Source organism: Actinoalloteichus hoggarensis, assembly GCF_002234535.1.
Lineage (GTDB): Bacteria > Actinomycetota > Actinomycetes > Mycobacteriales > Pseudonocardiaceae > Actinoalloteichus_A > Actinoalloteichus_A hoggarensis.
The window spans coordinates 1,783,481-1,898,823 of record NZ_CP022521.1 but is presented as its reverse complement, the minus strand read 5'-3'; the positions used below and the strand labels follow the sequence as shown (position 1 = coordinate 1,898,823).

Genomic DNA, 115,343 nt, shown 5'->3' with positions numbered 1-115,343 from the left:
CATCGTCATGATGATCAGGCATGCGTCGGCACTGTGAAGTCGGCCGCGAGACAAACTGGCCGCACCCAGCAGTATACGTCCCTCTCGACGCGACCCCGAGGGCGGCTGAACACGTGGTCGAGGTTGTCCACAACGCCGAGTTGTCCACAGGCCGGCGAGATCGCACTGGCCCCGCGCCAGGCATGGCGGCAGCGTGTGCGGCATGCGCACATCCGCTGCCCGAGGCGTTCGACCCGACCGATGGAGAACCCCGAGGCATGAGGGCGCCCCAGGTCCGGATGGTCCCGGTCCGGGCGGCCTCGTTCCACCAGGCGGTCCCGGTTCGAACAGCCGTGAACCCAGCGGTCCCGGTCCGGACGGACCCGCCCCCAGCGGACCCGACCCGAAGAACGGGCCTGGTCCCAGCGGTCCCGACCCGTGCACCCCGAGCAGTCTCGGCGGGGACGATCGCCGGTCCGGCCGTGCCGGCGGCGACGGCTTCGCCTGCGACGTCGGACCCGACGGCTCCTCCGCCCGCGCCTGCCCCACTCCCGGGCTTCCGCACCGCGGCGGCGACGGCCCACACCGGGACGGCGTCGTCGGCCGTGGTGCGCCGCCCGTCCGTACGGCCCTTCCCCGCCGCGCCTGCCGGGCCTGCTTCGACCGGGCCGGCCCCCGCGGCGACGCCCCACGCCCGACCGACTCCGTCGAACCCGGCACGGCCGACCTCGGTAGGGGCGACACGCGCGGACACGCGGTCTTCGGACCGACCGGCGACCGTGGCGGAGCCGGGGTGTGCCGACACTTCGACGGCATCTCGAGCCTCCGACAGCACTCAGGCCTCGGCAGTCTCCTTCGCCGCAGAAGAATCGGCGAGGCGAGTGGAACCGTGGGCACGAAACGACGCGGACGACGCGGTGCGGGTGAAAGGCGAGGTGGGCGAGATCGACGCGACCGCCTCCAGGGAACTGTCGGCGGCCTTCAACGAGGCCGGCCCGCTCCCGTCAGCTCCGCCCGCGGGGCCACGCCGACAGGGCGCAGGCCGACAAGTCACAGGTCAGCGGGCCACAGGTCGGCAGAGCACAGGTCGACTCGACCCGCAGCACTGGTCCGGCGGGCCGGGCTCACCGGACTCCGGACCGCGGCCGGACTCGCCCGGCCAGCGGGGCTCACCCGATCAGCGGGAATCGGCAGACGTGCCGACCCGGTCGGCTTCGCCAGGCAGGCAGAGTTCGTCGGACCGGTGAGACGTCGGGTGCTCATGGGATTCATGCGGCTCCGAGGTCTCGTGAAGCACGTCGCGTGCGAGTCTCGGCACTCGTGGCGCCCCGGCGGCTCACCCGCCCTGACACCGACCGGGTGCGAGGTCGGCGGCGACGGGCCGCGACACGGCGACGACGACTACGCGGTCGAGTCGAGCACCCACCAGAACTGCGACCGGCGCCGGCATCGACCGGTGGGGCTGATCGGCCTCGCTCGTGTCCTGCTCTCGACCCACCCGGGTGCGTCCCGCACATCGTCGTCGGCCGGCTCGGCGGGACACCGGCGCGCCGACCCAGGCCGGGCGGACCCGGACGCCCGTCGGGCCGCACTCCCTGGTGGCCCGCAGAACGGCTGCGACCCGGATATCACGGCACGGGCCGGACGAACGCAGGTCGCCGACGCAGGTCCACGACGATCACGCAGGCCGACAGGCCGGCCGTCGCGCCGTCGACTCGACACCGGGCAGCCCGGAGTCCCCTCCCGGCGTCACCGGGCGCCGCGACCAGGAATCGGCGGCGCGGTGGTGCTGTCGGTGTTCCTGCTGACCTCCGCGATGGAGGCACCGCCGGCGGCGCCGATGGTGACCGGGCCGACCGGGAGCCAGGACTCTCCAAGGGCGATGTCGGTGCACTTCGTCTCGCCCTTGTCGACCACTCTCACCGTGGTACGCGCATTCGATCCGCCGCCGCACCACTACGGCCCCGGCCACCGAGGCGTCGACCTGGCCGCCGCACCGGGTGAGCCCGTGCGGGCCGCGGGCTCGGGAAGGGTACGGCACGCGGGACCGGTGGCGGGCAGGCCCGTCGTGTCGATCCAGCATGCGGCCGGACTGATCACCTCCTACGAACCCGTCGAGCCGATACTCACGACCGGTGATCCGGTGTCCGCCGGGCAACCGATCGGCACGGTCACGAGCGGGCACCCCGGCTGCACCTCGGAGACATGTCTGCACTGGGGCGCTCGCCGCGACGGCGTCTACATCGATCCGCTGACTCTGCTCGGTCTGCTGCGACTGCGATTGCTGCCGTGGTGAACACCGCCGCGGCGGCGGTCGCGCGTCGCGTGACCGCCACGATGGGAACGCCCAGCGAAGATCAGGAGCTTGATCTCTACGGACGGCCTGTGGTCCCGCGACGCGCGGGATCATCGGCCGGCTGGCTCGGGGGCCTCGGCTTCCGCGTTTCGAGCCTCGGCCCTCCGCTCCCGACTCCGAGTCTCAGCCCCCGGTACTCGCTCCCGGCTCCCAGGTCTCGCGGCCGTCGATCTCGGATCGAGTTCACACTCCCAGGTCTCAGCCCTCGGCTCACCGCTGTCGAGTCCCGGGGCTCGGGCGTCAAGTCCTGGTTCTCGGGGCTCCGGCCTCGGCTCGGGGCTGCGGACTTGGGCTTCCGGCTTCGGGCTCCGGGCTCCGGTTCCGACTTCGGTCCCGGCTTCGGGCTTCGGGCTTCGGGCTTCCGGCTCCGGTTCCAACTTCGGTCCCGGCTTCCGGCTTCGGGCTTCCGACTTCCGGCTTCCGGCTTCCGGCTTCCGGCTTCGAGCTCCGGGCTTCCGGCTCCGAGCTCCGGCCTTCCAGCTCCGAGCTCCGGCCTTCCAGCTCCGAGCTCCGGGCGTCCGGCTTCCGGCTTCCGGCTTCAGCCCTCGCTTTCGGCTCTCCGGCTCTCGGCGCCCGAATTCCCGGCTCCGGGTCGACGCTCAGTGCCGGCTCTCGACCTCAATCCGCAGCGCGTGGGCTCATCGCGGCACCGGAGGCGTCGGCTCGGCAGCACCGTGGCACTCGTTGATCGCCTAGGCCGCCGACGGACACCGCCGGCATGAAGACGACACCGCACGACGCGCCGCACGGTGGCCCGAACAGCCTCACAGTCGCATCGCCCCGGTCGCACGGTGCCACACCGTCCATAGACCCAGGTCGGCGCTCAGGGCCCTTCCCGGCGTTCTGACGCCGAGGTCGACGAGAAACGCCCGTTTCACCAGCGGACGACGGCACCTGCGAACACGTCTCCCAGGACGCAGCATCGTGTCGGGTGATGGGCCCGGTCCGACGGATCGTCCCGGCCGGCGACAGCGGCTCCCATGTCCCGAGGAACCGTCGCCAACGGACGGGGACCCGCGGGCCGCGCCGCAGCGACCCCACCGGCGGGCCCAGGCGAACAGGAGCCGCCCTACGAGGGATTCACCGGTACGACCCGCGCCCCGAAGCCGGCGTCCAGACTCGGGTGGACGATGTTCGCCGAGCCGCCGACGACCACTAGCACCAGCACCGTCGGAGATGCGTGCGGAACGAGGTAGACCGATGGCCTGCTTCGACGGCTCGCCGCAGCCTGGCGCCGTGCCGTCGCGACGATCATCGCGGCTCCAACCCTCTCTCCGGCGCACGATGGCACGGTGATCGTGCCTCGAACGCCGTCGCCGGCCGTCCTCGGCCTCCCGACCGCCGACTCGCCGAAGTCGGACGGGCGGGCGCCCTCACCCCTGTTCGGCGAGTTTGGTCCGCAGACGCAGCACCGCACGGGTGTGCAGCTGGCAGACCCGAGATTCGGTCACGCCCAAGACCCGGCCGATCTCGGCCAACGTGAGGTTCTCGAAGTAGTAGAGGGTCACGACGACGCGATCCCGTTCAGCGAGCTGAGCGATCGCCTCGGCCAGCTGCCGTCTGCTGTCTCGATCAACGAGGTTGGCCACCGGGTCCTCAGCCCGCTCGTCCGGCAGTGTCTCCGCGAGGGAGGCCGTGCCGCGACCTGCCGCGATCAGCTCGTCCAACGCGACGACGCTGGTCAACTGGAGCTGGCCGAACAGATCCCGCAACTCCCCGACGTCGATACCCAGCTCGGTGGCCAGCTCGGGATCGCTGGCGGTGCGCTGCAACCGGCCTTCCAACCGCTCGATCGCCCGCTCCACATCCCGGGCACGGCTGCGGACCGATCGAGGTACCCAGTCCTGGGCCCGTAGATCGTCCAAGATCGCGCCCCGGATGCGTTGCATCGCATAGGTCTCGAACTTCAGCCCGCGTTCCGGCTCGAACTTCTCGATGGCGTCGACGAGACCGAAGATGCCGGACTGGATCAAGTCGGCCACGTCGACGTGGGAGGGAAGCCCCGTACCGACACGACCCGCCACGTATTTGACCAGCGGCGCGTAGTGCAGCACCAGACGATCGCGGGTCGCGCGCAGGCGTTGTCCGCCGTAATCCCGCCACAGGGCGACGATGCCCGCCTCGACATCCGCGCTGCGTTCCGCCGGGTCCGCTCTGGCAGCCGACGGCACGCGCTGTCGTGTACCTGCGGCATCGCGTGTCCGCGGGCCGCCCACCGGAGCTGTCCCTGGTCTACCCGAACCGTTGCCTCTCACGACATCGGTTCCGCTCGCGCGTCGCTCATCCTGGCGCACGGTGGCAGTACGGGAACCTCCCCCGGCATCGTCAGGAACGGGGGTGGGTTCGGTCATGGATCGCCTTCAGCCGTTCGACGGTGACATGGGTGTAGAACTGGGTCGTTGAGAGCGTAGCGTGACCAAGCAACTCCTGAACGCTGCGGAGGTCGGCTCCGCCTTCCAACAGATGCGTCGCCGCTGAGTGCCGGAGCCCGTGCGGACCCGTGTCCGGCACGCCCGGCGCCGCCCGCAACACCTCGTGCACCACACGCCGAACCGATCTCTGGTTGATCCGCCCGCCACGGACACCCAGGAACAACGCCGCAGATGACGCCGAGGTGAGGAGGTGTTCACGGCCGCCGGCCAACCAGGCCTCCAGTGCCCGAGCGGCGGGCAGGCCGAAGGGCACGGCGCGTTCCCGGCCACCCTTGCCCATCACCCGCAACAGGCGTGCCCGTCGATCGACGTCCCCGAGATCCAGGGCACACAGCTCCGCCACCCTTACCCCGGTTGCGTACAGCATCTCCACCACCGCGTGATCACGCAGCGCGACGGGATCGGCTTGTTCGGCCCCGGAAGCCGCAGCGCTGAGGGCGACCTCGGCATCGGCAGGCCGCAGCACCACGGGCAGCCGTCGTCGCGGTGACGGCGCGGACAGCCGGGGACCCGGGTCCTGTGTGATCAACCCCGTCGCCTGTGCCCAGGCCGTCAGGGCCCGCGCCGACGCCGCACGTCTCGCGAGCGTGGCACGACCGGCGCCTGCCCCGTGCTGCACCGCCAGCCATGATCGGAGCGTTCGAACGGTCAGCGCCGTCACATCGGTGCCGCCGCCCGCGGCGACATGGGCGAGCAGACTCGTGACGTCACCGCGATAGGCCCGCACGGTGTGCTCCGACAGGTTTCTCTCCAACCGCAGATGTCTGCTGAAGTCGACACACAATCGTTCGAGATCGACAGGCAACTCGGTCACCATCGATCGTGAGTCCTCACCGGCAGAGTTCCGCGCGGTCGGCTCCGTCATGCCACAACGCTGCGCGGCCAGCGCGGCTACGTCAAGATTCATCTGGCCTCGGGCGTGTCATCTTTCGGGTGGCGGTGCGGGGAGCGACACGGCGCGAGGCCGCCTCGCTCCCCGCCGCACTCCCGTCCCGGCAGGTCGCGGGATCAGGAACGTTCGGATCGCCTCCTTCGTCTCACCCAGCCGTACTCGCCGCGTGCGACGAGGCCGGCAAATTCGAGGGCAGGCAGAATCGCCCTGACCCCGGCTAGCGGGACTCCGGACCGTACGGACACCTCATCCGCCGAGGCGCCCTTACGAGGGTCCAGCGCCTCGAAGACGCGCAGTTCCTCCTCCCCGAGTCCGTCGGTGTCCCGGCTGGGCCGGGCACCGGGCGGAATCAGGTTGGCTCCGATCGGCCCTGCCGCCTCCGCGATCTCCGCGGTGCTGGTCACCAGCACCGCCTCGCCGTCACGCAGCAGTTCGTGGCATCCCGCGGAGAGCGCCGAGGTCACCGGTCCGGGCACCGCCATCACCACTCGTCCTAGATCGGCCGCGATGCCCGCCGTGTTCCTGGCGCCGCTGCGTCGCCCGGCTTCCACGACGACGGTTCCCATGGACAGCGCTGCGATGAGCCGATTCCGGATGAGGAATCGATGGCGAGCAGGCGGCGTGCCCGGCGGGTACTCGCTGAGCACCGCCCCCTCACCCGCCTCCACCGCTCGGAGGAGGCCGATGTGCCCGGCCGGGTACCCGACGTCAAGCCCGCAGGCCAGTACGGCGAGGGTGGCACCGCCGCCCGCGAGCGCTCCGCGATGCGCCGCGCCGTCGATCCCGTACGCGGCGCCGGAGACGACCGTGAACCCCCGGCCGACGAGGCCGTGGCCGAATTCGGCGGCGAGCTGTTCTCCGTAGCCGGAGGCGGCGCGAGAGCCCACCACGGAGACCGCCGAGGCCGTCGATTCGGCCAGTCGCGGTGAGCCTCGAATCCACAACGCCAGCGGGGCCGCCGTGTTTCGGGCTCCGTTCTGCGCCGCGTGCTCGAACGCGGCGAAACGCTCCCTCGGCCACTGCTCGTGTTCCGGGACGAGCAGTCGAGCACCCATCGCATGGCCGGCCTGAAGATCCGCTTCGGCCAATCGCAGTTCACTTCTCGCACCGACCTCCTTCTGAACGTCCGCCGGAACCCGTCCTTCCCGTACCGCGTCGGCCGCGCGCTCCGCCCCGTGCTCCACGACGAATCCCGCCAACGCGGGCGCGGGCGGCTCCGCGACCCGGGACAGGTACGCCCTCGCCAGCAACAGGGACAGTTCACCGGGCGTCATGACGCGAGCCGATCGCGAAACTGCAATGCCGCGGCCACGTGCGCGGAATCGGGCTGCTCCGCGCCCGCGAGATCGCTCAGCGTCCAGGCGACCCGCAGGCATCGGTCTGCGCCTCTGGCCGTCATCGCCCCGATGGTGAGCCCTCGATCGAGGATCTTCAGTGCATCACGGGGCAGCGGGAAGTCACGACGCAGCGCGGGCCCGGGGACCTCGGCGTTGCACCGCCAGCCGTGTTCGGCCCACCGCCTGGCGGCCCGCAGTCGAGCCAGGCGCACCCGCTCCCTGACCATCTCGGTCGGCTCCGGCTCGTGTCCGGAGCGGATGGTCAGCCCGGTGACCGGGCGCATCCGGACTCGCAGATCGACCCGGTCGAGCAACGGGCCGGAGAGTCTGCCGAAGTATCGACGTCTGGTGACCGCGGAGCAGACGCAGTCGAGGTCTCTCGGCGGTGCGCAGGGACATGGATTCGTCGCCAGCACGAGCTGGCAACGGGCCGGGAACCTCGCCACCCCAAGGCTACGGGCGATGCGCACCTCGCCGTCCTCCAAGGCGGTGCGCAGGGCGTCGAGGTGCTTCGCACCGAACTCGCAGGCCTCGTCGGCGAGGAGGACACCCCGGTGCGCCGAGCTGACGGCGCCCGGCCTGGCCATGCCCGCGCCGCCGCCGACCAACGCGGCCAGCGAGATCGAGTGGTGTGGCGCGACGAACGGCGGATAGCGCGCCAGAGGGGCGTCGGGAGCGAGCAGTCCGGCCACCGACCGGATCATGGTGACCTCGATCGCCTCCTCCCTGGACAGTTCGGGCAGCAGCCCCGCGAGTCGCTGGGCGAGCATCGTCTTGCCGGTGCCCGGCGGCCCGACCATGAGAAGGTGATGACCCCCTGCGGCCGCCACCTCCAACGCCCACCGTGCCTCCGGCTGTCCCACGACATCCGCGAGATCACCACCCTCCCGACGGGCAGGCGGGTCGGCTCTCGTCGCGCCGATCAGCTCGTCCGTCTCCCCGCGCAGCCAGCGAATCACGTCGATCAGTCGCCGGGCGCCCCGCGAGACCACCCCCTCCACCAGTGCCGCCTCCGGCAGTGCCGACTCGGGAACCACCGCCTCCCGGAGTCCGGCCTTGCGGGCTGCGAGCAGGGCGGGCAGCACACCGCGGACCGCGCGGAGCCGGCCGTCCAACGCCAGTTCACCGAGCAGAAGCATGCCCGGCAGCCGGACGGCAGGCACCATCCCTGCCGCCGCGAGGACCACGCAGGCCAGTGCCAGGTCGTAGCCCGCGCCGCACTTCTGCAGCCCGGCGGGTGACATGCCGAGCGTGACCCTGGAACGAGGCCAGCTCTCACCGCTGTTGCGCAGGGCAGCCTTGATGCGGTCCTTCGACTCGTTGACCACAGCATCGGGGCGGCCGAGAAGCTTCACGTCGGGCACTCCGGCCCCGACGTCGGCCTCGATCTCGACGGGGACGCCGTCGACGCCGATCAAGGCGACCCCCCAGCCGGTCGCGATGCCCATCACAACACCTCGCGAAGGTGATGGAGACGGACCGGACCGCTCTTCGGCCAGAGCACCGAGACGAGATCGAAGCGGACGGGCACCCAGCCGATGTGATGGACGCTCAGCCATGCGTTCGCGAGCCTGCGCAGCCTGCGTGCCTTGGCGTCGGTGATCGCCTCGGCGGGGGTGCCGAACTCCTCTCCCGACCGGGCCTTGACTTCGCACACGACCACGCCGCCGTCCTGGTAGCCGACGAAGTCGAGTTCGCCGAACTCGCATCGCCAGTTGCGGGAGAGCATCACGATCCCCTGCTTCTGGAGATGCTCCGCGGCGAGGTCCTCCGCGAGTCTGCCCAGTTCGGCAGGCGTCGACGGCACGGTGTCCTGGTGTGTCTGCGTGTTCATGACATCCCCTCGGTCGGCTCACTGACTCTGGGGCACACCATGACGCGAGAAGTGGTGCGAAGACGAAGACGAAGAGCCTTCGCTGTGGACAACTCACAGCATGTGGACGACTCGACCACCGACAGCGGCGTGTCGCGACCGTCCACGACGACCTGTGCTACGTGCGGGCATCTCCGCAGTTCGGCAGCAGTGCCGTGACGGGATCGGCAGGCGAGTCCTCGGCGAAGGCGCCTCGACGACACCGTCGAGTGCCGAAAGTCGTCCTTCCTCGAACGCCCGTCACCCCCGCCCCGTCACTCGCCCGCACCGCCATTCGGTCACACTGCCTCCGCCGCCCGGTCGAAGGCCACGGCGGCCGCACCGACCACGCCCGCCTTCTCGCCGAGTCGCGCGGGCCTGACGTCGACGCCGCAGGCCGCCGGGCGCATGGCCAGGGCACGCGCCCGGTCCCGCACCGGGGTCAGCAGCTGCTCGCCGCTGCGGGAGACACCGCCACCGAGCACCACGAGCCTCGGTTCGAACAGGTTGACGTATCCCGCCAGTGCCCCGCCGAGCAGATCCGTCGTCTCGCGCCATACCGCCGAGGCCAGCGGGTCGCCTGAGCGCGCGGCCCGCGCGACGTCGGCCGCCCCGATGTCGGTCAACGCGGCGAGTGTGGACGAGGCGCCGTCCTCGATGCGCTCTCGCGCCCTGGCGGCGATGGCGGTGCCGGAGACGTAGGCCTCCAGACAGCCTCTGGCGCCGCAGCCGCACAGTCGACCGTCCGCGACCAGCAGGGTATGGCCGAGTTCGCCGCCGTTTCCACTGCCACCCCGCAGCACCCGCCCGTCGCTGATCACGCCGCCGCCGACTCCGGTGGAGATCGTCAGGTAGACCATGTCGCGGACGCCCTGGCCTGCGCCGTGCCGCCACTCGCCCACGGTGGCCGCCGTCGCGTCGTTCTCCACCCAGGTCCGCGTTCCGAGATCCGCGGCCACCAGCTCGGCGAGCGGGACGTCACCCCAGCCCGGCAGGTTCGGCGGATCGTGGACGATGCCGGTGCGGGCGTCCAACGGGCCGCAGCAGCCGATCCCCGCCCCGGCCAGGTCGCCCGGCTCGAGACCCGCGGCGGCCAGTACGTCGCCTGCCAGGGCGCAGAGCCGGTCGATCACCTTCGCCGGCCCGTCGGCCGCCTCGGTGGGCACCGTGGTGAACGCGCTGACCTCGCCGCCGCGGGAGACCACACCGGCCGCCAGCTTCGTACCGCCGACGTCGAGGCCGAGGACGACGTCCGCCGCCGGCCGTGCCTTGCTCATGATCCGCACTCCGTCCTTGATGTCCGGCGCCCTGGAGCAGGGCGCCGACGAGTCACCCGGAGTCGCCGTCCGAGAGGTCTCGACACCACGCGGCCAGGCCGGAGACGCCTCGACACGGTGGTTCCGTCGATCATCGGGCCACGAGTTCGTTCGCCGTGCGCAGCACGTCCGACGCCACGAGGCGATCGGGCGCGACCTCGGCGGCGGTCCGCACCACGAACGTCGCCGTCTCGCCGGGTAGCAGCGTGACCAGCATGTCATCGACCTCGGCATCCGGGGCGACCCGGTCGGCGAGGAGGGACACGTCTCGAACCAGGGAGTCGGCATGCACGCGGACGCGATAGCCCTGTTCGACGCGCTCGACCTCGGTCCGCAGATTCGCCGGGGGGAGGGCCAGGTCCTTGTCCGCCCGGTGGAACCACGTGGTGCGCTGGCCGCTGTCGGCGTCGACGACGAGCAGTTCCCGCTCGGGCCGCTCCGGCGCGACGTCTCCGGGCGCCAACGGCAGCGTCACCGTCGTGCGTGGCGCCGCCGTGAACGGAACGTCGAGCTCTCGCAGGACGGTCCCGTCGACGGCCAGCCGCCGGACGGCGAGTCGGGCGGACCACGCCGCGTCACTGTCGTTCACCGCGACCACGGCCAGCCCGCCGTCCCTGGGCTCCACGGTGAGGAGGCGGTCGGCGTAGGCATCGCGCAACGCGTACCAGAGCGGCTTGCGTCTGCCGTCGCCGTCGATCGCCGCCCAGGAGGTCACCGGCCAGCAGTCGTTCAGCTGCCAGACCACGGTGCCCGCGCACAACGGGCTCAGCGAGCGGAAGTGCTCGATGCCCAGCGCCACCGCCCTGGCCTGATTGAGCTGGGCGGCCCAGAACCACGAGTCGAAGTCCTCGGGCACTCCGAAGTGGGCGGCGAGCCCGCGCCGCAGCTTGCCGTCGCCGTCGGCGGCCTTCTGGTGCACGAGCATTCCCGGACTGGTCGGAGTGAGCGGATCGTCGTGGACCGCCCGGGACAGGGTCCGCGTCGTGGGCGGCCCCTGATAACCGAACTCGGCGACGAACCTGGGCCGATACTCACGGTAGGCCGTGTAGTCACGCGAGTTCCACACGTCCCACACGTGCATGCTGCCGTGCGCGGGTTCGTTGGGGTGGATCTCGACCGAGTTCGACCACGGGCTGCTCGCCGTGTACGGCCGGGTCGGGTCCAGCTCGGCGACGATCTCGGGCAGCAGTTCCGTGTAGTAGCCCAGCCCCCACGTCCGGTCGGCGAGCTGCTCCTGCCAGCCCCAGTCGTGCCAGCCCCAGTTGTTCTCGTTGTTGCCGTTCCACAGCACCAGGCTCGGGTGCGGGCACAGCCGCGCCACGGCCTCCCGCGCCTCGGCGACGACCTCGCCCCGCAGGGGCTCCTCCTCCGGATACGCCGCGCAGGCGAAGAGGAAGTCCTGCCAGGTGAGGATGCCCTCGCGGTCGCAGTGGCGGTAGAAGTCCTCGCTCTCGAAGATGCCGCCGCCCCACACGCGGAGGAGGTTGACGCCCGCGGCCTTGGCCTGGTCGATCCTCCTCGCGTACCGCGCCGCGTCGACGCGGTGGGGGAAGGCGTCGTCGGGAATCCAGTTCGCTCCCCGTACGAAGACGGTCCTGCCGTTGACGATGAAGGTGAAACGAGTGCCGTCGGCGTCGGCGCCGGTGTCCAGGGTGACGGTGCGGAAGCCGATCTCGCCGTCCCAGGCATCGAGTTCGAGCCCGGACTCGACAGAGCGCAGCCGCACCGCGACCGGGTAGAGCGGTTGAGCGCCGTACCCGTGCGGCCACCACAGTTCCGGGTCGTCGACCAGGACGCTCACCACCGCGGTGTCCTCGTCCTCGTCGACGGTCGTCTCCACCCGGTGGCCCGCCACCTCAACGGAGAGCACCAGCGGTTCGTCCCGATCGCCTGCCCGCGCCAGTTCGACGTGGGCGGTCACCCGGCCGTGCTCCTCACCGACCTCGACGAGCGGCCGTACCTCGGCGAGACGCGCACCGCGCACCGTCTCCAACGTGATGGGACGCCAGATCCCCGCGGTCACCAGGTCGGGGCCCCAGTCCCAGCCGAAGTTGCAGGCCGTCTTGCGGATGAGGTTGTAGGGATGGTGATTGGTGTGCGGCAGCGCCCCGTTCTCCTCGCGGAGGCGTTCCACGTGTTCCACCGCGGAGGCGAAGGTCACCGACAATCGGTTCTCGCCCGCGCGGAGGACGTCGCCCACGTCGAGCCGATGGGTGCGGTGCATGTTGCGCGTCTCGCCGATCACCACGTCGTTCAGCACCACCGTGGCCACTGTGTCCAGGCCTGCGCACACGAGTTCGACGGCGTCGTGGGCCTCGGCGGGTTCCCAGGCGAAGGTCGTCTCGTAGCACCAGTCGGTGCGCCCGATCCAGGCCAGCGCCGACTCGTTGTCGTCGAGGTAGGGGTCCGGAATCAGGCCTGCGGCCAGCAGATCGGTGTGCACGCAGCCGGGCACGGTCGCGGGCACCACCGTCTCGGCGATCGCGTCCGGGACGGCGCCGCCGACGGCTCGCAGCGTCCAACCCTCGTGCAACGGTGTCCGCATCGACTCTCCCTCATCGCTTCATCGTTCGTGGTGTTCGTTCGCCTGCACGGGACCCGCTGGTACGGAGTCCGCGGCGGCGGGTTCAGGAGTCCGTCCCGTCGCGGTAGAGCCAGCACCGGACGTCGTGTCCGTCGGCGACGGGAAGCAGCGGGGGCCGCGCCGCGCAGGCGGCCATCGCGGCGGGACAGCGTGCTCGAAACCGACAGCCGGAGGCCTGATCGGCCACGGCGGCGACCTGCGGCTCGACGGGTCCCGGTCGCGGGACGGTGGGCGGTGCGACCGTGGCACCGTCGACCCCGAGCCGCCGATTCGGATCGGGCGCGGCGGCGGCCAGCAGACGGGTGTAGGGATGACGTGGGCGCAGGATCACGTCGTCCGCGTCCCCGCTCTCCACCAGTTCACCCCGGTACATCACCATGATCCGCCGCGAGAAGTGGCGAGCGGTCGCGAGATCATGGGTGATGTAGAGGACGGCCAGCGCGTCCTCCTGTTTCAGCCGGTCGATGAGATTCAGGATCTCCAGCCTGATCGACACGTCGAGCATGGACACCGGCTCGTCGGCCAGCAGGACGCGGGGTGCGGGCGCCAGGGCGCGTGCGATGGCGACGCGCTGCCGCTGCCCGCCCGACAGCTCGTGTGGCCGTTTCGCCGCGACCACGGCGGCCGGGGTGAGGTTGACGCGCTCGAGAAGACGTTCGATCTGGCGGTCCTCGTCCGCCCGATTCTCGGCACGGCGGTGCACGCGAAGCGGCCTGCGCAGGTGGTGGTCGACGGTGTGGAACGGATTCAGCGAGCCGAAGGGGTCTTGGAAGACCATCTGCACGTCCTCCCGGTAACGACGCAGGCCTCGCCCTCGGGTCCGGATCGGTTCCCCGTCGAGACTGATCGTGCCTGCGCTGGGACGGACGAGCTGGGCCAGCATCCTGGCCACGGTGGACTTCCCGCTGCCGCTCTCTCCGACCAGTGCCACGGTCGTGCCTGCCGTCAGCTCGAAGGACAACTCGTCCACCGCCCGCAGCAGCCTCCGGCGGCCGCCGGTTCGCAGCGCGAAGTCCTTCACCAGGCCCTTGACCTGAAGAACACTCATGTCTCGATCTCCTCCGCCGTCTCGACCGGCCGGAACTCACCGCGCGACAACGCGGCCGGGACGGGAGCGCCGTAGTCCGCCTCGGCATAGGCATGGCAGGCGGTCAGGCCGGTGGACGTCTGGCCGTGCCGACTCAGCTCCGGGCGGTGCTCGTCACAGGGCGCTCGTCGGTAGGGGCAGCGGGGCGCGAAGGCACACCCCGGGATCGACACGGCCAGGTCCGGCGGCTGCCCCGGCACGCCGCGCATCTCGCGGCGCGGCCCCGTCAGGCTCGGAAAGGAGTTGAGCAGTCCCACCGTGTACGGGTGTCTCGGAGCGGTGAGCAGCCGCCGCGCCGAGGCCTGCTCGACGATCCGCCCCGCGTACATGATCGCGATGCGGTCACTGATCTCCAGCAGCAGCGACAGATCATGGGTGATGAAGACGACCGCGAAGCCGAAGTGCTCCCGCAGTCTGCTCAGTTCGCGCAGGATGTCTCGCTGGACCACGACGTCCAGGGCGGTCGTCGGCTCGTCCATGACCATCACGTCCGGCCGCAGGGCCAGTGCCATCGCGATCATCACCCGTTGCCGCATGCCGCCGGACAACTCGTGCGGATAACTGCCGAGCCTCGCCGGATCCACTCCGACGAGGTCCAGCAGCTCGGCGCACCGCGCAGTCCGGGCCGGGACGGCCATGTCCGGCTCGTGGGCCGCCAGGACGTCGAGAAGCTGATCGCGCACGGTCAACACCGGGTTGAGCGCGTTCATCGCGCCCTGGAAGACCATGGCGATCTTCTTCCAACGGAATAGACGCAGCTCCTCGCCGGAGAGGCCGAGGAGGTCGATGTCGCCGTCCCGCTCATGGAACGTCACCGACCCCGACACGACGCGGGCGGGCGGGCGCAGCAGCCGGTTCAGCGCATAGGCCAGGGTCGACTTTCCGCATCCGCTCTCGCCCGCCAGCCCGAGGACCTCGCCCCGATGCAGGGTGAGATCGACGTCCTCGACCGCACGGACCCGTTGATCGGTCTCGTAGTGCACGCTCAACCCCCGGACGGTGAGCACCGGAGTGCCGCGCTCCGCCTCCGGCAGCACCGGGTCCGCGCCGTCAAGCTCCGCCGACTCCGCCCGTGCCCGCTCGGCCTCGGCGGGCCCTCGCATCGGCGGTGGCGTCGAACGGCTCGATTCGGGATCGTCGGTGATCACGCCTGCCTCCTCCTCGTCCGGGGCCGTCGGGGCACGCCGGGAGCCCGCAGTCTCGGGTTGATCAGCTCGTCGAAACTGAAATTGATCAAGGAGAGTCCCACGCCGACCAGCGCGATCGACAGGCCCGGCGGAACGAACCACCACCAGGCGCCCACCGTGAGGGCCTGGGCGTTCTGCGCGAAGTAGAGCATCGTCCCCCAGGTCAGGTAGTCGATGCCGCCGAGTCCGAGAAAGGACAGGCCCGCCTCGGTCAAGATGGCGAAGATGATCGCGAAGACGAACTGGGACGCGATCACCGGCAGCAGATTGGGCAGGATCTCGACGAACACGACTCGCCAGGTCCGCTCCCCCATGGCCCGAGCAGCCGCCACGTAGTCACGGGTTCGCACCGAGAGCGTCTGGGCGCGCAGCACCCGTGCCGAGGCCGCCCAACTGGTGATGGAGATGATCAGTGCGATCGTCAGGATGCCCGCGCCGTCGAGATAGTTGGTGATCAGGATGACCAGCGGCAGGCTCGGAATGACCAGTACGACGTTGCTGACCAGCGAGAGCCCCTCGTCCACCCTCCCGCCGAGATATCCGCCGACGACGCCGACGAGCACCGAGAGGACAGTCGCGAGCAGGCCGACCACCAGTCCGACGATCAACGAACCCCGCGTGGCGGTCACGAGCTGACCGAAGACGTCCTGACCCGTCTGGGTCGTTCCCAGCCAGTGTTCGGCCGACGGCGGCCGGAGCACGGCGTTGCCGATCGCGCCGACGTCGGTGACGAGGAAGGGACCGACGAGGCCGATGAGCGCGAAACATCCGACGATGCCCAGCCCCGTCCGCAGCTTGACGTCCCGCAGCAGCCCGCCGCCGCGGGGCCGTCGCGCACGCCCCGGTCCGCGCGGTACCGGCACGGCTGCCGTGTCGACCGACGAGGCTGTTCGCCGCTTCTCCACCCCTGCCATCACCCCGCCTGCCTCGTCCGAGGGTCGATCACCGCGTACAGGAGATCGACCAGCAGGTTCGCCCCCAGCACGGTGAGCGTGATGACCAGGAAGACGGCCTGCATCAAGGGATAGTCGTTGTTCTGCACCGCCTGGAGCAGCGTGAAGCCGATCCCGGGATAGGAGAAGACCACCTCGGTGACGATCGAACCGCTCACCACGAAACCGAGAGAGATCGCGAAACCCGCGATGCTGGGGATCACCGCGTTGCGAGCCGCGTAGGTGATCATGATCCGGCGCGGGCGGAGACCCTTCGCCTCCGCCGTGAGGACGTAGTCCTCACCCATCGTGGACACCATCATGTTGCGCATCCCCAGCAGCCAGCCGCCGACGGAGCTGAGGACGATCGTGATGGCCGGGAGCAGCGCGTGGTACAGCGCGGAGCCGATGAAGGCCCAGTTGAAGCCGACCGTCGTGCCGTACTCGTATCCGCCGGTCAGCGGCAGCAGTCGCAATGTCGATCCGAACAGGAAGACCAGCACGAGGGCCAGCCAGAAGTAGGGCACGGCAGCGAGGAACGTGGCGATCGGGACCAGGTGGTCGAGCCTGCTGCCACGCCGCCACCCGACCACCATCCCCAGCGTGACGCCCAGGGCGAAGGACAGGCAGGTGCACAGGCCGACCAGGACCAGCGTCCACGGCAGCGCCGCACCGAGGATCGTCGATACCTCGGTCGGAAAATAGGTGGAGGAGATGCCGAAGTCACCGCGCAGCAGATTGCCCAGGTAGCCGACGTACTGCTCCCAGAGGCCACCCTGACCGCCGTGACCGAGCATGACCTCCAGCGAGGCCCGCGCCTCCGCCGACACCGCGCCGCCCGCCTGCTGGAGCCTGCCCAGCAGCGCGTCGACGGGTGAGCCCGGCATCAGTCGCGGGATCAGGAAGTTGATCGTGATCGCCGCCCACACCGCGATCAGGTAGAAGAGCAGCTTGCGACGGAGATAGTTCATGCCCGGGTCTCCCGAGGCTCCTGCCCGGCACCCACGCTCACCCCGCCGGGCGCAGATTCGCGGCCACGATGCCCAGATCGGGCGAGGAGTGCGTCATCGGCAGCGCATAGGGATCATCCGCCGTGGGGAAGCCGGTGACCTTCGCACCCGCGAACTGGGTGAGCGCCATCGACTGGAGGATCGGGATGTACGGCAGCTGTTCGGCGATCTCCGATTGGATGCGTGCGTAGGCCTCGGCGTGAGCCTCCTCGTCCTCGGTGGCCGCGACCTCCTCCAGCGCCTCGTCGACGACATCGCTGCGGAACCGCGCGAAGTTCTTGGCCGCGGGCTGACCGATGGGCGGCGCGGCGGCGCTGGAGTAGAAGTCCTCGTACAGGGTGAACGGGGTGACGCCCCCGTACAGGTTGTCGATGACCAGCTCGAAGTCACCGTTATCCCGATCGGCGACGAACGACGCGAAGGAGACCTCTCTCGGCTGGAGGTCGATACCCACCTCGGCGAGCTGCTGACGCATGACGTCCAGCGCGGCGATCTGGTCGGTGTATCCCGTGACGACCTTCACCTCGATGCTCAGCGGCTCGCCGTCGGGGCTGACGAAGACTCCGTCGGCCCCCTCGGTGTAGCCGGCGTCCTGGAGGATCCGCCGTGCCTCGTCCGGCTCGTGGGTGGGGACCACGCCCTCCAGCTCCTCGGCGAGGAATCGCTCCTCGCGCGGCAGCATCAGCATGCCGGGTGTGGCGGGCGTGCTCAGGCCGTCGTAGTTCAACTCGTTGACCTGGTCACGGTCGATGCCCCGGTAGATGGCCTGCCGAACGGCGAGATCGCTGGTCGGTCCCTCGTCGAGGTTCGCGCCCAACGTCGAGATGTAGACCGGGGTGACCTCGTAATGATTGCCCTCCGCCCGGGAGCCGTAGGTGTTCTCGATGTCCGGGATGAAGATGCTCGCCCAGTCGATCTGTCCTGCGGTCAAGGCGGAGAGCGCGGACTGGTTACCGCTGTGCGAGACGAAGCGGATCGAGTCCAGGTGCGGTTTGCCCTCGTCCCAGTATTCCTCGTTGGCGGTCAGCTCGTAGCTCTGGGCGGAGAAGGACTCGAGTGCGAAGGCGCCGGTGCCGACCGGTTCGGCGTTGCCGAAGGTCACCGGATCCTCGACGTCGGACCAGATGTGCTCGGGCACGATGAAGGTATCGCTTGCGATCGTCCACAGGTCGGTGTAAGCGGGCCGGGAGAAGGTGATCGTCACCTCGGCATCCCCGGCCGCCTCGACGGACTCGATAGGAAGTGACGACGTGTTCAGCGCCTCGTGTTCCTGCATCAGCTCGAAGGTGAAGACGACGTCCGCACTGGTGAAGGGCTCGCCGTCTGTCCACTGGACGCCTTCGCGCAGCCGGAAGGTGATCGCGGTGCCGTCGTCGTTCCAGTCGTATTCCTCAGCCAGTCTGGGGAGCGGCTCGTCCGCCCTGGCCCGATTGAGGAACATCAACGTCTCGTAGATGATCCCCCGACCCGGCTGGTTCGACGACAGGATGTAAGGGTTGAAGTTGGCCGTGAGCTGACCCGTGGCTCCGGTATAGGCGGTGATCGACCTCGCCGGGCTGCCGGGCTCGGGTGCTCCGGCGCAGCCTGCGACCAACGCCAGGGCTAAGGCGCCCGCGAGCGCGGCCAGGCTTCTCCGTCGTCTGGTCAGGACCGTCATCGGGGTGTTCCTCCTGTCGGGGCAAGCTCGCTCCACCTGCTCGGGTGAGGCCGCACGGCCGACAGAAGGAGCGTGAATGTGTCCTGCGTTACACCTCTAGCACTTTCTTAGTCATTTTCAGCAAGTTAGTCAAGGGTGCGATACTTTCGCTGGCCGGTGACGCCATGATGTGAGGAGTGACCATGCGGGGAGGCGCCAACCTGCCGCTGATCGGCACCTACAACCGCGGGGTGGTGCTGGAGAGCATCCGCTCGAACGGGCCGATCAGCCGCGTGGAACTGACGACTCTGACCGGCCTGACCGCCCCGACGGTGTCGAACATCGTGCGCAGGCTCATCGACGACGGGCTCGTGGTCGAAGCGGGGCAGGGCCGCTCGACCGGCGGCAAGCGACGCACCCTGCTGACCCTCAACCCGACCGCCCGCTACGCCCTCGGAGTCCGGATCGACCTCCAGGGCACCACCCTCGTCGTCATCGACCTCGCGGGCCGCGTCGTGGTCAGGGCACGACACCGCGAGGCGAGCACCGATCCTGGAGAGATCATCGCGAACATCGCCGGTCACGCGAGCGGAATTCTCGACTCCGCCCGCATCGACAAGGCCGCGGTCGTCGGCGTCGGCGTCGCCGCGCCCGGGCCGATCGACCACGAGCGGGGGGTGATCCTCGACCCGCCGAACATGACCCACTGGCACGACGTGGCCCTTCGCGGCGAGCTGGCGGCGGCGCTGAACCTGCCCGTCATGATCGACAATGACGCGACCGCCGCCGCAGTCGGGGAGCACTGGATCGGCTGTGCCACGACGGCACGCGACTTCGCGAGCATCTACATGGAGACCGGCATCGGTGCGGGCGTCTTCCTCGACGGGCGCGTCTACCGGGGCGCGACATCCAACGTCGGCGAACTCGGACACATCTCGCTGAACGTGAACGGCGACTGGTGCTTCTGCGGCAACCGGGGCTGCGTCGAGCTGTACAGTGCCCCGCCCGCCGTCGTCGCGGCGGCGCTGGCGGCACGCCCGAAGGTCCTCGGCTCCGCGCTGTCCGGTGACGCGGCCGACGTCCACACCGACTTCGCCGCCATCCGAACGGCTGCCGCAGCCGGCGAGCCCGGGGCCGTCCGACTGATCGAGGGCTCCGCCCGGCACCTGGCGGCAGGTGTGCTGACCATGGTGAACCTGCTGGACGTCGAGTTGATCGTGCTCTGCGGGCCTGCCTTCGCCGGCGTCGGCCATCTCTACACGGCCGCCATCGAGGACATCCTGACCACTCGCGCGTTCGCCAGGCGCGGAAGGCCGCTGTCAGCCGTCATGTCGCCGATCGGAGAGCATGTCAGCGCGATCGGCGCGGCCGCGCTGGTGCTCCACAGCGAGTTCGCCCCCCAGATGCTCGGCAGTCGCCTGGCCGCCGAGGTCTGAGGCACGTTCTGGGGCGTGCCGGCTCGCGGGATGTCTCGACTCTCGGACCGAGCCCGAGGTCATCCGGGGCCCGGTGGTCATGCCCGGGTGTCATGCCGGCCGGTCCGCGGTTCCAACGGATGTCGTCGCCGGCGGTGGTCCAGCGAGCCCGACGACACTCGCCGCCCCCGCACCTCCTCGGTCGACTCCACCGCGCTGCCGCCGTCGCCCGACCCCCACGACCGACCGCGGCAGGCGTGGCACCGGCGCCGAGTCTCGACGCGGCGCACGGGCCGAGGCGCCGCATCCGCGTCCACGCAGGCCCACCCACCTGCGCTGACGCCTCACGTCTCGTTGAACGGCCCGCTCTCCGGCAGCCGAAGCTCCGGTTTGTCCAGCTCCTCCACGTTGACGTCCTTGAACGTGATCACCCGGACGTTCTTCACGAATCGGGCAGGCCGATACATGTCCCACACCCAGGCGTCGGACATCCGCACCTCGAAGTAGACCTCGCCCTCGGAGTTGCGAACCTGGACGTCAACCGCGTTGGCCAGGTAGAACCGACGCTCCGTCTCCACCACGTAGGAGAACTGCCCGACGATGTCGCGATACTCGCGGTAGAGCTGCAGCTCCATCTCGGTCTCGTACTTCTCGAGATCCTCCGAACTCATCGAGTTCGAGCCCTCCCTGTCGCCGGACTGTGCACACCCTCATACGGGCGCTTCATTGTCCATCACATCATCTCTCACCACGAGAGACGACCCCGAATCCCATCCGCCCAACCGCCTCCTGGGCGACACCATGCCGTGCAGACGGCCGGCGGCGACGACGTTGGCATAAGACCATCTGTGCACGACGGACGGCCCGTGCCTGGCCAACGCCGCGGAATGGTCCGGCGTGCTGTAGCCCTTGTGCACGGCGAACCCGTACTGGGCGTACTCCGCGTCTAAATCGGTCATGATGCGATCTCTGGTCACCTTCGCGAGCACCGAGGCGCCCGCGACGCACGCCGCCACCTGATCGCCCTTGACCACCGGCAGACCGGGCGCGGTGAGGCCGGGGACACGAAACCCGTCGGTCAGGACGTAGCCGGGTTGCAGGCTGAGGCGGGCGACCGCCCGACGCATCCCCTCGATGTTGGCGACATGCACCCCGAGGTCGTCGACCTCCTCGGCGGGGATCACGATCACGGCGTAGTCGAGTGCACGGGCCGTGACCAGGTCGAACATCTCGTCACGGGCGGCCGGGGTCATCAGTTTCGAGTCGGTGAGCCCGGTCAGTCGCGCGGAGTCGCGCGGTCGCAGGACGCACGAGGCCACGACCAGCGGCCCCGCGCAGGAGCCCCGGCCTGCCTCGTCCACCCCGGCCACGGGGCCGAGACCTCGGCGGTCCAGGGCCGACTGCAGGGCCCAGTTCCCGGCGTCGCGACGAACCACGACGCGCGGTGGGCGAAACAGATCGGACATGGCCCGCCGCGTCTCTTCTCGTGTCAGTCCCGGTCTCGGCGGCCGAGGAGCCTGCGACCCAGCCAGAGCGTCGGGAAGGCGCCCAGCAGACCGAGCCCGGCGGGCACCGCCGCCTGCCAGGCGGGCGCGCTCAGCACCGACTGCTGCGGGTCGTGATCGCTGATGCCCTGCCATCGCTGCGGGGGCAGCACGACGATCCTCGCCTTGCCGATCACGTTGTCCAGCGGCACCGCACCCAGCTCGCCGCCGCCGCCCTGCACCCGGGAGTCGAGCGAGTTGTTGCGGTTGTCGCCCATCATCCAGATGTGGTCGTCGGGCACCGTGACAGGGCCGAACGGCTCCTGCGTGTTGCCACGGCCCGGCTGCCAGAAGATGTACGGCTCGTCCAGCGGGTCGCCGTCGACGAGGACTCGATTCTCCTCGTCACAGCACTCGACGGTCTGGCCGCCGGTGGCGATCACCCGCTTGACGAAGTCCTTCTCGTCCGGCTGGGCGAACCCGAACATCGCCCCGACGTTCTGCACGAAGCGAGCCACCGGGTTGGCGGGTTCGGCAGTCATGAAGTCGTTCTGTCCCCAGGCCTCCGGGCCTCGGAAGACGACCACGTCGCCGGGCTCCGGGTCCGTGAACCGATAGGTGATCTTGTCGACCAGCACCCGGTCGTTGGTACAGCCCGCACAGCCGTGCAGGGTCTCCTCCATCGACTGGGAGGGGATCACGTAGACCCTCGCCAGGAAGGTCTGAATCACGATGGTCAACACCACCGCGATCCCTACCAGGACGAACAGCTCGCGCCAGAAGGAACCCTTCTTCGCGGGCTTGGACGGCTTCTCCCGGCCGTCGTCGGCATCGTCCGCCGACGACGGCCCCGAATGCCCGGCACCCCCCGCATGGTCTCTGTGCTGCCATTCGGAAGGTCGATCCGAGGGATTCGGCTGGTCTGATTCGCCCTGTGGTGAGGTGGAGGGCACGAGGTCTGCCACGCTCCCAGGCTACGTTACGTGATCTCGAACGCGGTCAGGACGCGGTCGGCGTTTCGCGCTTTTCCTTGATCTTCGCGGCCTTGCCGCGGAGCTCGCGCAGGTAGTACAGCTTCGCCCGGCGCACGTCACCTCGGGTCGCCACCTCGATCTGGGCGATGTTCGGCGAGTGCACCGGGAAGGTGCGCTCCACGCCGACGCCGAAGGAGACCTTACGGACGGTGAAGGTCTCGCGGATTCCGCCGCCGTGGCGGCGGATCACCACGCCCTGGAACACCTGGATCCGCTGGCGGGAGCCCTCGATGACGCGGACGTGAACCTTCAACGTGTCTCCGGGCCGGAAGGCCGGGATGTCGGAACGCAGCGACTGAGCGTCCAGAGCGTCCAGGGTGTTCATCGGTGGTCCGTCCTCGTCAATCAATCGGGCATCTCGTGCCCGCGCGGGCACGGCTGTCTACACAGCGCGACCCTGCATGGGAATGGGCATCTGGCGCGCGTCGGTCTGTCCGACGACAGCAGCCTCTCCAGTGTGCCACGGCCGCGACCTGGTCATGAAATCGGGCCGCCTGAACCACCGGACTCGCCTTCGCCGTGCACCGACTCGTGAAGCTCGGCCAGCAGCCGACGGTCATGCTTGTCGAGCGCGGCCTCGTCCAGCGCCGCCAGTAGGTCCGGCCTGCGGTGATAGGTGCGGACGATGGACTGGTCGCGACGCCACCTCCGGATGGCCGCGTGGTTGCCTGAGCGCAGCACCTCCGGCACCGGCCGGTCTCGCCACACCTCCGGCCGAGTGTAGGAGGGGCCCTCCAACAGCCCGTCGGAGAACGAGTCCTCCTGTGCCGAGGCGGGGTTGCCGAGCACGCCGGGCAGCAGCCTGCTGACCGCCTCGACCATGGTGAGCACCGCCACCTCCCCGCCGACCAGCACATAGTCGCCGATGGAGAGCTCACGGACCGGCATTCGCTCCGCGGCGTCCTGAACCACCCGCTCGTCGATGCCCTCGTACCGGCCGCAGGCGAAGACGAGCCACGAACACCCGGCGAGCTCCTCGGCGGTGCGCTGATCGAAGCGCCGGCCCGCCGGAGTGGGGACGATCAGCGTCGGCGGGCCTTCGCGATCCGGACGGGGAGCACAGACATCCGACAACGCGGGTCCCCAGACCTGGGGCTTCATCACCATGCCGGGACCGCCGCCGTACGGGCTGTCGTCCACGGCTCGATGCACGTCGTGCGTCCAGTCTCGCAGGTCGTGCACCCCGACCTCGATCAGACCGCGATCGATCGCCTTGCCGAGCAGCGCGGCCCGCAGCGGGTCGAGATACTCCGGGAAGATGGTGATGACGTCGATCCGCACTGTTCCCCTTCACCTGCCGCCGCCGGGCCTGGACGCACGGCCCACAGGACGTCGAACCACTGCCGCCGGACGGCGCACGCGACCGGGCCCCGTGTCGGAACCACTGACAGCACCGAGAACGGCCGCCGACGAACGGGATGACCACCGACACACGTGCGCCGCGAGCTCATTCCTCGAACTGATCGTCCACCAGGCCGGGCGGCGGATCGACGACGAGCACGCCCGTGTCGACGTCCACCGTCGGCACGATCTCCCGGACGAAGGGGATCAACGCCTCGTCACCGCCGGTGAGACGCACGGCGAGCAGATCGCCGCCGGCCCCGTGCAACACCTCGCGGACCACGCCGAGCGGCGAGCCGTCCGGCAGCACGGCGGCGAGTCCCTCGAGCTGGTGATCGTAGTACTCGTCCGGGTCCTGCGTGGGAGGCAGCGACGACTTCGGCACGGTCAGCAGAGCGCCGCGCAGGCGCTCCGCGCCGTCTCGGTCCGAGACACCGGCCACGCTCAGCAGCAGTCGCTCACCGTGCGACCTCGCGGCCGTCACGGTGAGCGACTGAGAACCGCCGTCTCGCAGCCGGGCCTCGACGATGCCGTCGACGACGAACCGCTCCGCCGGAGAGTCCGTCCGCACGTCGACGACGAGTTCACCTCGGACGCCGTGCGGCCTGCTCACCCGCCCCACGAGCAGGGAGTCGGCAGAGTCGTCGTCTCGACTTCGGTTCCTGGTCACCTCTGGCGTCAACGGTCGGTGTCGACCACGTCCACCCGCACACCGCGACCGCCGATGCCGGCCATCACGGTGCGCAGCGCAGTGGCCGTACGCCCACTGCGGCCGATGACCTTGCCCAGGTCGTCAGGGTGCACGTGCACCTCGAGGGTGCGTCCCCGCCGGGAGGTGATCAGCTGAACTCGGACGTCGTCCGGGTTGGTCACGATCCCTCGGACCAGGTGTTCCAGGGCGTCCGCGAGGACGCTCACGCCTGGCCGTCCGCGGTCTTCTCGCCGCCCTCGGCCTCGGCCTTGGGCTCGTCGGCCTTCTTGGCGGCCTTCTTCTTCGGCGTCGTCGCGTCGGCCATGGGCTCCTCGCCCGCCGCCGCGAGCGCCGCCGCGAACAGCGCCTGCTTGTCGGGCTTCGGCTCCTTGACCTTCAGCACGCCCTCGGGCACGGGCAGGCCCTTGAAGCGCTGCCAGTCGCCGGTCAGCTCCAGCAGCCGCTGCACGGGCTCGGTCGGCTGCGCGCCGACACCCAGCCAGTACTGAGCGCGCTCACCGTCGACCTCGATGAAGCTGGGCTCCTCGGTCGGGTGGTATTTGCCGATGGTCTCGATCGCCTTGCCGTTACGGCGGGTGCGCGAGTCGGCGACGACGATCCGGTAGTACGGCGCACGGATCTTGCCAAGCCGCATCAGCTTGATCTTGACGGCCACGGGTACAGGTGCTCCTCAAGCTCTCGTTGCTCATGGGTGAACGCCCGCAGGCCCGAGTGGGGCGACGGGTCCGAGCGTTCGGACATCATCTAGCTGGCCACGAGTCAGTGAGAGGGACCGACGCCATGGCGGACAAGGAGACATTCTGCCAGACCGCGACCGCGGCGGAGGAACCCCGTCCCTCGCCACGCACGCCGCAGGCACGGTGGCCGAGCCGGGTGACATCGGTCGGCGCCCCCGGACGCCCGTCCCGTCCCGTCAGGTCGGGATGACGCCGAGGGCCAGCAACAGGACGCCCAGCGCGGGCAGCAGATTGTTCACCTGATGCGCGATGACGGCCGCGATCAGCCGTCCGGTGAAGAGCCTGGCAAGCCCGATCGGGATGCCGATGATCAGCAGCAGCGGAGTGCGGGCCGGTTCCAGGTGTGCGACGGCGAAGAGCGCCGTGGTCACCGCGAAGGCGCTCCACCGGCTCCAGCGCAGCCGATCCATCGCGCCCCACAACGCGCCCCGGAACACCAGCTCCTCACACAGCGGCGCCAGCACCAGCAGATGCAGGAAGATCAGCACCGCCAGCACGGGGGGCAACCGGAGATCGTCCAGCAGCGAGCCGACGGCGGAGGTCGCCTGGTCCTCCCCCACCCAGTTCGTCCAGAGCCGGGACGCGCCCAGCGTGAGCACGATCCCGACCGCGCCCAGGCCCAGCCCCGTCCGGACGTCGGCCCACGACCAGCGCAGTCCCAGATCCGCCCGGGGGCCGTTGCCCCGGACCAGGGTGGCGACCACGACCACCGTGGCCGAGAGGACCGTCGGGACGATCAGTCCGATCAGCAGCACGGCGGGTCGCAGCCCGGGATCCTCGGTCGTGTCGCCGAACGGCGCGACCACGAAGACCGAGGAGAGGAGAAAGACCAGTTGCGAGAGAAAGAAGACGCCGAATCCCCAACGGTGCGGCGGCGCGGCTTTCGGCGGCGCGGCGACCACGGACCCCGCTCGCGTCGCCCTGACGCCATTCCCGCCTGCCTTCGGAGGTACGGTGCCGGTGAAGTCGGTATCGTCGATTTCCGCGTGTCCGCCGCTTCGCTTCCGCGACTTCTCGGGCTCGCTCACCCACACCCCGCTTCGTCAAGGCCAGGCAGCCATCTCTGCGGGTCCCGACGAGCGCTCCGCCTCCCACACGCGGGTGCTCGGTCTGAATCGGTGCCCTTCGTCGAGGCTAGTCCGTATCGACGGGCCCGCGGCAGTCCACGGAGGCATGAGAACCGCCCGTACCGCCGATTCCGACCGGGAGGAGGCGGCGGCGTCACCACCGTGATTCGCCGTCGGGCCGGCCGGCCGGCGGCGGTTCAGGAGAACTGGGTGTAGAAGATCAACGCCGGCAGGAAGTTGTAGGCGGCATGGGCGATGATCGCGGCGGAGACCCGGCCGGTGATCATTCGGGCGATTCCCATGGCCAGGCCGCCGACCAACAGGATGGGCGTCCGCATCGGCTCCTCGTGAATCAACGCGAAGACGAAGGTGGTCAGCAGGAGGACGGCGTAACGCGGCACCTTGAAATGCTCAAGGGCACCCCAGAGCGCGCCTCGGACCAGCAGCTCCTCGGTGAGCGGTGCGCCGATGAACATGAACAGGGCGAGACAGAAGACCCAGATCGCCTGGCCTTCGAACAACGCGCCCATCCCGCTGATGGCGCTCTCATCGCCGTTCTCGACCGCGTCGCCCATCACCATCAGAGCGACGATGAAGGCGCCGAGCAGACCCGCGCCCCCACAGGACAGCCCGACCCACACGTCACGCCATTTCGGCACGATGCCGAAGTCCCGGCGCGTCCCGCTGCCCTTCCACCACGACAGCACGGCAGGACCGAGCCCGAGGAACAGGTTGGGCAGCAGGGAGAGCAGCAGCAACGGACCGAGTGGCGGGGGGTCGAGCTGATCGAAGTTCTCGAACCGACCCGACATGACGACCGAGAGCAGCATGCCGGTGAGGTAGTAGCCGCCCCAGCCGAGGAAGAAGGCCAGGAATCCCCAGTGCAGGCTGCTCCGGGCCCCCGCCTCCAGCTGGGCCTCCCAGTAACGGGAGTGAAGCCTGGGATCGTAGCCGTCCTGAACGCCGCCCATCGGCCTTCCGTAACTCGCCCAGGACGGCGCCGAGGGATACGGGACGGGCGCGGCCCCTGGATGCTGCCCGACACCGGGCCCGGCCGCCCCCGGAGGGAGCCCGCCCGGCGGCGGAGCGGCGGGGGAAGACGCACCCGGCGTCATACCGGGGACCACCGCCACCGGACTGCCGGGGGCCCGACCGGGGGAACCGCCGCCTGCGGTGCCGGGCATCGGCGTCGTCCCCGGCCGATGCTGCTCGGCGGCGGAGGACGCGTCGAGCGTTCGGTCGGGACGGTGTTCGGCTGTGAGAGCGGCCTGGGGGGTGCCCGCCTGCCCGCTCGCCGGGGTGGCGGGGTCCGTGTCGGCGGGCTCGTCGATCGGTGCGGCGGGTCCGGCCGCCGTGCCGGCACGGCCTGCCGCGGCGCCGCCGGGCTCCGGCGCCTCGGATCGTGCCTGAGCCTGCGGAGTTCCGTCACCCTCGATCTGGCCCTGTGGCCCGGCCGCCGCGTCGGAAACGCGCTCGGCCTTCGGCGTGCCGTCGGGGTCGTCACTGTTCAGGGGAGGTTCGTTGCCCACAACCTGTCCTTCCGACCGCGCCTCGACGGTCAGCCCCGGCCGACCTGCGGCCGGTCCGTGATCAGCCCGGGTCTCATCGCCGGGTCCGTGTGCTCAGCGTCCGCTGCCCGGATGTACCACGCCGCGTAACACGACGTCCCTCGGCGAACGCAGGACGGCGAGGTCGTCCCTCGGGTCCGCGTCGTAGATCACCAGGTCCGCCGACGCGCCGTCGACCAGGCCGGGGAAGCCGAGCCAGTCACGTGCCGCCCAGCTGGCCGCGCCGAGCGCCTGCCGTCGCGACAGGCCTGCCTCGGCCAGCGCGATCACCTCGTCGGCGATGCGACCGTGCCCGATGCCCGTTCCCGCGGAACTGCCCGCGTCGGTGCCCGCGAAGACGGGCACCCCCGCCTCCGCCGCCGCCGCGACGGTCGGCAGCCTGCGCGCGTGCAGCGCACGCATGTGCGCGGCGTAGCGGGGGAACCGGACCGCCGAGTCGGCGATGGTGAGGAACTCGGCCGTGTTGATCAGGGTGGGCACCAGTGCGGTGCCCTGCCGCGCCATCAGGTCGATGGTGTCGTCGGTGAGGCCGGTGCCGTGCTCGATGCAGTCGACGCCCGCCGCGAGGAGTCCGGGCAGGGCGTCCGCGCCGAACACATGGGCGTTGACCCGCGCGCCTGCCTGATGGGCGGCCGCCACGGCCTCGACGAGGACGTCGTCGGGCCACAGCGGCGCCAGATCACCGATCTCCCGGTCGATCCAGTCTCCGACGAGTTTGACCCAGCCGTCGCCCTCGGCCGCCTGCGCCGCGACGGCAGCGGGCAGTTCGGCCGGGTCGTCGAGCTCCAGACCGAGATCACGCAGATAACGCCTGCGCCGGGCGAGGTGTCTGCCCGACCGGATGATGCGCGGGAGGTCGTCCCGGGACTGCAACGGCCGAGTGTCGACCGGAACGCCGCAGTCTCGGACGAGCAAAACGCCCGCGTCGCGCTCGATCTCGGCCTGACGGGCCGCCTCCGCCACTGGAACGGGCCCGGTGGGGTCGATCCCGATATGACAGTGCGCGTCGACCAGTCCGGGCAGCAGCCAGCCGCCTGCCAGCGGCCGGGCGTCGGGAACCGGGTCGAAGCCGATACGGCCCGCCGAGACCCACAGGTCGCGGGTGACGCCGTCGGGCAGGGTGACACCGGTGAGGTGCAGTGCGGGCGGCGCCTGCGTCACTTCTTCTTCTTTTTGTTGTCGCCGAAGGTCAGCCTGCTCGGGTCGAAGCCGGGCGGGAGCTGGTCCATGCCTGCCAGGCCCGGCGGGATCTGTCCCGCGCCGCCCTGCGGTCCGCCGGGCAGACCACCGGGGAAGCCGCCCGGCATCCCGCCGGGGAATCCGCCGGGGAAGCCGGGCATTCCGCCGCGCACCTTGGGCGGGGTCGGGCCGCGTCCCTTGCCCTTCTTCCCCTTCTTGCCCTTGCCCTTGCGGCTGCTCCCGCCGCCGCCCGCGCCGGGCATGCCGAACCGGCCCGCCATCTGCTGCATCATCTTGCGGGCGTCGAAGAACCGGGTGACCAGATCGTTGACGTCGCTGACCGCGACACCGGAGCCACGCGAGATCCGCAGCCGCCGGGAGGCATTGATGATCTTGGGATCGGCACGCTCCGCGGGCGTCATGCCGCGGATGATGGCCTGCATCCTGTCGAGGCTCTTCTCATCGAAGTCCGCGAGCTGATCCTTCATCTGACCCGCGCCCGGCAGCATCCCGAGCAGGTTGGCGATCGGGCCCATCTTGCGGATGGCGAGCATCTGCTCCAGGAAGTCCTCCAGCGTCAGCTCGCCGGAGCCGATCTTGTGGGCGGCCTTCTCCGCCTGCTCCTGGTCGAAGTGCTGCTCGGCCTGCTCGATGAGGCTGAGAACGTCGCCCATGCCGAGGATGCGGCTGGCCATCCGATCGGGGTGGAAGACGTCGAAGTCGTCCAGTTTCTCCCCGTTGGAGGCGAAGAGGATCGGCTGGCCGGTGACGTGCCGGACCGACAGCGCAGCGCCGCCTCGGGCGTCGCCGTCGAGCTTCGTCAGCACCACGCCGGTGAAGCCGACGCCGTCCCGGAACGCCTCGGCGGTGTTGACCGCGTCCTGACCGACCATCGCGTCCAGGACGAAGAGGATCTCGTCGGGCGAGACGGCGTCGCGGATGTCCGCGGCCTGCCGCATCATCTCCTCGTCGACGCCGAGACGACCGGCGGTGTCCACGAGCACGATGTCGTGCTGGGCCCGCTCCGCCTCCAGGATCGACTGCCGAGCGACCTCGACCGGATTGCCCACGCCGTTGCCCGGCTCGGGGGCGTACACCGGGACGCCCGCCTGCTCGCCGACCACCTGGAGCTGGGTGACCGCGTTCGGCCGCTGAAGGTCACAGGCCACCAGCAACGGGGTGTGACCCTGGCCCCGCAGCCACTTGGCGAGCTTGCCCGCCAGGGTCGTCTTACCGGCGCCCTGGAGACCGGCGAGCAGGATCACCGACGGCGGGTTCTTCGCCAGATTGAGGCGGCGGGTCTCCCCGCCCAGGATGGCGACCAGCTCTTCGTCGACGATCTTGACGACCTGCTGGGCGGGGTTCAACGCCTGAGAGACCTCGGCGCCCTTGGCGCGTTCCTTGATCTGGGCGATGAACGCCCGGACGACCGGAAGCGCGACGTCGGCCTCCAGCAGCGCGATGCGGATCTCGCGGCAGGTCGAGTCGATGTCGGCGTCGGACAGTCGTCCCTTGCCCCGCAGGTTCTTCAGAACCGAGGTGAGACGATCGGAGAGAGTGTCGAACACGAGGTCTCAGGCTCCAGGACTCGTCGGGAAGGCCCACGGGGGCAGGCCTCACCCGGTTGGCAGTGCTTCCTGCGAGGGTAGCCGCCCGAGGTCCCCCGTCGTGGCGCACGGTCGTCACGGCGTGTGTGAGCGGCCGTGGACCGGTTCGGTCCTCGGGCGCAGGCCAGGCCCGCCGCGCGCCCGCCGCGACGGACACGACGACCTGCGGCCGACGCGACGGCGAGCCGCGACGGAACCGTCGAGGCCTCCAGCGGTGCGGTCGAGCGAGCGGGGCGGCGGATGACGTCCGCGGTCGGGCCGAACTCCGTGACGAGGACCGTCCCCGCCGGCCGGGTCCGGCATCTCGCCCCGCGTCGGGGCGGCGGGTGGCGTCGGATTCGTCCGCCTCGCCGGGACGCGCTCATGATCGTCCGGCAGCTCACACCGCCGCCGAGTCTCCGCCGGCCGCAGGCGCCCGGCGCGCGGCACGCAGGCCTCGTCGACGGCCGCATGAGCAGCTGGCGGGCCGGACCTCGCCGCTGGGGGCGGCGGTGGTCGCCACCGTACGACGCTCAGCACGGAGCCCTGCGCGAGGACCACGGTGATCGTCGAAACGGCGGTGTCGGCCGCAGGCGGCCGGTCGGAGATCGGAGATCGACGCGGTACGTCGGGATCGCCCTCGATCATGACTGCCTCCGACGCGGGCGACCTCGTCTCGACGCGGGGATGCACTGCTCGGTCCGGCTCCCCGCCGCCCCGGACGGTCGGAGGTACGAGCTCGACGCCCGGCGATCCCGCCGGGTTCGGTCAGCCGTCGCCTGCGGCGAGCATGGCCGGACCACACGACTGCATCACTCCATCGAGGGAACTGACGATCTTTTCGATTACACTCCGTCGTCGGGATCACAAGGGCTTCGGAGGGGTCGCGGTGGCACAGAGTCCGGTGGAGGGCCGAGGGGCCACGGTCCAGGAACTCCTGAGCAACAAGAAGTACAAACTGGACTACTACCAGCGCGAATACAGCTGGTCACGCAAGGACGTCGTCGCGCTGCTGCACGACCTGGAACGGCGGTTCATCCGGGAGTGGCGGCCGACGCACTCGCGCCGCGAGACCATCGGATATGCCCCGTACTTCCTTGGTCCGATCGTGTGCTACCAGACCCCGGACGCCGCATTCCTCGTCGACGGACAACAACGGCTCACGACGCTGCATCTGATCGTCGTCTACCTCCGCAGGCTCCTTGAGGAACAGGACCTCGATCAGGACGCCAAGGGCCTCGACCCCATGATCTACAGCACTCGGCACGGCGAGACGACGTTCAACATCGACATCCCCGAACGCAACGAGGTGCTCAACGCCTTCCTGCGAGGCATCCCCAAGCCTCCGCCCGCCGACGCCAGTCTGTCGGTGCGCAACCTCTACGAGCGGGCCCGCGACATCGAGGAGGACTTCCCCGCGAGCCTGCGCGACGAGGCGCTGCCGTTCTTCCACGACTGGCTTCTCGACCGGGTCTGCCTGGTCTCCATCGACGCGCTCGACCGGGAGCACGGCTGGGAGATCTTCGAGACGATGAACAACAGGGGCGCCCGGCTCAGCCCCGTCGACCTGCTCAAGAGCTACCTGCTGGCCAGGGCCGAGACCGGCAGACGACAGCTGAACGACCTCTGGCGCCGGATGATCGCCGATCTGTCCCGGCACGGGGTCGACACGCCCAGCGAATTCGTCAAGGCGGTGCTGATCGCGAAGTTCGCGGCCTTCGACGCCGACAGCGCCGACCTGGTGGAGATCGACCGCGCCTTCCACGAGTGGGTGCGCAAGAACGAGATACGGCTGGAGCTGCGAACAGCGGCGGACTTCCGAGCCTTCGTCGAGTACTTCCTCGTGCCCCTCAGCAGGCAGTACAGCGCGTTGAAGGACGCTTCGGCCATGCTCGTGCCCGGGATGGAGGCCGTCTTCCACACGGCACGGCTGGAGGTCGTGGACCCGTTGCCGCCGATCCTGTCCGCGCTGCGCCCCGACGACCCCGACGAGGTGTTCGAGGAGAAGAGCAGGCGCATCGCGGGCTATCTGGACCTCGCCACCACGCTGAAGATCGTCAACAATCGAAGCCTGCTGCCACATCAGGTGCGCCCCGAGGTCGACGAGCTGACCGTGCGGCTGCGCAGCGCCGAGGGCCTGGAAGGACTCACCGGACTGCTGGAGGCCGAGGCCGCCACCCTGCCCGACGACTTCTCCGGTGTGGACCGGCTCAGCCTCCAACCCGGCAACTGGGCCCAGGTCCGCTACGTGCTCGCCCGGCTGACGGCGTTCGTGGAGGTGGCCGCCGGGCGTCCCGATCTGATCGCCGTCTATCTCGACGACGCGCAGCCCTGGGAGATCGAACACGTCTGGCCGCGTGCCTTCCCGCGCTACCAGGCCGAGATCATGACGACCGAGGCGTTCGAGGACTTCCGGGAACGCCTGGGGGCGCTGCTGCTCCTGCCCTCGGGCGATCGGCTGCCGGACGAGCACGCCACGAAGATCGACCATTACCGGGAGCAGAACCTGCTCGCGGCCTCGCTGCATCCCGAGACGCTGGACGCCGAGCCGGAGTTCGCGCGATTCGTGGCCGACCACGACCTCGCCGAGGTGTTCCGCCCGTGGCCGGATCATTTCGGGTTGGACGCGATCCAGATCCGACAGCGCCTGTACCGGCGGTTGTGCGAGCTGATCTGGCGTCCGGAGCTTCTCGGCCTGCGACCGGAGAACACCCCGCCGAATCGGGCCACCGTCAAGCGCAGCCGCCGCAAGGCACGCTACGGCGTCGAGATCGCGGACCTCATCGAGGCCGGGTTGATCGAGGACGGCACCGAGCTCTACGGCCACCGCAAGAAGCACACCTACACCGCACGTGTCACCGAAGGCGGCCGGATCAGGCTGCCCAGCGGACAGACCTTCGACTCGGTGTCCAGGGCGGCGGCGGTCGCGCTGAACGTCAAGGCCTGCAACGGCTGGGACTTCTGGCGCGCGGGCTCCGACGCCACGGGCACGCTGCTCTCCGATCTGCGGCGCGAGGCGCTCGCGCAGGGCCTGATGGAGTGAGATGACTCCGGTGCGCCGCCGAGGGGCCGCGCCGCCCCGCGACATTCCGGGCCCGCCGGGCACGAACCCCGGTCCGCCTGAGGAGAGGTCCGTGCCCGCGTGGCCCCGTGTGCCGCCGCGACTCGCCGATCGGCGTGGCCGTTCGGCCCCCGACGGCCGGCTCTGTCAGGCTCGGATCGCGACACTCCACGGCCGCAGGGCGGCGGCGGTCGCCGAAGTCGGGGCATGCGCCCGTCGGGCGGGACGGCGATCGGGACGCGGCTCTGGTGTCGCACCCGGCTGATCAAGGAGACTGCTGGAGGCGGGGCGTCTCCCACGCACCCGGCAGCCGAAGGTGAGGAGCACGGATGTCCGCAAGGAAGCGACCCGCGACCATCGTGGTGGTCATGGGCGTGTCCGGTTCCGGCAAGACCACGATCGCTCGGTCTCTTGCCGACCGTCTCGGGGTGACCTACTCGGAGGCAGACGAGTTCCATCCGCCGGAGAACATCGCGAAGATGGAGTCCGGCGTCCCGTTGAACGATCAGGATCGGCTGCCGTGGCTGCGCTCCATCGCGGCGTGGATCCACGAGCAGGAGCGGGCGGACGTGAACGGGGTCGTGACCTGTTCCGCGCTGAAGCGCTCCTATCGCGATCTGCTGCGCAGCGGTAACGACGGGGTGTGGTTCCTGCACCTGGCGGGCAGCCGAGAGGTGATCGGGAATCGGCTGGCAGGCCGCACCGGGCACTTCATGCCCGCCTCGCTGCTGGACTCCCAGTTCGCCGATCTGCAACCGCTGGAACCCGACGAGTTCGGCTACACGGCGGACGTCGCCGAGGACGCCGAGACGATCGTCGAGAAGGCGCTGACGGCGATCACCGCGGTGAGCGAGGCGAAAGCAGATCCGACATGAGCCCGGCGGCGAGTGTCCTGTCGCTGCGGCCGGCCACCCTGTTAGCGCAGGGCGGCGGGCCGTGGACCGGTCAGGACACCCGGCTGGTCGTCGCGGCCCTCGCCGGGATCGCGGTCATCGTCCTGCTGATCACCTGGCTGAAGGTCCACCCGTTCCTCGCCCTCACTCTCGGAGCGGGCGCGCTCGGGCTGATCGCCGCGATGCCCGTCGCCGAGATCGTCGAGACGTTCAGCGCCGGATTAGGCAGCACCATCGGCGGGGTCGGTGCACTGATCGCCCTCGGCGCCATGCTGGGAAGAATCCTCGCCGACTCCGGCGGCGCCGATCGGATCGTCGACACCATCCTCGGCCGATCCGGGGTGCGCGCCCTGCCCTGGGCGATCGCCCTGGTCGCCGTGATCATCGGGCTGCCGATGTTCTTCGAGGTCGGCGTCGTCCTGCTGATCCCGGTGATCCTGCTGGTCGCGCAGCGCAGCAGGCAGCCGTTGATGCTCATCGGCGTCTCCGCGCTGGCGGGCCTGTCGGTGCTGCACGGGCTCGTTCCGCCGCATCCCGGCCCCTTGATCGCCGTCGACAGCCTGCAGGTGGACCTGGGGCTGACCCTCGGCTTCGGCATTCTGGTCTCCGTGCCGACGGTCGTCGTCGCAGGGCCGTTGTTCGCCCGCTATGCCGCCCGCTGGGTCGAGGTCTCCCCGCCCGCGCATCTGCTGCCCCGATCAGCGGCCGACACGGCCGAGGGCGAGGCCCCGCCACGCAGGCCGGCCTTCGGCGCGACGCTGGCCACGGTGCTGCTGCCCGTGGTGTTGATGCTGGGCAAGGCCGTCGGCGAGATCTGGCTCGCCGACGGCGGCACCGTACGCACCGCGCTGGACTTCCTCGGCACGCCGCTGGTCGCGCTACTCGTGGCGACGCTGGTGTCGATGTTCACGCTGGGCACAGGCGCGGGCTTCGATCGGGAACGGATCACCGAGGTGTTCGGCGCCTCGCTGCCGCCGATCGCGGGAATCCTGCTGATCACCGGTGCGGGCGGCGGCTTCAAGGAGACCCTGGTGCAGTCCGGGGTGGCCGACATCATCACCAGATACGGCCAGGACGCCGCACTCTCGCCGCTGATCCTCGGCTGGCTCATCGCGGTGGGAATCCGGCTGGCCACCGGTTCGGCGACGGTGGCGACCATCTCGGCGGCCGGGATCGTCGCCCCGCTGGCGGCAGGCCTCGACCCGGCGCAGGGCGCGCTGCTCGCTCTGGCGATCGGCGCGGGCTCGCTGTTCTTCTCCCACGTCAACGACACCGGGTTCTGGATGGTCAAGGAGTACTTCGGGATGACCGTCGGGCAGACGATCAAGACGTGGTCGGTGATGGAGACGATCATCTCGGTCTTCGCCCTGATCTGCCTGCTCCTGCTGGACCTGGTGGTCTAGCGGCCGGGACGTCCCCGTGCGGCGGGCCGCCGGACACGATTCCGCGGCCCGCTCGCACCGTGGGGCCGAAGCCCGGCGGGTGTGCGGGCTCGGCGGTCGAGCAGCTCAGTCGTCGATGGACGTCTCGTGGGACAGCACTCCCCCTGAGCAGATCAACAGCACCTCGACGTCGAGCTCCTCGGATTCGAACTGCACCGTGACGGCCCCGAGCGGCTCATCGTCATCTCCCTCGTCCTCCACGTCGACGTCGACGCCGAACCCCTGTGCCGGGGCCTGCGCCACCAGCTCCACCACGTCGGCATCCCCGCATCGGGCGGTCACCATGCCACCGACGGTGTCGATGCGCTCCGGGTCGGGCGGCGCGGCGGCGTCCTCGTCCGGTGACGAGGGCTCGCCGCTCGGCGGCGGCGAGGCCGACTCCGACGCCGCCGGGCCCTCGGACGGCACAGCCGAGGTGGGCGGCGTGTCGAGCCCGCCTCGGTCGGCGGCGTCTCCCGCGGCCGTCGCGGCGGCGAGCCGTCCCTCGACCTCGGACTGGCTCAGCGGGCGGATCACCGACTCGGTGATCCCCGCACCGATGGCGCTCAGGGCGGCGACACCGACTCCGGTCGCCACCACGGCGGCCGCCGCCCAGCCCACGATGCCCAACGCCGTCCTGCCCTGTGCGGGCCGCTCCTCGGTCATGTCGTCACCTTGGCTCGAAGATGGTTAAGACGACACTAAGGCTCGCTTAGCGCTTCTCTCGACGCGACTCGCCTCGGTCGACGTCCGACAGACGCGCGACGATGATTCGTCCACACCGCGATCTCGAGGGTTAACGCGAGGATAAGGCGGCCTTAGGACTCGTCCGGGCGGTCTCGACCCGCCCCGTCCTCGGTTAGCGTTCTCAGGTGGCCCATCTACTGCTGATCGAGGACGACGCGACGATTCGCACCGCGCTCACCCGAGCGTTGACCGAACGCGGGCACGCCGTCGCCTCGGCGAGGACCGCGATGGACGGGCTCTCCCAGGCCGTCGCCGACCGTCCCGATCTCGTCGTTCTCGACCTCGGGCTGCCCGACATGGACGGCCGCGAGATGCTGCGGATGCTGCGCGCGGTCAGTCGTGTCCCGGTGATCGTGGCCACCGCGCGAGACGACGAGACCGAGATCATCGCCGCACTCGACGCGGGAGCCGACGACTACCTCACCAAGCCCTTCGGCGCGGGCCAGCTCGACGCGCGTGTCCGGGCGGTGCTGCGCAGAGGGAGCGAAGAGGACGAGGATCCGACGGTCATCGTCGGTGGACTGCGGGTCAACGGGCGGGCGCGCGAGGTGGAGCTCGACGGCAGACGACTGGATCTGACGCCACGCGAGTTCGATCTGCTGCACTATCTGGCGACCCGCGCGGGCGAGGTGGTCAGCAAACGCGAGCTGCTGACCGAGGTCTGGCAGGTGCCCTACGGCGGCGCGGACAAGACGGTGGACGTCCATCTGTCGTGGCTGCGGCGGAAGCTCGGCGAGACCGCTCAGCACGCACGTTATCTGCACACCGTGCGCGGGGTCGGCGTGAAGCTCGCCGCCCCGCAGGGATGAGGAGAGCCCGATGAGACGTCGACTCGCGATCCTGGTGGGCACGACGACCTCGCTCGTCCTGGTGGCGTTCCTGATCCCGCTGGCCCTGCTGATCCGCACCTTCGCCGAGGACCGGGCGGTGCACGCGGCGACGGTCGAGGCGCAGTCGCTCATCTGGGTCGTGGCCAACAGCGATGTCGAGGCGCTGGAACGCAGCCTCGGGGCCAACGGCCTGGTCGATCGGCCGGTGAGCGTGTTCCTTCCCGACGGCACGGTCGTCGGCGAGGAGACCGCCCCCACGGACGCGGTGGAGCTGGCCATGCTCGGACAGAGCCTGTCGGCCGAGACACCGGCGGGGCGCGAGATCCTCTTCGCCACCGTGGACGCCGACGGTCGTACCGCGGTGATCCGCACGCTGGTGACCACCGAGGAGATGCGGCAGGGAGTCACCAGATCGTGGTTGATCCTGCTGCTGCTCGGCATCGCCCTGATGGCGGTCAGCGTGCTGGTCTCCGACCGACTGGCACACTCGCTGGTCCGGCCGACCCGCAGGCTCGCCGACGTGTCGCACCGGCTCGCGGCGGGCGAGATGGACGCGCGGGCCACCCCGGAGGGCCCGACGGAGCTGCGTGAGGTGGCAGGCGGACTCAACCATCTCGCCGGCCGGATCAAGGAGCTGCTCCGTGAGGAACGGGAGACCGTCGCAGACCTCTCCCATCGGCTGCGCACACCGTTGACCTCGATGAAGCTGGAGGCCGAGGGCCTCAACGATCCTGCGGAGGCCCGGCGGATCAGCGCCTCCGTGGCCGAGTTGGAGCGCGCGGTCACCGAGATCATCGGTGACGCCAGACGACGCGCCGTCGAGACGGGTGTCCATCCGCTGCCGATCTGGTGTGACGCGGCGGCGGTGGTACGGGATCGCGTGCAGTTCTGGTCCGTCCTGGCCGAGGACACCGAACGGCCCGTGGAACTGGACCTGGCGCTGGGTCCGGTGCCGGTCCGTCTTGTCGAGGCGGATCTGGCGGCCTGTGTCGACGCCCTGCTGGGCAACGTCTTCGCGCACACCCCGGACGGCAGTGCCATCGCGGTCCGGCTGCTGGCCTGGCCCACCGGCGGGGCCCGGCTCGTCGTCGCCGACGCCGGGCCGGGCTTCGGCGAGTCGGCGAACGGCGACACCGGTCCGCTGCGGCGGGGTGCCAGCGGCGCGGGATCGACCGGGCTGGGACTGGACATCGCCCGACGGACGGCCGCGGCCTCCGGCGGGAGCCTGAGTCTGGGCGCCTCGGCCTGGGGCGGAGCACAGATCACCCTGGATCTGGGACCGCCGACCGACTGACCGTCCGGGCCGGTCAGGGCGGGCAGCGTACTCGCGCCTCAGCGCGGCGAGACGGCCCGCTCGACGATGTTCCCCGCCATCCGACGCAGCACTCGAAGCGTCGTGCGGTACTCCTCCTCGGTGATCCCGTCCGAGGTGGCACGCCGGAACTCGTGGGCGTGCTCGGCGGCCGCGCTCCAGACGGCGACGCCGTCGGCGGTGATCGCGCAGTGGTCGGCCTCGTCGTCGATCCAGCCTCGGTCGCGCAGATCGTCGAGAACCGTGTGGGCCTCGACGATCGTGGCGAAGGGCCGCAGCTCCACCAGGAGTTCCGCCGGGTCCCTGGGCCGGGCGCGCAGCAGCGAGAGCACCTGCCACTGTCGACGCGTCACGTTCGCCGCCGTCAGTGCCTCGTCCAGTCCGGTCTCGATGAGTTGATCCAGATGTCTGAGCCAGAAGCCGATCGGTGTGCGCGCCTCGTCCATCACGGTCACCCTTTTATTGTAATCTCACAACCAGTTGCACGATGATATGTGATGGAGGACGGTGAACGAGCACGTAGCGGCCGTCGAACGAGCCATGGTGGTCATCCGCAGGATGCAGAGTCGCCGAGTCATCGGGCGTCTCGCGAGCGAGCAGAACGGCGTCTCGCCGAGCACCGCGGGCTTCGAGGTGCTCGACGCGGTCGAGGCCGCCGAGCTGGACGGACGACCGATCGGTGTCACCGACGTCGCCTCGGCGCTGTCGGTGGACCGGCCGAGGGCCAGCCGACTGGTCTCCGAGCTGGTCTCCGCAGGATTGCTGCGCCGGGAGGCCGATCAACGAGACGGGCGCCGCACGGTGCTGACCCGCACGGCCGAAGGCCGTACCGCCTCGGCGGCAGTCCACCGGTTCCGGCAGAGCGTCCTGGCCGCCGCGATGTCCACGTTCAGCTCCGAGGATCAAGCCGACTTCGCGCGATTGCTCACCGCGTTCGCGGCTCGACTGCCCACCGGGTCCGACTCCTGATCGGCGGCGCCGCCCCGCGCGGCCCGCACGGCGGGAGCCGACGGGACGGGACGCCCCCGGGACGGCGCCGATTCGGTCGAGGACGATCAGCGGAGCCGCCTCGGCCCCGCATCCGAGGTGGGCTCCGGACCGAGGACGATCCGGGCACCGGCGACGTACGCACCCGAGGCGGCCGACAGCACCGGGTCGAGCGACAGCATCCGAACGGCACGCACGTCCTCGGCGAGGGCGGAGACCCGAGAGACCAGGTCCGCCAAGGCCACCAGGTCACACGGCGTGCTGCCCCGATACCCGGTGAGCAGCGGTGCGGCCCTCGGCTCGCGGATCACCGCGTCGACGTCCACGTCGGTCAGCGGCACCGCCCGATACACCCGGTCGCCGAGGAGCTCCCCCGCGATCCCGGACAGCCCGAAGGACAACAACGTGCCGAACGAGGGGTCGTCCTGTAACGCGATCACACAGGACACGCCGGCGGGCGCCATCCGCTGCACGTACAGCCCTCCCGTCGGAGACGCCTCCCGCAGACCATGGAACGCCGACCGCACCTGATCCGGACTCGTGAGACCCAACCGGACGCCGACCAGGTCCGGCCGATGCCGTAGGGCGGGATTCGCGCTCTTCAACGCCACGGGGAAGCCCAGCTCCGATGCGGCGTCCAGCGCCTCCTCGAGCGACTCGACGAGGGTGAAGGGCACCGGCTCGATGCCGTAGCAGCCCAGCAGCTCGCCGACCTGGTCGTCCGACAACGTGATCGTCGCCCGATCCGAGGCAGTGGACGAGCCCGCCGTCGACGGACTCGATCCGTCTGCCGCGACCGGCGCCGAGCCGAGCCGCGCTCGCCAGGCATCGACGAGACCGGCGGCACGGTCGGGCTCGACACCCGCCGGACGGTAGGCCTCGCCCTGCGGCGCGGACCGCCATCGGGCGTGGCGAACGGTCCTGGCCAGCGCGGACACCGCACGTTCCGGGCTCGGATACGACGGCACGGAGCCCGGTCCCGGCGAGCCGCCGGGACCGAGGACGGCCAGCTCGTCCGGAATGCCCTCCACCGCGAGGAACGTCGAGACGACCGGCTTACGGATTCCGCCGGGCGGGTCGGACACCGCGGCCCGCAGGGCCCTCGCATAGGCGCTGCCGGGCACCGCCACAGGCGGCACGAACACCGCCACCAGCGCGTCGACGTCGGGAGACTCGATCGCCGCACGCACGGCGGACGCGAACTGCTCCGGCGTCGCGGCGGCGCCGACGTCCACCGGGCCGCCCGTGAGCCGCAGGCCCTCGGCCAGCGCGACGTCGGCCGCGAGCAGTCCCAGCGCGGTCGAGTTGCCGACGATCGACACCCGGTCACCCGCGGGCAACGGCTGATTCGCCAGGACGAGTGCCGTGTCGAAGAGCTGGGCCAGCGTCTCCACCCGGATCACCCCCGACCGCTCGAACAGCGCCGCGACGCTGGTCTCGTCCACCGGAACCGACGTCGCCGCCAGGGCGGGCGGACCCGAATGCCTGCCCGACTTGACCGCCACGATCGGCTTGGTGCGGCCGAGCCTGCGGGCAAGTCGCGCGAACTTGCGGGGATTGCCGAAGGACTCCAGGTAGAGCAGGACCACGTCGGTGCCCGGGTCGGTCTGCCAGTACTGGAGGAGATCATTGCCCGAGACGTCGGCGCGGTTGCCCGCCGAGACGAACGTGGACAGGCCCAGTCCTCGTGCGGCGGCCGCGGCCAGGATCGCGGTACCCAGCGCACCGGACTGACAGAAGAAGCCGACCCGTCCCGGCGCGGGCAGACCAGGCGCCAGGGAGGCGTTCAAGCGCACCTCGACATCGTTGTTGACCACGCCGAGCGCGTTCGGGCCGACGACTCGCATCCCGTGCGCCCGCGCCGCCCGGACGAGGCGCCGCTCGGCGCCCAACCCGTCCTCGCCCGTCTCGCCGAAGCCCGCGCTGATCACCACCAGCGCCTTCACGCCCTTGGCCAGACAGCCGTCGAGCACCTCGTCCATCCGCGCCGCGGGCACCGCCACCACCGCGAGATCGACCTCGTCGGGGATGTCCACCACCGAGGGATAGGCCCGGACGCCCCGCACCGAGCGATGCTCCGGGTTGACCGGATACACCGGTCCGGCGAAGTCGGCCGCCAACAGATTGGTCAGCACCGCATGGCCCAGCTTGGCGTGGTCGGTGGAGGCCCCGATCACCGCCACCGAACCGGGATGCAGCAGATTGTGGACGCTGCGAGCCTCGGCGGCCTGTTCACGCGCCCTGGCGACGGCCACGGACCGTTCGGTCGGGTCGATGGTGAACTCCAGGTGCAGGACGCCCTCGTCGTGCTCCCGACGCACCGTGTATCCCGCTTCGCGGAACACCGAGACCATCTGGACGTTCTCCGCGAGGACCTCGGCCTCGAAGCCGCGAAGGCCGCGCTCCCGCGCCGCGGCAGCCAGATGCTCCAGCAGGATCGAACCGAGTCCACGGCCCTGATGGCCGTCCTCGACGACGAACGCGACCTCCGCGGCCGCGCTCCCCGGCAGTCGGTCATAGCGGCCGACGGCGACGATGTCGTCACCGAGCAGTGCCCCGAACGCGACCCGTTCGCGGTGATCGACGGTGCTGAACCGCCGGATGTCCGAGGCGGGCATCCGGGGGTAGGCGCCGAAGTAACGCAGGTAGCGGGTCCGCTCGCTCATCCGGGAGTGCAGCGCCACCAGGCGCGGACCGTCCTCGGGCACCAACGGCCGCAGATGCACGGTGCCGCCGTCGCTGAGCACCACGTCGGCCGCCCAGTGGGCGGGCGCACCGGTCGCCGTCGCCGTCTCCTCCCGTCGTCGGGATTCGGAACTCATCAGCCGCCGCCCTTCTCGTCGACCGCCGCGGACGTCGCACCGAAGACGCGGACCCGCCGGTCAAGGCCGATACACCGCACCATGTGCGGCGCCGCGCCGCCGTCCCCACCGTGGCACGACGACGCCGAGTCGCCAACAGGTTCGGGCCTCGATCGGGGTCCGCGCCGATCGACACCGGGTACCACGTCGACGGGCGTGGGCAACCGATTCGTTCGGGCTCCACGAGGCCTGCCGACCATGCCCTCTCGACGACGCGCTGGGACGGCGACCACCACGGAGCGTCGGCGGGCAGGCCGCACCGACGTCGAGCGGTGGATCGGGGCGGTCTGCGACGCCGCTCAGTCCCGTCGGTCGTGCGGGTCGAGTCCGTACAGGGGGAACACCGCCCGGCGGACGGCCGACACGGCCCGATCGACCGGATGCGACACGCCGCCGTCCCAGGCCGGGAAACTGCCTGCTCCATCCCCATCGCCGCGAAGGTCGTCCGACATCGTGGCCGGAACGGGCACGTCGGGGGCCAGCTCGGCGACATGAGCCTGCCATCCCGCCGGCGTCGCCGTCTCGGGCCGAAGGTCACGGTCCAGCACCACCGCCAGCAGATGCGTCCACGACCTCGGCACCACCCGATACGGTGAGTAACCGCCGCCGCCGAGCGCAAGCCAGCGCCCTCCGGCGTGAGCCCGCGCCAGATCCCGCAGAGTCCGATAGATCGCCCGATGCCCGTCGACCGTCAACGCGAGATCCGCCAGCGGGTCCTCCCGGTGAGTGTCGACGCCGCACTGCGTGACGAGCAGCTGCGGCTCGAATGCCGCGAGCACCGAGGGCACCACCGCATGGAAGGCACGCTGCCAGCCGGCGTCGTCGGTGCCCGGCGGCAGCGCCAGGTTCACCGTGCGGCCCTCGGCGCCCGGGCCGCCCACCTCGTCGGGGCTGCCTGTTCCCGGCCAGAGCGTCGTCGGATGCTGGTGGACCGAGACGGTCAGCACCCGCGGATCGTCATGGAAGGCGGCCTGCACCCCGTCGCCGTGGTGCACGTCCACGTCGAGGTACGCCACCCGCTCCAGGCCCTGCTCGAGAAGCCACGTGATGGCGGCCACGCAGTCGTTGTAGACGCAGAACCCCGCCGCTCGACCGGCCATCGCGTGGTGCAGCCCGCCCGCGATGTGCACCGCTCGGTCCGCGCGACCCTCGATGATCTCCCGTGCCCCGGCGACCGAACCGCCTGCGATCAGGGCGGACGCCTGATGCATACCGGGGAAGATCGGGTTGTCCACCGTGCCGAGGCCGAAGCGGGCGATGAGCTCCGGGCGCACTTCGGCATCAGGCTCGGAGGCCGCACGAACGGCGGCGAGATAGGCGTGGTCATGGATGCCCGCGAGCAACGTCTCGTCCACCGGCGTCGGCCGAACCAGCGATACCTCGTCGAGGACTCCCGACTCACGAGCCAGCCGCATCGTCAGGTCGAGCCGGAGCGGGGTGAGCGGATGGGACGCCCCCATGTCGTATCCGAGGAGGTCCGCATCCCACACGATCGCCGCCGACGCCACCGGCCGACCGTACCGCTTCGAGGCGCCCCGGCGGCGGGATCGCCCGAGCACGAGCCATCGCAGGCGGGTCCTCGCTCGTCGCGAAGCGCTCATCCCCGGACACGCTGCGTCGGAGTTCGCCGTTCAACGTGTGGTGCGGCGGGGTCGTCGGCTACCGTCTCAGCGATCCTGCCTGCCTCCATGGTCCGGCCAGATCTCCCATGGTGCCGAATCCGGGATCAGCTCGACGGAGTCCACTCCGGACGTCGTGAAACCGAATGTGCCCGGCGCCCGTCTGAAAGGTATGCGCGCCATGTCTCAGCGAAGCCTGACCACCGCGATCAGTGCCCTCCTGCTCGTTCTCGGTTTAGGAGCGTGTGCCACGCCGGTGGCGGGCACCGCCTCTCCCGCACCCGGCGCGGGCGGCTCGCGGTCCGACGAAGCGCAGGAGACCGGTTCGGACACGGACGAGACCTCTTCGCCGTCGATCCCGATCCCCGACCCCACCACCCCGACGCCGGACAGCGGCGGCAGCGGAGGAGGCGGCGGTGCGAAGAACCCCGGGGACGTCGAGGCCTTCTGCGGCATCGTGGACGCGGCTGCCATCGCGGCCGCCGTCGGCTCATCCGACGTGGGTGAGGCCAATGACTATTCGACCACCTGTAGTTACTCGATCGAGCTGGACGGGACGTCGCACAACTACCTCGGTTTCGGCGTGACCTACTGGGGCGAGGAGGTGCGGGAGGACGGCGAGGAGGACACCGAGATCCTCGGGCACCCTGGCTACCGCCTGGTCGACGACGGACGCTGCGAGTTCGGCGCCGTGGTCAACGAGGACCCGTCGGTCGTCTTCAACACGATCTACGTCGACCTCGACACCTTCGGCGACGTCTCCCGCGATCTCTGCACCGAGGCCGAGGCCGTGCTGAGCCTCATCTACGACGCGGTGCCCGCCGCCTGAACAGGTCTGATCCTCGCAGCCCGATGACGGACCGCGGAAGGGTCGACGGGCAGACGCACCGGGGCCGCGCCTGCGGCCGTAGACACACCGCGTGCGGTCCGCCGCCCGCACCGCCGTCCCGCCGTGATCCGGTCGACGGAGCCGGGCAGGTAACCCGCCCGCGGTGTGCTCCGGGCGGGCGACTCGGCCGACTCGAACCGGCCCGCGCTCGAGATCCACGCCTCGGATCTGGACGAACTCGAGTCGACGGGGACCGGCTCGCCTCGGGCGCGCCCACGAGTTCTCCAGGACCCCGGGGCCCAGGAGTCAAGGTGACGTCGGCAGCCGTCCCGCGTCACCGGCGGTCCGCCGCCGGGTACCGCACCGCGGCCCCGGCACGCGCGGACCGAGGGCGGCCCCGGCCATGGCCGGACGGACCGCCCGCCCGACGGGCGGCGGCTCACGCGTTGCCCGACGTGAGTTCGACGCCCATCGGGAGGCAAACGGGCTGCCGACTCCGGGCATCGCACACGTCGGAGCCGACTCGCGTCGCCCGGGCCTTCACGGGTTCGCCGTGCGGCGATGTCAACGCGGCGAGGCGCCCAGGACAGCACGGCGCCGCGGCTGCGCGGCCCATTCCGACCAGGAGCCCGCGTAGAGCGCGGCCGGCCGGTCGGGGCCGCTCAGGCCTGCGGTCTCCAGCGCCAGCAGTACCGAACACGCGGTGACCCCTGATCCGCAGTAGGCACCGACCGGCGTGCCCTCGGTGACACCCAGCGCCGCGAAACGCTCGGCCAGCTCGGCGGGAGAACGCCAGCGGCCCGATTCGTCGAGATGCTCGACGAACGGGGCGTTGCGAGCACCGGGAACGTGGCCCGGCCTCGCGTCCACCGGCTCCACCTCACCGCGATAGCGCTGTGGCGCCCGCGCGTCCAGCAGCACCCCACGCTCGGCCAGCTCCTCCGCGCCGGCGGCGTCGAGCACCGGCAGGCTTCCCGGCAGCACCACGACGTCACCCGGCTCCGGGTGCGGAACGACGGTCGTGACCTCTCGGCCCTCCGCCGTCCAGGCCGCGAACCCGCCGTCCAGCACCGCGACCTGCTCATGCCCCGACCAGCGCAGCAGCCACCAGGCACGCGCGGCCACCGAGCCGTCGGCGGCGTCATAGGCGACGACCGGACGATCGGCGCCGACCCCCGCGGCCCGGAGAACGGCCTCCAGATCCTCGGGAGCGGGGAGCGGATGTCTGCCGCCGGGCCCCGCCGGAGCGGCCAGATCGCGGTCGAGGTCCAGGAAGACCGCACCGGGCAGATGGCCCGCCTCATAGGCGAGGAGCCCGGGCGGCCCGGTGAGGGCCCACCGCACGTCCAACAGCACCGGCGGGTTCTCGCCCGCCATCGCCTCGGCCAGTTCCTCGGTACTCACCAACGGCTGCACAGCCCACATCCTCGCGGAACCAGGCCGGAAAGGTCCACCACGCCACGCCTGTGGCGGACCGAGCCGGATCCGGCAGGCACCCTACGATGAAGACGGTGGACGATCACACCGCATCGTCGGCGACGACGTACGCGAGGCGGGCGGCGCGGGGTGACGGAGACGCCGAACACGAGAAGGGACGAGAGGGCGCGGCCGGGACGTCGGCGGCCGTCGAATCCGTCACATGACGTGAGAACGAGGAACAACGGCAGGCTTTAGGATGTCGTGGTAGCCGGTAGCGCGGCCCCACCGCTCGCGTGCCGAGGTGTCGGGCTGCTCGCGGCCCCTCCTGGCGGCGTGACCTCCATTCTCTTACGACAAGACCGACTTCTGCGACCTGCCCACTACTGCCACAAGCTCTAAGACTTTCAACAGGGGAGCCGGCGTGAACGAGCTCATCGACACCACCGAGATGTACCTGCGCACGATCTACGACCTCGGCGAGGAGGGCGTGATCCCACTGCGCGCCCGCATCGCGGAGCGACTGGGTCAGAGCGGCCCCACCGTCAGCCAGACGGTCGCCAGAATGGAACGGGACGGGCTGCTCATCGTGGCCGAGGACCGCCATCTCGAGCTGACCAGCGCCGGGCGGGAACGCGCCGAGGCGGTGATGCGCAAGCATCGCCTGGCCGAACGGCTGCTCGTCGACGTCATCGGTCTGGAATGGGAGCACGTGCACAGCGAGGCGTGCCGCTGGGAACACGTGATGAGCGAGGCCGTCGAACGCAAGCTCGTCACGCTGCTGGGCAACCCCACCACCTCCCCGTACGGCAATCCGATCCCCGGCTTGGACAAGCTCGGCGTCGGTGAGCCCGCACCCCCGATGGAGACCGACCTGCTGCGGCTCGACGAGATCGCTCGCCGGGGCGGCGGTCAGGCACAGGTCTGCCGGATCGCCGAGTACGTGCAACTCGATCCCGACCTGATGGCGCACCTCAAGGAGGCCGGTGTCATGCCCGACCGGGTGGTCACCGTCTCCTCAGCGGACGGGTCCAGCGAGATCAAGGTGACCGGGCCCGGCGGAAGCGCGCAGCTCGCGGCCAACATCGCGCACGCCGTGCTGGTGCGCGCCCTGTGAGCACCGACATCCACATCGAAGAGCCGTCCACCGCGTCCGCCGACTCGGCGGTCGCGGCACAGCGCGCCGTCGCGGCCTTCCAGGCCCGATACGGTCGAGCCCCCGACGTCTGCTGGGGGGCACCCGGCCGGGTCAATCTGATCGGTGAGCACACCGATTACAACGACGGCTTCGTGCTGCCGTTCGCGCTGCCGCATCGCACCGTCGTCGCGGCCTCGGCTCGCGACGACGGACTGTTGAACCTCACGACCGTCGGAAGCGACGGCAGGCCCCAGGTCGCCGAACCGGTGCGTGTCGACGAGCTGGCACCCGGGCAGGTCACCGGTTGGGCGGCGTATCCCGCCGGAGTCGCCTGGGTGCTGCGCGAAGAGGGTGTCCCGCTCGGCGGCGCCGACCTGGTGATCTGCGGCGACGTCCCGACCGGAGCGGGCCTGTCCTCCTCCGCGGCGTTGGAGTGCGCCACGGCGCTGAGCCTGCTGGACCTCGCGGGCAGGCCGGTGGACGCGGCGGGCGAAGCGGAACGTCCGGACCTCACTCTGATCGCGCGGTGGGCCCAGCGCGCCGAGAACGACTTCGTCGGCGCGCCGACCGGCGTTCTCGACCAGACGGCGTCGCTGTGCTGCACGGCGGCGCACGTCCTGTTTCTGGACGTCCGGTCCGGCGAGCAGATCCAGGTCCCCTTCGACACCGCGGCGCACGGCCTGCGGCTGCTCGTCATCGACACCCGGACACGGCACGCGCACTCCGAGTCGGGGTACGGGGAACGACGGCGCGGCTGCGTCGCGGCCGCCGAGGCCCTGCGGGTGGGGTCGCTGCGGGAGGTCACGCGGGACGGGCTCGACGCCGCGACGGCGCGCCTGCCCGAGGAGCTTCGGCCGCTGCTCCGCCATGTGGTGACGGAGAACGCCAGGGTCGAGTCGGTGGTGGAGTCGTTGAGGGCGGGCAGGCTCGACACGATCGGCCCGCTGCTCACCGCCTCCCATGAGAGCCTTCGGGACGACTACCGAGTCTCCAGCACCGAGCTCGACCTCGTCGTCGACGCGGCGCTGGCGGCGGGGGCCCTCGGCGCACGGATGACCGGAGGCGGGTTCGGGGGGTCGGCGATCGCCCTTATACGGTCTGCGGCACAGGCGGAGATCGAAGAGTCGATCATCGCCGCGTTCGACGAGCGTGGGCTGGCACACCCTCGGTTCTTCATGGCGCTGCCCTCCGCGGGAGCAGGCCGCGAGGAGCCGTCAACGGACTGATCCCCCGGCCGGCCGCCTCGATCGAGCGCTCCCCCGCGCGGCGTCAAGGGAAGGCTGGAGAACGTGAAGCTGCTGGTGACAGGTGGAGCCGGATACGTAGGCAGTGTCTGCGCGGCTCGGCTGGTCGAAGAGGGCCATGAGGTCGTGGTGGTCGACGATCTGTCGACCGGCCACGCCGACGCCGTTCCCGAGGGCGCCACGTTCGTCCAGGCCGACCTGGCGGACGCTGCCGACGACCTGCTGGCCGACGGGGTGGAGGGCGTCCTGCACTTCGCGGCGAAGTCGCTGGTCGGCGAATCCATGACCGATCCGGCGAAGTACTGGGACGGCAACGTGGTGACCTCGCTGCGACTGCTCGCGGCCGTGCACCGGCACGGTGTCCCCCGCCTGGTCTTCTCCTCCACCGCGGCGACCTACGGCGAGCCCGAGCAGGTGCCGATCCCCGAGTCCGCGCCCACCCGGCCCACCAACACATACGGTGCCACCAAGCTCGCGATCGACCACGCCATCACCTCCTACGCCGACGCACACGGCCTCGCGGCGGTGAGCCTCCGGTACTTCAACGTCGCGGGCGCCCACGACCGGTTCGGCGAGCGCCACGCCACCGAGACACACCTCATTCCGCTGGTGCTTCAGGTGGCGTCGGGTTTACGCGCCCAGGTGTCGATCTACGGCGACGACTGGCCGACCGAGGACGGCACCTGCGTCCGGGACTACATCCATGTGACCGATCTGGCAGATGCTCACCTGCTCGCGCTGCGGCACGCCACGGCGGGCCTGCACCGGATCTACAACCTCGGCAACGGCACCGGCTTCTCCGTCAAGGAGGTCATCGACGCCTGCAGGCGCGTCACCGGACACGCCATCCCGGCCGAGCTCGCGCCCCGCCGGGCCGGTGATCCCGCGACCCTGGTGGCGGCCGCGGACCGGGCCCGCACCGAACTCGGCTGGAAGCCGGAGCGTCCCGACCTGGACACCATCGTCGCCGACGCCTGGCGCTTCACCCAGAGCCGACTGGGAGGCTGACCCATGACGACTCCGACCTCCGCGGACCATTCAGGAGATCACAACGCCGACGACTCGGCGGAGACGTTCCTCGATCTCGACCGCTTCGTCGCCGTCCCCCGGCTGAGTTCGCTGACCGTGTCGCCGACCGGCGATCGACTGGTCACCGTGGTCACGGAACTGGCCGAGGACGGCAAGACCTGGCAGGGCGCGCTCTGGGAACTCGACCCTGAAGGCAGGCGGCCCGCTCGCAGGCTGACCAGGTCGGCCGCGAGCGAGTCGAGCCCGCTGCTGTGCCCGGACGGCTCGCTGCTGTTCGTCTCCTCCCGCCGCGATCAGGAGACGGCAGCCTCGGCGAAGGACACGTCCGGGGCCGCCGCGCTGTGGCTGCTGCCGCCCACCGGCGAGGCCCGGCAGGTCTTCGCCCCTCCCGGCGGTGTTCAGGACGTCCAGGTCTCGGCGGACACCGGCCGGGTCGTCGTCGCGGCCGCGACGCTGCCCTTCGTCGACTTCGGCGCGGCCGACGCGGAGAAGCGCACGGCACGAGAGAAGGCCGGTGTCACGGCGATCCTGCACGAGTCGTATCCGGTGCGATTCTGGGATCACGACCTCGGTCCGGCGCACACCCGCCTACTCGCCGCCGAGGCCCTCGACGCCGACGCCGGTCGACTCGTCGACCCGCTCGACCTGACGCCCGAGGCCACCGGCCAGGTCGGACTGCCCCTGGCGATCAGCCCGGACGGGGCCTTCGTCGCTCACACGCTCCGCGTCGAGGTGTCCCCGCAGGAGGGCGGCCGCATGGCCGTCGTGGTTCTCGACGCGAACACCGGGGAGAGGAGAGCGTTCTTCGAGGCGGCGGACTCGTCCCTTCGTCCCGCCGCCTTCGCCGCCGACTCGTCCTTCCTCTTCTGCCTGCGCCAGTCGGAGGCCACGGCCGACGAACCGCCGGATGTGACCCTCGTCCGCGCCGATCTCGCCACGGGCGAGCTGACCGACCTGCTGCCCGACTTCCCGTTCTGGCCCGCGGACGTGACGCCCGCTCGCGATGGCGGCAGCCTGTTCCTGGTCGCCAACGTAGGCGGACGGACGCCGGTGTTCCGTCTCGATCTGACGGACGGCCGACTCGACCGCCTCACCGGTGAGGGGGTGTACTCCGACCTCCAGCCGGGTGCCGAGCCCGACGTGCTGTTCGCGCTGCGCTCCTCGATCGACCACCCGGCACAGCCGGTGCGGATCGACACCACCCGCACCGATCAGGACCCGGTGAGGCTGCCCGCCCCTGGCACGGTGGCCACGCTTCCCGGAACGCTCACCGAGATCGAGACCACCGTCGACGACGGCCGCACCGTACGGGCCTGGCTGGCGCTGCCCGCCGGGGCCGACGCGGCGAACCCTGCTCCCCTGCTGCTGTGGGTGCATGGCGGGCCGATGATGAGCTGGAACAGCTGGACGTGGCGTTGGAGTCCGTGGACCGCCACCGCACGCGGCTACGCGGTGCTGCTCCCGGACCCCGCGCTGTCCACGGGATACGGCCAGGACTTCATCCGGGTGGGCTGGCGACGGTGGGGCGCGGCTCCGTACACCGATCTGATGGCGATCACCGACACGGCGCTGGAGCGGGCGGACCTCGACGAGCGCCGCACGGCGGCGATGGGCGGCTCCTTCGGGGGATACATGGCCAACTGGATCGCCACCAGCACCGATCGATTCGATGCCGTGGTGACCCACGCATCGTTGTGGAACATCGATCAGTTCTCCGGGACGACCGACAACGGTTACTTCTGGCAACGTGCGCTGGGCGACCCGCTGACCGAGCCGGACGTGGTGGCGTCGAACTCGCCACACCTTCGGGTAGCCGACATCCGCACACCGATGCTGGTGATCCACGGTGACCGTGACTACCGCGTGCCGATCGGCGAGGCGCTGCGGCTGTACCACGATCTCGCTCGGCACGGCGTACCCGCCCGGTTCCTGTACTTCCCCACCGAGAACCATTGGGTTCTGACGCCCGGCAACGCCAAGATCTGGTACGAGACGGTGTTCGCGTTCCTCGCCGAACGAGTGCTCGGTGAGGACTGGCGGCGGCCCGAGCTGCTCTGATCCGCTGTCGCCGCTCTCGACACAGGCGCCGCATGCGGTTGACGAGGGCGGCGACAACGGTGGTCAGGCATGCCGCGAGCCTGCGGGCGTACTCCGTCATGACGTCCATGGCGACCTCCTTGAGTTCGGCCTCGGGCTGGGGAAGTCGGTGGAGCCGGGCGGCACCGCGTTCGGTCACCAGGCGTCCTGATCCTCGGACTCGATGGCGAGCAGGGCCTCTTCGGCGTTGGTCGCGATCACCACCGCGAGTCTCCTCGGCGGGACGCCGGACTGAAGCAGTTCGTCGAGCAGTCGAGCGAGCGCGTGGTCCGAGTCGGCGGCTCTCGCCTCGGACAGCGCGAGGCTCGCCAGCGCCCCGTCACCGCGCAGGTAGGCCGACAACGCGAGAAGGGCCGCGGGCTCGGCCCGCGCCGGGGCGGGCGTGGCCTTGGTGAGGGCCAGCCACAGGCCTTCCGCCGCGGCGGCACGAGGGCCGTCACACCAGCGCATGCAGGCGTCGCGGACTCGGCGATCGGTGAGTGAGAAGGCCAGCCGCACGACGAGTTCGTCGTCGACGAGCAGCCTGCCCCGCTCTGCCGCCTCCAGCGCCCGATGCAGCGCGGCGAGGTCGCGGCGTGCGGCCGCCGCACCGCCCAGCGTGCGATCCAGGTCGCCCGCCTCGGCGGCTTCGGTGATCAGCTCGGCACGGCGGAGCAGGGTCGTCTCGTCGTCGGGGTCGAGCAGTCCTGCCAGCTCGGTGCGGTCGGCGAAGGTGACCAGGCCCGCGGCCGCGCTCGCGGCCGCCAGAGCGGTGGCGGCCGGGTCGGGCAGCCTGCCGGTGCAGTCGGCCTCGGTGTAGCAGACCCACCGGCTGTCCGTCGAGGTGTCGGGAGTCCAGACGGAGTGCAGGCACGGCATGCCCGCGTCGGCCAGCGCCCGCTCCACCGCCTCGACCAGCGCTCGGTGCGGCGGCCCGTCGACTCGATGGTGGCTGCCGCCGCCGACCACGACGAGGAGCACCCCCGTGGTCGGCTGGGTCCGGACCGGAGCCAGCAGGGTCTGCTGGACGGCGTCGTACTCGTCGGGGCCGGGAAGGTCGAGCCGGATGCTCACGCCGACGCGCGAACGGTCGCCGCCGCAGAGGGTGATCAACACCAGCGAATCAGCGGGGTGGAAGCCCAGCAGATGTGGTACGGCGGCGATCAGCTCCCCGGGATCGTGGAGACGGACACAGGACGTCAGCGGCGTGGTCATGGCATGACCATGCGTGATCAGCTCTGCCCGGCGCCCGTCGTCGACGGCTCCCCTGTGGACAACTCGACTATGTGGACAACCCGGCTCCCGAACGGGTGATCATCAACCGAAGGCCTGGGTCAGTGTGCTACGCCCGCCGACCGTGGGCAGGATCAGGCGGGTCCGCCCCAGCTCGACCGCCAGCCCCGCGCCGGGCGCGGGCCGCAGGGTGAAGTCACGATCGCTGGAGAGCAGCACGAGACCCAGCTCGTGTCCGGCGGGCAGCACGTAATCCTGCGCCTGCATCGCCAGTTCGACCCGATAGGTCTCGCCGGGCACGATCGGGCTCGTCCGGTCGACGGCGTCCCGGTTCTGCGGATCCGTCCAACCACGGGTGATGATCCGGGTGTCGCCGTCGGGCGCACGGTCCACCAGCAACGCCGAGAGGTTCGCGGCCGGACGGGTGAAGGAGACGGCGAAGTCGACCCGGGGTGTGCCGCTCAGGCGTACGTCCTCGGTGGCGGGGGGCGTGTAGTACGCCAGCCGGTTCCCGGACCGCGGGGAGTCGACGAGGGACTGCGCCGACTTGGTGGCGTCGTCGAAGAACCGCTCGACGGTCGCGCTGCCGGGCACCGCGTAGGACGGGTCGAGGGCGCCTTCGGCCGCACCGCCGGGCCACGGCCACAACGAGGCGTCCGAGGTTCCGGGGGCAGGCCAGTCGGCCTCGACGGTCCAGGAACCGTCCTCACGCTGGACCGTGGCCCTCGGCTCCTGCGCCACGCCGTTGTCCACACGATGCAGGTAGTTGGTGAACCACCTGTTGAGCGTGTCGAGCCATTCCTCGCGCCGGACCGACAGTGGGTCTACATGGCCTGCCTGGTGCAGCCAGATGGCGCGGGGCACGTCGTGCTGGGCCAAGGCGTCGTACCACTGGGCCACCTGCCCGGTCTTGACGTTCCAGTCGGCCAGCCCGTGCACGGCCAGGACGGCGGCCTGCACCCGGTCGGCGTCGTTCAGGTAGTTGCGCTCATCCCAGAACCGGTTGTAGTCGCCGGTGACCCGGTCCTGCTGCTCGGTCAGCGCGTCGATGACGGGGGCGCAGACCTCGCGGTCGGCCCTGGTGTGGACGTACTCGGCGAGGACGTCGGCGTCTTCCCCCTGGTATCCGCCGGGCGCGACTACGGCGCCGTCGGCACGGTAGTAGTCGTACCAGCTGGAGATGGCCCCGATGGGGACGACGACCTCCAAGCCCTCGACGCCCGTCGCCGCCACGGCGTTGGGGAGGGTGCCGTTGTAGGAGACGCCCATCATCCCGACGTGTCCCGTAGTCCATCCGGCGTCGACCGGCTCGCCCGCGGCGTCCCGGCCCGGGGCGCGGCCGTTGAGCCAGTCGACCACCGAGCGGGCCCCGATGGTCTCGTTCTCGCCGCCGGTGGTGGGGCAGCCGGTCGACAGCCCGGTGCCCAGCGACTCCGCGTAGACGACCGCGTATCCCCTGGCGAGGAGGAACGACTCGTACGCCGAGGTGATCGCGGGCCGCGCGGCGGTCTGCCCGGCCGCTGCGTCACGCGCGGCCGAGGTGGCCGCCGCGGTGACCGCGGGCTGCCCCGGCACATGCAGTTCGACGTCGACGTCGTGGAACTCCAGCGGGTTGCCGCCCGAGAAGTAGGGACTCACGAAGTAGACGACCGGCAGGCGGAGCCCGTCTTCGGTGACGTCTGGACGCACGACCTCGACGTAGACCTCGTCATCGCGACCGTCGCCGTCGCTGTCCACGGGAGCCTGGACGTACAGGCTTTCGCGAATCACCGCGGTCGGATCGAGTACCGGCTGAGACGCGCCGCCCTCGAAGTCCAGCGAGGGCGTGGCGGTCACGTCGTGATCCTGTTCGCCGAGCGCGGGCGCGGCCAACGCGGGGACCGCGAGGACGGGCAGCGTGAGGGCGGCGGCGAGCAGGACACCTCGGGCACGTCGCAAGGCAACTCCCCGTGCAGATTCGGACACCGAACGGACTGTGATCACCCTTGCCGGAGGTGGGATCGGTGTCAAGCGGCGCGGTCGACGAGGTCGTGCTTCCCTGATCAGCCGACCTGTGGCACATTGTCCGTACCACTTGTACGTACCGACGTTGCTGCGCTGCGAGAGGACCAGCCACGTCACCGACGTGTCGGAAGGACGACCATGAGCGAGCGACTTCGCTCCGTGGTCCCCCTGTTCGGGACCATGACCCGCATCCCCGGCGGGCTGATGCTGATTCCGCTGGTCCTCGGTTCACTGCTGGGCACCTTCGCACCCGGCGCCCTGGAGATCGGCGGGTTCACCACGGCGCTGTTCAAGGACAGCGCGATGCCGCTCATCGCACTGCTGATCTTCGTCACCGGCACGCAGGTCACCGGCCGCACCGGCGGCCCCGTCCTGGCCACGGCGGGCACACTTCTGCTCACGAAGAGCCTGATCCCCGCACTGCTCGTGGTGACACTCGGCGGTCTCGTCGGCATCGAGGGCGTCCTCGGCGTCTCGATCCTCGCCCTGCTGGCCGCGCTGGACAACAGCAACGGCGGACTGTGGCTGGCCTTCTCCGGGCAGTACGGCGACGAGCGCGATCGCGGCGCCTACATGGCCAGCGCGATCAACGACGGTCCCTTCCTCACCCTGCTGTTCCTCGGCGCGTCGGGGCTCGGCGACATCCCCGTCGTCGCCCTCGTCGCGGCGCTGGTGCCCTTCGTCCTCGGCGTGATCGTCGGCAATCTGGACGCGCAGTGGCGCGAGGTCCTGCGCCCCGTGCCCAACATCGTCATCCCCTTCTTCGCCTTCGCCCTCGGGACCGCCATCGACCTCGGCTCGATCGTCAGCGGCGGCCTCAGCGGCCTGGTCCTCGGTCTCCTCGTCACGCCGATCACCGGCGGACTGGTCTACCTCGGCTATCGATTCCTCCTACGCAGGGGCAGCCGGAGCGGCCTCGGCTTCGCGGCGGGCACGACCGCGGGCAACGCGATCGCCACTCCGGCGGTGGTCGCCGCCGCGGACCCGCGCTTCGCCGAGTTCGTCGGGACCGCGACCGCGCAGGTGGCGACCTGCGTGTTGATCACCGCCATCACCGCCCCGCTGTTCGCCTCCTGGGTCCTCCGGCGCAACGGAGCACTTCAGCAGACCCTGCCCGAAACGGAGTCCCCCGCATGAGCGCCAGGATCGCCATCATCGCCGACGACCTCACCGGGGCGAACGACACCGCCGTGCAGTTCGCCCGAGCAGGCTGGGACACCGAACTACAGTTCCGGCAGGCGAACACCGACTCCGAGGTGATCGCGGTGACCACCGACTCCCGCCACCTCCCGCCCGCCGAGGCCGCCAGACTGGTCACGGACGCGGTAACCCGGCTCCGGAAGGCGGGCGTCGAGCACCTGTACAAGAAAGTCGACTCGACCGTCCGCGGCCCCGTCGCCGAGGAGACGGCGGCGGCGATCGCCGCATGGGGCCACGACGCGCTGGCGGTGGTGTGCCCGGCCTTTCCCGCGGCAGGCCGCGTCGTACGAGCGGGCACCCTGCTGGTCGACGGCGTGCCGGTGGCCGAGACCGCGGCGGGGTCGGACCCGGTGACCTCGGTCCGCGACAGCCTGCTCCCCCGGCTCTTCGGCGGCGTCGGCGTCAGCCTGACCGGGCTCGCCGACCCCGTGGCCGCCGCGGAGCGGCTGCGCACGGCGGGACCGCTCGTGGTCGTCGACGCCGAGACCGAGGACGACCTGGCGCTGCTGGCCGCCGCTGTCGAACGGCTCGGGCCGACGGTGGTACCGGTGGGCTCGGCGGGTCTGGGCAGACACCTGGCCCGGGTGTGGAAGCGCCCGACACAGGGCGCCGCCCTGGTCGTCGTCACCTCACTGCACCCTGCCACCCGCGGGCAGACGGCCCGGCTCGCGACGGATCACCCCGGCCGAGCGTTCCAACCGTCCGCCGAGGTGATCGCCGACGCCGACCGGTGGCGACACTGGTGCGAACGGTTCCTCGCGACCGCCCCCACGACGGACGCCCCGACGCTGCTGATCAGCCCGGACGACGTGGGCGGGGGAACGGACGCGACGATCATCGCGAGCCGCCTCGCCGAACTCACGGCCGAGGTGATCGACCGTCATCCCGTCGGCGGGCTCGTGCTCACCGGCGGCGACGGCGCCCGCGCCGTGCTCGACGTGCTCGGCGCCACCGGGCTCCGGCTGTTGGACGAGGTGGTCCCCGGCGTGCCGCGAGGCACCATCCTCGGCGGTCGGGCCGAGGGCCTGTCCGTGGTGACGAAGGCGGGCGGGTTCGGCGACGAGGATGTGCTGTCGTCGGCCGTCGAGGCGGTCACTCGAGGAAGGAGCCCGAAGTGACGAGCCCCGTTCTCGCACTCACCATCGGCGACGTGGCGGGCATCGGCCCGGAGATCACCGCCAAGGCGCTTCTCGGCCATGCCGACCTCCGCGCCGTCTGCGTCCCGGTGGTCATCGGAGACGCCGATGCCATGCGATCAGGAGTTCGGGCCGCGGGCGGCGACCCTTCGAAGGTCAGGCTGATCGAGTCACCCCGGCAGGCACGCAACGAGCCGGGGACCATCGAGCTGATCCAGGTCGGGGACTCGCTCGCGGACGTGCCGCCCGGTGCCGTCCATCCCAAGGCTGGCGACGGCGCGGTCCGCTTCGTCCAGGCCGCCTGCGCGCTGGCGCGGGCGGGCGAGGTCGACGGCATCGTCACCGCACCGTTGAACAAGGCGGCGATGCACACCGCGGGACACCGCTGGCCCGGCCACACCGAACTGCTGGCCCACGAGTTCGGAGTACGAGACTTCAGCCTCGTCCTCTCGGCGGGAGAGCTGTTCGTCTTCCACTTCACCACCCACGTCTCGTTGCGCGATGCCATCGAGGGCGTGACCAGGGAACGAGTGGCCTCCGTGCTGCGGCTGGCGAGCTCCTTCGGAGCGGCGTCGGGCAGGCCCGCGGAGCCGATCGGCGTCGCGGGACTCAACCCGCACGCGGGCGAGGATCGGCTGTTCGGCGACGAGGACGCCGACGTGCTCGCACCGGCCATCGCCGAGGTCGCCGCCGAGGGGATCAACGCGGTGGGCCCCCTCCCGGCGGACGCGCTGCTCCCGGCGGCCGTCCGAGGAAAGTGGCGACTCGTCGCCGTCTGCTACCACGATCAAGGACACGCGCCGTTCAAGGCGGTCTACGGCGACGACGGGGTCAACATCACCGTCGGTCTGCCGGTCGTGCGGGTCTCCGTGGATCACGGCACGGCGTTCGACATCGCGGGCACCGGCCAGGCCAGGGAGGCCAGCCTGGTGCTGGCGCTGCGCCGGGCAGCCGAACTCGCTCCCGGCTGGGGCCATGTTCGGCGGAGTGCGGCACATGCGGACACGGCCTCATAGCCGCAGGTCGGCGGGTGAAGCCGGCGCGATCGGGGCGTGGCGTGGCTGAGGTGGACGGGGAAGCGGCCACGATGGACGCCGCCCCCTTCCGAGGGGGAGGAGCGGCTCGGCCCCAGGCTCCTAAACTCACCGGCATGCCTGTGGACCGCACTGCACCGCAGCCGTTGCACGCACAGGTGGCCGCCGTGCTGCGCTCGGAGATCCGCGACCACGAGATGCCGCCCGGCGCGACGCTGCCCAGCGAGGCGACCCTGCGTGACCGGTTCGGGGTGGCCCGCAGCGTCGTCCGGCAGGCCCTCGCGGCGCTCGTCAGCGAAGGACTGGTCCGCCGGGAACAGGGACGGGCTCCGGTGGTGGCCTCACCCCAGGAGCACCGCAGGCTCGTGCAACGGGCGACGGGACTCTTCGAGCAGTTCTCCCGGAGCGGCCTGACGCTGAGCACCAGCGTCGTCCATCTCGTTCCAGCCGATCCGCCACCACAGGTCGCCGAGTACCTGGGAACCACCGATACGTTGCGGCTCGAACGGCTGCGCTCGGTGGGCGCCGAGCCCGTCGCCTATGTGCGTACCTGGCTCCCGTCGGCGCGAGTACCCGGCCTGACCGAGGAGATGCTGACCGATGCCTCGCTGCATCACGTCCTGGAGACGACGCTGGGCATCCGTCCGGTCAGCGGGCGCCGACAGGTCCGCGCCGTCCCCGCCGACGCCCGGCTGGCGGAGGCGCTCGCGCTGCCGGAGGGCGCGCCGCTGTTGCTGCTGGAAGGCGGCGGAGCCGATCAACTCGGCAGGCCGCTGGAATGGTTCGCCACCTGGCATCGCGCCGACCGGGTCGCCTTCGAAGTGGAGCTCAGCGAGCAGGATGAACGGCTCCGGCTGACTCCCGCGCCGGATCTGCTGCCCGCCGCTCCCACTCCCGTCCCGTCCTCCTCCCCCGCGCTCGACCGTGCGCGGGACCTGGTAGACCGACTTCGTGCGGAGCTGGACACGTTGGCGAGCGGCGGCACCGATCGGCGTTGAGCGCAACCCGGCCCCGACCGGCGTCGTGTCGGGGCGAGTCCGACCTGCGTGCCGAGGGGCCGGCCGACGCGCGTGGTACCGCGCTGAGGCCGCCGTGCTCGAATCGGATGATCCCGACGGCAGGCGTCGTCCGACGGCCCGGCCGCGAGTTCGTCCGGTCCGGCCGTCGGCGGACGCATCGCGCAACGGCCTCGGAGAGCCGACTCGCCGCCGCGGCCCCGTCGACGCCATCCCGACCCGGCGGGCCGCTCGCGGGTCGACGTCGACCCGATCGAGTGCCGGACGGCCGCCCCCACATCGCGCCTGCCGAAGCCATGTCAGCCCTCGGCGACGCTGTGGCCGCCCTCCCGCAGTGCCGTGAGGGCGATGAGCCGGTCCGCGGCGGGCACCAACAGGTAATCGGTCTCGAAGGTCGACACCGAGAGCACACTGACCCCGGCCTCCCGCAACGGCTCCACCAGCGAGGCGAGCACCCCGATGAGGCTGAAGTCGAGTGGACCCCGCACCCGCAGCGCCAACCAGCCCGCCGTCACCCGGACATCCGGGCCGTCCGCTCCGACGGGAACCTGTTCGACCGGACACACCACGGACAGCTCGGTGCCCGCCCACGTGACGGAGCACAGTCGAGAGCCGTCCCGCGGGCCGAGCCAGTCGGGCAGCGCCTCCGCGGCGTCGAGCCTGCATATCGCGTACTCGCCTGCCAGGACATCCAGTTCCATACCGTGATGATCCCAAGCCCATCGATCACCGACGGCGACCGGGTGGACGCGCCGCGCGACCACCCGCGACGGCGCCCGCCCTCATACCGCCGGACGAGGAGCAGCAAGAGCCGTTCCGCCCGACGGCGCGGGCGACGGACACCGCCGGTCACGGAGCCATCCGGAGAGGGGCGCTGCGTGGCGCACGACGCCGGTTCGGCGATCTTGCGTCGCGCTCGCGCCCGCACGGACTTCGACGTGCGCACATCGAGGATCCTGGCGCTCGCCTTCGAGGATCGCCGGTTAACGCGATCCACGTCGCGTTAGCCTGACCTGGTCGTCCGCCGCCGAGTCAAAGCGACTGGAGCCCCCATGCAGCCTGAGCGTGCCTCCGGCACCGTCCGCCCCGGCGGACGCACCGCCCGTACCCGGCGTGCCGTCCGCGACGCCACACTGGCGGAACTGGCGGCTCACGGCTATCAAGGCCTCACCGTCGACAACGTCGCCGAGCGCTCCGGGGTGCACAAGACGACCGTGTACCGGCGCTGGGGTGGAGTGGACGGCCTGGTCATCGACGTCCTCGCCCTGGCGCGCGAGGACGACTGGCAGCCGCCCGACACCGGGTCCCTCGCCGGAGACCTGACGGCGCTGGCCGTCGAGGTCCGGGACTACTTCGAGGAGCCCACTCGTGCGGCGGCGCCGAACGCCTTCGTCTACGCCTCGTTTCACTCCGAGCGTGCGGCGGCCGCCCTGCGCGACTTCTTCGCCGACCGACACGCCCGCTGCGAGCCGGTGATCACTCGTGCCATCGCACGAGGCGAGATTCCGGCAGACACCGATCCGGGTGCCGTGGCCCGCATGGTGGTGGCGCCGCTCTACCACCGGCTCTTCATCACGCGAGAGCCCGTCGACGCCCGTCTCGCCGAACAGTCGGCGTCGATGGTGCTCGTGGCGGCGCAGGCGGGGATACTGCGCCGCCACGGCTCGGACGCCCCGCCGGAGACCGACGGAACGTCCGAGCCCGACGGCGAGGCCGCTCCGGCCCCGCGAACACCTGTGAGACCAGGACACCCCGCCGACGACTAGCGGCAGGTGCTCCCGTTCAAGGCGAACTGGCCGGGCACGGCGACGGTGCCGCCATGCGTTCCGAGGAACTCGAAGCTCACCGAACCACCCGGTGCGATCGACGAGTTCCACGCGGCGCCGACGGCCGTGACCAGGTCGCCCGTCTGTGAGACGACGGCGCTCCACGCGGACGTGATCGTCTGGCCGGCAGGCGCCGTCCAGGTGAGGGACCAGTCGGAGACCGGCTCGGTGCCCTCGTTGACCACGGTGACCGCGCCGATGTATCCGGTGCCCCAATGACTACGCACCTGATAGTCGACCGAGCAGCCGACCGCGGGTGGTGCGAGCTCGAACGAGACGGCGTGCAGCTGGCCCGGAAGGTCGTTGGCCACGTACAACTCGCCGTCGGCCCCCTCGCCGAAGGTGCTGGTCTGGATGGGAAACTCGCCGATGACCGCGCTGGGATGCGCGTCGTCGGTCGTGTCCAGGCCCCAGCCCGTCGCGGTGCAGTAGTCGGTCATCACGTAGACGCCCGCCGCCGCGTCGGCGAACTCGGCGCCTCGATAGACGTGTCCGCCCACCACCGCGCAGCCCTCCACGGACGTGGCATAGGTGAACACCGGGTCGACGTACTCCGCCTCGGAGTCGCACCGCGCCTCGTCGAAGACCGACGTGCCCTCCAGGCAGGGCCAACCGAGATTCGCACCGCCCTGATCGGCGGCCAGGCGGTTGACCTCCTCCTGCGTGCCCTGTCCGACGTCGGCGATCCAGAGCGATCCGTCCTCGTCGTCGAAGGAGAAGCGCCAGGCGTTGCGCAGGCCGTAGGCCCAGATCTCCGGGCGGGCCTGGGCGTCGGAGACGAACGGGTTGTCGGCGGGGATGCAGTAGGCGTCCGTGCAGCTCGCGCTCACGTCGATGCGCACGATCTTGCCGAGCAGCGTCGTGAGGTCCTGTGCCGCGTTCAACGGGTCGCCGGAGCCGCCGCCGTCCCCGAGGCTCCAGTAGAGATTGCCGTCCGGGCCGAACGCGATCTGGCCGCCGTTGTGGTTGGTGAACTCGGAATGCGGCTGAGTCAGCAGCACCTCCTCGACGTCGGCGGGAACCGGGTCCTGGGCCGCGTCCGACAGAGCGATACGAGAGAGGGTCACCTCTCCCTCGGGCAGTGACGTATAGGTGACGTAGAGGGTGTGTGTCTCCGCGAAGTCGGGCGAGGCGGCGATGCCGAGCAGACCTCGCTCGTTCGACGAGTCGTCGACTCGGTCGGTCAGATCCAGTAACGGCGACGTCGCCAGTCCGGTGTCGGGGTGATACACCCGAACGGTGCCGGGCTTCTCGGCGACCAGCAGTCGCTCACTGCCGTCGTCCGGAGCGGCGATCGCCGTCGGCCGTCGCAGCCCGGAGGCGATCTGTGTGGTGCTCACGGACAGACGATCGAGTTGTTCGGCGGCGGGGGTCGCAGGCACGACGGAATCGACGTCGACGGGTTCCGCGCCGGAGGCCGAACCCATCATGGTCAGTGGTGCGATGACGGCCGCGATGAAGGCGGCGGCGGACCGATGCGCGAACGATCTCCTCGACATCAGCTCTCCTCCCGGACATGCCGGTTGGGGACCACGCCGATCGCCGCGCGCCCGCCGACCGGACAGGTCCAGGTGATTCAGACCAATCGGAACGTAGCGTGATCGACGCGCATAGCGCTACCGTCCGCGACCGTCTCTGTCGGCGAACACCCGGTCGCGGGCGGTCTCGGCGTCCCGCCGGCCGGACAGCCCCCGAGAGCGCCCGAGATCGCCCTGACGCACGACGAAGAACCGTGCTCTGCGCGTATCGCGGCCAAGGCACGGTTGTTCGTCATCGCTTCATTCCGATGTACGAGACACCGTGTTCTCGTCATCGAAATCACCGCGTCGGTCGATTCGCACCGGGCGCCTCACCCGACGCGATCGCCTTCGCCTTTCAGCGGACAAGTGCTCGATCGATCGGGAAGAAGACGGCCGATCAGCCACGCCTGCGGTGGGCGAACTGCCGAGGTTGTACCGCGGCGATGCGCGGCTGCCCGACCAACCCAGGACCGGCCGAGGGCTCCTTCCTCCGTCGACCCGCGTTCCTTCTTTCGGCACGGTTGGGCCCTGCGGATACGGCGGGCCGCACCTCCGTCGCCTCGGCGAACGGAACAGGAATCGACATGCCGGCGCTGAAGTCGTCCACCACGGTCGAACGCGGCGCGAAATCGGATACATCTCTGGTCATAACGGATCGCCTCCAGAGGATTCGAGGCCTACTGCGGAATACCGTCGCCCGACTGTCGAATCGTCACGATAGAACGACATGCCACGGCGAGGTGAGGTGAGAGAACCGATCGACGGCACGAGACAGCACGACGACCGGAACAGGAGAATGTTCACGTCACCGAAGAACCGGCGAACGTACGTGGGAGGAGACACCACGAGAAGTGAGCTTGTCAGCGCATGGACAGACCATAGCAAAGGCCGTCGGCCGCGCGCATGTTCTTTTTCGCCGGCGGCGCCGCACGCAGGCGCTCACCGCAGTCGCCGCCACCCGTGGCGGTCGATGAACCGCCGTGCCACATGATTGCTGATCGGCGGTAGGCGGGACTCGGCGACGGCCCTGGGAGTGCCATCCGGCCCGGCCGCGGGCGGACCGACTCGGTACTGGAGAGTCGCCGCACCTCCCACGATCCCGACTCGGTCCGCCCAGGCCAGGACCGGCTTCAGACTCCGTCCCGACGGAGACGCGGTCGGCTCCGCCTGGCGACGCCTCGCCGGGCCGCTCCGGAGGAGACGACCTCGGCAGAGGACGGAATCGGCACGACGCCGACGATCCGGCTCGGCGCCGACGATCGCCACGTCGACGCGGCAGACGGACGGTCGCCGATCTATCGGTCTCCTCCCGGCTCGCGGGCCGATCGGCGGTCACCCGGTGCAGGGCCGGGGCGCATGCTCGCGCCCCGGCCCGACCAGTCACCTCTCCGGAGGAGCGCCGAAGGTCAGCTGCACCCGGAGGTCGAGCCGCAGCCCTCACACAGGTAGCAGGAGCCCGATGGACGCATCTTCGTGCCGCAGGTGAAGCACAGCGGCGCGTCCGCGGCCTTGCCCAGCCGCAGCTCCATCAACTCCGTGGAGCTGCCCACCGGACGCTCCAACCGTCGATCGCCGCCGGATGTGGAGTCGGCGTCGACCGAGGTGCGAAGCTCCTCGAGGTCCACCTTCTCGCTCACCGACGCCGCGGCGTCCGAGTAGTCGGCCTCGACCTGCGCGGTGCGCTCCGCGGCCGTGAACACGCCCAGCTCCGCCCGCTTCTCATACGGGAGGTAGTCCAGGGCCATCCGCCGGAACAGGTAGTCCAGCACGCTGGTGGCGATGCGGATGTCCGGATCGTCGGTCATGCCCGCAGGCTCGAAACGCAGGTTCTGGAACTTCGAGACGTAGAACTCCAGCGGAATGCCGTACTGCAGACCCACGGAGATGGACATGGAGAAGGCGTCCATCACACCTGCCAGCGTGGACCCCTGCTTGCCGAGCTTGACGAACATCTCGCCGAGGCCGTCGTCCGGGTAGGAGCCCGCGTGCAGGTAGCCCTCCGCGCCCCCGACCGTGAAGGAGTAGGTCTGGCTCGGACGCTTCTTGGGCAGGCGCTTGCGCACCGGCCGGTACTCGACCACCGTCTCCGGAGTCTTCTCCGCCGTGTTGCTCTTGGACGCCGACAGCGGCTGGCCGACCTTGCAGTTGTCCCGGTAGATCGCCAGGGCCTTCAGGCCCAGCTTCCAGCCCTGGAAGTAGATCTCCTTGACGTCCTCGACGGTGGCGTCCTCCGGCATGTTCACCGTCTTGGAGATCGCACCGGAGATGAAGGACTGCACCGCCGCCATCATCCGCACGTGGCCCAGCGGGGAGATCGACCGGGCTCCCATGGCGCAGTCGAAGACCTCGTAGTGCTCGGCGCGCAGACCGGGGGCGTCGATCACGTGCCCGTGCTCGGCGACGTACTCGACGATCGCCTCCACCTGCTCCTGCTGGTAGCCCAGCGCGGAGAGGGCACGGGGAACGGTCTGATTGACGATCTGCATCGACCCGCCGCCGACGAGCTTCTTGAACTTCACCAACGCCAGGTCCGGCTCGATGCCGGTGGTGTCGCAGTCCATCATCAGCCCGATGGTGCCGGTGGGGGCCAGCACGCTGGCCTGTGCATTGCGCCATCCGTTGCGCGCACCGATCTCCAACCCCTGCTGCCAGGCCCGACCCGCCAGGGTTCGGACGGCGGCGTCGTTGGCGTGCAGGGTGCGGATCTCGTCGTTGGCCGCGGAGTGCTTGCGCATGACCCGCTGGTGCGCCTCGGCGTTGCGCGCGTAGCCGTCGTACGCGCCGACGATGCCCGCCAGCTCCGCCGACCGCCGGTAGGCCACCCCGGTCATGAGCGAGGTGATGGCGGCGGCGAGGGCCCGGCCGCCCTCCGAGTCGTAAGCGTGCCCGGTCGCCATCAGCAGTGCGCCCAGGTTGGCGTAGCCGATTCCCAACTGACGGAACCGGCGGGTGGTGTCGCCGATGGCCTCGGTCGGGAAGTCCGCGAAGCAGATCGAGATGTCCATCGCGGTGATGACCAGTTCGACCGACTTCTCGAAGAGCTCACCGTCGAAGGTGCCGTCCTCCTTGAGGAACTTCATCAGGTTGAGCGAGGCCAGGTTGCAGCTGGAATTGTCCAGGTGCATGTACTCCGAGCACGGGTTGGACGCGGAGATACGCCCCGACTCCGGGCAGGTGTGCCAGTCGTTGATCGTCCCGTCGTACTGGATCCCCGGGTCGGCGCATTCCCAGGCCGCCTGGGCGATCTTGCCGAAGAGGTCCTCCGCGTCGACCTCGTCGATCACCTCGCCGGTGAGCCTGGCACGAAGACCGAAGTCGCCCTTGGACTCCACCGCCCGCATGAACTCGTCGGAGACCCGCACGGAGTTGTTCGCGTTCTGGTACTGCACCGACACGATGTCGGAGCCGCCCAGGTCCATGTCGAAGCCCGCGTCACGCAGCACGCGGACCTTCGCCTCCTCCTTGGCCTTGGTCTCGACGAACTCCGCGATGTCGGGGTGATCGACGTCGAGGACGACCATCTTGGCGGCACGCCGGGTGGCACCGCCGGACTTGATGGTGCCTGCGGAGGCGTCGGCGCCACGCATGAACGACACCGGGCCGGAGGCGGTCCCACCCGAGGAGAGCAGCTCACGGGAGGACCGGATGCGCGACAGGTTCAATCCCGCGCCCGAGCCGCCCTTGAAGATCAGCCCCTCTTCTCGGTACCAGTTGAGGATCGACTCCATCGTGTCGTCGACGGCGAGGATGAAACAGGCCGAGACCTGCTGCGGCGAGGTCGTCCCGACGTTGAACCACACCGGGGAGTTGAAGCTGAACACCTGGTGCAACAGCATCCAGGTCAACTCGTGCTCGAAGACCAGCGCGTCCTCGTCGGTGTCGAAATAGGCGTTCTCGACGCCCGCCGCGACGTAGGTCTTGACGACCCGGTCGATGAGCTGCCGCAGGCTGTGCTCCCGCTGCTCGGAGCCGACCGCACCGCGGAAGTACTTGCTCGTGACGATGTTGACGGCGTTGACCGACCAGAAGTCGGGGTACTCGACGCCACGCTGCTCGAAGTTGACCGAACCGTCACGCCAGTTCGTCATCACCACGTCGCGGTGCTGCCACGTCACCTCGTCGTAGGGATGGACGCCCTCAGTGGTGTGCACTCGGCGCACTCGGAGACGCGCCCCCGCGTCGCCGCCCGGCTCGCCCGACGGGCTCGCCGTGTTCGCCGCCGCCTTGGCCCGCTTGGACCGTGCCGGCGCACTCCCGACGGTCTCTGTCATGCCGCTCACTCTCATTCTCCAGGGTCGAAGGCCCGGACGATCCCCTCATCGTCCGGCCGGGACCCGGCTCGGTACCGCACCGTGTTCATCGCTGATCGCACCGTCTCAGCCCGAGCCGAGACGGTGCCGCACTGTGATTCCCACCCGTCCGCCGAAAGGGCCGCCGCCGCCGCCCGTCAGCGTGTCGATCAGACGAGGGCCTCTCCAGAAGGCCGTTCGCCCGCAGGGTCCGCCGTCCGCAGTTCGGCGATCTCCTTCTCGAAGTCCTCCACCGAGGAGAAGGATCTGTACACACTCGCGAAGCGCAGATAGGCGACCTCGTCAAGGCTGCGCAGCGGGCTGAGGATCGCCAGTCCGACCTCGTTACTGGGGATCTCCGCGCACCCGGTCGCCCGGATGGCGTCCTCGACCCGATGTGCCAGCTGCTGCAGTGCGTCCTCGTTGACCGGCCTGCCCTGACAGGCACGTCGGACGCCTCGGACGACCTTGTCCCGGCTGAACGGCTCGGTGACCCCGGAGCGTTTCACCACGGCGAGGACCGACTCCTCTACGGTGGTGAACCGCCGCCCGCAGTCGGAGCAGGATCGTCTGCGCCGAATCGCCTGACCGTCCTCCACCTCACGGGAGTCGACCACGCGCGAGTCGGGGTGCCTGCAGAACGGGCACCGCACGATCCATCACCTCACATAACCGGTCACCGAGAGCTGCCCGTGTCATTCTGCCACCGCCTCAGCACGAACTGTGGCAAAACCCCAATCTGTGGACACGCCAGCCGGTGCAACCACAAGATGTTGGGGTAGAACCTAGGCTCCGATCGATCGGATTGCAAGTCGACATGCGGTCCGACACGCCGGTCGAGGAGACCGACGAGGCGAGGCCCCGACTCACCCGCGTAAGCCTCGGCCCGCCGCGGGGACCCGCAGCACCCGACCCACGCGCAGCTCGGCGATGTCGGGCCCGTTGAGCAGTCGAATTCGCTCGACGACCTCCGCCGGGGCACTCTCGGGGACCGTCCGCCGCGCTATCGACCAGACCGTCTCGCCCGCCCCCACCGTGACAGTCGTCGTCTCGACGGGGACCGGGCCGTCGGCGGCGGGCCGGGACGAGACCCAGGCCGCTCCGAGCAGCGCCGCGACGAGCAGCAGCGCCCACAGGCTCGACCCGAACGCCCCGACCCGGTACCGACCCGCCCTCGGCCTGCCCGGCCCTCGCCGCACGCGACACACTCCTGAACCGCCCGCCGAACACGCCGTGCCCAGCCGCAGCAGCCGACCACGCCGTGCCGCCGCCCGGTCCACGACGAGACGCTCCGCCCGTCGCGGGCGCGAGCGGGCCCGCCCCGGCCGCCGATCGCCGGGGGCACCGCCATCGCCCCGAGGACTTCGGGTGCGCTCGTCCGAGATGATGGTCACGAGTCCTCCCGCGAAGGTCTTTCATGATTCGAACAGACGTTCGATCGAACCGCTGTGCGAATTTGTATCACCACATTCGCGAGATGGCCAGCCCGGGGGACGAATTCCTTCGAACAGGTGTTTGATCTTGCGTAGTTCACGAGTTACCGTTGTGGTCTCTCCACGAGCACGTAGCGTGAGAATGACTGATGGGGCACCCGCGAAGGGTGGCGGAGTGAGGCCTGCACGACAGGCCGGGAGGCACGAGATGGCACGCAAGACGACGGCGCAGGACACCGGCGGCGCGCGCGATGGCGCGGCGGTGCGTGCACTACCCGAGCAGTCCGAGACCACGACGGTCGAGGAGTTGACCCCCCGGCAGCAGAGAGTGCTGGCGGTGATCCGTGAGTGGCTGGATCGCAACGGCTACCCGCCGAGCGTGCGGGAGATCGGCGAGGCGGTCGGGCTGACCTCCACCTCCTCGGTCGCACACCAGCTCAGGACCCTGGAGCGCAAGGGCTATCTGCGCCGCGACCCGAACCGACCTCGGGCCGTCGGCGTGCTGCCCGTCGACCGTGTCGCACAGGCGGCGGGCACGGCGACCGATGCGGACGGCGCGCCCGTGTACGTCCCGATGCTGGGCAGGATCGCCGCAGGCGGACCGATCCTCGCGGAGCAGGCCGTGGAGGACGTCTTCCCGCTGCCTCGCGAGATCGTCGGCGAGGGTTCGCTGTTCCTGCTGAAGGTCGCGGGCGACTCGATGATCGACGTGGCGATCACCGACGGCGACTGGGTGGTCGTGCGCCAACAGCCCACCGCCGAGAACGGCGACGTCGTCGCCGCGATGATCGACGGCGAGGCCACGGTGAAGACCTTCAAGCGACGGGACGACCATGTGTGGCTGATGCCGCGCAATCCGGCCTACGAACCGATCCTCGGCGACGAGTCGACGATCCTCGGCAAGGTCGTCGCCGTGCTACGCAGGCTCTAGACGCACGCGACCGGCCCGGCCGCACGACCGGCCCGGCAGGCGGCGGGACGAGGCACCGCAGGACCGCCACCCTGCAGTGCCCTTTCACCGACGGCGGGCCGGTCGCGGTGGCGGCGACACGGCGCGCGGGCTCCGGGCGACGTCCCGGCTTCGGTAGGACGGCGGCGGCCGGTGCACGGCGCCACCGGCCCCTCCGATGGTCGGAACCCATTTCACACCCCGCGGTGCGGCGGACGGCCGGTGACGCCCCTCGGCCCACCGGGCTCCACGCCTGCGTCCGCGAACGCCGCTTACGCCGTGCAGGCGGCACGGTCACCGCCGGGCGCGGCGGCCCCTGCCGCGCCACCACGCCAGCGTCGCCGCCGCGATCAGCACGGCGCTCACGCTGAGTCCCAACTCCTGCCACCGCGGCGAGCTCACCGCATCCGAGTTCGCCGAGGCCTCCCCCGACCGCGCTGCGCCGTGGACGGACTCGCCGCGTTCGGGTTCCGGGTCGGTCGACGCCGCCGCCTCCCGATCCCGACGTTCCAGCTCCGCCACGAGGAGTCCGGCGGCATCAGGCACCGCACGGATCGGCTGATCCGCGCCCTCCGAACCGCTGAGCAGCGTCCCGTCCGGTTCCCACGCCACCGCCTCGCCCTGCGGCTCGTTCGGCAGCGGGATACGCAGTGGTTCACCCGCCAGCGCGCTGAGCACGTCACCGTCGGGCGCGGAGAAGAGGTAGGCGTCGGTGTAGGTGCGCAGGGCCACCATCGTCCCGTCCGGGTGAACTGAACCACCGGTGACCAGGAAGGAGCCGACGAAGCCCGGCACAGGGCCGCCGGGAGTGTCCGAGCCGCTCAGCCGTACCTCGCCCACCCGTTCCAGAGGCACCGGGCCCGGCACGGCCAACGGCTCGGCAGGCCGGTAGATCTCCGCCGGGCCGATCAGCTGCTTCGTCACGATGTACGGGACGCCGTCGCGACCGATCAGCAGCGCCTCGGCGTCGCGCGGGCCGTCCGGGTAGGTGAGTCGATGCAGTGCGGCGACCCCGTCCGGCCGGACGGAGACCAGAGCGACCGTCTCGCGTCGAAGTCGGTTGTCCCCCGTCTCCGCGACCCACAGGGTCCCGTCGGGAGCCATCGCCAGATCGCCGACGTCGTAATGATCGACCCCGGTCGGGATCACCCTCTCGACGACGCAGTCCCGCCCGACCACGAACACCTGAACGAGCGGATCGTGGTCGTTGACCATGTACCAGCGGTCGCCGTCGGACACCAGGCCCGAGAGCATGGTGACCGCCGGATCGGTCATCACGCACACCGGCTCCGGCTCGGGAACGGCGACGGCCGCCCAGGCGGGCGCCGCCGAGGCGAGCAGCCCTGCGGCGAGCAGCGGCACAACCCTACGCGCCGCCCTCGCCTCTCCGCGTCGCTCAGTCCGCGGCGGCCTCCACGAGCGAGTCGGCCAGCTCGGCTGCCAGGCTCTCGCCCACCCGTGCCCGGATCGTCGTGCCCTCATCAGAATGCCGTTCTTCCAGGACCTCGCCCTCCGCGTGCAGACGCGCGGCCAGCCGACCGTCCGTATAGGGCACGAAGACCTCGACGAGCGAGTCCGGCCGGGGAATCAGTTCAGCGATGCGCTCACGGAGGGCCTCGATGCCCGCACCGGTACGGGCCGAGACGAAGACCGCGCCCGGCAGCAGGTGTCGCAGCCGGGCGACGGCGACCTCGTCGGCCGCATCCGTCTTGTTCACCACGAGCAGTTCCGGCGGCATCTGCTCGTCGCGGTCCTTGGTGATCTCGGCCAGCACGTCGCGCACGGAGGAGACCTGACGCTCTGGCCGCGGGTCCGCGCCGTCCACGACGTGCACCAGCAGCTGTGCCTCGCCCACCTCCTCCAGCGTGGAGTGGAAAGCGTCGACCAGCTGATGAGGCAGGTGCCGGACGAAGCCCACGGTGTCGGTGTAGGTCAGTGTCCGTCCGTCCGGCGTCGTACCGCGACGGGTGGTCGGGTCGAGCGTCGCGAACAGCGCGTCCTCGACCAGGACGTCCGCGCCGGTGATGGCGTTGAGCAGACTCGACTTGCCTGCGTTGGTGTAGCCGGCGATGGCGACGCTGGGAATCTCGTTGGCGATCCGCCGGCCCCGCTTGGTCTCGCGCATCCTGCTCATGTCGAGGATCTCGCGACGCAGCTTCGATATCCGCTTGTGAATCCGCCTGCGGTCCGTCTCGAGCTTCGTCTCACCGGGGCCTCGGGTGCCGATGCCGCCGTTGCCCATCTGGCCGCCCGCCTGCCGGGACATCGCGTCACCCCAGCCACGCAGCCTCGGCAGCAGATACCGGAGCTGGGCCAGCTCGACCTGCGCCTTGCCCTCCCGCGACCGCGCGTGACTGGCGAAGATGTCGAGGATCAGCGCCGTCCGGTCGATGACCTTGACCTTCAGCTTGTCCTCGAGCTGGCGCAGCTGACCGGGCGACAGCTCGCCGTCGCAGATCACGGTGTCCGCGCCGCTGTCCGCGACGAGGTCACGCAGCTCCAGCACCTTGCCGGAGCCGATGTAGGTGGCCGGGTCGGGTCGTTGTCTGCGCTGAACCAGGCCGTCCAGCACCTCGGACCCCGCCGTCTCGGCAAGCCTGGCCAGCTCGGCGAGGGATGCCTCGGCGTCGGCGACGTCGCCGTCGGTCCAGACGCCGACCAGCACCACGCGCTCCAGCCGAAGCCGCCGGTACTCGACCTCGCTGACGTCCGCCAGCTCCGTCGACAGGCCTGCCACCCGACGTAGCGCCGCGCGCTCGGAGCGCTCCAGATCGCCGCCGGACAGGAACTCTTCACGGGCCTCATCGGGCCTCTGCATCGATGTCGTCATACGCCTCCATCATCTCACGCACCGCAAGCGCGTTTCTCCAGCTTGCTTCGCCACGTCACCCCACTAGAGCGAATCGCGAGGCGTATCCATTCCCCGCCGAGCCGGGTCGGAAGTCGGCGGTCACGCCGAGGAGCTCGGGGACGAACAGCCGAACTGATTAGTCCGGCTGATGGATCAAGTCCTTTCGCACTCGGAAAACGACCGCTCGCCTCGTCTGCGCTGAGAAGCCGTTGACCTGGGAATATGGTTCCGCAACTGTGCGGTCTCGTGACCGGAAACCCTCATCCGCGCCGCACGGGGCAGCACCGGGACTTCGGTGTGCTGTGGCTCAGCGACGTAGCCAGCCAGTTCGGCACCGCAGTCCACTTCGTCGCCATCCCGCTGATCGCCGCGACCGTGCTGGAGGCGGGACCGGTGGAGATGGGCCTGCTCACGGCGGCGGGCACGGCGGCCAATCTGCTCATCGGCCTGCCCGCCGGCGCGTGGGCGGATCGGATGCGTCGGCTACCCGTGATGCGCTACGCGGAGGCGGGGCAGGCTCTCCTGCTGGCGTCCGTGCCCATCGCCTGGTGGGCCGGGGCGCTGACCTACCCGCATCTGCTCGCCGTCTCACTGTTGTGCGGGGCGATGTTCACCCTCTTCGAAGTCGCGAGCCAGTCCTACCTGCCGAGCCTCGTCGCCCGTGTCGACCTGCCCGAGGCCAATCGACGACTGCACACCAGCAGGCAGGTCATGCACTTCTCCGGCAGGCCGGCGGGCGGTGCGCTGGCTCAGCTGCTCGGTGCGACCAACGCCCTCGTCGCCAGCGTGTTCGGCTTCGTGGCGTCACTGCTGCTGTTGGGCAGGATGAACCGTGAGCGGCCCGCGGTCGCCGTCCAGCCGCGGGGCAGACTCACCGAGGAGATCGGCGAGGGCCTGCGCTTCCTGTTCGCACACTGGCTGCTGCGGCCGACGACCTTGTTCAGCATGATCCACAACTTCTTCCTGAACGTGTACGTGGCCGTCAACGTGCTGTTCCTGGTACGCGACCTCCAGCTGGCGGAGGGCAGCGTCGGTCTGCTGCTCTCGGTCACGGGCGCGGGCGGCATCCTCGGCGGGCTGACCACTCGATTCTGGTCGAACTCCTTCGGCACCGTCCGGGCGTTGATCGTGGTGACCGTGCTGACCACGCCGTTCCGCCTCCTCGTGCCCTTCGCCGACCGAGGATGGGCACTCTCGCTGTTCGTCGTCGGCGTCTTCGTCGGCGGCTACGGGACGGTCGTCTTCGCGGTCCTCCAGGTCAGCCTGCGACAGTCGGTGTGCCCCGACCGGCTGCTGGGACGGGTCAACGCCTCGACGCGGTTCCTCACCTGGGGCGTCATCCCGCTGGGTGCGCTGGCGGGCGGCGCGCTCGGCGCTCTCCTCGGCATCCGCGCGGCGATCATGATCGCGGCGGTGGGCATGACTCTCGCCTGCTGCCTGCTGTTCGTCGCGCCGCTGCGGCACCTCCGCGAGGCACCGGAGGAGCTGCTGTCCGCCGAGGCGGACCTGACGAGGATCGTCGGCGACGAGCCGGATCGTGATCGCCACGACGAGCCCGACACCTCGGCCCGTTGACCTCCGCACGGACGGCGACCCGCACCGGACGGCCTGGAGGAAGGCACGGAGCACCGCTGCGGCGACGAACGACCGCCGGGCGCGGCGCGTGGTCGGGACACCGGACATCGACGGCGGACGCGCACGCGAGCACGGGTTCACCGGCAGTCGGTCCGCACCGGTCCGATGTCGGTCAGTCCAGACCGGCCTGCTGCCACCACAGCGCGTCGAGCCGTCCCTCGGCCACCAGCACCGCTGGTCCGGCGAGTTGAGAGTCGTCATGACCGATGGTCACCGTGAGTCTGCCGCCGAGCGTGTCGACCAGTACCCGGCCGGTGGAGCGGCCCGTGGACCGCAGCACGGCCGCGACGGCGGCCACGGTGCCCGTTCCGCAGGATCGCGTCTCCCCCACGCCCCGTTCATGTACTCGCATCCGGGCCAGGTTCTCCTCGATCGGCACGATGAACTCGACGTTCACTCCTGCCGGGAAGACCCCGGAGTCATACGTGGGCGGGACGGTGAGATCCAGGCCGGACAGCACCTCGGCCCTGGGTTCGGCCTGGTCGTCGGCGGAGCCCAGCACACAGGCCAGGTGTGGATTGCCCACGTCGACCGCCACCCCGTCGAAGGCCCGGCCGCCGACGACGGCGGTGCTCGGCGCACCGATGCGCACGGCGCCCATGTCGACCGTCACGATGCCGTCGACGTCGACACGGACCTGCTTCGGACCGGATCGGGTGCCGATCGCGAACTCACCCGGCGACACGAGACCGGACTCGACCAGGTAGTGCGCGAACACACGGACCCCGTTGCCGCACATCTCCACCGCGGAGCCGTCGGCGTTGCGGTAGTCCATGAACCACAGGTCGGGGTCGAGGTCTGGAGCCGACACGCCCGACGCCCCCGTCCGCACCACACGAAGGACGCCGTCGGCGCCGAGGCCGCGTCCGCGATCGCACAGGGCGCGTACCCGCTGCGCGGTCAGCTCCAGATCACCATCGGCGTCGGGCAGCACGACGAAGTCGTTCTGCGTCCCGTGTCCCTTGATGAAGCGCACGTCGGTCACCCGAACAGCCTAGGGCGTGGCCATGGTCTTCTCTCGTCATGACCGGCCGCCGATCTCCGAAGCGGGCAGCACCGCCGAATCGACAGGCCGGTGGCAGCCGGCCGGACCCCCGCCCTAGCGGATCGCTAGCGACCGGCCGGACGCAGCCCGGTGTGCCGCAGGACGTCCTCGAACAGCCCCGGCTCGCCCGCGTCCCACCAACGGACGCGCTTGTCCCGCCGGAACCACGAGCGCTGTCTGCGGACGAAACGGCGGGTGGCACGGGCCGTGTCGACCGCCGCCGCGGCGAGATCGGCCTCGGAGCCGCCCGCGTCCAGCGCCGCCACCACCTGTTGATAGCCCAGTGCCCGCGAGGCGGTCCGGCCTGCGCGCAGGCCGACGCCGAGCAGCGAGCGCACCTCGGACAGCAGACCGGCGTCGAACATCCGGGTCACCCGCTGATCCACCCGCTCGTCCAACACCGAGGGTTCGCGATCCAACCCGATCAGCACCGCGTCGTAGCGTGGCGGCCCCGGCCTGGGCATCGTCGCGGAGAACGGCCGCCCGGTCAGTTCGACGACCTCCAGGGCCCGGACAAGCCTGCGGCCGTTGCTCGGCAGGATCGCCGCCGCGGCCGTGGGGTCGACGGCCGACAGTCGGGCGTGCAACGCCGAGGCGCCCTCCGCCGCCAGCTGCGCCTCCAGGCGTGCCCGGGTCGCCGGGTCGGTGCCGGGAAACTCGAGCTCGTCGAGCACCGCCTGCACGTACAGCCCGGACCCGCCGACCAGGATCGGCGGCGTCTCGGCGGCGAGAAGACGTTCGACCACGCCACGGGCATGCCGCTGGTAGGCCGCCACCGAGGCCGTCTCCGTGACGTCGAGCACGTCGAGCTGGTGGTGCGGCACGCCGCGACGCTCGGCTCCGGTGATCTTCGCCGTTCCGATGTCCATGCCCCGGTAGAGCTGCATCGCATCGGCGTTGACCACCTCGCCGCCGGTCTCCTCGGCCAGCCGCACCCCGAGATCGGACTTCCCCGTGGCGGTCGGACCCACCACGGCGACCAGCCTCACAAGGGGATGTCTCACGGGAGTCAGCGTAGAGCCGGAGACCGCGCGGGCCGCCGGTCAGGGTGCCCGTGTCTGTGCTGCGCCGCTCGGCGCAGGCCGTTCACCAGACCTCGCCGTCCCGCGGGTCGGAGTCAGGGCACCGGGCGCCACGAGGCCACGTGATAACGGACGCCGAACGGTGCGGCCGAATAACGCAGCTCGGCCGTCCACCGCGCCGAGGACGCCGAGACCGCGCCTGCGAGCACCTGCCACGGTGCCCGCCCGCTCACCGCGAGGTCGCTCGCCTCATTCGGATCCAGGGCGGCCAGTGCCTCGGGCGACGGCGCGCCGAGCGCGTGTGCCGTCGCCTCGTCGAAGGCGGCGGCACGCGGGTCGGCGGGCAGCGGCGATCGCTCGGACACCCGGGCGGAGCCGTCCCCCAGAACGAGCAGCCCGACGGCCTCGGCACCCGCCAGGCGCGTGGCCAGCTCGGCGCCCTCGGCCAGACACTCCGCGGTCGAGAGTCGCTCGTCGACGAGCAGCGGCCGTACCCGGCGGGCGCCGACCCGGCCACGCAGCCAGCCCGCGATCAGCAGCGGCAACGGCCAGGACGGGTCGGGCTCCGTCCGAGATCCCGGTACTGCCTGAGTGCCCCGCTTCGTCCGAACCCTTGGCTCGAACTCGGAGGCGATCTCCTCCTCGTGCACGGGCTCCGCCAGACGGACCTCCACCGGCCTGCCGTACCCGGCGAACGTCGCCGCTCCTCGAAAGTCCCTCGACTCCACCGCGCCCGAGGCGATCACGACCCAGTCCGTCGCGAGGTCACGAAGCTCGACAGCGGCGGCCACGCAGGAGTCCCGGACCGGCGCGGTCGCGGTCACCGCGCCGGTCACCAGCTCGGGGACCAGCAACGGAGGGTGCGGAAGGACCGCTACACCGACGATCACCCGCCCTACGCTAGCCGCCCCGGGACCAGCTCCGCGACGACGAGTGCGGGCCTTGCGGTACCCAAGAGCGAGTTGACCTGTTTGAATGCCCGCGCGGGTATCAGCCGATCCGGCACGGACCCGCGTGCTTCGGCCTCGTTCAGGCGAGGCGTCCGTGGACACCACGGGCATGAAGGCGGCAGGCAAGGAGGAGCCGGCTATGACCGAGCAGCAGACGACCCCAGGGGCTGCGGCGCAGGAGAGCGCACGTCCCGCCACCCCGACGCCCTCGGTACCCCAGGCGTCCAGGGAACCCGGCCGGTGGGGGCGCGTCGACGCGGACGGGACCGTCTTCGTGACCAGTGAGACCGGTGAACGTGCGGTCGGCTCCTGGCAGGCAGGCGACGCCGCGGAGGGTTTGGCGCACTACGCACGGCGTTTCGACGACCTGCTGACCGAGGCGGGACTGCTGGAGGCCCGACTGGCCTCGAAGGCAGGCGACCCGAAACAGTCCCTCACGAGTGCGCAGCAGCTTCGAGACGGCCTGAACGAGGCGGCGGTGGTGGGTGATCTCGCCGCGCTCGCCGTCCGGCTCGACCACCTCGTGGCCGTCGCGGAACAGGCCGTCGGCGTCGCCAAGCAGGAGCGTGAGGAGGCCAGGTCCGCGGCCACCGCACGGAAGCAGGCGCTCGCCGAGGAGGCCGAGCAGATCGCCGCGGAGTCCACTCAGTGGAAGCCTGCGGGCGACCGGCTCCGGGCCATCGTCGACGAGTGGAAGGAGATCCGGGGCGTCGACCGCAAGACCGACGAACAGCTCTGGCGGCGCTTCGCCAAGGCTCGGGACGGGTTCAACCGCAGGCGCGGCGCTCACTTCGCCGACCTCGACCGGCAGCGGCTCGTGGCCAAGGCTCGCAAGCAGGAGCTCGCCGAGGAGGCCGAGCAGATCGCCGACTCCAGCGACTGGGCCGACACCGCCGCCAGGTACCGCCAGCTGATGACGGACTGGAAGGCGGCGGGCCGAGCGCCCAAGGACGCCGACGAGGCACTCTGGCAGCGCTTCCGCGCGGCGCAGGACCGGTTCTTCTCCCGGCGGTCGGCGACCTTCGAGGAACGCGACGCGGAGTTCGCCGTCAACGCCGAGGAGAAGGAGAAGCTGCTCGCCGAGGCCGAGCAGCTCGATCCGACGAAGAACCTCGAGGCGGCACGGGCACAGCTCCAGCGCATTCAGGAGCGTTGGGACGAGATCGGCAAGGTGCCCAGGGACCGCATCCGGGAACTCGAAGGCAGGCTTCGGGCGGTCGAGGACGGCGTTCGGGAGGCCACCGATGCCCGTTGGCGTCGTACGGACCCCGAGGCCGAGGCACGGGTGGCGCAGTTCCGTGAGCGCGTCGAGCAGTTCGAGGCGCAGGCGGAGAAGGCCAGAGCGGCGGGCAACCGACGCAAGGCCGAGCAGGCCGAGGCACAGGCCGCGCAGTGGCGGGAGTGGCTGACCGCGGCCGAGCAGGCGCTGGCCACGCGCTGATCAGATCGCCGTACGACCGAGCCGCGTCGCCGGGTCCCGACTGAATACGGGGCCCGGCGACGTCTTTCACGGGCGGCGAGGCGAGGCGGGCACATCCGCCGTCGGGCGGGAGACGTGAGATCTACGGTCGTCCGCCGGGCACGCCCCCAGGTCTACGCCGGCCGCGGCCGGCGGTCTCATGCCGGTCGAGTCCGACTCCGCCGTGACCCGGCGACCGCACAGGCCGGACCGACCCCCGCGACGCGAGCCGACGCGAGTCCGGGAGACGGGCGGACGGAGGACTGGCGCGATGACGTGGCTCGCGGCACGCGCAGCACTGTTCGAGGCCGTCGGACGCCCGCGTCGGCGGGGCGAAGACGTTCGGAGATCGACGCGACAACCGCAGACCGCCGTATCGAGCTGCCCGCCGCCGGCGCCCGGCGTCCCGTGTCTGCGGGCGGATGTCGAACCGACGACACCATGGTTCTGCCAGGGGTCCGCCGGGCCGCCCGGCCGGATCAAGGTCTCCCCGTCGGGGAGACGGCCGGACGGCCGTCGTTCGAGCCGGGCGGCACGCACCCGAGGAGCGACGGCACCGCGCCGCCTGGCGGCGGCCGGGCGGCGGCGCCGACCCGTCTCTCGACGGTGCAGGGCCGCGATCAGGTACGCGACCAGGCGAGATTGAACCACTGCACGGCCATGAACAGGATCGCCAGGACCGTGATGACGAGGCCGACACCGGGTCCCGGGGTGTCGACGCCCGTCTGCCGCGTCCAGATCGCGAGCATCCCTTCGAACACCGAGTGTCCGCAGCCGAAGGCACATACCCAGGCAAGCGACCACCGCCGCAGGATCAGGGTCAACGCCGTCACGCCCACGCCGAAGAGCAGCACCGTCCCGACGAAGATCCTCGGCAGCACCCCGATCCCCAACGCCTCGTCGGAAGTGCCGAGCAGGATGTCGGTCCCCGTCGCACCACCCGTCCACGGCAAGGCGATCCCGGCGAGCAGCACCAGCACGCCCACCGCCAGGAACAGGGCTCGCCTGCCGGGTTCGAAGTGACGCAAGGCCTGGCGCTCCGCCTTGGTCAGGGGCACACGTCCCGCGCGCTCCGACGACGTGCTCGGGTCCACGGTCTCCAGATTCATCCGTCCGCCTTCTCGCTCATCCGGCACGACATCCGTCCCCGGCGGGCGCCTGATCCGCAGGAACACCGAACGACGGAAGCCCCAGACTGACACCGCGCGTCTGCGGGCGGACACCCGCCTCCCAGTTGTCCCCGGCCCTCGTGCGGCGATGCGAGAGCACCGCGCCGTCGGCCACCAGATGGTGCGGGGCGGCGTAGTCCACCCGGGTCGTCACGACGTCACCCGGTCGGACCTCGCCGACGATCTCGGGGCCCACCGGCGCGAAGTGCACCAGCCTGCCGTCCCTGGCACGCCCGGTCAGGCGTCGGGTCGCCCCGTCCTTGCGCCCCTCGCTCTGCGCGACGAGCACCTCCACCGTCCGCCCGAGCAGTTCCTTGTTCGCCGCCCAGGACATCTCCTCCTGTACGGCGATCAGCCGGTCGTACCGCTCCTGGACCACGGCCTTGGGGACCTGCTCGTCCAGCTCGGCGGCCGGGGTGCCCGGCCGAGGCGAGTACTGGAACGTGAAGGCCGAGGAGAAACGGGCCCGTCGCACCACGTCCAGCGTCGCGGCGAAGTCCTCCTCGGTCTCGCCGGGGAAGCCCACGATGATGTCGGTGGTGATCGCCGCGTCCGGCATGGCGGCGCGGACGCGATCGAGAATGCCGAGGTAACGCTCGGAGCGGTACGAACGCCGCATGGCCTTGAGCACCCGGTCGGAGCCGGACTGCAGGGGCATGTGCAGCTGGTGACAGACGTTGTCGGTCGCGGCCATCGCCGCGATCACGTCGTCGGTGAAGTCCCGGGGGTGCGGCGAGGTGAACCGCACCCGCTCGAGCCCCTCGATGCCGCCGCAGGCCCGCAGCAGCTTGCCGAAGGCCAGCCGATCCCCGAACTCGACGCCGTAGGAGTTGACGTTCTGCCCGAGCAGCGTCACCTCCAGCACGCCCTCGGCGACCAACGCCTCCACCTCGGCGAGCACCTCGCCGGGCCTGCGGTCCCGCTCCTTGCCCCGCAGTGAGGGGACGATGCAGAAGGTGCACGTGTTGTTACAGCCGACCGAGATCGACACCCACCCCGAGTGCGCGGAGTCACGCCGGGCCGGCAGGGTCGACGGAAAGACGTCCAAGGCCTCCAGGATCTCGACCTCGGCCTCGTCGTTGTGCCTGGACCGGTCCAACAGAGCGGGCAGCGACCCGATGTTGTGGGTGCCGAACACCACATCCACCCAGGGCGCCCGCTTGACGATCTCGCTCCGGTCCTTCTGCGCGAGGCAGCCGCCGACGGCGATCTGCATCCCCGGATGCCCGGCCTTGACGGGACGGAGATGGCCGAGATTGCCGTACAGACGGTTGTCGGCGTTCTCCCGTACGGCGCAGGTGTTGAAGACCACGACATCGGGGGTGGCGTCGTCCGAGGCTCGAACGTAGCCGGCGTCCTCCAGCAGACCTGCCAGACGCTCCGAGTCGTGCACGTTCATCTGGCAGCCGTACGTGCGGACTTCGTAGCTTCGGGTCACGCGGTTCAGGGTACGAGCCGGCCGCCGAGGCGCTCTGGCGGGGCGTCGTGGCCGGTCGAGGCCGGTCACAGGCCCACCGAGGGCCGCCGCAAAATACCGGTGAGGTCACGGAGCACCGCACCGACAGCAATTTCGTCGTGGCTGCCGTTATGGTGTGCGGCCATGAGCGCATCGCCAGGCCAGCCGCCAATGATCAGCGTGTCCGCCGTGGACAAGTTCTTCGGGCCGCTGCATGTGCTCAAGGACATCAATCTCTCGGTCCCCCGGGGGCAGGTGCTCGTGGTGCTGGGCCCGTCCGGTTCGGGCAAGTCCACTCTCTGCCGGGCCATCAACCGGTTGGAGCCGATCAACTCCGGTTCCATCGAGGTCGACGGCCAGCCGCTGCCCTCCGAGGGCAAGGAGCTTGCCCGGCTGCGGTCCGACGTCGGCATGGTCTTCCAGCAGTTCAACCTGTTCGCCCACAAGACCATCGTGGAGAACGTGATGCTGGGGCCGATCAAGGTCCGCAGGCTGCCCAAGGAGGAGGCCCGGACGCTGGCGATGAGCCTGCTCGAACGGGTCGGCATCGCCAACCAGTCCGAGAAGTACCCCGCCCAGCTCTCCGGCGGCCAGCAGCAGCGGGTCGCCATCGCCCGTGCGCTGGCGATGAAGCCGAAGGTGATGCTCTTCGACGAGCCCACCTCCGCGCTGGACCCCGAGATGGTGCAGGAGGTCCTCGACGTGATGACCGACCTGGCGAAGGAGGGCATGACCATGCTGGTCGTGACCCACGAGATGGGCTTCGCGCGCAAGGCGGCGCACCGGGTCGTGTTCATGGCCGACGGCGAGGTCGTCGAGGACTCGACCCCGGAGGAGTTCTTCACCAAGCCGAAGTCGGACCGGGCCAAGGACTTCCTCGGCAAGATCCTGACGCACTGACGGCAGCCCCGGTCGGAGTCGAAGTACACATTGCGGCGCGCGCGGTGCCGCTGATGACAGAAAGCAGGACACCACGATGAAGATCCGCAACCTTGCGGTGACTCTGCTCGTCGGCGGGCTGGCACTGAGCGCCTGTGGGCGTGAGGGCGGCCCGGGCGAGGACGCAGCCGAGCCGGTCGACCGGGAGGTCGCCTCCGACGTCGCCCTGGAGGGCTCCCCCACCTTCGACGCCATGCAGGAGCGCGGCGGCGTGGTCATCGGCGTCAAGGAGGACCAGCCCGGCCTGGGTCTGCTCGACCCGACCACCGGGGAGTACTCGGGCTTCGACGTCGAGATCGCCAGGCTCATCGCGGCCGAGCTGGGCTTCGACCCCGCCGACGACATCACCTACCAGGCGATCCCCTCGGCGTCGCGTGAGCAGGCCATCGCCAACGGGCAGGTGGACTACTACGTCGGCACGTACACGATCAACGACGGCCGCAAGGAGCAGATCGACTTCGCGGGCCCGTACTTCATCGCCGGTCAGGACCTGCTGGTCCGCGCCGACGAGGAGGAGATCACCGGCCCCGACGCCCTCGAGGGCAAGGTCGTCTGCTCGGTCACCGGCTCCACCCCGATCCAGCGGGTGCGGGACGAGGGCCTGACCGAGGAGTCCAACATCCGCGAGTACCAGCTGTACTCCGAGTGCGTGGAGCAGCTGCGCAACGGCCAGGTCGACGCGGTCACCACCGACGACGCGATCCTGCTCGGCTACGCGGCCGAGAACTCCGACGAGCTTCGGGTCGTGGGCGAGACCTTCTCGGAGGAGCCCTACGGCATCGGCCTGCCCCTCGGCGACGAGGTCCTGCGCAACGCGATGAACGACATCCTCGACGAGGCGCGCGAGAACGGCCAGTGGCAGGAGATCTACGACGCCACGCTGGGGCAGTCGGGCACCACCGTGGAACAGCCCGAGGTCGATCGGTACTGAGTCACACCAGGGCCGGTGGTCACCCGCGAGCGGTGACCACCGGTCCTTCTCTTGCTGCCGGATGAGGACACGTGAACACAATGCTGGACGAGATCCAGAACTTCTGGCTGGTCTTCGCCGAGAACTCCGACGCCTATCTGCGCGGATTCGGCAACACGCTTCGGCTCTTCGGCGTCGCGGTGATCGGCTCCGTCGTGCTCGGCGCGATCCTGGCGATGCTCCGCGTGAGCCCGGTGCCGGTGTTCCGGGCCATGGGCACCCTGTACGTGACGGTGGTGCGGAACACGCCGTTGACGCTGGTGTTCGTGTTCTTCGTCTTCGCCTACCCGTACCTGGAGTTGAACAGCTTCCAGCCGTTCACCGCGGCCGTGATCGCGCTGTCGCTCTACACGGCCGCCTTCGTGTGCGAGGTGTTCCGGTCCGGCATCAACACGGTGCCCGTCGGGCAGGCCGAGGCGTCCAGGGCACTGGGCCTGACCTTCACGCAGACACTCGGCGAGGTGATCCTGCCGCAGGCGGTGCGGTCGGTGTTCCCGCCGCTGGTCAGCGTCCTGATCGCGCTGCTGAAGAACACCACCATCGCGGCCGGGTTCTCCGTCGCCGAGGCGGGTGCCCTGCGCAGCATCCTCTCCGAGCGCGGCTATGACGTGTTCTACGGGCTCGTCTGGGTGCTGGTGATCTTCGTTCTGCTGGTCATTCCGCTGACGCTGCTACAGCGCAGCCTGGAAAAGCGTTGGAGTGTGGCTCGATGACCTCGGTTCTCTACGACCTGCCGGGGCCGAAGGCTCGGGCCCGGAACCGTCTCCTCGGCGTACTCGGCGTCCTGATCCTGGTGGGCGGCGTCGGATTCGTCGGCTACCGCTTCTGGGCGACCGGGCAGTTCGACGCCGATCGCTGGGAGTGGATCCTCTACATCAACGTCCAGGTCGGCCTGGGCAACGCGCTGATCAACACGCTGACGGCCTTCGGCCTCGGTGCCGCGCTGGCGCTGGCGTTCGGGGCGGTCTTCGCGGCGGCCAGACTCTCCGACCACGGGGTGTTCCGCGGTCCGGCGATGATCGTGGTGGAGTTCTTCCGGGCGGCCCCGCTGGTCGTGCTGATCTTCATCTTCTACTACGGCCTCGGGATGTCCCAGCTCTGGGCGCTGGTCCTCGGCCTGACCCTCTACAACGGCGCGGTGCTCGCCGAGGTGTTCCGCGCGGGCGTGCTGTCACTGCCCAAGGGCCAGAGCGAGGCGGCCTACGCCATCGGGATGCGCAAGACCCAGGTGATGAACGTGGTGCTGCTGCCGCAGGCACTGCGCGCGATGATGCCCGCGATCATCAGCCAGCTCGTGGTGCTGCTCAAGGACACCGCGCTCGGCTTCCTGATCACCTATGAGGAGCTGCTGGACTACGCCAGGCTCATCGGCGGCCTCGGGCAGTTCAACCGCCCGCAGATCCCGACCGCGCTGGTCGTCGCCGCGATCTACATCATCCTGTGTCTGCTGCTCACCTGGCTGGCCAGGGTCTTGGACAATCGGCAGCGTCGGACGAAGCGGGTCGCGGTCAAGCGGAGCGACGAGAAGAAGGCCGTCGTCGGCGCCCCCGGCGCCGCGCCCGGTGAGCCGGGTCGGAACATCGACGTCGGGGACTGAACGACTCGACCGGCGAGGCGGCGAGAACCGACGCTCACGCGCCGATCGGAGGCCGGGCTCGACACCGTGCTGGTGTCCGGCCCGGCCTTCGTCGTGACGCGCCCGGTCGCCGTCGCCGGACGCCGCGCGCCGCAGGGAGGCGGATCCGCCCTGCGGCGGCGACGCCGACACCGCTCGATGCCGTCGACGCGCGGGCACGGCGGAACGCCGGTCCGAGATGACCGGTCGCCGCACGGCGTGCGGGGAAGGCCGCTGCGTCCTCCTCAGTGTGTCTCCACCCGCCGTGCACTCCCGACCCGCTGGGACGATCGCGACCCGCCAACGGCGCCGAGCCGTCGGTCTTCTCCGTCGGCTCGGCACCCGAACCTCCTTCGCACCGAGTGGAGGACCGAGCCGTACTGCCCGGAGTCGCCCACGATCGAGGGCGATCGACCACCGCGGCCGTCGGCTGCCCTGGCGCCGGCCGCCGTCGAAGCGAGCCGCGTACGGCTGACACGATTCGGGCCGGGTGGAGTCGGCCGTCGACTCCCCGCCGTGGGCCGGACTTCCGAGGCGACCCGCCCGCGGCGCACGAGAACGCCGAAACGCAGGCCGCTGCGTCAGTCCTGTTCCGTGGCCACCACGACGCGAACTCCGTCGGCATGGGTGCACAGGCCGACGTCCCGGCCGTCTCTTCGGGAGGCGATGCGAGACCGGACCTCGCCCGGCTCCGCAGGAGCGTCCCACTCGGCGGCGGGAGGCGGTGCGGTTCGAGGCGATGGGACCGGAGGCCGCTGTCCGGACGGGCCGGCAGCGGATCGGTCGGCGAACGCCGCGTCGAGTGTCTCGGTCTGGTCCGAGGTGGGGACGACACAGTGCCACTCGCCTATCCGGACGCCCGCCGTGCCGGGTGCGCCCGGCTGGGCACCGGCGGGCAGGGCGTCCTGGTGCGCCGCCACGATCTGTCGAGCGCGAGTGCAGTCGATCGGCGCACCCGAGGCCCGCACCAGCAGCGTCCGACCGCGGGTCTCGACGGTCCCGCAGTCGATCCCCGTCGGAGTGGTCCGCGGGTCGTGGTCGACCTCCACACCGTCCGGGGACGGCGAGGGATCGGCGGGTACGACGGTCGGCCGTCGATTACCGGGCGCCCGGGACGGCCGAAACTCGTCGTCGAGATCATCCGATTCGCGCGGCCCGCGCGGAGCGTCGGACCACCGGTAGGTCGGCCATGGTTCGACGTCGGGTAGACCGCTCTCGCCGGGACGGGCGGGGTCGCTCACAGCGGGGCCGGTGGTCTCCATCACCGGCGGTGTCGACACCTCCGGGGCGTCCGGATCATTCGGCCGGACCGGTTCGTTCGCGCACGCCGTGGCGAGAGCCAGCAGGACCGCGACGGGCAGCAGCCGCCCGGCGCCGCTCGGGATGCTCGATCTGGCAGCCATGAAGTCGCCTTTCGTCGTCATCGCCGTGTCTGGGCGATGCCTCCGGTGCTACGACACCGCGGATGTGCCGACCGCCGAACTGCCGAACTCCACGCCGCGACGGTCTCCGGCGTCCGGGTCTCGTGCGCTCCTCTCCGACTCCGACTCCGACTCCACGCCTCGGCGATGCTCACGGCCTCGGACGCCGGACGTTCCAGACGCCGGCCGCCTCAGGCGCGGGCGCTGCGGCGGAGTGCCCCCGTCGTCAGTGATGCCGACGGAGATGTCCGCCTGTGCCTCCCGCATCCCTGTCCTGCCAAGGCTCCAGGTCGTACGGCACCGTCGACACCCCGACGATGCGTGGAACGGTCGCCTCGGTCATGCCGCCCGACCCCGGCGGCGGAGTGATCAGATCGGCGGCGTCGATGCTCAGCCGATCCACGTCGTTGAGCATTCGCAGCACCGGACCGATGTCCCCATGCCTCGTCCGCAGCGCCGACACACACCGGCGCACCTCCCCGATGGCCCGCTGCACCGCCACGATCTCACCCGTCGTCATAACGACCTCCTCGACCGTCCCGTACGGTCCGCGTGAAGCCACGCGGCAGGCTCCGACTGTCCCGACAATCGCTCCGTGTGACAAGAGACACAACCAGAGATTCACCAGGAGGAGCCACTCAAACTGTTCACCCAGCGTGACGAGCCTTAATCGATTTTGAACAAGACTCGTATTCACCTACTGTGTGAGCCGAAACACGAGCGCGTTGCCAACGTCGTCGAAGCGCCTCAGGCGGATCTCGAGTCGATCCGAGCACACGACGAGGAGGCAACGGTGAGCGAGCCGTCCGACGCCCAGGACACCCTTCATCCGATCATCGCCGAGGTGACCCGACGCATCGTCGCCCGTAGCGCGGAGTCACGGGCCGCCTACCTGGCTCGAACCGCCCGTGCGGCCGGCGACGGGCCGGTCCGGGCAGGCATGGCGTGCAGCAACCTCGCCCACGGCTTCGCCGGCTGCGCCGGACCGGACCGGATCGCGATCCGCGGGCTCGTCAAACCCGGCGTCGCCATCGTCTCGTCCTACAACGACCTGCTCTCGGCCCACCAGCCCCTGCACGAGTTCCCCGACTGGATCAAGGCCGCCGTACGCGAGGCGGGCGGCGTCGCGCAGTTCGCGGGCGGAGTCCCGGCCATGTGCGACGGCATCACCCAGGGGCGCGACGGCATGGAGCTGTCGCTGTTCAGCCGCGACGTGATCGCCATGTCCACCGGGATCGCCCTGGCACACGAGATGTTCGACGGCGCACTACTGCTCGGCGTCTGTGACAAGATCGTGCCGGGACTGCTCATCGGGGCACTCTCGTTCGGTCACCTTCCGATGCTGATGGTTCCCGCGGGCCCGATGGCCTCCGGACTCCCCAACCAGGAGAAGAGCCGAGTCCGGCAGCTCTTCGCCGAGGGCCGTGCCACCCGCGACGACCTCCTCGACGCGGAGGCCGCCTCCTACCACTCGCCAGGCACCTGCACCTTCTACGGCACGGCCAACTCCAATCAGCTCCTCATGGAGGTGATGGGGCTGCACCTGCCCGGGTCGAGCTTCGTGCAACCCGGCACGCCCCTGCGCAAGGCGTTGACCGAAGCCGCGGGCCGCCGAGTCGTGGAGATCCGCCGGGCTGGTGCCGAGTACACCCCGCTGGCGGAGATCGTCGACGAGCGGACCATCGTCAACGCCGTCGTCGCGCTGCTGGCCACCGGCGGGTCCACCAACCACACGATGCACCTGGTGGCCATCGCGGCCGCGGCGGGCATCGCACTCACCTGGGACGACTTCTCGGAGCTGTCCGCCGTCGTCCCGCTGCTCGCCCGCGTCTACCCCAACGGCCCCGCCGACATCAACCACTTCGCCGCCGCAGGCGGAGTGCCCTTCCTGATCGGCGAACTCCTCGATGCCGGAATGCTGCACCGGTCGGTCAGCACCGTGGCCGGGCCGGGACTGGACCGCTACCGCCAGGAGCCGCGGCTCATCGACGGCGAACTCGTCTGGCAGGACGGGACGGCGACAAGCCTCGATCAGAACGTCTTACGCGGCGTAGCCGAGCCGTTCGACGCCGACGGCGGCCTCCGAGTGCTGCGCGGCAACCTCGGCAGCGCCGTCATCAAGGTCTCCGCCGTCGCGGCCGACCATCGCAGCGTGATCGCTCCGGCCAGGATCTTCCCCACGCAACAGGCCTTCGACGCCGCCTACCGCGCGGGCGAACTCGATCAGGACGTCGTCGTGGTCCTGCGTAATCAGGGCCCCGCCGCCAACGGAATGCCGGAGCTGCACGGCCTGACCCCGGCACTCGGGTCGCTTCAGGACCGAGGCCATAAGGTCGCCCTCGTGACCGACGGGCGGATGTCCGGCGCGTCGGGAAAGATTCCGGCCGCCATCCAGGTGTCCCCCGAGGCCGCCGTCGGCGGTCCACTGGCCAAGGTCCGCGACGGCGACGTCATCCGACTCGACGCTGAACGAGGCACCCTCGAGGTGCTCGTCCCGGCTCGCGAGTTCGATGCACGAGAGACCGTCGACGGTGCACCCGACGAGGCCGAGTGGACGGGAACCGGCCGGGAACTGTTCGGAGCGCTCCGGACGGCCGTGACCCAGGCCGATCAGGGCGCTCGTGTGTTCAGCATGCCCCAGCCGGGGCGTATGGAGGTGGAGGCGAACCGATGAGCGCCACGAACGTCCCGACCGACCTGCTCGACGTCTCACCGGTGATCCCGGTGGTGGTGATCGACGACGTCGAGCACGCGGTACCGCTGGCGCGGGCACTCGTACGCGGCGGCATCGCGGTCATCGAGGTCACACTGCGCACGACCGCCGCCCTGCCCGCGATCGAACGCATCGCCGCCGAGGTGCCCGAGATTCTGCTGGGCGCGGGAACGGTGACCGTGCCCGCCCATGCCACGCAGGCCGCCTCGGCCGGGGCACGATTCCTGGTGACCCCCGGCAGCACCCGCAACCTGCTCCAAGCGGCCGAGGAGACCGGGCTGCCGGTGCTTCCCGGCGCGGCCACCGCCTCCGAGGCGCTCGCGCTCGCCGAGCTCGGCTACTCCTCGCTGAAGTTCTTTCCCGCCGAGGCCGCAGGCGGCATCGGCTATCTCCGATCGCTCGCAGGCCCGTTGCCGAACCTGCGGTTCTGTCCGACGGGAGGCGTCGGTCCGGCCAACGCCGAGGGCTACCTGGCGCTGCCCAACGTCGGCTGCGTCGGCGGGTCCTGGCTTACCCCGGCCGCCGTACTGGCCGCAGGCGACTGGGATGCCGTGACGGCCCTGGCCGAGGACGCCGCAGCGCTGACGGCGTGACGGCCTGAGGCACCTGAGGCCCGCCCTAGGGGTGAGGCGGCGGGGCCGACCGGCGTCCCCGCCGCTGGGGCGGGTGCGGGCCCGCACCGGCTGCCCTGCCCGGCGAGAACAGCCCCGACCTCGGGGAGGGCATGGTCCTCGGACTCCAGCGATGGTTTCCGTCTCACGGACGCGCGGCGAGCGCACGCTGTCGACCGCACCTCCGACGGTTCAGACCTGTCGCCGACGACGCCGCGCCGTCGACCAGGTCTGCGCCGCCCGTCGGCCACCTGCCGATGCCCGCCCGCCACGACAGGCGAGAAAGGCGGTCCAGACTCCCCTGACGCGGGCTCCTCAGACACGGGCGTCCTCAGACGCGGGTCTTCACGGCCAGCGTCACCGCGTCGGCCAACGAGTCCGCCACGGGATGTCCGGTGGCTTCCAGCGTCGATCGCGCGGTCATCCCCGTCGTCACCAGAACGCAGCGGGCCCCGACGCTCTCAGCCGCGTGGGCATCGTCCACGACGTCGCCGACCAGGACCACCGTGGCCGGGTCGAGACCTGCCACCGACAGGTGCCGTGCCAGGTGTTCGGCCTTCGAACCCCCGGACATCGGCCCCACAAGACCGTCGACCCGAGAGAAGAAGTCCGCCACGCCGAGTCGGCCGATCAGCTCCGTCAACGGATCGTGAAACCACATGGACAGCAGCGACTGGCTGTTGCCCGCGCCCTGCCAGTCGGCCAGTACCTGCTCGGCGCCACGTGCGAGGCCACACGTGTGCAACAGCTGGTTGTACGCCTCGTGATACAGCTTGTCGACCTGCGTCCAGTCCTCGTCGGTCAACTGTCGTTCGAGCAGCCGCTCGTAGCAGACCTGTAAAGGCCGGGTGAACACCGAACGCCAGTAGTCGAGGTCGACCTCCTCCCGTTGATAGAACCGGCAGATCGCATTCACGCCCTCCAACACGGCATGGTTGTCGGCCAGTAGCGTGCCGTTCCAGTCCCAGACGATGTGTGTCGTCGTACGGTCGTCCATTGCCCCTGTCGTCACGGGGACACACTCTAGGGGCCGTGCCAGCCGGCCCCGCCAGCTGTTTTTCACGATCTCGATCGGCCCTCGCGTCTCACGCCTGCTCCGCCCGTTGGACATGAGCCGACATCAGACGCTCGTCCTGCCGCCTGGCCTGGCGATCCGTGCCCTCCCGCCCCACCGCCCGAGACACGGCCCGCCGCCCGCGCCGGCATTCGCTCGACCCGGCTGATCGGCCAGGCCGAGCCCATCAGCCCCAGCCTGCAGGCGCCACATCGGCCAACTGTATCGATACAGCCGATATCGTCGACGCCTCCACAGCGATCGACGGACGTACCGACAGCCACACCCTAGGACCGCCTTGCACGGGTGATCGACCTCGACGGTCCGCAGCAAACGATGCGGCCGGCCGAATCCTCAGTCGCGCAGCTCGTCCAACAGCTCGTCGTCGGTGCCCTCCGCGGCCAGCTCGGCACGCACGACCTCGAAGGCGAGCCCTTGCGAATACCCCTTTCGAGCGAGCATCCCCACCAGTCGCCGCATCCGCACCCGCTCGTCCGCCCCGGCCGAGGCGGCGAGCTTGCGCCGGACGAGCTGCCGCGCCCGTTCCTCCTCCGCCTCTCGATCGAGGCCCTGCGCCGCCTCGGCGGCCACGTCGGCGTCGACGCCCTTACGACGCAGCTCTTGCAGCAGCGCTCGGCGCCCCAGACCCTGGTGGGTGTGTCGCGAACGCACCCACATCTCGGCGAAGGACTGGTCGTCGATCAGTCCGACCTCGTCAAGTCTGCCGAGCACCTGATCGATGATCCCTTGATCCACCTCTCGCCGTACCAGGGCCTGAGCCAGCTCGGCCCTGGTACGCGGACGTGAGGTCAACAGCCGCAGACAGTAATCCCGAGCGCGCGTCGCGGGATCAGCGGCTGCGGCCGCCTCTCGTTGTTCGGCGTCATCGCCGTTCGACGTGGAGGAGCGGAACCTCGCCATCGATCAGAAGTCGACCGGGGCAGGCGACTCCGGGTCCGCTTCCAGCTTCGGGATGATGCCGAGCTTCTCCTGAAGCCGCTTCTCCAGCTCGTTGGCGATGTCCGGGTTGTCCCGCAGGAACTTCCGGGCATTCTCCTTGCCCTGACCGAGCTGATCGCCCTCATAGGTGTACCAGGCGCCGGACTTGCGCAGGATGCCGTGCTCGACACCCATGTCGATGAGCGAGCCCTCCCTGCTGATGCCCTGGCCGTAGATGATGTCGAACTCGGCCTGCTTGAAGGGCGGGCTGACCTTGTTCTTGACCACCTTGACCCTGGTGCGGTTGCCGACCGCGTCGCCGCCGTCCTTCAACGTCTCGATCCGACGGACGTCCAGCCGCACCGAGGCGTAGAACTTCAGCGCCTTGCCGCCCGTGGTCGTCTCCGGGCTGCCGAACATCACCCCGATCTTGTCACGGAGCTGGTTGATGAAGATGGCGGTGGTCTTGGCGGTGTTCAGCGCGGAGGTGAGCTTGCGGAGCGCCTGGCTCATCAGCCGGGCCTGCAGGCCGACGTGGGAGTCACCCATCTCGCCCTCGATCTCGGCACGGGGCACCAGCGCCGCCACGGAGTCGACCACCACGATGTCGAGGGCTCCGGACCGGATGAGCATGTCGGTGATCTCCAACGCCTGCTCGCCGGTGTCGGGCTGCGAGACCAGCAGGGCGTCGGTGTCCACACCCAGCGCCTTGGCGTAGTCGGGGTCGAGCGCGTGCTCGGCGTCGATGAACGCCGCGACACCGCCCAGGCGTTGCGCGTTGGCCACCGCGTGCAGCGCGACGGTGGTCTTACCGCTGCTCTCCGGGCCGTAGATCTCCACCACACGACCTCGCGGCAGCCCCCCGATGCCCAGGGCGGCGTCCAGGGAGATCGAGCCGGTGGGGATCACCTCCATCGGCGGACGTCCTTCTTCACCGAGACGCATCACCGAGCCCTTGCCGAACTGCTTGTCGATCTGTGCCAGGGCGAGCTCTAGGGCCTTCTCCCTGTTCGGTGCAGCGGGTGCCATTGTGGGTCCCCTCGGGTGAGTCGGATGATCGGGCTGTGGGCCGGTCGTGCAGGGCCCGACGCTAGAGGGTCGGACCGACAACCTCGCGTGTCGCGACGCGAGGTGTCCTGAGCGAGGCGCCACAGAGTGACGCGGCCGGTGCGACCCACATTAGCCGAACACGTGTTCGACGGACACCGAGACCACCCGATCGGGCCACCTCGACCGCGGCGAAGCCACGGCGGGAGACCCGACGGGGGCCGCCGGACGAGCACGGCCTTCGCGCGGCTACTTCTTGCCCTTGCCCTTGTCAGCGGAGTCCTCTGTGGACAAGGCGGCGACGAACGCCTCCTGCGGGACCTCAACTCGTCCCACCATCTTCATGCGCTTCTTGCCCTCCTTCTGCTTCTCCAGCAGTTTGCGCTTCCGAGTGATGTCACCGCCGTAGCACTTGGCGAGCACGTCCTTGCGGATCGCCCGGATCGTCTCCCTCGCGATGATCCGCGCGCCGATGGCGGCCTGGATGGGGACCTCGAACTGCTGCCTCGGAATCAACTCCCGAAGCTTGGTGGCCATCTTCGTGCCGTAGCCGTAGGCGGAGTCCTTGTGCACGATCGCGCTGAAGGCGTCCACCGGCTCACCCTGCAGGAGGATGTCGACCTTGACGAGATCCGCGACCTGGTCGCCCGCCTCCTCGTAGTCCAGCGAGGCGTATCCCCTGGTCCTGGACTTCAACGCATCGAAGAAGTCGAAGATGATCTCGGCCAGTGGCACCGTGTACCGCAGCTCGACGCGGTCCTCGGAGAGATAGTCCATGCCGTCGAGCTGGCCGCGCTTGCTCTGGCACAGCTCCATGATCGCGCCGACGAAGTCGACCGGGGCGATCACCGTGCACTTGGTGATCGGCTCTCGCACGCTGCCGATCTTGCCGCCCGGCCAGTCGGAGGGGTTGGTGACCTCGTGAAGCGTGCCGTCCTCCTCCTCCACCTGGTACACCACGTTGGGCGCCGTCGAGATGAGGTCGAGACCGAACTCACGCTCGAGCCGGTCCCTGGTGATCTCCAGGTGCAGCAGCCCGAGGAAGCCGCAGCGGAAGCCGAAGCCCAACGCGGCCGACGTCTCCGGCTCATAGGTCAGCGCGGCGTCGTTGAGCTGCAGCTTGTCCAGCGCCTCACGAAGATCGGGGTAGTCGGAGCCGTCCATCGGGTACAGACCGGCGTAGACCATGGGCTTCGGATCGCGGTAACCCGCCAGCGGCTCGGTCGCGCCCTTGCGCTCCGCCGTCACCGTGTCGCCGACCCTGGACTGCCTGACGTCCTTCACGCCGGTGATCAGGTACCCGACCTCGCCGATGCCCAGGCCCTGGCTGGGCTTGGGCTCCGGAGAGATGATGCCGACCTCCAACAGCTCGTGCGTCGCCCCCGTCGACATCATCCGAATGCGCTGCCGGGGCGTGATCCGGCCGTCGACCACTCGGATGTAGGTGACGACCCCCCGGTAGGTGTCGTACACGGAGTCGAAGATCATCGCGCGGGGCGGCGCGTCGACCTCGCCGACCGGCGCGGGAACCTGTCGGACGACCGCGTCCAAGACGTCCCCGACGCCCAGCCCGCTCTTCGCCGAGACCCGCAGGACCTCCTCGGGTTCGCAGCCGACGATGCGAGACAGCTCGGCCGCGTACTTGTCGGGATCCGCGGCGGGCAGGTCGATCTTGTTGAGCACCGGGATGATGGTGAGGTCGTTCTCGAGCGCCAGATAGAGGTTCGCCAGCGTCTGTGCCTCGATCCCCTGTGCGGCGTCCACGAGCAGGATCGCGCCCTCACAGGCCTCCAACGCACGCGACACCTCATAGGTGAAGTCGACGTGACCGGGAGTGTCGATCATGTGCAGCACGTGATCGGTGCCGTCGAGCTGCCAGGGCAGACGCACGTTCTGCGCCTTGATGGTGATGCCGCGCTCCCGCTCGATGTCCATTCGATCGAGGTACTGGGCTCGCATGGAGCGGGCGTCGACCACACCGGTGAGTTGCAGCATACGGTCGGCCAAGGTGGATTTGCCGTGGTCGATATGGGCGATGATGCAGAAGTTCCGGATGAGTTCCGGGGGCGTGAAGGTGGTGTCGGCGAACGTGCTCACGAATGGATTCCTCGCGCGGGTGGACGGCTGACGCCCCATCGTCGCACGCGAGCAGGTGCTTCCGATGCGTCACGGTGCCCTCGACCGCCGCCGGGCGGCCGCACGACGCGGCCGAGGAACGGGGCGGGCGCCTCGCAGGCCACCAGAGCGCCCACCGGGCCGGAGAGGCCGGGCGACCGATTCGCCGTCGCCGCCGTACGAGCCGCGCCGGGCCCCTCCCACGCACGAGTGGATCAGCGCCGCGTCCGCCCCTTTAGGGTGATGGCCGTGACCGACGTCTATTCCGCTCGCCCCCATCACCTGCGGGGCGAGGTCCGTGAGATCCCGACCAGACAGGGCGCCACCACGCTCGCCTACGCCCCCGACCTCGACGGGAAGGCCGATCCAGGAGAGATCGTCTGGACCTGGGTGCCCTACGAGGAGGACCCGACGCAGGGCAAGGACCGCCCCGTGCTGGTGGTCGGTCATCGCGGCAGGCGTCTGCAGGGGTTGATGCTCTCCAGCAAGGAGCCCGACCACTGGGAGGAGCACGACTGGTTCGAACTCGGCGAGGGGCCGTGGGACAGGTCCGGCCGCGAGTCGTACCTGTGTCTCGACCGACTGTTCGACTTCGACGAGGACGACATCCGCCGCGAGGGCGCCGTGCTCGACGGCGAACGCTTCGTCCGGGTCGCGCTGGCCCTTCAGCAGCGCTACGGCTGGGAGGCGGGCACCGCCTGAGCGGTCGCGACCCGGTCCGCTCCGTCGCACCGTGTGCCACCGGGCATCCACCGCCGCCGCACACCGGGGCCCATCGACGGCCGACGCGAGGCCACCACGGCCCGGTACGATCCGACGCCCCTCGGGGCGATCCGGCCCGCGACGGCCGGATCGCCCCGAGAATCGGCACCGCCCGGATCAGCGGACCTCGCCGGTGTGCACCTCCAGCGCGGCCCGCACCGCCGACTCCAGTGCACCTTCGATCCACGCGGGCTTGACGGAGGTGTGGTCACCTGCGAAGTGCAGCGGCCCCTCCGGTGCCCGCACCCCGGCCTGCAGTCTGCTGAGCTGACCCGCGGTGAGCACGGCGGCCTCGCCGAACGCATAGCGATTGCGCAGCCAGCTCTGTGTCCGGCCCGCGCCGGTGTAGAAGACCTCGATGCGGTTGCCGTGCACCGCCGTCATGCCCCGCAGTGCGTAGGCGTAGCGCTCGTCGTCCTCCATCGAATCCCAGCGGGCGGCGTCGTCGGCCCAGACGTAGGCGGCGAGGACGACGCCGCCCGGGCTGCCCTCGATCGGATGCGAGGGGTAGTACATGAAGCGGTTCGGGTTGTCGGTCGCCGAGCCGCCGCCGAAGACGTGGTCAGCCGGTCGGGTCGCCTGCTCGTCCGACTGACGATGACGAGCGTAGAACTCCTTCTGTCGTTCCGGGATCGCCTCGGCGTCCACCGAGCGCGCCGCGCCGAGCCATCGCGTGGTGTCGGAGACCTCGGCGGTTCGGGACTGATAACGCCGGTACAGGCCCGGACTGATCGCGTCCAGTTCACGCCGCCAGTCGTCCTCGGTGAACTCCCACCAGCGCCTGCTGAACTCGAGCAGCACCTTGGTGGCGGAGTCGTAGTGGATCTCGATGACGGCGCGGCGCTTCGGATAGGACATCAGCGGCTCGACCTGAACGTGTCGCAGGCTCGACAACGGCAGCGTGACGATGGCGACGTCGGCGGTGAAGGACTCCCGCTCCGGCAGGATGTCGCCCGCCTCGGTCTCGTCGCCGCCGGTCTCGGTCGTGGTCTCCACCCAGACCGCCGGGCCGTCCGGTCCGACGTTGTCGGTGGCCGATTCGGGTCGATCCGGGTCGTAGTACTCGATGCGCACCGCCCGCCGGTTCATCCGGATCTCGTCCACGAGGCCGGTGCGCAACGCCTCCGGCAGCTGCCAGCTGCCGCCGTCGAGCTCCCAGTACGTCGCCGAGGGACTGATCAGGGCGAGCCCTCGGAAACTGTGCACCAGGGACAGCGGCAGCCGCGAGGTGACGTTCTGCAGGGTGCCGATCGCGTCGACGGTCGCGTCGCTCAGTCCCGCCTCCTCCCGCAGATACCGATCCATGCTGTGTCCGTCGAAGTCGTAGATCAATCGGGCCCAGCCCTCGACCTGCTCGGCGATGGGGCGGTCGACCCGGACGCCGTCCGGCCCGACGTCGGAGTAGTAGTCGCGGAGCGGGTCCACCGCGGCGTCGAGCAGCGCGCCCGCCGTCCGAGCCAGGTCGGACTCGGGCACGCCGAATCCGCCGTTGATCGCGCGGGGGTCGGCGGCGTATTCGGAGCGACGAACCTGGACGCCGTTGGCGTCGAGCCAGGTGTTCGAGGCGGCGTCCGGCGCGCGGAAGTCGGTGTTCGCGGGCCCTCGTCGCCACACCTCGCCGGTGTGGGAGCGGTACACGACGGCAGGCACCGGGGCGTTCTGGTTGCCAGTGCCCGGCACGACGTCGACGTTGAAGAACAGGCGCCGGTGCAGGCCGAGGCGGTCGGCGAGCGCCAGGGTGAGCGGGTGGAAGTCGGGCAGGCGCATCGCGCCTGCCTCGGCGTACTGCCGTGGATCGCGGAAGGGCGCGCCGCCGCCGTCGGCGGCCGTTCGGAAGGTCTTGATCCGGCCGCCGACGCGGTCGGCGTTCGCCTCCAGGATCGTCACCCGATGGCCTGCCTGTTTGAGCAGCGTCGCGGCGGCCAGCCCCGCGATGCCCGCGCCCAGGATCAGGACGTTCTTCGGCGAGGTCGTCCTCGGCAGCCCGTCGTCGATGAGGATCTTGAGGTACTCGAGCTTGAGATCCTCGTCGTCCGGCCCCACCACCAGCAGGTCTCGTGCGACCTGAAGGCAGCGGGCCCACTTCTCCGGATCGTCGGGAGGCGGCTGGAGCGGCGCCGTCGACACGTTGGAGGCGTGGCCGGGCGGCGATGCGGCAGCCGGGATGCCTGCCATCACGCCGAGGGCGGGTACGGCGCCTGCCACGCCCGCCGCCTTCAGGAAGGATCGGCGGCCCACGGCGTCGCCCGGCCGTCGTGCATTGCCCATGAGGTCTCCTTGCGGCTCATGGTGTGTGATCGTCGATCACGAGGTCACCGTTCAAGGTCATCGGATCGTGTGGACCCTGAGTGCACCACCATCGCTCGTTCGCCAGCCTTCTTAGCTGAATCAGGTGGTGCCGTGATCGCGCTCCGCAGCGCTCACGGTGCCACTGGCAGCGACACGCCGACGACCATCCCTCCATCGGGGATCGCCTCCACCGTCACCCGTCCGCCATGAGCGCCGACGGCGGCCCGCACGATCGACAGGCCGAGTCCCGCGCCCGACTGTGCCGTCCGACCGGTGCCGCCTCGGCTGAACGGCTCCAACAACTCCGCCACCCGTTCCGGTGAGACGACCGGCCCGGAGGCCGCGACCGTCAGCCGGGCGTTCTCGGCGTCGCTGTCGGCGTGCACCTCGATCCATCCCTCGTCGACGTTGTGTCGGACGGCGTTCTCCAAGAGGTTGCCCGCGACACGCTCCAGCAGGGCGGGGTCACCCATCACCAGCACCGGCTCGGTATGCATCGCGATCCGCAGCCCCCGCGACTCGGCCTCGGCGCGTGCCGATCGCCAGGCGCTCGCCACCACCACCGCCAGATCGACCGGTTCGCGGACGGCGAGGCCGACGGCATCGGTCTTGGCCAGCAGCAGCAACGCCTCCACCAACTGCGCGGCTCGCCGAGTGGCGTCCTGGACGACCCCGGCCATCCGGCGCAGCTCGGCGATGTCGGCATCACGGTCGGCCAGCGTGACGTCGAGCTCCGTCCTGATGACGGCGAGCGGGGTGCGGAGCTCATGGCTCGCATTGGCCACGAACCTGCGCTGCGAGTCGAACGCGGCCTCCAGCCTGGCGAGCATCTCGTCGAAGGTGTCGGCGAGTTCGGCCACCTCGTCGCGAGCGCCCTCGAAGTCGATCCGTTCGCCGAGCGACTCCGCGGACAACCGCCGGGCCGTCGAGGTGACGCGATGCAACGGCGACAGCACCCGTCCCGTGATCGACCAGGCCAGGATCAGCACCGCCAGGACGACGCACAGGAAAGCCACCGCACCGATCTCGAGAACCTGAGCTCTGGCGTTGTCCCGCAGGATCGCGGCCAGCCTCGTCGCCTCGACGTCGACGCCGTCGACCAGGACGAAGGTGCCGGGAGGGAACTGCGGCACCTCGGCGAGCACCTCGCCGACCAGCAGCCAGCCCAGCCAGAGCAGGATGCCGCTGACCGCCGCGACGAGCCCGGTCGCCAGCAGGGTGATGCGCGTGCGAAGTCCGAGTCCCCGCCTCCGGACCGCGCGCCTCACCGCCGCAGCGGCCCGGGATCCGCCGGCGTGTCCGGCCCGGCGCTCTTCTCACCGGCGGCACTGGGCACCCGATATCCCGAGCCCACCACCGTCTCGATCACGCCGGGATCGCCGAGCTTCTTTCGCAGGGTCATCACCGTCACGCGCACGGTGGTGGTGAACGGGTCGGCGTTCTCGTCCCACACCCGTTCCAGCAGCTCCTCGCTGCTGACCACCGAGCCGCCCGCCGACAGCAGGACCTCGAGGACGCCGAACTCCTTGCGGGTGAGCTCGATCTGTCTTCCCGAACGGGTGACGTTGCGCGAGGACGGGTCCAGTTCCAGGTCTTCGGCGACGAGCACCGGCGGCGCGGCGGGCGTCGACCGACGGCCGAGGGCGCGGATTCGCGCCACGAGCTCGGCGAAGGCGAAAGGCTTGGCCAGATAGTCGTCGGCACCCAGCGACAGCCCTGCGACACGGTCCTCCACCGCGCCACTGGCGGTGAGCATGATCACTCGAGTGATCGCGCCGGATTGCAGGATCTCGCGGCACAAGGCATCGCCGGACATGCCCGGCAGGTCTCGATCGAGGACCACGACGTCATAACGAGTGATGGCGGCCTTCTCATGGCCCGACTCGCCGTCGTAGGCGGTGTCCACCGCCATTCCTTCTCTCCGTAAACCCCTGGCGATCGCGTCGGCCAGTGGCTGTTCGTCCTCAACGACCAGAATCCGCACGGTCCAACCGTGCCATACGAACCTGAGAAAGAGCTGTCGATCCCGCGATGACGTGGACCCAGGCGGCGATCATGACGACCTCGGCCCGCGCCGACGCGGGTGCTCCGCGAGGCCCCGAGGCCGTGGTGACCGTGGAACCTGCCACGACTCGAGATCGATCGACGGCTGCGATCCGCCCGGCGCCCGACGGTCACGCGCCCTCCGAGGGCGCTCACCCGCTGTGAACGGGGGTAGGTCACCGAGGCCGAGGGCTGGGACGGCGTGCTCCCGCACGGCACGTCTTCCCGCCACGGCCGCTGAGGCCGCACCACCTGCGGTCGGTGGTGCGGCCTCAGCGGTGAGCCGCGGCAGTCCGCGGGCTCAGAGTTCGCGGGTGGCGACCGGGGACACCGCGGCGTCGGCGGCACCGATCCGGTCGGCGGCCCACTCGGTGATCCGACGAGCGATGTCCTGAGCGGTCAGACCCAGTTCCGCCAAGACCTCCGAGCGCGATCCATGATCGAGGAACCGCTGTGGGATGCCGAGGTCGCGGAGCGGAACGTCGAGGTCCGCGTCGCGCAGCGCCGCGGCGAGCGCCCATCCCACACCTCCGTGTCGCCCACCGTCCTCGACCGTCACGACGAGCCGGTGCCCGCGCGACAACTCGACCAGCTCCGGCGGTATCGGCGTCACCCACCTCGGGTCCACCACCGTGACGCCGATGCCCTGATCGGCCAGCCTGCGAGCCACGTCGACACCCAGCGTCCCGAAGGCGCCCACCGCGACGAGCAGCACGTCCGAGCGGGGCGTGCTCGCGGTGGCGGGCTCGTCGACGGGTGCCTCGTCGACGGAAGCGGATTCGGCCGCGTCGTCGGCAACAGGCTCGTAGAGCACGTCCACCGAGCCGTGCCGCCGCAGCGCCGCCACCTCGTCGATCACCGCGCCCTTGGAGTAGCGGACCACCGTGGGCCCGTCGGAGACCTCGACGGCCTCGTTGAGCTCCTCACGCAGGGTCACGGCGTCTCGGGGAGCGGCGACCCGAATGCCGGGGATCATGCCGAGCATCGACATGTCCCACATCCCGTTGTGGCTCGCACCGTCGCTGCCGGTGACCCCGGCCCGGTCGAGCACCACCGTCACCGGCTGGCGGTGCAGCGCCACGTCCATCAGCAGCTGATCGAAGGCTCGGTTGAGGAACGTGGCATACACGGCGACCACGGGATGCTGCCCGCCCATCGCGAGACCTGCCGCCGAGGTCAGCGCGTGCTGCTCGGCGATGCCGACGTCGAAGCAGCGCTGCGGGAAGGCGGCGGCGAACCGATCCAGGCCTGTCGGACCGAGCATCGCCGCGGTGATCGCGACGATGTCGGACCGTCGACCGCCGATCTTCACCAGCTCGTCGGCGAAGACAGAGGTCCAGCTGGTGCCCGCGGAGGTGGACGTCGGCTCGCCGGTGACCGGGTCGATCGCACCCGTGGAGTGCATCTGGTCGGCCTCGTCGTTCTCGGCAGGCGCGAACCCGTTGCCCTTGCGCGTGACCGCGTGCACGATCACCGGCCCGCCGAAGGCCTTGGCCCGCCGCAGCGCGGCGTCCATGGCGCCCAGATCATGCCCGTCCACGGGCCCGAGGTACTTCAACCCGAGGTCCTCGAACATCACCTGGGGGCTGATGGCGTCCTTGAGTCCGCGCTTCGCGGCGTGCAGCCCCGCGTACAGCGGTCCGCCCACCATCGGGATGCTCTGCAGGGTGCGTCTGCCGCTCTCCAGGGCCCGCTCGTAGCCGGGTCGAAGCCGCAACGACGAGAGATGCTCGGCGAATCCGCCGATGGTCGGCGAGTAGGACCGGCCGTTGTCGTTGACGACGATGACGAGCGAACGCCGCTGACCCGCCGCGATGTTGTTCAACGCCTCCCAGCACATCCCGCCGGTCAGCGCGCCGTCGCCGACCACGGCGACGACGTGCCGCCGAGCGCCGCCGAGTTGGAACGCCTTCGCGAGTCCGTCGGCGTAGGACAGCGCCGTGGAGGCGTGGCTGTTCTCGACCAGGTCGTGTTCGCTCTCGGCCCTGGAGGGATAGCCGGAGAGCCCGTCGCGAAGTCGAAGTCGATCGAAGCCCGCCTGTCTACCGGTGAGGATCTTGTGCACGTACGCCTGATGACCGGTGTCGAACACCACCTTGTCGTGCGGCGAATCGAAGACGCGGTGCACCGACATCGTCAGTTCGACCACGCCCAGGTTCGGCCCCAGGTGACCACCGGTGCGAGACACCTTGGTCACGAGGAAGTTCCGAATCTCCTCGGCCAGCTGCTGCAGCTCGCCGAGTTCCATTCGTTTGAGGTCGGCCGGGCCGTGCACGGACTCCAGCAGTGTCACCACTCCACCTCGCTTCGATACCGGTCGCCCACGGTGCGGGCAGCCGCGTCCTCAGGTCCGCTCTGTGACCATGCGGCGCGGGACAGTCTACGGACCGGTAACTATCCCGGCTCTCACGGCCGTTCACCCAATGGGCTCGACGGGTCGCACTCCGTCGCGATAAAAGACGTCTTCACACGCGCCAAGGTTGCCCTGATCGTGGAGTCCATCCACGAATGTCGGCGTTCTCGATCACTCAGGCGTCGCTGTCCGCGTCCCCGCCCACGGCGGCCGAGCAGACGGCGGAGCACCGAGGAGCCGGGCCGAGACCCGACTCCTCTCGACGGCCGCGGTCCGGTGCCGGACCGGTTCGGACCGTTGACGATCGAACGCCCCCCCGACGGTTCGGCACGCCGACAGGGCCTGCCCTCCACTCAGCCTGCCTGCGCCTGCCCCGGCTCCAACAGCACGATGCACTCGACATGGTGCGTCATGGGGAAGGCGTCGAACGCCCGCAGCCGCCGCAGCCGATAATCCGCCTCGGCGAACAGGCCCACGTCCCTGGCCATGGCCGCCGGATCACAGGCCACGAGGATCACCCGGTCGGGCCGGGCATCGGTGATCGCGCTGATCACCGCGCGCCCCGCTCCCTTGCGCGGCGGGTCGAGCACCACGACGTCCGGCCGCCGACCGATGCCGCCCGCCCCCGAGGATTCGACCGGACCCGCCAGCTCGGACACCAGCTTCTCCACCCGGCCTGCGTGGAACCGCACCTGCGGCAGATCGGCCAAGGCGTGCATTCCGTCACGCACCGCCCGGCGGGACGACTCCACCGCCTCCACCACGCCGGTGGGCCCCACCTGCTCGGCGAGCACCGAGGCGAACAGCCCGGCCCCGCCGTAGAGATCCCACGCGGTGCCGCCCGTCGGAGCGTCGGCCCACTCACGCACGACAGCCGCGAAGGCATCGGCCGCCGCAGGATGGACCTGCCAGAAGCCGTGCGCCGCGATCCGCCATTCGCGCCCCGCCGCCCGTTGTACCGCCGTGCCGCCGATGAGCTGGCGGCCGGCTCCACGTCGGCCCGGCGAGCCGGGACCCGGCTCGGCCAGATGAACCCGGCCCAGCGAGTCGCTGGTGACCTCCAGCTCCGACCGTGCCCGCCATCGCCGGTTCAGCACGTCGTCGAGTGAGCCGGGAACGGATATCGGGCAGTCCTCCAGCGGCACCACGCGGTGACTGCGATGCGCCCGCAGCCCCGGTCGGCCGCGATCGTCGACGGCCAGCCGGACGCGACTACGCCAGCCGAGCGGACCGCCGGGCAGTTCCTCCACGGTCACCGCCAGGTCGACGGCGGCGATACGCCGAAGCTGTTCGGCGACGATCCGCGCCTTCAGTTCACGTTGGGCCGCAGGGTCGACATGCTGCCAGTCGCAACCCCCGCAGCCGCCGGGACGCGCCGCGGGGCAGGGCGGCTCGACGCGGTCGACCGAGGGCTGTCGGACCTCGACCGCATCGGCCCGGCAGAAGCTGCCGCCGTTGTCCTCGGTGACCACCACCACGACCTTCTCACCCGGCAGTGCGTGTCGCACGAAGACCACCCGGCCCTCGTGCCGAGCGACGCAGAAGCCCCCGTGACCCGGATTGCCGACCTCGACCTCGAAGCGGCGGCCGGTCCAGTCGACCTTCACGGCGGCATCCTCGGACTCCCGTTCGTCCCGCGCACCGCGCGAGCCGAGGCCGTCCGGACCCGCGGGACGCCTCCCGGTGACCTCGGGAGACGTCGCGGCCCCGGTCTCCGTGCCGCTCGTGGCGCCCGCACGGTGCTCGGGAACGGAGGAGGACGGGGTCGCGGCGCCAGGCGACTCGGCGGAGAGCGTCATCGGGCGTCCCGCCGATCGTGATCGGCCTCGGACACGTCCAGGCCTCGCCGGGCCGCACCCGCGGCGGACGTCTTCTGCTCGGCGATGCGCTGCGACGAGGCGAGCTGCCACGGGACGCTGGTCACCATGACGCCCGGCTCGAACAGGAGCCTGCCCTTCAGCCGCAGAGCGCTCTGATTGTGCAGGAGGTTCTCCCACCAGTGTCCGACGACGTACTCGGGGATGAACACCGTGACGACGTTGCGAGGGTTGTCGGTTCGAATTCGTTTCACGTAGTCGAGCACCGGTTTCGTGATCTCTCGGTAGGGGGACTCGACGACTTTCAACGGCACCTGGAAGTTCTCCTCTTGCCAACGGCGAGTCACGACGAGGGTATTGGCCTCGTCGACATTGACGGTAACCGCCTCCAGCACGTCGGGACGGGTGGCCCGTGCATAGGCGAGGGCACGCAACGTCGGCCGATGCAGTTGCGAGACCAGCACGATCGCGTGATTACGCGATGGCAGCACCGTGTCGCCCTCATGTTCGGCCAGCTCGGCGGCCACCCGGTCGTAGTGCCTGCGGATGGCCGTCATCAACAGGCACAGCACCGCCATGGCGGCGATGGCGATCCAGGCGCCGCGCAGGAACTTGGTCACGACCACCAGGATCAGCACGATCGACGTGGTGATCAGGCCCAGCATGTTCACCGCCTGCGAACGCCGCATCCGCCGCCGTGCCGCCGGGTCGGTCTCGGTGCGCAGCAGACCTCGCCAGTGCAGGATCATGCCGCTCTGGCTGAGCACGAAGGCCACGAAGACGCCCACGATGTAGAGGTGGATCAGGTCGGTGACCTCGGCGTCGAAGACGATGACCAGCAGGATCGCCGCCAAGGCCAGGAAGATGATGCCGTTGCTGAACGCGAGTCGATCACCTCGGGTGTGGAACTGCCTCGGCAGATAGCGTTCCTGCGCGAGGATCGATCCGAGTACCGGGAAGCCGTTGAAGGCGGTGTTCGCCGCCAGCACGAGGATCAAGCCGGTGACGGCGAGCAGGAAGTAGAAGGCGGGCGTGAAACCGTCGAAGACGGCCGCGGCGATCTGCGCCACCATCGTCCGCTGTTCGTAGCCCTCCGGTGCCCCGATGAGCTGCGTCGCGGGATTCTCCGCGACCTTGACGTCGGTCAGCCCGGCCAGCAGCAGCAGGCCCATGAACATGCTGACCGCCAGCGCCCCCATCATGATCAGCGTCAATGCCGCGTTGCGGCTCTTGGGTCTCCGGAAGGCGGGCACCCCGTTGCTGATCGCCTCGACCCCGGTGAGAGCGGCGCTGCCGGAGGAGAATGCCCGCAGCACGATCAGCAGCATCGCGGCGGCGGAGAGCGGCGCCGCGGGCTCGGCGAGATCGAAGCCCGCGCTCTCGGCCCGGATGTCGTCGCCTCGGAGTGCCCGAAACAGGCCGATGAGCACCATGCCCAGGACGGCGACGACGAAGGCGTAGGTCGGGATCGCGAAGAGCACGCCGGTCTCCCGGATGCCGCGCAGGTTCAACGCCGTGAGCACGACGATCGCCACGACGGCGAACTCGACCTTGTGGGCGGCGACGAACGGCACCGCCGACCCGATGTTGGCGGCGGCGGCGGAGATGGACACCGCCACCGTGAGGACGTAGTCGACCATCAGGGCGCTCGCCACGACCAGGCCCCAGCGCCTGCCGTGGTTCACGGCGGTGACGACGTAGTCTCCGCCGCCTGACGGATACGCGTAGATGTTCTGCCTGCTGCCGGCGATCACCGCCGCCATCACCACGACGACGGCCAGACCGATCCACGGTGTGAAGGCATAGGCCGAGAGCCCGGCCACCGACAGCATGAGCAGGATCTCCTCCGGCGCGTACGCCACACTCGACATCGGGTCGGAGGCGAAGACCGGGAGAGCGATCCGCTTGGGCAGCAGAGTGCGGGAGATCCGGTCACTGCGGAACGGGCGGCCGAGCAGGAGCCGTTTCGCCGCGGTCGCGAGCTTGGGCACGGGCTGAGCGTAGGCCGGAGGCGAACGAGACGGCCCGCCACAGGGACGAGACGACGAGATCATGCGCCGAGAGGCTGGCACGCAGGTCGGACGGGGTGTTCGCGTTCACGGCGACTTCACCTCCTCGGCGACGTGACCTGAACAGATCCTCGGCTCGGCGACCGCGTCGACCAGCCCGGCCGATCGAGCGGCGACCGTTCGGCGCCGAAACATTCCGGTGACGACCACGAAGACCCGCTCGGCTGGGAGCGCGACCTAGCCGGCGGTAGCGTTCCAGATCGAGATCGCAAGGGGGCAGCGGTGCATGTCGTGATCATGGGATGCGGACGGGTCGGCGCCTCGCTGGCCACCGCACTCGACCGGATGGGTCATACGGTCGCGGTGATCGATCAGGACGGCCGGGCCTTCCGCAGGCTGGGCAGCGGCTTCGGCGGCAGTCGGGTCGTCGGGGTCGGCTTCGACCGCTCCGTGCTCAGCGAGGCAGGCGTCGAACACGCTGCCGCCTTCGCCGCCGTCTCCAGCGGCGACAACTCGAACATCATCTCGGCTCGGGTGGCCAAGGAGACCTTCGGCGTCGAACACGTCGTCGCGCGAGTCTACGACGCCAAACGCGCGGCCGTCTTCGAGCGGATGGGCGTGCCCACGGTGGCCGTGGTGCCGTGGACCATCGACCGCTTCCTGCGCATGCTGCTGCCCGACGGCATCGCCACGGCCTGGCGTGATCCGTCCGGGACGGTGGCCGTGGTGGCGTTGCCGGTGCACGAGGGGTGGATCGGCACGCCGATCGCCGTACTGGAGCGCGCGGTCGGCGCCCGCGTCGCCTTCGTCATGCGCTTCGGCACCGGGGTGCTCCCCGACTCGCAGACCGTCGTGCAGGCGGACGATCAGGTCTACGTGGCGGCGCTGTCCGGCACCGTCACCGAGGTCGCCCAAGCCGCCGCGGCGCCACCGGAGGAGAACGACTGATGCGAGTCGCCATCGCAGGGGCGGGGGCGGTCGGCCGTTCCACCGCGGCCGAGCTCGTCGAGGCAGGCCATGAGGTGCTGCTCATCGAGCGGGACGCGGGGAACGTGCTGCGGACCGGTCTCGAACGGGCGAACTGGCTCATCGCCGACGCCTGCGAGCTGGCCTCGCTGGAGGAGGCACGACTGCAGGACTACCAGGTGGTCATCGCCGCGACCGGCGACGACAAGGCCAACCTGGTCGTGTCGTTGCTCGCCAAGACCGAGTTCGCCGTCGGGCGGGTCGTCGCAAGGGTCAACGATCCACGCAACGAATGGCTCTTCGACACGGGCTGGGGCGTGGACCGCGCGGTCTCCACGCCGCGCATCATGGCCGCGATGGTGGAGGAGGCCGTCGGCGTCGGCGACCTGGTCCGCCTGCTCACGCTGCGCACGGGTCAGACGAACCTGGTGGGCGTGACACTGCCGGGCGAGACCACGTTGGCAGGCAGGCCGGTGCGCACGCTGCGGCTGCCCGCCGATGCCGCGCTGGTCGCCATACTGCGGGGCGGCCGAGTCATCGCCCCGCGACAGGACGACCCCCTCGAACCCGGCGACGAGCTGCTGTTCGTGTCGACCGTGGACGTCGAGACGCGGCTCCAGGAGGCTCTGCGGCTCACACCGCCGGCGCAGGACACCGGCCACTGAGGACCGCCCCGCCGGCGGCCATCGCCTGTCTCCCCGGGGGGTGGACCCATGCCGAGGACGCCGGCCCCCACCGGAACCACCCGACCCGCCGCACGCGACAGCGCGGCAGGCCGTCGCCGAGGTGGCTACCGCTCCGCGGCTCCCCGACGGCCTGCGTCATCGCCGGGGCCCTGCGTCGCAGCCGGACCGTCGTCGGTAGCGGCGGGTGTCCGGTGGTCCGTCGCCTGCTGCGTGACCGTGGTCTGCTGGGCGGCCGCGGCCTCCAGGACACGACCGGAGCGCCGCACGGCCCAGATGGTGACCAGGACCGCGATCGCGGTGAGCGGCGTCCCCATCGCGATACGGGCGACGCCGAGCCAGCCCGTCTCGTCCGCGTCGTAAAGCTGGTTCTGCACGAGGTACCGCGCGATGAAGAAGACCGTCCAGACGATCGTGGCGATGTCGTAGGGCAACCGGGCCTTCGGCACCTTCCGCCAGGCGAAGCCGGAGCCGTTGAGCGCGGACCAGACCACGCCCACCAACGGCCACCGCACCAGGAGGGAGATGAGGAACGCACCGCCGTAGATCAGGCTCGCCCAGATGCCGAAGAGGAAGAATCCACGCGCCTCGCCCGTGCGGTACGCGATGAAGGCGCAGATCGCCACACCGAAGACCGCCGACACCGCGGGTTGGATCGTCTGCTTGCGGACGGCCCGCCAGACTCCGATCGCCACCGCCGAGCCGACCGCCGCCCAGATCGCAGGGGTCAGACTGGTGAGTGAGTTGATCAACACGAAGACGATGACCGGGATGACGGAGGCCAGCAGGCCGGGAATCCCGCCCATCTGCTCCAGCATCGTCGGGGCGGGCGGCTCCTCGCCCTGCTCGCCGCTCGCGTACGTCCTGCGTGCCCGGCCGTCGTCGCCGTGCGTGGTCTGAGTTCCGGGTTCCGTCATCCGCTCGTCTGCAACTCGTAGTAGGGGTTGTAGAGGACCTTCCGCCCGTCTCGCTCCGAGATCCGTCCCCAGGCGCGCAGGGTCCGACCTGGTTGGATGCCCGGAATACGGCGTCGACCCAGCCAGATCAGCGTCATGCCCTCCGTCCCGTCGAACAGTTCGGCCTCCACCGTGGGAGTCGTGGCCGCGGGACAGAGCGCCACCGACCTGAGCCTGCCGAGGACGGCAGCCTTCTCTCCCGAGGCGCAGTCGCCGACCTTACGACAACCGGACGCCGCCGACCGACGAGCGAGCTCGTCCGCGTCGAGCTGCTCCTCATCGGAGGTGAGACGCCGAATCAGACGACGCCAATAGCCGTCGTCCCGACTGCGAGTCATCGCACGCTCCAGGCCAGTAGAAGCGGACCGGCGTCCCGGTCCGCTTCTCAGCGTAACCACGAACCGGTGTGGAAAAGACCAGCGTGACTCATCCTGACGGATAAAACCAACCATCCAGTGCGATCAGCGTCCCGCCTGCCTACGTTGTGCGATTCCGGACTGTTGCTGGCTGATCTGAGTCTGCTGACTGCGCGCCGCCGCCTCCTGCTGGGCCTTGGCCTGTTCGAGATGGCGAGAGAGCTGCTCAGGCAGCGTGATCGGCAAGGGCGTCCGCACGGGCATGGGGTTGGTTCCGCGCACCACGATCGTGTCACGGACCACGTCGTACAAGACCCGTGCCAACTGCGGAGCGTGATCGCTCGGGCCGGTGGCGACGCCGCGCAGCAGCCAGCGAGGTCCGTCGACGCCGATGAAGCGCAGAGTCATCTTCGGCGAGGCCGCGATCAGCTCGGTGGACCACTCGCCCTGTTCCTTGCGGACCCGCGTGCCGTCCTTGCCCAGCTGCTCGGCCAGTTCGTTCTTCACCTCGCCCCACAGACCAGAGCTTCGCGGCGCGGCGAACGCGCTCACCGTGAGTCTGCCGACCCCCGTGACCAGATGCACCGCACGCACCGGCCCGGACGGATCGAGCTCCACCTGGAGCTGCGCCCCGCTGGGTACCGGAATCCGCACCGATCCGAGATCCAGCCTGCTCAACTTGTCGTTCGGCGCCTCGTGCTCGTCGAAGGGACCGGACTCGACGACGTCGAGATCCTCCTCCGCCGTCTCCTCCGCGCCTCGCCCCTGTCTGGACTCTCGACGGCGGCCCCAACCGAACATGTGTCAAACCTCCGTCTCTGGTCGGATGCCGGCAGGCCCCGACACGTCGAGCAGTGCATGCCCGCCCGTCGAGCCGTAACCGCCGGCGCCTCGTTCCGAGACAGGCAGTTCGGCCACGTCGGCGACCTCACGGAACACCGCGTGCTCCACTCGCTGCACCACCAGTTGCGCGATCCGATCCAGCCGCTGCAGCCGGATCGGATGCCGTGGGTCGTGATTGATCAGGCACACCCTGACCTCACCTCGATACCCGGAGTCAATGGTGCCAGGAGTGTTGACCACGCTGAGCCCGACACGAGCGGCGAGCCCGGAACGGGGATGAACGAATCCGACGAAACCGACAGGCAGGGCGATGGAGACTCCGGTGCCGACCACGATCCGCTCGCCCGGCGCCAACGACACGTCGCTGGTCGTCACCAGGTCGACCCCGGCATCGCCGGGTTGCGCGTATCGGGGGACGGGCACCTCGGGATCGAGTCTGGCCAACAACACCTCGACGGCAGCCACGAGCGGCGAGACTACTCTGGCCGCGTGACGGACAGCGCGGGTACGGCCCTCTCCGAGGTCGCGGCGACACGCGACCCCCACGACACGACGAAGACGCTCTTCCAGGAGCGGCTGAACGTGAGCTGGTGGGGGTGGCCGCTACCGCTGCTCGGAGCGGCGCTGCTCGCGATGCAGGTGCACATGGGCCATCCGGGGGTCCGAGCCTGGCTGCCGTACGCGATCCTCGTCCCGCTGGCCGTGCTCGGCATGGTCTGGCTGGGCCGCGTCCGCGTCGGGCTGGACGAGCGGACGCTCCGAGTCGGGCGCGCGCATCTGCCGCTGCGCTTCATCGGCGAGGTCGAGATCGTCACCAAGGAGCAGAAGCGCAAGGCGCTGGGCCCGGAGCTCGACCCGGCGGCGTTCGTCATGCACCGCGGCTGGGTCGGCCCGATGCTCTGGATCGAGCTGACCGATCCCGACGATCCGACGCCGTACTGGATGTTCAGCGTGCGGAACCCGGAGCGGCTGCGGACGCTGCTGCTGGCCCAGCAGGCGAAGGTCGGGGCGGAGGAGGACACCCCGCATGCCGCCGCCGTGCCCGCGTCACCTCGGTCGGGCGAGTCGGATGAGCCACGGTCGGGCGAGTCGCCCTCGGCTTAGAGACCCGAGGGCACCGGCGGGAGCAGCCGACCACGGCCTCGGGCAGACGAATACGGCACCGGAGTCCTGCCCCGGTGCCGCCGCCGTCCCGATCTTCTCTTCTTCCGTGCTTCTCTTCCTCTGTGGCAGCAGCCGTCCCGCACTCACCTGGGACGATCGCGCTCAGAACGCGCAGTCTCGGCAGACGTACTGGCCGTCCCGCTGGTCGGCGAGCCTGCTGCGGTGGTGTACGAGGAAGCACCGTGAACAGGTGAACTCGTCCGCCTGCTTCGGCAGCACCTTCACCGTGAGCTCTTCACCGGACAGGTCCGCGCCTGGCAGCTCGAAGTTCTCGGCGCTGTCCGACTCGTCGACGTCGACTACTGCGGACTGCGCTTCGTTACGCCGCTGCTTCAGCTCTTCGAGCGAGTCCTCGGCGAGCTCATCGGCCTCACTACGTCGTGGAGCGTCGTAGTCGGTCGCCATCGTGTTTCACCCCTGCGATCAACGGAGACATGTTTCATGTCGCTGGAGAACGTCCCAGCTCCCCAATTCGTGCCCACCTTCGTCAGTGACGGAGGTCTCGATCCACCCGATACGGGCGACATGGCGGCCGGAACCACTCCCGAACCACCGCGACGATCCCACGCTGCGGAATCGCCTCGCCACTCGTTGTCATCGAGCTCGTCATACCGGGACGTCGCTGCCCCTGCGGCGGGGCGAGGGTAGCCCACGGTGAGGCGGACCGCGCACCGGGTCACCCGACGGGCCGCGGACGATCGAGGCGGAGAGCGTCGCGGAGCACCGTGCACGTCCTCTACCAGCGCGTTCCCGCATGATGCCGACCTCAACAACGTGAGGGAGTCGCGCATTCCCGACACCCCCGCGGACCCAGGACACGATGTGAGCTCAAGGTCGACACGAACAGCCCCGCCGCAGGGCGCGCGCATTCGACAGGACATAGGCTTAGGACATTCCGAAGCCCGCCCGCCCCTGCGGCGGGCTCGCCTGAACGGGGAGGCCGGGAGACCGTGGCTGAGGGCAGCGCTGGTTCTGGTGGACGGGTGCCCAAGTACCGGCGACGGAGGCCGCTTCCCGCCTTGATCCTTCTCGCGGTCCTGGGCGTCCTGGCAGGCTATGTCTGGACCCAGGTCCTCGCCCAGGCCGACGACATCGAGGCGGCCACCCGGTGCAATCCGCCTGGGGAACAGGCCGCCGAGGACGACGCGGAGCCCGCACCGGAACTCGGCGAGGCACGTCCCAGGGAGGCACTGGACCAGACGGACCCGCTGCCACCGGAGCAGGTGCGCGTCACCGTCCTCAACGCCAGCGGCGCGCGCAATCAGGCGACACTCGTGGCGACGGAGCTGGCCGACTTCGGCTTCGCGCAGGAGAGCACGCCCGCGAACGACCCGGTCTACCCCGCGGAGGACATGGCCTGCTACGGCCAGATCCGCTACGGCCAGAACAGCATGGGCATGGCGCGCACCCTCAGCCTCGCGGTGCCCTGCGCCGAGTTGATCAACGACGGCCGCGAAGGCACGCATGTGGACCTGGCGGTCGGGGACCGCTTCACCGAGGTCAGCCCGAACACCCACACCCGAGAGATCTTCGACGCCCTCGCGAGCGCCCAGATGGAGCAGACCGGCGACGGGGGCGAGCAGCGCCAGGGCGACGGCGAGACGGTCGAGATCTCCGAGGAACTCCTCACCGCCGCGCGCGACGTGCACTGCTAGACGCGGATACCGCGCGATCCGGACGTGAGCACGCGTCTTCCGGGCTCACGGTCAGGGCCGTGCCGCAGGTCCCGCCGGCACGGTCGCGAACCCGCGCGCCCCCGTATCGGACCGCGCGCCGCCGTACTGCCGAACGCGGTCGGTCGCCCAACGCGGACGGGCGACCGACCGCCGGTTCCGACGGGCGGGCCGCACCGTCGCGGAGCCGCGGCAGCCGCGGGGTGCGTCGGCTGAGCGTCGAGCGGCACACTCGCCGGACACACCGTGTCCGCGTCCGGCCCGCCCGCGGCGGCAGGCGTCGCGCCCATCCCCGGAGTCGACGGAAGCCGCTGTTCGGACGCTCAGACCTCGGCGAAGCCCGCCTCGCCGACGGCCCGCCACAGCTGGTCGCCGATGCCGGGCGCGGCGGCGAACATGAGATCGGCGGGCATCCCGTCCGACGTCGCCTGCTCCACCGGCAGCCGGACGACCGCGCCCGCCTCCTCCGCTATCAACGCGCCCGCCGCCCAGTCCCACCGGTTCAGCCCGTGCTCGACGTATCCGTCCACCCAGCCCGCCGCGACGGCACACAGATCCAGCGACGCGGCGCCCGCACGCCGGATGTCCCGAACCCTCGGCAACAGCGCGGCGACCGCCCGCGCCTGCCGTTCCCGTCGTCGCACGGAGTACGCGAAGCCCGTGGCCACCAGCGACAGCTCGATCCGCGTCGCCGCCGACACGTGCAGCTCGACGCCGTCCAGCTCGGCGCCCTCCCCCAGTGCGGCGCTCCAGACCCGACCGGTCATGGGCTCGACGACCGCGCCCGCCACCGACCGCCCGTCCAGCTGAGCCGCGACGGAGACCCCGAACCAGGGATAGCCGTAGAGGTAGTTCACCGTGCCGTCGATGGGATCGAGGACCCAGCACAGCCGATCGGGCTCGGGAGCGTCGCCGCCCTCCTCCTCTCCGAGGATCGCGTCGGCGGGCCTGCGTCTACCGAGCTCGTCCCGCAGCAGTCGCTCGGCCGCCCGGTCGGCCTCGGTGACGACGTCGGTGCTGGTGCTCTTGGTCTCCACCCCGCCCGAGTAGACGCTCGGACCGCCGCGCAGACTCCGCGCCAACTCGGCGGCGCTGCCCGCCACCTCGATCGCGATGCGACGCAGCTCAGCCGGGCTCGCCGATGGAATCCGATGTTCGTCTTCTCCTTGATGTGCCACCCGCTCATCCGACCACACCGCGGCGACGACGGCGCCGGGCACGGCAGAGGCAGGCGGTCGGCCTGCGCCAACTGGCTCACCACGGACTCACCATCCTCAGGGAATATGTCCTAAGGTCTCCCCACCATTACTGAATCGAGAAGGAAGGACCTCGGGATGGGCGGCGCTACCCGCGGTTTCGGCATTGACATCGGCGGTTCCGGGATCAAGGGATGTCTGGTCGACCTGGAGGCGGGGTCTCTCGAGGGGGAACGGCTGCGTATCCCCACTCCACAGCCGTCCCGGCCCGAGGCGGTGGCCGATGTGGTCGCGGAGATCACCACGGCCTTCACGTGGGACGGGCCCGTCGGCGTCACACTGCCCTGCGTCATCTCCGACGGCATCGCACGCAGTGCGGCCAACGTCGACGAGGGCTGGATCGGCACCGACGCGAGAGCGCTGTTCGCGCAGCGGCTCGGCCGGTCCGTCGACGAGGTCGTGGTGCTCAACGACGCGGACGCGGCGGGAACCGCGGAGATGGCGACCGGCGCGGGGGTCGGCCAACGCGGTCTCGTGGTCGTGTTGACCTTCGGCACGGGCATCGGCAGCGCCATGTTCCTCGACGGCAGGCTCGTGCCGAACACGGAGTTCGGTCACCTGGAGGTCGACGGGTTCGACGCGGAGAAGCGGGCCGCGGCGTCGATCAAGGACGACGAGGACCTCACCTACGAGGAATGGGCCAAGCGCGTCGACCGCTACATCCAGGCCCTGGAGAAGGTGATCTGGCCGGATCTGATCATCGCGGGCGGGGGAGTCAGCAAGAAGGCGGCGCGTTGGCTGCCGCTTCTGGACGCGCGCACGCCGATCGTGGCGGCCCATCTGAAGAACGACGCGGGCATCGTCGGCGCCGCTTCGGCAGCCTGCAACGGCGACGTCTAGGCGGCCTACGACGCACTATGCGTCCGCTCGGGGGCTCGCGCCGAGTTCCCCAAGCCGGAGATGTCGTTACAATGGAACACGTGCCCGGCCAGTTGCCTCCAGTGAGCTGGCAGAACGGGTGATTCCCCCCGAACATCTGGCGGCCGAGGTTCGCGACCTGCGGCCTGCCGTGATCGATCGTCGCGAAAGGGCGTACGTGGCAGCCGCAGAAACCGCAACCCGACGCTCCAGCTCCGCCGCCGCAGGCGGCGCCAAGTCGACGACGGCCACGCCGGCGCAGGCGGCCGCGAAACTTGACGCCGACTCGGTCGCGAAGAAGCCGACCCCAGTCAGGAGGACCTCGACGACCAAGTCGGCGGGCGGGACTTCGAAGACCCCGGCGAAGAAGGCAGCGCCGGGGACGAAGAAGTCACCCGCAAGGACCACCACCACTCGGGCCAAGAAGGGCTCCGCCAAGAGCGAGGAGCCGAACGAGGGCATGGAGCTCGACGAGGCA

95 protein-coding genes (1 of these 95 cut by a window edge) are annotated in these 115,343 nt (G+C 70.3%); 34 read left to right on the top strand and 61 right to left on the bottom strand.

Annotation, left to right across the window (positions count from 1 at the left end):
• Nucleotides 1-1,762 precede the first annotated feature (1,762 nt).
• Nucleotides 1,763-2,275: a murein hydrolase activator EnvC family protein gene (locus tag AHOG_RS08420; RefSeq protein WP_245856640.1), complete on the top strand. Its 513-nt coding sequence runs from the start codon at nucleotides 1,763-1,765 to the stop codon at nucleotides 2,273-2,275.
• 1,433 nt (nucleotides 2,276-3,708) lie between these two features.
• Here AHOG_RS08420 and AHOG_RS08415 read toward each other — a convergent pair.
• From AHOG_RS08415 to AHOG_RS08360, 12 genes are all read right to left on the bottom strand, one after another.
• Nucleotides 3,709-4,686 (bottom strand): FliA/WhiG family RNA polymerase sigma factor, encoded by a 978-nt coding sequence (locus AHOG_RS08415; protein WP_221438505.1) that lies wholly within the window; start codon nucleotides 4,684-4,686, stop codon nucleotides 3,709-3,711.
• Nucleotides 4,661-5,584: a tyrosine recombinase XerC gene (locus AHOG_RS08410; RefSeq protein ID WP_157736718.1), complete on the bottom strand. Its 924-nt coding sequence runs from the start codon at nucleotides 5,582-5,584 to the stop codon at nucleotides 4,661-4,663. The genes AHOG_RS08415 and AHOG_RS08410 overlap by 26 nt, the downstream gene beginning before the upstream one ends.
• A gap of 191 nt (nucleotides 5,585-5,775) precedes the next feature.
• Nucleotides 5,776-6,933 (bottom strand): DNA-processing protein DprA, encoded by a 1,158-nt coding sequence (dprA, locus tag AHOG_RS08405; RefSeq protein ID WP_093940842.1) that lies wholly within the window; start codon nucleotides 6,931-6,933, stop codon nucleotides 5,776-5,778.
• Nucleotides 6,930-8,444 (bottom strand): YifB family Mg chelatase-like AAA ATPase, encoded by a 1,515-nt coding sequence (locus AHOG_RS08400; protein ID WP_093940841.1) that lies wholly within the window; start codon nucleotides 8,442-8,444, stop codon nucleotides 6,930-6,932. Before AHOG_RS08400 ends, dprA begins: the two co-directional genes overlap by 4 nt.
• Nucleotides 8,444-8,830, bottom strand: coding sequence for a YraN family protein (locus tag AHOG_RS08395; RefSeq protein WP_093940840.1), 387 nt, complete (start codon nucleotides 8,828-8,830; stop codon nucleotides 8,444-8,446). Before AHOG_RS08395 ends, AHOG_RS08400 begins: the two co-directional genes overlap by 1 nt.
• Nucleotides 8,831-9,147: 317 nt before the next feature.
• Nucleotides 9,148-10,125, bottom strand: coding sequence for an ROK family protein (locus tag AHOG_RS08390; RefSeq protein WP_093944280.1), 978 nt, complete (start codon nucleotides 10,123-10,125; stop codon nucleotides 9,148-9,150).
• A 130-nt stretch (nucleotides 10,126-10,255) separates the two neighbouring features.
• Nucleotides 10,256-12,709, bottom strand: coding sequence for a glycoside hydrolase family 2 protein (locus AHOG_RS08385; RefSeq protein WP_093940839.1), 2,454 nt, complete (start codon nucleotides 12,707-12,709; stop codon nucleotides 10,256-10,258).
• An 82-nt stretch (nucleotides 12,710-12,791) separates the two neighbouring features.
• On the bottom strand, nucleotides 12,792-13,796 hold the full coding sequence (locus AHOG_RS08380) for an ABC transporter ATP-binding protein (protein WP_093940838.1): 1,005 nt from the start codon (nucleotides 13,794-13,796) through the stop codon (nucleotides 12,792-12,794).
• Nucleotides 13,793-14,983 carry an ABC transporter ATP-binding protein gene (locus AHOG_RS08375; protein ID WP_245856638.1) on the bottom strand — a complete coding sequence of 397 codons (1,191 nt, stop codon included), beginning with the start codon at nucleotides 14,981-14,983 and terminating at the stop codon, nucleotides 13,793-13,795. Before AHOG_RS08375 ends, AHOG_RS08380 begins: the two co-directional genes overlap by 4 nt.
• A complete protein-coding gene (locus tag AHOG_RS08370; protein WP_093940837.1) occupies nucleotides 14,980-15,936 on the bottom strand; it encodes an ABC transporter permease in 957 nt (318 codons plus the stop codon). The genes AHOG_RS08375 and AHOG_RS08370 overlap by 4 nt, the downstream gene beginning before the upstream one ends.
• Complete coding sequence (locus tag AHOG_RS08365) at nucleotides 15,936-16,925, bottom strand: ABC transporter permease (RefSeq protein WP_093940836.1); 990 nt, start codon at nucleotides 16,923-16,925, stop codon at nucleotides 15,936-15,938. Before AHOG_RS08365 ends, AHOG_RS08370 begins: the two co-directional genes overlap by 1 nt.
• Nucleotides 16,926-16,962: 37 nt before the next feature.
• Nucleotides 16,963-18,621, bottom strand: coding sequence for an ABC transporter substrate-binding protein (locus AHOG_RS08360; protein ID WP_093940835.1), 1,659 nt, complete (start codon nucleotides 18,619-18,621; stop codon nucleotides 16,963-16,965).
• A 182-nt stretch (nucleotides 18,622-18,803) separates the two neighbouring features.
• Between AHOG_RS08360 and AHOG_RS08355 the strand changes: the two genes are divergently transcribed.
• Complete coding sequence (locus AHOG_RS08355; protein WP_093940834.1) at nucleotides 18,804-20,036, top strand: ROK family transcriptional regulator; 1,233 nt, start codon at nucleotides 18,804-18,806, stop codon at nucleotides 20,034-20,036.
• A gap of 323 nt (nucleotides 20,037-20,359) precedes the next feature.
• Here AHOG_RS08355 and AHOG_RS08350 read toward each other — a convergent pair whose 3' ends face one another.
• The 12 genes from AHOG_RS08350 to ffh form a co-directional block, all read right to left on the bottom strand.
• Nucleotides 20,360-20,686: a DUF2469 domain-containing protein gene (locus tag AHOG_RS08350; RefSeq protein ID WP_075743575.1), complete on the bottom strand. Its 327-nt coding sequence runs from the start codon at nucleotides 20,684-20,686 to the stop codon at nucleotides 20,360-20,362.
• A 39-nt stretch (nucleotides 20,687-20,725) separates the two neighbouring features.
• Entirely contained in the window at nucleotides 20,726-21,481 is a 756-nt protein-coding gene (locus tag AHOG_RS08345) for a ribonuclease HII (RefSeq protein ID WP_093940833.1), read from the bottom strand.
• A gap of 23 nt (nucleotides 21,482-21,504) precedes the next feature.
• Nucleotides 21,505-22,464, bottom strand: coding sequence for a signal peptidase I (lepB, locus tag AHOG_RS08340; RefSeq protein ID WP_245856637.1), 960 nt, complete (start codon nucleotides 22,462-22,464; stop codon nucleotides 21,505-21,507).
• Nucleotides 22,465-22,498: 34 nt separating this feature from the next.
• Entirely contained in the window at nucleotides 22,499-22,858 is a 360-nt protein-coding gene (gene rplS, locus AHOG_RS08335; protein ID WP_093940832.1) for a 50S ribosomal protein L19, read from the bottom strand.
• A 152-nt stretch (nucleotides 22,859-23,010) separates the two neighbouring features.
• Nucleotides 23,011-23,814, bottom strand: coding sequence for a tRNA (guanosine(37)-N1)-methyltransferase TrmD (trmD, locus tag AHOG_RS08330; protein WP_093940831.1), 804 nt, complete (start codon nucleotides 23,812-23,814; stop codon nucleotides 23,011-23,013).
• A gap of 166 nt (nucleotides 23,815-23,980) precedes the next feature.
• Nucleotides 23,981-24,544, bottom strand: a complete 564-nt coding sequence (gene rimM, locus AHOG_RS08325; protein WP_245856631.1) for a ribosome maturation factor RimM — start codon at nucleotides 24,542-24,544, stop codon at nucleotides 23,981-23,983.
• A gap of 8 nt (nucleotides 24,545-24,552) precedes the next feature.
• Nucleotides 24,553-24,792 (bottom strand): RNA-binding protein, encoded by a 240-nt coding sequence (locus AHOG_RS08320; protein ID WP_069848007.1) that lies wholly within the window; start codon nucleotides 24,790-24,792, stop codon nucleotides 24,553-24,555.
• A complete protein-coding gene (rpsP, locus tag AHOG_RS08315; protein ID WP_093940830.1) occupies nucleotides 24,789-25,241 on the bottom strand; it encodes a 30S ribosomal protein S16 in 453 nt (150 codons plus the stop codon). Before rpsP ends, AHOG_RS08320 begins: the two co-directional genes overlap by 4 nt.
• Nucleotides 25,242-25,499: 258 nt before the next feature.
• Nucleotides 25,500-26,225 (bottom strand): CPBP family intramembrane glutamic endopeptidase, encoded by a 726-nt coding sequence (locus AHOG_RS08310; RefSeq protein WP_093944276.1) that lies wholly within the window; start codon nucleotides 26,223-26,225, stop codon nucleotides 25,500-25,502.
• A gap of 362 nt (nucleotides 26,226-26,587) precedes the next feature.
• On the bottom strand, nucleotides 26,588-27,919 hold the full coding sequence (locus AHOG_RS29845; RefSeq protein ID WP_245856630.1) for a CPBP family intramembrane glutamic endopeptidase: 1,332 nt from the start codon (nucleotides 27,917-27,919) through the stop codon (nucleotides 26,588-26,590).
• Nucleotides 27,920-28,012: 93 nt separating this feature from the next.
• Entirely contained in the window at nucleotides 28,013-29,119 is a 1,107-nt protein-coding gene (locus tag AHOG_RS08300; protein ID WP_245856628.1) for an amidohydrolase family protein, read from the bottom strand.
• Nucleotides 29,116-30,705, bottom strand: a complete 1,590-nt coding sequence (gene ffh / locus AHOG_RS08295) for a signal recognition particle protein (protein WP_093940829.1) — start codon at nucleotides 30,703-30,705, stop codon at nucleotides 29,116-29,118. The genes AHOG_RS08300 and ffh overlap by 4 nt, the downstream gene beginning before the upstream one ends.
• Nucleotides 30,706-31,612: 907 nt before the next feature.
• Here ffh and AHOG_RS08290 point away from each other — a divergent pair.
• The 3 genes from AHOG_RS08290 to AHOG_RS08280 all read left to right on the top strand — a co-directional run bounded on the left by AHOG_RS08290 (nucleotide 31,613) and on the right by AHOG_RS08280 (nucleotide 36,080).
• Nucleotides 31,613-33,766 (top strand): GmrSD restriction endonuclease domain-containing protein, encoded by a 2,154-nt coding sequence (locus tag AHOG_RS08290; RefSeq protein ID WP_157736716.1) that lies wholly within the window; start codon nucleotides 31,613-31,615, stop codon nucleotides 33,764-33,766.
• Nucleotides 33,767-34,113: 347 nt separating this feature from the next.
• Entirely contained in the window at nucleotides 34,114-34,659 is a 546-nt protein-coding gene (locus AHOG_RS08285; RefSeq protein ID WP_093940827.1) for a gluconokinase, read from the top strand.
• Complete coding sequence (locus AHOG_RS08280) at nucleotides 34,656-36,080, top strand: GntT/GntP/DsdX family permease (RefSeq protein WP_093940826.1); 1,425 nt, start codon at nucleotides 34,656-34,658, stop codon at nucleotides 36,078-36,080. The genes AHOG_RS08285 and AHOG_RS08280 overlap by 4 nt, the downstream gene beginning before the upstream one ends.
• 105 nt (nucleotides 36,081-36,185) lie before the next feature.
• Here AHOG_RS08280 and AHOG_RS08275 read toward each other — a convergent pair whose 3' ends face one another.
• Entirely contained in the window at nucleotides 36,186-36,764 is a 579-nt protein-coding gene (locus AHOG_RS08275) for a hypothetical protein (protein ID WP_093940825.1), read from the bottom strand.
• A gap of 206 nt (nucleotides 36,765-36,970) precedes the next feature.
• Here AHOG_RS08275 and AHOG_RS08270 point away from each other — a divergent pair, with 206 nt between their 5' ends.
• Together AHOG_RS08270 and AHOG_RS08265 are read left to right on the top strand one after the other, a co-directional pair.
• Complete coding sequence (locus tag AHOG_RS08270; RefSeq protein WP_093940824.1) at nucleotides 36,971-37,654, top strand: response regulator transcription factor; 684 nt, start codon at nucleotides 36,971-36,973, stop codon at nucleotides 37,652-37,654.
• A gap of 10 nt (nucleotides 37,655-37,664) precedes the next feature.
• Nucleotides 37,665-38,969 carry a sensor histidine kinase gene (locus AHOG_RS08265; RefSeq protein WP_093940823.1) on the top strand — a complete coding sequence of 435 codons (1,305 nt, stop codon included), beginning with the start codon at nucleotides 37,665-37,667 and terminating at the stop codon, nucleotides 38,967-38,969.
• Nucleotides 38,970-39,007: 38 nt separating this feature from the next.
• On the opposite strand, the gene AHOG_RS08260 is transcribed toward AHOG_RS08265, so the two are convergent.
• A complete protein-coding gene (locus AHOG_RS08260) occupies nucleotides 39,008-39,442 on the bottom strand; it encodes a MarR family winged helix-turn-helix transcriptional regulator (RefSeq protein WP_093940822.1) in 435 nt (144 codons plus the stop codon).
• Between the two features lie 52 nt (nucleotides 39,443-39,494).
• On the opposite strand from AHOG_RS08260, the gene AHOG_RS08255 reads away from it, so the two are divergent.
• Nucleotides 39,495-39,956 (top strand): MarR family winged helix-turn-helix transcriptional regulator, encoded by a 462-nt coding sequence (locus AHOG_RS08255; RefSeq protein WP_093940821.1) that lies wholly within the window; start codon nucleotides 39,495-39,497, stop codon nucleotides 39,954-39,956.
• An 86-nt stretch (nucleotides 39,957-40,042) separates the two neighbouring features.
• Here AHOG_RS08255 and AHOG_RS08250 read toward each other — a convergent pair whose 3' ends face one another.
• Together AHOG_RS08250 and AHOG_RS08245 are read right to left on the bottom strand one after the other, a co-directional pair.
• Complete coding sequence (locus AHOG_RS08250; RefSeq protein WP_093940820.1) at nucleotides 40,043-42,796, bottom strand: bifunctional acetate--CoA ligase family protein/GNAT family N-acetyltransferase; 2,754 nt, start codon at nucleotides 42,794-42,796, stop codon at nucleotides 40,043-40,045.
• Between the two features lie 338 nt (nucleotides 42,797-43,134).
• The gene (locus AHOG_RS08245) at nucleotides 43,135-44,343 is read right to left on the bottom strand and encodes an acetoin utilization protein AcuC (RefSeq protein WP_093944273.1); all 1,209 of its coding nucleotides are present in this window, start codon (nucleotides 44,341-44,343) and stop codon (nucleotides 43,135-43,137) included.
• Nucleotides 44,344-44,635: 292 nt separating this feature from the next.
• On the opposite strand from AHOG_RS08245, the gene AHOG_RS08240 reads away from it, so the two are divergent.
• The gene (locus tag AHOG_RS08240) at nucleotides 44,636-45,283 is read left to right on the top strand and encodes a DUF3558 domain-containing protein (RefSeq protein WP_157736715.1); all 648 of its coding nucleotides are present in this window, start codon (nucleotides 44,636-44,638) and stop codon (nucleotides 45,281-45,283) included.
• 564 nt (nucleotides 45,284-45,847) lie between these two features.
• Here AHOG_RS08240 and AHOG_RS08235 read toward each other — a convergent pair.
• Nucleotides 45,848-46,699: a sulfurtransferase gene (locus AHOG_RS08235; RefSeq protein WP_093940818.1), complete on the bottom strand. Its 852-nt coding sequence runs from the start codon at nucleotides 46,697-46,699 to the stop codon at nucleotides 45,848-45,850.
• 424 nt (nucleotides 46,700-47,123) lie between these two features.
• Between AHOG_RS08235 and AHOG_RS08230 the strand changes: the two genes are divergently transcribed.
• The 4 genes from AHOG_RS08230 to AHOG_RS08215 all read left to right on the top strand — a co-directional run bounded on the left by AHOG_RS08230 (nucleotide 47,124) and on the right by AHOG_RS08215 (nucleotide 52,168).
• Nucleotides 47,124-47,816 carry an iron-dependent transcriptional repressor DtxR gene (locus AHOG_RS08230; protein WP_093940817.1) on the top strand — a complete coding sequence of 231 codons (693 nt, stop codon included), beginning with the start codon at nucleotides 47,124-47,126 and terminating at the stop codon, nucleotides 47,814-47,816.
• Nucleotides 47,813-49,063 (top strand): galactokinase, encoded by a 1,251-nt coding sequence (galK, locus tag AHOG_RS08225; protein ID WP_376700041.1) that lies wholly within the window; start codon nucleotides 47,813-47,815, stop codon nucleotides 49,061-49,063. Before AHOG_RS08230 ends, galK begins: the two co-directional genes overlap by 4 nt.
• Nucleotides 49,064-49,126: 63 nt before the next feature.
• Nucleotides 49,127-50,089 carry a UDP-glucose 4-epimerase GalE gene (gene galE, locus AHOG_RS08220; RefSeq protein WP_093940816.1) on the top strand — a complete coding sequence of 321 codons (963 nt, stop codon included), beginning with the start codon at nucleotides 49,127-49,129 and terminating at the stop codon, nucleotides 50,087-50,089.
• 3 nt (nucleotides 50,090-50,092) lie between these two features.
• On the top strand, nucleotides 50,093-52,168 hold the full coding sequence (locus AHOG_RS08215; protein ID WP_093940815.1) for a S9 family peptidase: 2,076 nt from the start codon (nucleotides 50,093-50,095) through the stop codon (nucleotides 52,166-52,168).
• 174 nt (nucleotides 52,169-52,342) lie between these two features.
• Here AHOG_RS08215 and AHOG_RS08210 read toward each other — a convergent pair whose 3' ends face one another.
• Nucleotides 52,343-53,401, bottom strand: a complete 1,059-nt coding sequence (locus AHOG_RS08210) for a DUF4192 domain-containing protein (RefSeq protein WP_093940814.1) — start codon at nucleotides 53,399-53,401, stop codon at nucleotides 52,343-52,345.
• A 102-nt stretch (nucleotides 53,402-53,503) separates the two neighbouring features.
• Nucleotides 53,504-55,357, bottom strand: coding sequence for a Xaa-Pro dipeptidyl-peptidase (locus AHOG_RS08205; RefSeq protein ID WP_093940813.1), 1,854 nt, complete (start codon nucleotides 55,355-55,357; stop codon nucleotides 53,504-53,506).
• A 204-nt stretch (nucleotides 55,358-55,561) separates the two neighbouring features.
• Between AHOG_RS08205 and AHOG_RS08200 the strand changes: the two genes are divergently transcribed.
• From AHOG_RS08200 to AHOG_RS08190, 4 genes are all read left to right on the top strand, one after another.
• A complete protein-coding gene (locus AHOG_RS08200; RefSeq protein ID WP_093940812.1) occupies nucleotides 55,562-56,560 on the top strand; it encodes a 2-keto-3-deoxygluconate permease in 999 nt (332 codons plus the stop codon).
• Nucleotides 56,557-57,741, top strand: a complete 1,185-nt coding sequence (locus AHOG_RS29300) for a four-carbon acid sugar kinase family protein (protein ID WP_211290554.1) — start codon at nucleotides 56,557-56,559, stop codon at nucleotides 57,739-57,741. The genes AHOG_RS08200 and AHOG_RS29300 overlap by 4 nt, the downstream gene beginning before the upstream one ends.
• Entirely contained in the window at nucleotides 57,738-58,775 is a 1,038-nt protein-coding gene (gene pdxA, locus AHOG_RS29295) for a 4-hydroxythreonine-4-phosphate dehydrogenase PdxA (RefSeq protein ID WP_211290553.1), read from the top strand. Before AHOG_RS29300 ends, pdxA begins: the two co-directional genes overlap by 4 nt.
• A 134-nt stretch (nucleotides 58,776-58,909) precedes the next feature.
• Nucleotides 58,910-59,791 (top strand): GntR family transcriptional regulator, encoded by an 882-nt coding sequence (locus AHOG_RS08190; RefSeq protein WP_093940811.1) that lies wholly within the window; start codon nucleotides 58,910-58,912, stop codon nucleotides 59,789-59,791.
• Between the two features lie 317 nt (nucleotides 59,792-60,108).
• On the opposite strand, the gene AHOG_RS08185 is transcribed toward AHOG_RS08190, so the two are convergent.
• Nucleotides 60,109-60,510 (bottom strand): ACT domain-containing protein, encoded by a 402-nt coding sequence (locus tag AHOG_RS08185; RefSeq protein ID WP_093940810.1) that lies wholly within the window; start codon nucleotides 60,508-60,510, stop codon nucleotides 60,109-60,111.
• 351 nt (nucleotides 60,511-60,861) lie between these two features.
• Between AHOG_RS08185 and AHOG_RS08180 the strand changes: the two genes are divergently transcribed.
• The gene (locus AHOG_RS08180) at nucleotides 60,862-61,575 is read left to right on the top strand and encodes a TetR/AcrR family transcriptional regulator (RefSeq protein WP_093940809.1); all 714 of its coding nucleotides are present in this window, start codon (nucleotides 60,862-60,864) and stop codon (nucleotides 61,573-61,575) included.
• Here AHOG_RS08180 and AHOG_RS08175 read toward each other — a convergent pair.
• The 4 genes from AHOG_RS08175 to AHOG_RS08155 all read right to left on the bottom strand — a co-directional run bounded on the left by AHOG_RS08175 (nucleotide 61,572) and on the right by AHOG_RS08155 (nucleotide 68,838).
• The gene (locus AHOG_RS08175) at nucleotides 61,572-63,134 is read right to left on the bottom strand and encodes a PQQ-dependent sugar dehydrogenase (protein ID WP_211290552.1); all 1,563 of its coding nucleotides are present in this window, start codon (nucleotides 63,132-63,134) and stop codon (nucleotides 61,572-61,574) included. The genes AHOG_RS08180 and AHOG_RS08175 overlap by 4 nt on opposite strands.
• A 1,427-nt stretch (nucleotides 63,135-64,561) precedes the next feature.
• Nucleotides 64,562-67,426, bottom strand: coding sequence for a vitamin B12-dependent ribonucleotide reductase (locus AHOG_RS08165; RefSeq protein WP_093944270.1), 2,865 nt, complete (start codon nucleotides 67,424-67,426; stop codon nucleotides 64,562-64,564).
• 188 nt (nucleotides 67,427-67,614) lie between these two features.
• Nucleotides 67,615-68,097, bottom strand: a complete 483-nt coding sequence (gene nrdR, locus AHOG_RS08160; protein ID WP_093940806.1) for a transcriptional regulator NrdR — start codon at nucleotides 68,095-68,097, stop codon at nucleotides 67,615-67,617.
• A gap of 213 nt (nucleotides 68,098-68,310) precedes the next feature.
• Entirely contained in the window at nucleotides 68,311-68,838 is a 528-nt protein-coding gene (locus AHOG_RS08155) for a LysM peptidoglycan-binding domain-containing protein (RefSeq protein WP_093940805.1), read from the bottom strand.
• Between the two features lie 247 nt (nucleotides 68,839-69,085).
• Between AHOG_RS08155 and lexA the strand changes: the two genes are divergently transcribed.
• Nucleotides 69,086-69,808: a transcriptional repressor LexA gene (gene lexA / locus AHOG_RS08150; protein WP_093940804.1), complete on the top strand. Its 723-nt coding sequence runs from the start codon at nucleotides 69,086-69,088 to the stop codon at nucleotides 69,806-69,808.
• A gap of 312 nt (nucleotides 69,809-70,120) precedes the next feature.
• On the opposite strand, the gene AHOG_RS08145 is transcribed toward lexA, so the two are convergent.
• Together AHOG_RS08145 and hflX are read right to left on the bottom strand one after the other, a co-directional pair.
• The gene (locus AHOG_RS08145) at nucleotides 70,121-71,188 is read right to left on the bottom strand and encodes a hypothetical protein (protein ID WP_093940803.1); all 1,068 of its coding nucleotides are present in this window, start codon (nucleotides 71,186-71,188) and stop codon (nucleotides 70,121-70,123) included.
• Between the two features lie 34 nt (nucleotides 71,189-71,222).
• Nucleotides 71,223-72,644 (bottom strand): GTPase HflX, encoded by a 1,422-nt coding sequence (gene hflX, locus AHOG_RS08140; RefSeq protein WP_169725827.1) that lies wholly within the window; start codon nucleotides 72,642-72,644, stop codon nucleotides 71,223-71,225.
• A 279-nt stretch (nucleotides 72,645-72,923) separates the two neighbouring features.
• Here hflX and AHOG_RS08135 point away from each other — a divergent pair, with 279 nt between their 5' ends.
• A complete protein-coding gene (locus AHOG_RS08135; protein ID WP_157736714.1) occupies nucleotides 72,924-74,252 on the top strand; it encodes an MFS transporter in 1,329 nt (442 codons plus the stop codon).
• A 172-nt stretch (nucleotides 74,253-74,424) separates the two neighbouring features.
• Here the strand turns inward: AHOG_RS08135 and dapF are convergent, their stop codons facing one another.
• From dapF to AHOG_RS08120, 3 genes are all read right to left on the bottom strand, one after another.
• Entirely contained in the window at nucleotides 74,425-75,297 is an 873-nt protein-coding gene (gene dapF / locus AHOG_RS08130; protein WP_093940800.1) for a diaminopimelate epimerase, read from the bottom strand.
• A 125-nt stretch (nucleotides 75,298-75,422) separates the two neighbouring features.
• Nucleotides 75,423-76,361, bottom strand: a complete 939-nt coding sequence (gene miaA, locus AHOG_RS08125) for a tRNA (adenosine(37)-N6)-dimethylallyltransferase MiaA (protein ID WP_245856627.1) — start codon at nucleotides 76,359-76,361, stop codon at nucleotides 75,423-75,425.
• 113 nt (nucleotides 76,362-76,474) lie between these two features.
• Nucleotides 76,475-77,269, bottom strand: a complete 795-nt coding sequence (locus tag AHOG_RS08120; RefSeq protein ID WP_093940798.1) for a class III extradiol ring-cleavage dioxygenase family protein — start codon at nucleotides 77,267-77,269, stop codon at nucleotides 76,475-76,477.
• A 199-nt stretch (nucleotides 77,270-77,468) separates the two neighbouring features.
• On the opposite strand from AHOG_RS08120, the gene AHOG_RS08115 reads away from it, so the two are divergent.
• Nucleotides 77,469-78,770 (top strand): DUF349 domain-containing protein, encoded by a 1,302-nt coding sequence (locus AHOG_RS08115; protein WP_093944269.1) that lies wholly within the window; start codon nucleotides 77,469-77,471, stop codon nucleotides 78,768-78,770.
• A 638-nt stretch (nucleotides 78,771-79,408) separates the two neighbouring features.
• Here the strand turns inward: AHOG_RS08115 and AHOG_RS08110 are convergent.
• Nucleotides 79,409-79,897, bottom strand: a complete 489-nt coding sequence (locus tag AHOG_RS08110) for an Rv2732c family membrane protein (RefSeq protein ID WP_157736713.1) — start codon at nucleotides 79,895-79,897, stop codon at nucleotides 79,409-79,411.
• 16 nt (nucleotides 79,898-79,913) lie between these two features.
• Nucleotides 79,914-81,395 (bottom strand): tRNA (N6-isopentenyl adenosine(37)-C2)-methylthiotransferase MiaB, encoded by a 1,482-nt coding sequence (miaB, locus tag AHOG_RS08105; RefSeq protein ID WP_093940796.1) that lies wholly within the window; start codon nucleotides 81,393-81,395, stop codon nucleotides 79,914-79,916.
• Nucleotides 81,396-81,584: 189 nt separating this feature from the next.
• Here miaB and AHOG_RS08100 point away from each other — a divergent pair, with 189 nt between their 5' ends.
• The 4 genes from AHOG_RS08100 to AHOG_RS08085 all read left to right on the top strand — a co-directional run bounded on the left by AHOG_RS08100 (nucleotide 81,585) and on the right by AHOG_RS08085 (nucleotide 84,919).
• On the top strand, nucleotides 81,585-82,313 hold the full coding sequence (locus tag AHOG_RS08100) for an amino acid ABC transporter ATP-binding protein (RefSeq protein ID WP_093940795.1): 729 nt from the start codon (nucleotides 81,585-81,587) through the stop codon (nucleotides 82,311-82,313).
• Between the two features lie 76 nt (nucleotides 82,314-82,389).
• The gene (locus tag AHOG_RS08095; RefSeq protein WP_093940794.1) at nucleotides 82,390-83,283 is read left to right on the top strand and encodes a glutamate ABC transporter substrate-binding protein; all 894 of its coding nucleotides are present in this window, start codon (nucleotides 82,390-82,392) and stop codon (nucleotides 83,281-83,283) included.
• An 80-nt stretch (nucleotides 83,284-83,363) separates the two neighbouring features.
• Entirely contained in the window at nucleotides 83,364-84,035 is a 672-nt protein-coding gene (locus tag AHOG_RS08090; protein WP_093940793.1) for an amino acid ABC transporter permease, read from the top strand.
• The gene (locus AHOG_RS08085; protein ID WP_093940792.1) at nucleotides 84,032-84,919 is read left to right on the top strand and encodes an amino acid ABC transporter permease; all 888 of its coding nucleotides are present in this window, start codon (nucleotides 84,032-84,034) and stop codon (nucleotides 84,917-84,919) included. Before AHOG_RS08090 ends, AHOG_RS08085 begins: the two co-directional genes overlap by 4 nt.
• Before the next feature lie 599 nt (nucleotides 84,920-85,518).
• On the opposite strand, the gene AHOG_RS08080 is transcribed toward AHOG_RS08085, so the two are convergent.
• Together AHOG_RS08080 and AHOG_RS08075 are read right to left on the bottom strand one after the other, a co-directional pair.
• Complete coding sequence (locus tag AHOG_RS08080; protein WP_157736712.1) at nucleotides 85,519-86,340, bottom strand: hypothetical protein; 822 nt, start codon at nucleotides 86,338-86,340, stop codon at nucleotides 85,519-85,521.
• Nucleotides 86,341-86,584: 244 nt separating this feature from the next.
• Nucleotides 86,585-86,878, bottom strand: a complete 294-nt coding sequence (locus tag AHOG_RS08075) for a hypothetical protein (protein WP_093940790.1) — start codon at nucleotides 86,876-86,878, stop codon at nucleotides 86,585-86,587.
• A gap of 273 nt (nucleotides 86,879-87,151) precedes the next feature.
• Between AHOG_RS08075 and edd the strand changes: the two genes are divergently transcribed.
• Both edd and eda read left to right on the top strand, forming a co-directional pair.
• The gene (edd, locus tag AHOG_RS08070; RefSeq protein WP_093940789.1) at nucleotides 87,152-89,032 is read left to right on the top strand and encodes a phosphogluconate dehydratase; all 1,881 of its coding nucleotides are present in this window, start codon (nucleotides 87,152-87,154) and stop codon (nucleotides 89,030-89,032) included.
• A complete protein-coding gene (gene eda / locus AHOG_RS08065) occupies nucleotides 89,029-89,664 on the top strand; it encodes a bifunctional 4-hydroxy-2-oxoglutarate aldolase/2-dehydro-3-deoxy-phosphogluconate aldolase (protein WP_093940788.1) in 636 nt (211 codons plus the stop codon). Before edd ends, eda begins: the two co-directional genes overlap by 4 nt.
• A gap of 349 nt (nucleotides 89,665-90,013) precedes the next feature.
• Here eda and AHOG_RS08060 read toward each other — a convergent pair whose 3' ends face one another.
• The 4 genes from AHOG_RS08060 to lepA form a co-directional block, all read right to left on the bottom strand.
• The gene (locus tag AHOG_RS08060) at nucleotides 90,014-90,694 is read right to left on the bottom strand and encodes an HAD family hydrolase (protein ID WP_245856626.1); all 681 of its coding nucleotides are present in this window, start codon (nucleotides 90,692-90,694) and stop codon (nucleotides 90,014-90,016) included.
• Between the two features lie 396 nt (nucleotides 90,695-91,090).
• On the bottom strand, nucleotides 91,091-91,657 hold the full coding sequence (locus AHOG_RS08055) for a regulatory protein RecX (RefSeq protein ID WP_093940786.1): 567 nt from the start codon (nucleotides 91,655-91,657) through the stop codon (nucleotides 91,091-91,093).
• Nucleotides 91,658-91,660: 3 nt separating this feature from the next.
• On the bottom strand, nucleotides 91,661-92,704 hold the full coding sequence (recA, locus tag AHOG_RS08050; protein ID WP_093940785.1) for a recombinase RecA: 1,044 nt from the start codon (nucleotides 92,702-92,704) through the stop codon (nucleotides 91,661-91,663).
• A 267-nt stretch (nucleotides 92,705-92,971) separates the two neighbouring features.
• Complete coding sequence (gene lepA, locus AHOG_RS08045) at nucleotides 92,972-94,819, bottom strand: translation elongation factor 4 (protein ID WP_093940784.1); 1,848 nt, start codon at nucleotides 94,817-94,819, stop codon at nucleotides 92,972-92,974.
• A 267-nt stretch (nucleotides 94,820-95,086) separates the two neighbouring features.
• Here lepA and AHOG_RS08040 point away from each other — a divergent pair, with 267 nt between their 5' ends.
• The gene (locus tag AHOG_RS08040; RefSeq protein ID WP_245856625.1) at nucleotides 95,087-95,539 is read left to right on the top strand and encodes a type II toxin-antitoxin system PemK/MazF family toxin; all 453 of its coding nucleotides are present in this window, start codon (nucleotides 95,087-95,089) and stop codon (nucleotides 95,537-95,539) included.
• A 177-nt stretch (nucleotides 95,540-95,716) separates the two neighbouring features.
• Here AHOG_RS08040 and AHOG_RS08035 read toward each other — a convergent pair whose 3' ends face one another.
• The 6 genes from AHOG_RS08035 to AHOG_RS08010 form a co-directional block, all read right to left on the bottom strand.
• Nucleotides 95,717-97,867 carry a flavin monoamine oxidase family protein gene (locus AHOG_RS08035; protein ID WP_093940782.1) on the bottom strand — a complete coding sequence of 717 codons (2,151 nt, stop codon included), beginning with the start codon at nucleotides 97,865-97,867 and terminating at the stop codon, nucleotides 95,717-95,719.
• A gap of 152 nt (nucleotides 97,868-98,019) precedes the next feature.
• Nucleotides 98,020-99,156 (bottom strand): sensor histidine kinase, encoded by a 1,137-nt coding sequence (locus AHOG_RS08030; RefSeq protein WP_093940781.1) that lies wholly within the window; start codon nucleotides 99,154-99,156, stop codon nucleotides 98,020-98,022.
• Entirely contained in the window at nucleotides 99,153-99,872 is a 720-nt protein-coding gene (locus tag AHOG_RS08025) for a response regulator transcription factor (RefSeq protein WP_093940780.1), read from the bottom strand. The genes AHOG_RS08030 and AHOG_RS08025 overlap by 4 nt, the downstream gene beginning before the upstream one ends.
• Nucleotides 99,873-100,232: 360 nt before the next feature.
• The gene (dxs, locus tag AHOG_RS08020) at nucleotides 100,233-102,224 is read right to left on the bottom strand and encodes a 1-deoxy-D-xylulose-5-phosphate synthase (protein WP_093944268.1); all 1,992 of its coding nucleotides are present in this window, start codon (nucleotides 102,222-102,224) and stop codon (nucleotides 100,233-100,235) included.
• 413 nt (nucleotides 102,225-102,637) lie between these two features.
• The gene (locus tag AHOG_RS08015) at nucleotides 102,638-103,891 is read right to left on the bottom strand and encodes a class I SAM-dependent RNA methyltransferase (protein WP_093944267.1); all 1,254 of its coding nucleotides are present in this window, start codon (nucleotides 103,889-103,891) and stop codon (nucleotides 102,638-102,640) included.
• 188 nt (nucleotides 103,892-104,079) lie between these two features.
• Nucleotides 104,080-106,092, bottom strand: a complete 2,013-nt coding sequence (locus AHOG_RS08010; RefSeq protein ID WP_093940779.1) for an APC family permease — start codon at nucleotides 106,090-106,092, stop codon at nucleotides 104,080-104,082.
• A gap of 300 nt (nucleotides 106,093-106,392) precedes the next feature.
• On the opposite strand from AHOG_RS08010, the gene AHOG_RS08005 reads away from it, so the two are divergent.
• Both AHOG_RS08005 and AHOG_RS08000 read left to right on the top strand, forming a co-directional pair.
• Nucleotides 106,393-107,058, top strand: coding sequence for a potassium channel family protein (locus AHOG_RS08005; RefSeq protein ID WP_093940778.1), 666 nt, complete (start codon nucleotides 106,393-106,395; stop codon nucleotides 107,056-107,058).
• Nucleotides 107,058-107,741, top strand: a complete 684-nt coding sequence (locus tag AHOG_RS08000; protein WP_093940777.1) for a potassium channel family protein — start codon at nucleotides 107,058-107,060, stop codon at nucleotides 107,739-107,741. The genes AHOG_RS08005 and AHOG_RS08000 overlap by 1 nt, the downstream gene beginning before the upstream one ends.
• Before the next feature lie 125 nt (nucleotides 107,742-107,866).
• On the opposite strand, the gene AHOG_RS07995 is transcribed toward AHOG_RS08000, so the two are convergent.
• The 4 genes from AHOG_RS07995 to dut all read right to left on the bottom strand — a co-directional run bounded on the left by AHOG_RS07995 (nucleotide 107,867) and on the right by dut (nucleotide 110,379).
• Nucleotides 107,867-108,676, bottom strand: a complete 810-nt coding sequence (locus AHOG_RS07995; RefSeq protein ID WP_093940776.1) for a DUF3159 domain-containing protein — start codon at nucleotides 108,674-108,676, stop codon at nucleotides 107,867-107,869.
• Nucleotides 108,673-109,053 carry an OB-fold nucleic acid binding domain-containing protein gene (locus tag AHOG_RS07990; protein WP_093940775.1) on the bottom strand — a complete coding sequence of 127 codons (381 nt, stop codon included), beginning with the start codon at nucleotides 109,051-109,053 and terminating at the stop codon, nucleotides 108,673-108,675. The genes AHOG_RS07995 and AHOG_RS07990 overlap by 4 nt, the downstream gene beginning before the upstream one ends.
• A gap of 123 nt (nucleotides 109,054-109,176) precedes the next feature.
• Nucleotides 109,177-109,872: a DUF3710 domain-containing protein gene (locus AHOG_RS07985; protein ID WP_093940774.1), complete on the bottom strand. Its 696-nt coding sequence runs from the start codon at nucleotides 109,870-109,872 to the stop codon at nucleotides 109,177-109,179.
• 3 nt (nucleotides 109,873-109,875) lie between these two features.
• On the bottom strand, nucleotides 109,876-110,379 hold the full coding sequence (gene dut / locus AHOG_RS07980; RefSeq protein ID WP_093940773.1) for a dUTP diphosphatase: 504 nt from the start codon (nucleotides 110,377-110,379) through the stop codon (nucleotides 109,876-109,878).
• A 24-nt stretch (nucleotides 110,380-110,403) separates the two neighbouring features.
• Between dut and AHOG_RS07975 the strand changes: the two genes are divergently transcribed.
• A complete protein-coding gene (locus tag AHOG_RS07975; RefSeq protein ID WP_093940772.1) occupies nucleotides 110,404-111,018 on the top strand; it encodes a DUF3093 domain-containing protein in 615 nt (204 codons plus the stop codon).
• A gap of 162 nt (nucleotides 111,019-111,180) precedes the next feature.
• Here AHOG_RS07975 and AHOG_RS07970 read toward each other — a convergent pair whose 3' ends face one another.
• Nucleotides 111,181-111,483, bottom strand: coding sequence for a DUF4193 domain-containing protein (locus AHOG_RS07970; RefSeq protein ID WP_093940771.1), 303 nt, complete (start codon nucleotides 111,481-111,483; stop codon nucleotides 111,181-111,183).
• 545 nt (nucleotides 111,484-112,028) lie between these two features.
• On the opposite strand from AHOG_RS07970, the gene cei reads away from it, so the two are divergent.
• Nucleotides 112,029-112,733, top strand: coding sequence for an envelope integrity protein Cei (cei, locus tag AHOG_RS07965; protein ID WP_093940770.1), 705 nt, complete (start codon nucleotides 112,029-112,031; stop codon nucleotides 112,731-112,733).
• A gap of 341 nt (nucleotides 112,734-113,074) precedes the next feature.
• Here the strand turns inward: cei and AHOG_RS07960 are convergent, their stop codons facing one another.
• Complete coding sequence (locus AHOG_RS07960) at nucleotides 113,075-113,929, bottom strand: inositol monophosphatase family protein (protein ID WP_245856624.1); 855 nt, start codon at nucleotides 113,927-113,929, stop codon at nucleotides 113,075-113,077.
• A 156-nt stretch (nucleotides 113,930-114,085) separates the two neighbouring features.
• Here AHOG_RS07960 and ppgK point away from each other — a divergent pair, with 156 nt between their 5' ends.
• A complete protein-coding gene (ppgK, locus tag AHOG_RS07955) occupies nucleotides 114,086-114,847 on the top strand; it encodes a polyphosphate--glucose phosphotransferase (RefSeq protein WP_093940769.1) in 762 nt (253 codons plus the stop codon).
• A 169-nt stretch (nucleotides 114,848-115,016) separates the two neighbouring features.
• On the top strand, nucleotides 115,017-115,343 hold the start of the coding sequence (locus AHOG_RS07950) for an RNA polymerase sigma factor (protein WP_093944265.1). It continues 1,104 nt past the right edge of the window; the window shows 327 of its 1,431 coding nt (coding positions 1-327); its start codon is at nucleotides 115,017-115,019; its stop codon lies beyond the right edge, outside the window.

Excerpts from the sequence above, each read along its gene's own strand:
- AHOG_RS08415 (WP_221438505.1), bottom strand. The coding sequence starts at position 4,686 with ATGACCGAACCCACCCCCGTTCCTGACGATGCCGGGGGAGGTTCCCGT.
- AHOG_RS08410 (WP_157736718.1), bottom strand. The coding sequence starts at position 5,584 with ATGGTGACCGAGTTGCCTGTCGATCTCGAACGATTGTGTGTCGACTTC.
- dprA (WP_093940842.1), bottom strand. The coding sequence starts at position 6,933 with ATGACGCCCGGTGAACTGTCCCTGTTGCTGGCGAGGGCGTACCTGTCC.
- AHOG_RS08400 (WP_093940841.1), bottom strand. The coding sequence starts at position 8,444 with ATGGGCATCGCGACCGGCTGGGGGGTCGCCTTGATCGGCGTCGACGGC.
- AHOG_RS08395 (WP_093940840.1), bottom strand. The coding sequence starts at position 8,830 with ATGAACACGCAGACACACCAGGACACCGTGCCGTCGACGCCTGCCGAA.
- AHOG_RS08390 (WP_093944280.1), bottom strand. The coding sequence starts at position 10,125 with ATGAGCAAGGCACGGCCGGCGGCGGACGTCGTCCTCGGCCTCGACGTC.
- AHOG_RS08385 (WP_093940839.1), bottom strand. The coding sequence starts at position 12,709 with ATGCGGACACCGTTGCACGAGGGTTGGACGCTGCGAGCCGTCGGCGGC.
- AHOG_RS08380 (WP_093940838.1), bottom strand. The coding sequence starts at position 13,796 with ATGAGTGTTCTTCAGGTCAAGGGCCTGGTGAAGGACTTCGCGCTGCGA.
- AHOG_RS08370 (WP_093940837.1), bottom strand. The coding sequence starts at position 15,936 with ATGGCAGGGGTGGAGAAGCGGCGAACAGCCTCGTCGGTCGACACGGCA.
- AHOG_RS08365 (WP_093940836.1), bottom strand. The coding sequence starts at position 16,925 with ATGAACTATCTCCGTCGCAAGCTGCTCTTCTACCTGATCGCGGTGTGG.
- AHOG_RS08360 (WP_093940835.1), bottom strand. The coding sequence starts at position 18,621 with ATGACGGTCCTGACCAGACGACGGAGAAGCCTGGCCGCGCTCGCGGGC.
- AHOG_RS08355 (WP_093940834.1), top strand. The coding sequence starts at position 18,804 with ATGCGGGGAGGCGCCAACCTGCCGCTGATCGGCACCTACAACCGCGGG.
- AHOG_RS08350 (WP_075743575.1), bottom strand. The coding sequence starts at position 20,686 with ATGAGTTCGGAGGATCTCGAGAAGTACGAGACCGAGATGGAGCTGCAG.
- AHOG_RS08345 (WP_093940833.1), bottom strand. The coding sequence starts at position 21,481 with ATGTCCGATCTGTTTCGCCCACCGCGCGTCGTGGTTCGTCGCGACGCC.
- rplS (WP_093940832.1), bottom strand. The coding sequence starts at position 22,858 with ATGAACACCCTGGACGCTCTGGACGCTCAGTCGCTGCGTTCCGACATC.
- AHOG_RS08285 (WP_093940827.1), top strand. The coding sequence starts at position 34,114 with ATGTCCGCAAGGAAGCGACCCGCGACCATCGTGGTGGTCATGGGCGTG.
- AHOG_RS08280 (WP_093940826.1), top strand. The coding sequence starts at position 34,656 with ATGAGCCCGGCGGCGAGTGTCCTGTCGCTGCGGCCGGCCACCCTGTTA.
- AHOG_RS08275 (WP_093940825.1), bottom strand. The coding sequence starts at position 36,764 with ATGACCGAGGAGCGGCCCGCACAGGGCAGGACGGCGTTGGGCATCGTG.
- AHOG_RS08265 (WP_093940823.1), top strand. The coding sequence starts at position 37,665 with ATGAGACGTCGACTCGCGATCCTGGTGGGCACGACGACCTCGCTCGTC.
- AHOG_RS08250 (WP_093940820.1), bottom strand. The coding sequence starts at position 42,796 with ATGAGTTCCGAATCCCGACGACGGGAGGAGACGGCGACGGCGACCGGT.
- AHOG_RS08240 (WP_157736715.1), top strand. The coding sequence starts at position 44,636 with ATGTCTCAGCGAAGCCTGACCACCGCGATCAGTGCCCTCCTGCTCGTT.
- AHOG_RS08215 (WP_093940815.1), top strand. The coding sequence starts at position 50,093 with ATGACGACTCCGACCTCCGCGGACCATTCAGGAGATCACAACGCCGAC.
- AHOG_RS08210 (WP_093940814.1), bottom strand. The coding sequence starts at position 53,401 with ATGACCACGCCGCTGACGTCCTGTGTCCGTCTCCACGATCCCGGGGAG.
- AHOG_RS08200 (WP_093940812.1), top strand. The coding sequence starts at position 55,562 with ATGAGCGAGCGACTTCGCTCCGTGGTCCCCCTGTTCGGGACCATGACC.
- AHOG_RS29300 (WP_211290554.1), top strand. The coding sequence starts at position 56,557 with ATGAGCGCCAGGATCGCCATCATCGCCGACGACCTCACCGGGGCGAAC.
- AHOG_RS08190 (WP_093940811.1), top strand. The coding sequence starts at position 58,910 with ATGCCTGTGGACCGCACTGCACCGCAGCCGTTGCACGCACAGGTGGCC.
- AHOG_RS08185 (WP_093940810.1), bottom strand. The coding sequence starts at position 60,510 with ATGGAACTGGATGTCCTGGCAGGCGAGTACGCGATATGCAGGCTCGAC.
- AHOG_RS08180 (WP_093940809.1), top strand. The coding sequence starts at position 60,862 with ATGCAGCCTGAGCGTGCCTCCGGCACCGTCCGCCCCGGCGGACGCACC.
- AHOG_RS08175 (WP_211290552.1), bottom strand. The coding sequence starts at position 63,134 with ATGTCGAGGAGATCGTTCGCGCATCGGTCCGCCGCCGCCTTCATCGCG.
- AHOG_RS08165 (WP_093944270.1), bottom strand. The coding sequence starts at position 67,426 with ATGACAGAGACCGTCGGGAGTGCGCCGGCACGGTCCAAGCGGGCCAAG.
- lexA (WP_093940804.1), top strand. The coding sequence starts at position 69,086 with ATGGCACGCAAGACGACGGCGCAGGACACCGGCGGCGCGCGCGATGGC.
- hflX (WP_169725827.1), bottom strand. The coding sequence starts at position 72,644 with ATGCAGAGGCCCGATGAGGCCCGTGAAGAGTTCCTGTCCGGCGGCGAT.
- AHOG_RS08115 (WP_093944269.1), top strand. The coding sequence starts at position 77,469 with ATGACCGAGCAGCAGACGACCCCAGGGGCTGCGGCGCAGGAGAGCGCA.
- AHOG_RS08110 (WP_157736713.1), bottom strand. The coding sequence starts at position 79,897 with ATGAATCTGGAGACCGTGGACCCGAGCACGTCGTCGGAGCGCGCGGGA.
- AHOG_RS08100 (WP_093940795.1), top strand. The coding sequence starts at position 81,585 with ATGATCAGCGTGTCCGCCGTGGACAAGTTCTTCGGGCCGCTGCATGTG.
- AHOG_RS08095 (WP_093940794.1), top strand. The coding sequence starts at position 82,390 with ATGAAGATCCGCAACCTTGCGGTGACTCTGCTCGTCGGCGGGCTGGCA.
- AHOG_RS08090 (WP_093940793.1), top strand. The coding sequence starts at position 83,364 with ATGCTGGACGAGATCCAGAACTTCTGGCTGGTCTTCGCCGAGAACTCC.
- AHOG_RS08085 (WP_093940792.1), top strand. The coding sequence starts at position 84,032 with ATGACCTCGGTTCTCTACGACCTGCCGGGGCCGAAGGCTCGGGCCCGG.
- AHOG_RS08080 (WP_157736712.1), bottom strand. The coding sequence starts at position 86,340 with ATGGCTGCCAGATCGAGCATCCCGAGCGGCGCCGGGCGGCTGCTGCCC.
- AHOG_RS08075 (WP_093940790.1), bottom strand. The coding sequence starts at position 86,878 with ATGACGACGGGTGAGATCGTGGCGGTGCAGCGGGCCATCGGGGAGGTG.
- eda (WP_093940788.1), top strand. The coding sequence starts at position 89,029 with ATGAGCGCCACGAACGTCCCGACCGACCTGCTCGACGTCTCACCGGTG.
- AHOG_RS08055 (WP_093940786.1), bottom strand. The coding sequence starts at position 91,657 with ATGGCGAGGTTCCGCTCCTCCACGTCGAACGGCGATGACGCCGAACAA.
- recA (WP_093940785.1), bottom strand. The coding sequence starts at position 92,704 with ATGGCACCCGCTGCACCGAACAGGGAGAAGGCCCTAGAGCTCGCCCTG.
- AHOG_RS08035 (WP_093940782.1), bottom strand. The coding sequence starts at position 97,867 with ATGGGCAATGCACGACGGCCGGGCGACGCCGTGGGCCGCCGATCCTTC.
- AHOG_RS08000 (WP_093940777.1), top strand. The coding sequence starts at position 107,058 with ATGCGAGTCGCCATCGCAGGGGCGGGGGCGGTCGGCCGTTCCACCGCG.
- AHOG_RS07995 (WP_093940776.1), bottom strand. The coding sequence starts at position 108,676 with ATGACGGAACCCGGAACTCAGACCACGCACGGCGACGACGGCCGGGCA.
- AHOG_RS07990 (WP_093940775.1), bottom strand. The coding sequence starts at position 109,053 with ATGACTCGCAGTCGGGACGACGGCTATTGGCGTCGTCTGATTCGGCGT.
- AHOG_RS07985 (WP_093940774.1), bottom strand. The coding sequence starts at position 109,872 with ATGTTCGGTTGGGGCCGCCGTCGAGAGTCCAGACAGGGGCGAGGCGCG.
- AHOG_RS07970 (WP_093940771.1), bottom strand. The coding sequence starts at position 111,483 with ATGGCGACCGACTACGACGCTCCACGACGTAGTGAGGCCGATGAGCTC.
- ppgK (WP_093940769.1), top strand. The coding sequence starts at position 114,086 with ATGGGCGGCGCTACCCGCGGTTTCGGCATTGACATCGGCGGTTCCGGG.